Annotated in this window: 110 protein-coding genes, 1 tRNA gene, 1 pseudogene and 1 riboswitch; of the genes and pseudogenes, 52 read left to right on the top strand and 60 right to left on the bottom strand. The window is 71.3% G+C overall.

Translation table 11 applies throughout. The annotated features are described in order from the left end of the window. Positions 1-167 precede the first annotated feature (167 nt). From ASG40_RS00550 to ASG40_RS00540, 3 genes are all read left to right on the top strand, one after another. A complete protein-coding gene (locus ASG40_RS00550; RefSeq protein WP_055878855.1) occupies positions 168-419 on the top strand; it encodes a hypothetical protein in 252 nt (83 codons plus the stop codon). 81 nt (positions 420-500) lie between these two features. Continuing rightward, on the top strand, positions 501-968 hold the full coding sequence (locus ASG40_RS00545; protein ID WP_055878852.1) for a hypothetical protein: 468 nt from the start codon (positions 501-503) through the stop codon (positions 966-968). Positions 969-1,036: 68 nt separating this feature from the next. Then, a complete protein-coding gene (locus ASG40_RS00540; protein ID WP_055878847.1) occupies positions 1,037-1,261 on the top strand; it encodes a hypothetical protein in 225 nt (74 codons plus the stop codon). Between the two features lie 46 nt (positions 1,262-1,307). On the opposite strand, the gene ASG40_RS00535 is transcribed toward ASG40_RS00540, so the two are convergent. The 7 genes from ASG40_RS00535 to ASG40_RS00510 form a co-directional block, all read right to left on the bottom strand. Beyond that, positions 1,308-1,493 (bottom strand): hypothetical protein, encoded by a 186-nt coding sequence (locus ASG40_RS00535; protein WP_055878843.1) that lies wholly within the window; start codon positions 1,491-1,493, stop codon positions 1,308-1,310. Positions 1,494-1,508: 15 nt separating this feature from the next. Then, entirely contained in the window at positions 1,509-1,688 is a 180-nt protein-coding gene (locus tag ASG40_RS00530; protein WP_244480492.1) for a ribosome modulation factor, read from the bottom strand. Beyond that, entirely contained in the window at positions 1,688-1,861 is a 174-nt protein-coding gene (locus tag ASG40_RS21565) for a hypothetical protein (RefSeq protein WP_200944172.1), read from the bottom strand. The genes ASG40_RS00530 and ASG40_RS21565 overlap by 1 nt, the downstream gene beginning before the upstream one ends. Before the next feature lie 74 nt (positions 1,862-1,935). Then, positions 1,936-2,256 (bottom strand): hypothetical protein, encoded by a 321-nt coding sequence (locus ASG40_RS21560; protein WP_200944170.1) that lies wholly within the window; start codon positions 2,254-2,256, stop codon positions 1,936-1,938. A 163-nt stretch (positions 2,257-2,419) separates the two neighbouring features. After that, positions 2,420-3,058: a TadE/TadG family type IV pilus assembly protein gene (locus tag ASG40_RS00520; protein WP_162240564.1), complete on the bottom strand. Its 639-nt coding sequence runs from the start codon at positions 3,056-3,058 to the stop codon at positions 2,420-2,422. Then, complete coding sequence (locus ASG40_RS00515; protein ID WP_056409960.1) at positions 3,055-3,684, bottom strand: TadE/TadG family type IV pilus assembly protein; 630 nt, start codon at positions 3,682-3,684, stop codon at positions 3,055-3,057. The genes ASG40_RS00520 and ASG40_RS00515 overlap by 4 nt, the downstream gene beginning before the upstream one ends. Positions 3,685-4,046: 362 nt before the next feature. After that, a complete protein-coding gene (locus ASG40_RS00510; RefSeq protein ID WP_055878830.1) occupies positions 4,047-5,318 on the bottom strand; it encodes a TadE/TadG family type IV pilus assembly protein in 1,272 nt (423 codons plus the stop codon). Positions 5,319-5,571: 253 nt separating this feature from the next. Between ASG40_RS00510 and ASG40_RS00505 the strand changes: the two genes are divergently transcribed. The 6 genes from ASG40_RS00505 to ASG40_RS00480 all read left to right on the top strand — a co-directional run bounded on the left by ASG40_RS00505 (position 5,572) and on the right by ASG40_RS00480 (position 12,001). Beyond that, positions 5,572-7,665 carry an ATP-binding protein gene (locus ASG40_RS00505; RefSeq protein ID WP_055881003.1) on the top strand — a complete coding sequence of 698 codons (2,094 nt, stop codon included), beginning with the start codon at positions 5,572-5,574 and terminating at the stop codon, positions 7,663-7,665. Between the two features lie 89 nt (positions 7,666-7,754). Beyond that, complete coding sequence (locus ASG40_RS00500; protein ID WP_055878825.1) at positions 7,755-8,369, top strand: anthranilate synthase component II; 615 nt, start codon at positions 7,755-7,757, stop codon at positions 8,367-8,369. Positions 8,370-8,420: 51 nt separating this feature from the next. Then, complete coding sequence (gene trpD / locus ASG40_RS00495; RefSeq protein WP_055878822.1) at positions 8,421-9,434, top strand: anthranilate phosphoribosyltransferase; 1,014 nt, start codon at positions 8,421-8,423, stop codon at positions 9,432-9,434. A 10-nt stretch (positions 9,435-9,444) separates the two neighbouring features. Then, positions 9,445-10,275 carry an indole-3-glycerol phosphate synthase TrpC gene (gene trpC, locus ASG40_RS00490; protein ID WP_055878819.1) on the top strand — a complete coding sequence of 277 codons (831 nt, stop codon included), beginning with the start codon at positions 9,445-9,447 and terminating at the stop codon, positions 10,273-10,275. A gap of 2 nt (positions 10,276-10,277) precedes the next feature. Beyond that, positions 10,278-10,775: a cyclic pyranopterin monophosphate synthase MoaC gene (gene moaC, locus ASG40_RS00485; protein WP_055878816.1), complete on the top strand. Its 498-nt coding sequence runs from the start codon at positions 10,278-10,280 to the stop codon at positions 10,773-10,775. Then, positions 10,772-12,001 (top strand): molybdopterin molybdotransferase MoeA, encoded by a 1,230-nt coding sequence (locus ASG40_RS00480; RefSeq protein ID WP_055878812.1) that lies wholly within the window; start codon positions 10,772-10,774, stop codon positions 11,999-12,001. The genes moaC and ASG40_RS00480 overlap by 4 nt, the downstream gene beginning before the upstream one ends. A gap of 36 nt (positions 12,002-12,037) precedes the next feature. Here ASG40_RS00480 and ASG40_RS00475 read toward each other — a convergent pair whose 3' ends face one another. The 6 genes from ASG40_RS00475 to ASG40_RS00450 all read right to left on the bottom strand — a co-directional run bounded on the left by ASG40_RS00475 (position 12,038) and on the right by ASG40_RS00450 (position 16,414). Continuing rightward, entirely contained in the window at positions 12,038-13,027 is a 990-nt protein-coding gene (locus ASG40_RS00475; RefSeq protein ID WP_055878808.1) for a MaoC family dehydratase, read from the bottom strand. A 142-nt stretch (positions 13,028-13,169) separates the two neighbouring features. After that, positions 13,170-14,267 (bottom strand): redox-regulated ATPase YchF, encoded by a 1,098-nt coding sequence (gene ychF, locus ASG40_RS00470; protein WP_055878804.1) that lies wholly within the window; start codon positions 14,265-14,267, stop codon positions 13,170-13,172. Positions 14,268-14,275: 8 nt separating this feature from the next. Continuing rightward, entirely contained in the window at positions 14,276-14,722 is a 447-nt protein-coding gene (locus ASG40_RS00465) for a PIN domain-containing protein (RefSeq protein ID WP_055878799.1), read from the bottom strand. Continuing rightward, entirely contained in the window at positions 14,715-14,948 is a 234-nt protein-coding gene (locus ASG40_RS00460; protein WP_055878796.1) for a hypothetical protein, read from the bottom strand. Before ASG40_RS00460 ends, ASG40_RS00465 begins: the two co-directional genes overlap by 8 nt. A gap of 45 nt (positions 14,949-14,993) precedes the next feature. After that, positions 14,994-15,602, bottom strand: coding sequence for an aminoacyl-tRNA hydrolase (gene pth / locus ASG40_RS00455; protein WP_055878793.1), 609 nt, complete (start codon positions 15,600-15,602; stop codon positions 14,994-14,996). A gap of 116 nt (positions 15,603-15,718) precedes the next feature. Continuing rightward, positions 15,719-16,414 carry a 50S ribosomal protein L25/general stress protein Ctc gene (locus tag ASG40_RS00450; RefSeq protein ID WP_055878790.1) on the bottom strand — a complete coding sequence of 232 codons (696 nt, stop codon included), beginning with the start codon at positions 16,412-16,414 and terminating at the stop codon, positions 15,719-15,721. 383 nt (positions 16,415-16,797) lie between these two features. On the opposite strand from ASG40_RS00450, the gene ASG40_RS00445 reads away from it, so the two are divergent. Next, a complete protein-coding gene (locus ASG40_RS00445) occupies positions 16,798-17,322 on the top strand; it encodes a retropepsin-like aspartic protease family protein (RefSeq protein WP_055878788.1) in 525 nt (174 codons plus the stop codon). A 3-nt stretch (positions 17,323-17,325) separates the two neighbouring features. Here the strand turns inward: ASG40_RS00445 and mtnA are convergent, their stop codons facing one another. Continuing rightward, positions 17,326-18,423: an S-methyl-5-thioribose-1-phosphate isomerase gene (gene mtnA, locus ASG40_RS00440; protein WP_055878785.1), complete on the bottom strand. Its 1,098-nt coding sequence runs from the start codon at positions 18,421-18,423 to the stop codon at positions 17,326-17,328. Positions 18,424-18,567: 144 nt separating this feature from the next. Here mtnA and ASG40_RS00435 point away from each other — a divergent pair, with 144 nt between their 5' ends. After that, positions 18,568-18,882 carry a DUF2853 family protein gene (locus ASG40_RS00435; protein WP_055878782.1) on the top strand — a complete coding sequence of 105 codons (315 nt, stop codon included), beginning with the start codon at positions 18,568-18,570 and terminating at the stop codon, positions 18,880-18,882. Positions 18,883-18,911: 29 nt separating this feature from the next. Here ASG40_RS00435 and ASG40_RS00430 read toward each other — a convergent pair whose 3' ends face one another. The 5 genes from ASG40_RS00430 to ASG40_RS00410 all read right to left on the bottom strand — a co-directional run bounded on the left by ASG40_RS00430 (position 18,912) and on the right by ASG40_RS00410 (position 23,450). Continuing rightward, a complete protein-coding gene (locus ASG40_RS00430) occupies positions 18,912-19,106 on the bottom strand; it encodes a type II toxin-antitoxin system HicA family toxin (RefSeq protein WP_055878780.1) in 195 nt (64 codons plus the stop codon). A 77-nt stretch (positions 19,107-19,183) separates the two neighbouring features. Beyond that, the gene (locus ASG40_RS00425) at positions 19,184-19,438 is read right to left on the bottom strand and encodes a DUF1902 domain-containing protein (RefSeq protein WP_244472217.1); all 255 of its coding nucleotides are present in this window, start codon (positions 19,436-19,438) and stop codon (positions 19,184-19,186) included. A 32-nt stretch (positions 19,439-19,470) separates the two neighbouring features. Then, positions 19,471-21,063, bottom strand: a complete 1,593-nt coding sequence (serA, locus tag ASG40_RS00420; protein WP_055878777.1) for a phosphoglycerate dehydrogenase — start codon at positions 21,061-21,063, stop codon at positions 19,471-19,473. A gap of 321 nt (positions 21,064-21,384) precedes the next feature. Then, entirely contained in the window at positions 21,385-22,890 is a 1,506-nt protein-coding gene (locus ASG40_RS00415) for an exopolysaccharide biosynthesis polyprenyl glycosylphosphotransferase (protein WP_055878775.1), read from the bottom strand. Positions 22,891-23,114: 224 nt separating this feature from the next. Then, positions 23,115-23,450 (bottom strand): antibiotic biosynthesis monooxygenase family protein, encoded by a 336-nt coding sequence (locus ASG40_RS00410; RefSeq protein WP_055878772.1) that lies wholly within the window; start codon positions 23,448-23,450, stop codon positions 23,115-23,117. Positions 23,451-23,943: 493 nt separating this feature from the next. Between ASG40_RS00410 and ASG40_RS00405 the strand changes: the two genes are divergently transcribed. Beyond that, the gene (locus tag ASG40_RS00405; RefSeq protein WP_055878769.1) at positions 23,944-24,402 is read left to right on the top strand and encodes a helix-turn-helix domain-containing protein; all 459 of its coding nucleotides are present in this window, start codon (positions 23,944-23,946) and stop codon (positions 24,400-24,402) included. A gap of 131 nt (positions 24,403-24,533) precedes the next feature. Here ASG40_RS00405 and ASG40_RS00400 read toward each other — a convergent pair whose 3' ends face one another. From ASG40_RS00400 to ASG40_RS00385, 4 genes are read right to left on the bottom strand one after another with little or no spacing between them, the layout of a single operon-like run. Then, positions 24,534-25,844: a cobyrinate a,c-diamide synthase gene (locus ASG40_RS00400; protein ID WP_055878766.1), complete on the bottom strand. Its 1,311-nt coding sequence runs from the start codon at positions 25,842-25,844 to the stop codon at positions 24,534-24,536. Continuing rightward, positions 25,841-26,623 (bottom strand): precorrin-4 C(11)-methyltransferase, encoded by a 783-nt coding sequence (gene cobM, locus ASG40_RS00395; protein ID WP_055878763.1) that lies wholly within the window; start codon positions 26,621-26,623, stop codon positions 25,841-25,843. The genes ASG40_RS00400 and cobM overlap by 4 nt, the downstream gene beginning before the upstream one ends. Beyond that, positions 26,620-27,027: a cobalamin biosynthesis protein gene (locus ASG40_RS00390; protein ID WP_443136570.1), complete on the bottom strand. Its 408-nt coding sequence runs from the start codon at positions 27,025-27,027 to the stop codon at positions 26,620-26,622. Before ASG40_RS00390 ends, cobM begins: the two co-directional genes overlap by 4 nt. Continuing rightward, complete coding sequence (locus ASG40_RS00385; RefSeq protein ID WP_055878757.1) at positions 27,024-28,253, bottom strand: bifunctional cobalt-precorrin-7 (C(5))-methyltransferase/cobalt-precorrin-6B (C(15))-methyltransferase; 1,230 nt, start codon at positions 28,251-28,253, stop codon at positions 27,024-27,026. The genes ASG40_RS00390 and ASG40_RS00385 overlap by 4 nt, the downstream gene beginning before the upstream one ends. A 14-nt stretch (positions 28,254-28,267) precedes the next feature. Between ASG40_RS00385 and ASG40_RS00380 the strand changes: the two genes are divergently transcribed. Then, a complete protein-coding gene (locus tag ASG40_RS00380; RefSeq protein ID WP_055878755.1) occupies positions 28,268-29,008 on the top strand; it encodes a cobalt-precorrin-6A reductase in 741 nt (246 codons plus the stop codon). A gap of 182 nt (positions 29,009-29,190) precedes the next feature. On the opposite strand, the gene cobJ is transcribed toward ASG40_RS00380, so the two are convergent. The 10 genes from cobJ to ASG40_RS00330 all read right to left on the bottom strand — a co-directional run bounded on the left by cobJ (position 29,191) and on the right by ASG40_RS00330 (position 39,027). Next, positions 29,191-29,949 carry a precorrin-3B C(17)-methyltransferase gene (gene cobJ / locus ASG40_RS00375; RefSeq protein WP_055878752.1) on the bottom strand — a complete coding sequence of 253 codons (759 nt, stop codon included), beginning with the start codon at positions 29,947-29,949 and terminating at the stop codon, positions 29,191-29,193. Continuing rightward, on the bottom strand, positions 29,946-30,734 hold the full coding sequence (locus tag ASG40_RS00370) for a precorrin-2 C(20)-methyltransferase (RefSeq protein WP_055878749.1): 789 nt from the start codon (positions 30,732-30,734) through the stop codon (positions 29,946-29,948). The genes cobJ and ASG40_RS00370 overlap by 4 nt, the downstream gene beginning before the upstream one ends. After that, entirely contained in the window at positions 30,734-31,378 is a 645-nt protein-coding gene (locus tag ASG40_RS00365) for a precorrin-8X methylmutase (protein WP_055878748.1), read from the bottom strand. Before ASG40_RS00365 ends, ASG40_RS00370 begins: the two co-directional genes overlap by 1 nt. Then, positions 31,375-32,658 (bottom strand): hypothetical protein, encoded by a 1,284-nt coding sequence (locus ASG40_RS00360; protein WP_055878745.1) that lies wholly within the window; start codon positions 32,656-32,658, stop codon positions 31,375-31,377. The genes ASG40_RS00365 and ASG40_RS00360 overlap by 4 nt, the downstream gene beginning before the upstream one ends. Further along, positions 32,655-36,059 carry a cobaltochelatase subunit CobN gene (gene cobN / locus ASG40_RS00355; RefSeq protein ID WP_055880997.1) on the bottom strand — a complete coding sequence of 1,135 codons (3,405 nt, stop codon included), beginning with the start codon at positions 36,057-36,059 and terminating at the stop codon, positions 32,655-32,657. The genes ASG40_RS00360 and cobN overlap by 4 nt, the downstream gene beginning before the upstream one ends. After that, the gene (locus tag ASG40_RS00350; RefSeq protein WP_156387487.1) at positions 36,050-36,493 is read right to left on the bottom strand and encodes a hypothetical protein; all 444 of its coding nucleotides are present in this window, start codon (positions 36,491-36,493) and stop codon (positions 36,050-36,052) included. The genes cobN and ASG40_RS00350 overlap by 10 nt, the downstream gene beginning before the upstream one ends. Before the next feature lie 173 nt (positions 36,494-36,666). Beyond that, positions 36,667-37,701, bottom strand: a complete 1,035-nt coding sequence (cobW, locus tag ASG40_RS00345; protein ID WP_055878739.1) for a cobalamin biosynthesis protein CobW — start codon at positions 37,699-37,701, stop codon at positions 36,667-36,669. Further along, positions 37,698-38,087 carry a DUF1636 family protein gene (locus ASG40_RS00340; protein WP_055878736.1) on the bottom strand — a complete coding sequence of 130 codons (390 nt, stop codon included), beginning with the start codon at positions 38,085-38,087 and terminating at the stop codon, positions 37,698-37,700. Before ASG40_RS00340 ends, cobW begins: the two co-directional genes overlap by 4 nt. Next, positions 38,080-38,814: a CbtA family protein gene (locus ASG40_RS00335; protein ID WP_055878733.1), complete on the bottom strand. Its 735-nt coding sequence runs from the start codon at positions 38,812-38,814 to the stop codon at positions 38,080-38,082. The genes ASG40_RS00340 and ASG40_RS00335 overlap by 8 nt, the downstream gene beginning before the upstream one ends. A 36-nt stretch (positions 38,815-38,850) precedes the next feature. Further along, positions 38,851-39,027, bottom strand: a complete 177-nt coding sequence (locus ASG40_RS00330) for a CbtB domain-containing protein (RefSeq protein WP_055878730.1) — start codon at positions 39,025-39,027, stop codon at positions 38,851-38,853. 38 nt (positions 39,028-39,065) lie between these two features. Continuing rightward, a riboswitch (cobalamin riboswitch) is annotated at positions 39,066-39,261 on the bottom strand. A 107-nt stretch (positions 39,262-39,368) separates the two neighbouring features. On the opposite strand from ASG40_RS00330, the gene cobU reads away from it, so the two are divergent. The 5 genes from cobU to ASG40_RS00305 all read left to right on the top strand — a co-directional run bounded on the left by cobU (position 39,369) and on the right by ASG40_RS00305 (position 43,209). Next, positions 39,369-39,881: a bifunctional adenosylcobinamide kinase/adenosylcobinamide-phosphate guanylyltransferase gene (cobU, locus tag ASG40_RS00325; protein WP_055878727.1), complete on the top strand. Its 513-nt coding sequence runs from the start codon at positions 39,369-39,371 to the stop codon at positions 39,879-39,881. Next, positions 39,878-40,480: a cob(I)yrinic acid a,c-diamide adenosyltransferase gene (gene cobO / locus ASG40_RS00320; protein ID WP_055878723.1), complete on the top strand. Its 603-nt coding sequence runs from the start codon at positions 39,878-39,880 to the stop codon at positions 40,478-40,480. The genes cobU and cobO overlap by 4 nt, the downstream gene beginning before the upstream one ends. Then, positions 40,481-41,185 (top strand): hypothetical protein, encoded by a 705-nt coding sequence (locus tag ASG40_RS00315; RefSeq protein WP_082494264.1) that lies wholly within the window; start codon positions 40,481-40,483, stop codon positions 41,183-41,185. A gap of 91 nt (positions 41,186-41,276) precedes the next feature. Next, entirely contained in the window at positions 41,277-42,725 is a 1,449-nt protein-coding gene (locus ASG40_RS00310; protein WP_055878720.1) for a cobyric acid synthase, read from the top strand. Positions 42,726-42,738: 13 nt separating this feature from the next. After that, positions 42,739-43,209: a hypothetical protein gene (locus ASG40_RS00305; RefSeq protein WP_156387486.1), complete on the top strand. Its 471-nt coding sequence runs from the start codon at positions 42,739-42,741 to the stop codon at positions 43,207-43,209. A gap of 25 nt (positions 43,210-43,234) precedes the next feature. On the opposite strand, the gene cbiB is transcribed toward ASG40_RS00305, so the two are convergent. Beyond that, positions 43,235-44,227, bottom strand: coding sequence for an adenosylcobinamide-phosphate synthase CbiB (cbiB, locus tag ASG40_RS00300; protein WP_055878716.1), 993 nt, complete (start codon positions 44,225-44,227; stop codon positions 43,235-43,237). Between the two features lie 21 nt (positions 44,228-44,248). Here cbiB and cobD point away from each other — a divergent pair, with 21 nt between their 5' ends. After that, positions 44,249-45,238 (top strand): threonine-phosphate decarboxylase CobD, encoded by a 990-nt coding sequence (gene cobD / locus ASG40_RS00295; RefSeq protein ID WP_055878712.1) that lies wholly within the window; start codon positions 44,249-44,251, stop codon positions 45,236-45,238. Positions 45,239-45,244: 6 nt separating this feature from the next. On the opposite strand, the gene ASG40_RS00290 is transcribed toward cobD, so the two are convergent. Beyond that, a complete protein-coding gene (locus ASG40_RS00290) occupies positions 45,245-46,468 on the bottom strand; it encodes an MFS transporter (RefSeq protein ID WP_082494263.1) in 1,224 nt (407 codons plus the stop codon). A 349-nt stretch (positions 46,469-46,817) separates the two neighbouring features. Here ASG40_RS00290 and ASG40_RS00285 point away from each other — a divergent pair, with 349 nt between their 5' ends. The 10 genes from ASG40_RS00285 (at position 46,818) to ASG40_RS00240 (ending at position 56,036) form a co-directional block, all read left to right on the top strand. Beyond that, positions 46,818-47,021: a hypothetical protein gene (locus ASG40_RS00285; protein WP_055880989.1), complete on the top strand. Its 204-nt coding sequence runs from the start codon at positions 46,818-46,820 to the stop codon at positions 47,019-47,021. A 136-nt stretch (positions 47,022-47,157) separates the two neighbouring features. Continuing rightward, positions 47,158-48,564 (top strand): malonyl-CoA decarboxylase, encoded by a 1,407-nt coding sequence (locus tag ASG40_RS00280; RefSeq protein ID WP_055878709.1) that lies wholly within the window; start codon positions 47,158-47,160, stop codon positions 48,562-48,564. A 48-nt stretch (positions 48,565-48,612) separates the two neighbouring features. Beyond that, positions 48,613-50,133: a malonate--CoA ligase gene (locus tag ASG40_RS00275; RefSeq protein ID WP_055878704.1), complete on the top strand. Its 1,521-nt coding sequence runs from the start codon at positions 48,613-48,615 to the stop codon at positions 50,131-50,133. Positions 50,134-50,302: 169 nt separating this feature from the next. Further along, positions 50,303-51,394 (top strand): YihY/virulence factor BrkB family protein, encoded by a 1,092-nt coding sequence (locus ASG40_RS00270; protein WP_082523825.1) that lies wholly within the window; start codon positions 50,303-50,305, stop codon positions 51,392-51,394. 76 nt (positions 51,395-51,470) lie between these two features. Beyond that, positions 51,471-51,896: a peptide-methionine (R)-S-oxide reductase MsrB gene (gene msrB, locus ASG40_RS00265; RefSeq protein WP_055878695.1), complete on the top strand. Its 426-nt coding sequence runs from the start codon at positions 51,471-51,473 to the stop codon at positions 51,894-51,896. A 289-nt stretch (positions 51,897-52,185) separates the two neighbouring features. Next, positions 52,186-53,061, top strand: coding sequence for a hypothetical protein (locus ASG40_RS00260; protein ID WP_055878691.1), 876 nt, complete (start codon positions 52,186-52,188; stop codon positions 53,059-53,061). A gap of 254 nt (positions 53,062-53,315) precedes the next feature. Then, complete coding sequence (locus ASG40_RS00255; protein WP_055878688.1) at positions 53,316-54,713, top strand: dicarboxylate/amino acid:cation symporter; 1,398 nt, start codon at positions 53,316-53,318, stop codon at positions 54,711-54,713. Between the two features lie 71 nt (positions 54,714-54,784). Continuing rightward, positions 54,785-55,114, top strand: coding sequence for a hypothetical protein (locus tag ASG40_RS00250; RefSeq protein WP_055878683.1), 330 nt, complete (start codon positions 54,785-54,787; stop codon positions 55,112-55,114). A 53-nt stretch (positions 55,115-55,167) separates the two neighbouring features. Then, complete coding sequence (locus tag ASG40_RS00245) at positions 55,168-55,467, top strand: hypothetical protein (RefSeq protein ID WP_055878680.1); 300 nt, start codon at positions 55,168-55,170, stop codon at positions 55,465-55,467. A 158-nt stretch (positions 55,468-55,625) separates the two neighbouring features. Further along, positions 55,626-56,036, top strand: a complete 411-nt coding sequence (locus ASG40_RS00240; protein WP_055878676.1) for a DUF1236 domain-containing protein — start codon at positions 55,626-55,628, stop codon at positions 56,034-56,036. 156 nt (positions 56,037-56,192) lie between these two features. On the opposite strand, the gene ASG40_RS00235 is transcribed toward ASG40_RS00240, so the two are convergent. Both ASG40_RS00235 and ASG40_RS00230 read right to left on the bottom strand, forming a co-directional pair. Continuing rightward, positions 56,193-56,468 (bottom strand): hypothetical protein, encoded by a 276-nt coding sequence (locus ASG40_RS00235; protein WP_055878673.1) that lies wholly within the window; start codon positions 56,466-56,468, stop codon positions 56,193-56,195. Between the two features lie 94 nt (positions 56,469-56,562). Then, positions 56,563-57,213: an SOS response-associated peptidase gene (locus tag ASG40_RS00230; RefSeq protein ID WP_055878669.1), complete on the bottom strand. Its 651-nt coding sequence runs from the start codon at positions 57,211-57,213 to the stop codon at positions 56,563-56,565. A 110-nt stretch (positions 57,214-57,323) separates the two neighbouring features. Between ASG40_RS00230 and ASG40_RS00225 the strand changes: the two genes are divergently transcribed. Further along, a complete protein-coding gene (locus ASG40_RS00225) occupies positions 57,324-58,202 on the top strand; it encodes an SDR family oxidoreductase (RefSeq protein ID WP_055878664.1) in 879 nt (292 codons plus the stop codon). A gap of 13 nt (positions 58,203-58,215) precedes the next feature. Here the strand turns inward: ASG40_RS00225 and ASG40_RS00220 are convergent. Together ASG40_RS00220 and ASG40_RS00215 are read right to left on the bottom strand one after the other, a co-directional pair. Further along, positions 58,216-58,292, bottom strand: a tRNA-Arg gene (locus ASG40_RS00220). A 97-nt stretch (positions 58,293-58,389) separates the two neighbouring features. Continuing rightward, positions 58,390-59,118, bottom strand: a complete 729-nt coding sequence (locus ASG40_RS00215) for a LuxR C-terminal-related transcriptional regulator (protein WP_055878661.1) — start codon at positions 59,116-59,118, stop codon at positions 58,390-58,392. A gap of 615 nt (positions 59,119-59,733) precedes the next feature. Between ASG40_RS00215 and ASG40_RS00210 the strand changes: the two genes are divergently transcribed. After that, a complete protein-coding gene (locus ASG40_RS00210) occupies positions 59,734-60,408 on the top strand; it encodes a response regulator transcription factor (RefSeq protein ID WP_055878656.1) in 675 nt (224 codons plus the stop codon). A 13-nt stretch (positions 60,409-60,421) separates the two neighbouring features. Here the strand turns inward: ASG40_RS00210 and ASG40_RS00205 are convergent, their stop codons facing one another. Beyond that, positions 60,422-61,576 (bottom strand): DNA topoisomerase IB, encoded by a 1,155-nt coding sequence (locus ASG40_RS00205; RefSeq protein ID WP_055878651.1) that lies wholly within the window; start codon positions 61,574-61,576, stop codon positions 60,422-60,424. An 84-nt stretch (positions 61,577-61,660) separates the two neighbouring features. On the opposite strand from ASG40_RS00205, the gene ASG40_RS00200 reads away from it, so the two are divergent. The 4 genes from ASG40_RS00200 (at position 61,661) to pbpC (ending at position 71,068) form a co-directional block, all read left to right on the top strand. Next, positions 61,661-62,806, top strand: coding sequence for a glycosyltransferase family 4 protein (locus ASG40_RS00200; protein WP_055878649.1), 1,146 nt, complete (start codon positions 61,661-61,663; stop codon positions 62,804-62,806). Further along, positions 62,776-63,462 carry a class I SAM-dependent methyltransferase gene (locus tag ASG40_RS00195; RefSeq protein WP_443136580.1) on the top strand — a complete coding sequence of 229 codons (687 nt, stop codon included), beginning with the start codon at positions 62,776-62,778 and terminating at the stop codon, positions 63,460-63,462. The genes ASG40_RS00200 and ASG40_RS00195 overlap by 31 nt, the downstream gene beginning before the upstream one ends. A gap of 121 nt (positions 63,463-63,583) precedes the next feature. Further along, positions 63,584-68,896, top strand: coding sequence for an alpha-2-macroglobulin family protein (locus ASG40_RS00190; protein WP_055878645.1), 5,313 nt, complete (start codon positions 63,584-63,586; stop codon positions 68,894-68,896). 105 nt (positions 68,897-69,001) lie between these two features. Beyond that, positions 69,002-71,068 carry a penicillin-binding protein 1C gene (pbpC, locus tag ASG40_RS00185; RefSeq protein WP_244480491.1) on the top strand — a complete coding sequence of 689 codons (2,067 nt, stop codon included), beginning with the start codon at positions 69,002-69,004 and terminating at the stop codon, positions 71,066-71,068. A 31-nt stretch (positions 71,069-71,099) separates the two neighbouring features. On the opposite strand, the gene recF is transcribed toward pbpC, so the two are convergent. Both recF and dnaN read right to left on the bottom strand, forming a co-directional pair. Then, the gene (gene recF / locus ASG40_RS00180; RefSeq protein WP_443136569.1) at positions 71,100-72,296 is read right to left on the bottom strand and encodes a DNA replication/repair protein RecF; all 1,197 of its coding nucleotides are present in this window, start codon (positions 72,294-72,296) and stop codon (positions 71,100-71,102) included. Next, entirely contained in the window at positions 72,293-73,414 is a 1,122-nt protein-coding gene (gene dnaN, locus ASG40_RS00175) for a DNA polymerase III subunit beta (RefSeq protein WP_055878633.1), read from the bottom strand. Before dnaN ends, recF begins: the two co-directional genes overlap by 4 nt. A 267-nt stretch (positions 73,415-73,681) precedes the next feature. Here dnaN and ASG40_RS00170 point away from each other — a divergent pair, with 267 nt between their 5' ends. Next, complete coding sequence (locus ASG40_RS00170; protein ID WP_055878631.1) at positions 73,682-74,080, top strand: phage holin family protein; 399 nt, start codon at positions 73,682-73,684, stop codon at positions 74,078-74,080. A gap of 6 nt (positions 74,081-74,086) precedes the next feature. Here ASG40_RS00170 and rsmD read toward each other — a convergent pair whose 3' ends face one another. From rsmD to ASG40_RS00155, 4 genes are all read right to left on the bottom strand, one after another. Continuing rightward, on the bottom strand, positions 74,087-74,647 hold the full coding sequence (gene rsmD, locus ASG40_RS00165) for a 16S rRNA (guanine(966)-N(2))-methyltransferase RsmD (RefSeq protein ID WP_055878628.1): 561 nt from the start codon (positions 74,645-74,647) through the stop codon (positions 74,087-74,089). Beyond that, entirely contained in the window at positions 74,644-76,818 is a 2,175-nt protein-coding gene (locus ASG40_RS00160) for a pseudouridine synthase (RefSeq protein WP_082523824.1), read from the bottom strand. Before ASG40_RS00160 ends, rsmD begins: the two co-directional genes overlap by 4 nt. A gap of 124 nt (positions 76,819-76,942) precedes the next feature. Then, positions 76,943-77,119, bottom strand: a complete 177-nt coding sequence (locus ASG40_RS20100; RefSeq protein ID WP_082494260.1) for a DUF1328 domain-containing protein — start codon at positions 77,117-77,119, stop codon at positions 76,943-76,945. Between the two features lie 114 nt (positions 77,120-77,233). After that, the gene (locus ASG40_RS00155) at positions 77,234-77,437 is read right to left on the bottom strand and encodes a CsbD family protein (RefSeq protein WP_055878625.1); all 204 of its coding nucleotides are present in this window, start codon (positions 77,435-77,437) and stop codon (positions 77,234-77,236) included. Positions 77,438-77,628: 191 nt separating this feature from the next. Here ASG40_RS00155 and ASG40_RS00150 point away from each other — a divergent pair, with 191 nt between their 5' ends. Then, the gene (locus ASG40_RS00150) at positions 77,629-78,102 is read left to right on the top strand and encodes a nucleoside deaminase (protein ID WP_055878621.1); all 474 of its coding nucleotides are present in this window, start codon (positions 77,629-77,631) and stop codon (positions 78,100-78,102) included. A 37-nt stretch (positions 78,103-78,139) separates the two neighbouring features. Here ASG40_RS00150 and ASG40_RS00145 read toward each other — a convergent pair whose 3' ends face one another. Further along, positions 78,140-79,609: an MFS transporter gene (locus ASG40_RS00145; protein ID WP_055878618.1), complete on the bottom strand. Its 1,470-nt coding sequence runs from the start codon at positions 79,607-79,609 to the stop codon at positions 78,140-78,142. 119 nt (positions 79,610-79,728) lie between these two features. On the opposite strand from ASG40_RS00145, the gene ASG40_RS00140 reads away from it, so the two are divergent. Further along, a complete protein-coding gene (locus ASG40_RS00140; protein ID WP_055878615.1) occupies positions 79,729-79,920 on the top strand; it encodes a hypothetical protein in 192 nt (63 codons plus the stop codon). On the opposite strand, the gene ASG40_RS00135 is transcribed toward ASG40_RS00140, so the two are convergent. Together ASG40_RS00135 and ASG40_RS00130 are read right to left on the bottom strand one after the other, a co-directional pair. Beyond that, positions 79,907-81,016, bottom strand: a complete 1,110-nt coding sequence (locus ASG40_RS00135) for an ABC transporter permease (protein ID WP_055878613.1) — start codon at positions 81,014-81,016, stop codon at positions 79,907-79,909. The two genes, ASG40_RS00140 and ASG40_RS00135, sit on opposite strands and share 14 nt — an antisense overlap. Further along, complete coding sequence (locus ASG40_RS00130) at positions 81,013-81,936, bottom strand: ABC transporter permease (RefSeq protein ID WP_055878610.1); 924 nt, start codon at positions 81,934-81,936, stop codon at positions 81,013-81,015. The genes ASG40_RS00135 and ASG40_RS00130 overlap by 4 nt, the downstream gene beginning before the upstream one ends. A 471-nt stretch (positions 81,937-82,407) precedes the next feature. Here ASG40_RS00130 and rpsF point away from each other — a divergent pair, with 471 nt between their 5' ends. The 5 genes from rpsF to ASG40_RS00105 all read left to right on the top strand — a co-directional run bounded on the left by rpsF (position 82,408) and on the right by ASG40_RS00105 (position 86,835). Then, positions 82,408-82,890: a 30S ribosomal protein S6 gene (gene rpsF / locus ASG40_RS00125; protein WP_055878607.1), complete on the top strand. Its 483-nt coding sequence runs from the start codon at positions 82,408-82,410 to the stop codon at positions 82,888-82,890. Positions 82,891-82,893: 3 nt separating this feature from the next. Continuing rightward, positions 82,894-83,187 carry a 30S ribosomal protein S18 gene (gene rpsR / locus ASG40_RS00120; protein WP_055878603.1) on the top strand — a complete coding sequence of 98 codons (294 nt, stop codon included), beginning with the start codon at positions 82,894-82,896 and terminating at the stop codon, positions 83,185-83,187. A gap of 195 nt (positions 83,188-83,382) precedes the next feature. Further along, on the top strand, positions 83,383-84,420 hold the full coding sequence (locus tag ASG40_RS00115; RefSeq protein WP_055878598.1) for a DUF2232 domain-containing protein: 1,038 nt from the start codon (positions 83,383-83,385) through the stop codon (positions 84,418-84,420). A gap of 77 nt (positions 84,421-84,497) precedes the next feature. Next, positions 84,498-85,061 carry a 50S ribosomal protein L9 gene (gene rplI / locus ASG40_RS00110; protein WP_055878596.1) on the top strand — a complete coding sequence of 188 codons (564 nt, stop codon included), beginning with the start codon at positions 84,498-84,500 and terminating at the stop codon, positions 85,059-85,061. Positions 85,062-85,347: 286 nt separating this feature from the next. After that, positions 85,348-86,835, top strand: coding sequence for a replicative DNA helicase (locus ASG40_RS00105; RefSeq protein ID WP_055878593.1), 1,488 nt, complete (start codon positions 85,348-85,350; stop codon positions 86,833-86,835). A 24-nt stretch (positions 86,836-86,859) separates the two neighbouring features. Here the strand turns inward: ASG40_RS00105 and ASG40_RS00100 are convergent, their stop codons facing one another. Further along, positions 86,860-88,002 carry a hypothetical protein gene (locus tag ASG40_RS00100; protein WP_055878590.1) on the bottom strand — a complete coding sequence of 381 codons (1,143 nt, stop codon included), beginning with the start codon at positions 88,000-88,002 and terminating at the stop codon, positions 86,860-86,862. Between the two features lie 201 nt (positions 88,003-88,203). On the opposite strand from ASG40_RS00100, the gene alr reads away from it, so the two are divergent. From alr to ASG40_RS00065, 7 genes are all read left to right on the top strand, one after another. Continuing rightward, complete coding sequence (gene alr / locus ASG40_RS00095; RefSeq protein ID WP_082523822.1) at positions 88,204-89,295, top strand: alanine racemase; 1,092 nt, start codon at positions 88,204-88,206, stop codon at positions 89,293-89,295. A 34-nt stretch (positions 89,296-89,329) separates the two neighbouring features. Continuing rightward, entirely contained in the window at positions 89,330-90,757 is a 1,428-nt protein-coding gene (radA, locus tag ASG40_RS00090) for a DNA repair protein RadA (protein WP_055878586.1), read from the top strand. Positions 90,758-90,910: 153 nt separating this feature from the next. Beyond that, entirely contained in the window at positions 90,911-91,531 is a 621-nt protein-coding gene (locus ASG40_RS00085; protein ID WP_055878583.1) for a CvpA family protein, read from the top strand. A 130-nt stretch (positions 91,532-91,661) separates the two neighbouring features. After that, a complete protein-coding gene (gene purF, locus ASG40_RS00080; protein ID WP_055878580.1) occupies positions 91,662-93,152 on the top strand; it encodes an amidophosphoribosyltransferase in 1,491 nt (496 codons plus the stop codon). Positions 93,153-93,159: 7 nt separating this feature from the next. Beyond that, positions 93,160-93,912, top strand: coding sequence for an SDR family NAD(P)-dependent oxidoreductase (locus tag ASG40_RS00075; RefSeq protein ID WP_055878577.1), 753 nt, complete (start codon positions 93,160-93,162; stop codon positions 93,910-93,912). Between the two features lie 41 nt (positions 93,913-93,953). Continuing rightward, positions 93,954-94,364, top strand: coding sequence for a dihydrofolate reductase (locus tag ASG40_RS00070; protein WP_055878573.1), 411 nt, complete (start codon positions 93,954-93,956; stop codon positions 94,362-94,364). A gap of 194 nt (positions 94,365-94,558) precedes the next feature. Continuing rightward, positions 94,559-95,692, top strand: coding sequence for a carboxylate-amine ligase (locus tag ASG40_RS00065; RefSeq protein ID WP_055878571.1), 1,134 nt, complete (start codon positions 94,559-94,561; stop codon positions 95,690-95,692). Between the two features lie 9 nt (positions 95,693-95,701). On the opposite strand, the gene der is transcribed toward ASG40_RS00065, so the two are convergent. The 3 genes from der to ASG40_RS00050 all read right to left on the bottom strand — a co-directional run bounded on the left by der (position 95,702) and on the right by ASG40_RS00050 (position 98,625). Further along, positions 95,702-97,051 carry a ribosome biogenesis GTPase Der gene (gene der / locus ASG40_RS00060; RefSeq protein WP_055878568.1) on the bottom strand — a complete coding sequence of 450 codons (1,350 nt, stop codon included), beginning with the start codon at positions 97,049-97,051 and terminating at the stop codon, positions 95,702-95,704. A 135-nt stretch (positions 97,052-97,186) separates the two neighbouring features. Continuing rightward, on the bottom strand, positions 97,187-97,897 hold the full coding sequence (locus ASG40_RS00055; protein WP_055878565.1) for a tetratricopeptide repeat protein: 711 nt from the start codon (positions 97,895-97,897) through the stop codon (positions 97,187-97,189). Between the two features lie 119 nt (positions 97,898-98,016). Continuing rightward, on the bottom strand, positions 98,017-98,625 hold the full coding sequence (locus ASG40_RS00050) for an NnrU family protein (RefSeq protein ID WP_055880973.1): 609 nt from the start codon (positions 98,623-98,625) through the stop codon (positions 98,017-98,019). Between the two features lie 95 nt (positions 98,626-98,720). Between ASG40_RS00050 and ASG40_RS00045 the strand changes: the two genes are divergently transcribed. Both ASG40_RS00045 and ASG40_RS00040 read left to right on the top strand, forming a co-directional pair. After that, complete coding sequence (locus ASG40_RS00045; protein ID WP_055878561.1) at positions 98,721-99,944, top strand: hypothetical protein; 1,224 nt, start codon at positions 98,721-98,723, stop codon at positions 99,942-99,944. A gap of 203 nt (positions 99,945-100,147) precedes the next feature. After that, on the top strand, positions 100,148-100,879 hold the full coding sequence (locus tag ASG40_RS00040; RefSeq protein WP_055878558.1) for a superoxide dismutase: 732 nt from the start codon (positions 100,148-100,150) through the stop codon (positions 100,877-100,879). Between the two features lie 57 nt (positions 100,880-100,936). Here the strand turns inward: ASG40_RS00040 and ASG40_RS00035 are convergent, their stop codons facing one another. The 7 genes and pseudogenes from ASG40_RS00035 to dxs all read right to left on the bottom strand — a co-directional run. Continuing rightward, on the bottom strand, positions 100,937-101,647 hold the full coding sequence (locus ASG40_RS00035) for a phosphorylase (protein ID WP_055878555.1): 711 nt from the start codon (positions 101,645-101,647) through the stop codon (positions 100,937-100,939). A 24-nt stretch (positions 101,648-101,671) separates the two neighbouring features. After that, positions 101,672-103,669 (bottom strand): squalene--hopene cyclase, encoded by a 1,998-nt coding sequence (gene shc / locus ASG40_RS00030; RefSeq protein ID WP_055878552.1) that lies wholly within the window; start codon positions 103,667-103,669, stop codon positions 101,672-101,674. 230 nt (positions 103,670-103,899) lie between these two features. Next, positions 103,900-105,174: a hydroxysqualene dehydroxylase HpnE gene (gene hpnE / locus ASG40_RS00025; RefSeq protein ID WP_055878547.1), complete on the bottom strand. Its 1,275-nt coding sequence runs from the start codon at positions 105,172-105,174 to the stop codon at positions 103,900-103,902. Beyond that, positions 105,175-106,026 (bottom strand): presqualene diphosphate synthase HpnD, encoded by an 852-nt coding sequence (gene hpnD, locus ASG40_RS00020; RefSeq protein WP_055878543.1) that lies wholly within the window; start codon positions 106,024-106,026, stop codon positions 105,175-105,177. Then, positions 106,023-106,937 (bottom strand): squalene synthase HpnC, encoded by a 915-nt coding sequence (hpnC, locus tag ASG40_RS00015; protein ID WP_055878540.1) that lies wholly within the window; start codon positions 106,935-106,937, stop codon positions 106,023-106,025. The genes hpnD and hpnC overlap by 4 nt, the downstream gene beginning before the upstream one ends. Continuing rightward, on the bottom strand, positions 106,934-107,959 hold the full coding sequence (gene hpnA / locus ASG40_RS00010) for a hopanoid-associated sugar epimerase (protein WP_055878532.1): 1,026 nt from the start codon (positions 107,957-107,959) through the stop codon (positions 106,934-106,936). Before hpnA ends, hpnC begins: the two co-directional genes overlap by 4 nt. Before the next feature lie 278 nt (positions 107,960-108,237). Beyond that, a pseudogene (dxs, locus tag ASG40_RS00005) lies at positions 108,238-109,771 on the bottom strand (1-deoxy-D-xylulose-5-phosphate synthase); the annotation flags it as partial.

Below are 109,771 nucleotides of genomic sequence, written 5' to 3'. Positions count from 1 at the left end.
GCGAAGCCCTCTTTGCCCCATCGCCGCCGTCGACGTGCCCGGCTGAGCGGCCCCGGCCGCATGTGACCTCCCGACCTCGCCCACCATTTGCAACCCCCGAGCGCGAACCATTTCGACGCATGCGCGTTTGTCATGCCGTTCGAACATCCGGACGCGTGGAGGTTTCAATGCGCAAGATACTCGTGGTGACGGCTGCCCTGGGGGCCCTGATGCTGCAGGACGCGCCGAGCTTCGCGCAGGGGTTCCGGATCGGTCCCGGCGGCGTCGAGGTCGACGACGGGCGCGGCTACCGCGACGAACGGGACGATCGCCGCTTCCGCCGCATGTGCCGCGAGCTTCGCGACCGCTGCGAGAACAAGGATCTTTATGCCGAAGAGGGTCAGGGTAATTGCCGGCGCTACCGCCGGACCTGTGGCTGAGGCCGTCCGAGCGGATCACCGCCGGAGGTCGAACGATCGGCCTCCGCAAACGTTTGACGTCGCCGACACGAGGATGCCGGCATGAAGACGTTTTGGGTTTCGGCACTCGTCGGCGTGAGCTTCGCCGGGCTGAGCCTCGTCGCTGCGATCGATCAGGCCGTGGCGCAGCGCGGCGGCCCCGACTACGGCTACGGCACCGACGAGGGCGATGACCGCAACCGTAGCGATCGCCGCCGCGGCGACGACGATGACGACCGGCGCCGATACCGCGATCGCACCGACGAGATCGACCGCAACGCCGAGCGCGATCGCGAGACCGACGAGGATCGCGATGCGCGGCGCCCGCGACGCTACGACAACGACGATCGCATGCGCGATCGCGGGGACCAGCGGGCGCCGCGGGCGCGATTCGACGAAGACGAGTATCTGCGCTGCCATCCGGACGTCCGCCGCGCCGTCGAGCGTGGGGATCTCGAGTCCGGCGCCCTGCACTACCGCACCTTCGGACGTCGCGAAGGGCGCAAGCTCACCTGTCCCCTGAAGGTCTAGGACGGGGTCGCCGTCCGATCGGCTGATCCGGTCTTGGTGAGGTCCGGTGCGTATGGCATGGTCGGTCCATGCCATACGCGGTCGAGATCACCCTGGCCGAACCACCGTCCGCGGACGGTGACGACGCCTTGCCGATGTACCTGCTGCCAGACACCTTCGATACGGTCGGCGATGCCAAGGCCGCGGCCGAGGCGCATATCGCCGGCTTGCCGCGCGATCCGGCGACGGTCTTCTTCGCCATCACCGACCAGAACGGCCTGACCGTCACGACGAGCGCGGAGCAGGCGGGTTAGGGCGCCCCGCGTTTTCGGCGAGGTGTCGCCGCTGACGGCGCCGCGCCTATCCGCTCACGAGGTGGACGAGATAAGCCCCCAGGAGGGCGACCGGCACGCTGACGACCATCGTGTCGGCATAACGGGCGAGCCCGGCGTACACGCCGCTCTGGAAGGCCTCACGAATTCCGAGCGACCACAGGGCGAGGGGGGCCAGCGCCCCCACGAGCAATCCGCCGACGTACCAGGGCATTCGCGTGTCGCTCCTTCAAGACCGCCCGGTGCCGGCCGGCGCAGGATCGCCCCTGATAGCCGCGTCGTAACCCGCCAGCCAATCGGCATGCGCCTGCGTGCCTTCGGCGTAGGGCACCGATTCCCGGGCCAGGCCCTTTCCCGGCGCATAATACCCGAGCGCGAAATGGTCGAGGTTGTCGTCCGGCGACTCCATCAGGCATCGTCCCTGTCGATGTCGACGTTCATCTCGGCCTCGTCGAAGGTGTAGCCCTCGAGCCAGTCGGCGCTTTCCTGCGATCCGGCGGGATAGGGGTTCGCGTCCGCGGGCTTGCCGGCGCGCTTCGCGACCTTGCCCTCGTTCATCACGGTGGTCGACACGAAGTTCATGCTAGCACTCCTCTTCGGCACGCCTCGCACGCGCCGACCGAGTATGTAGGGCCGGGCGATCGGAAAAGCCCGGCCTATCGGTCCGTCGGATCCGCGCGCAGGTCCGTCACCGTCCCGATGGTCAGCTCGTCGACCCGCAGGCGGCGGATGTGCGCCTCGCGGATCGAGACCCGCCGGACGGACAGGCGGCCGATGGAGAAGGCGCCGACGGCGACCGCCCCCAGGGCCAGGGCACCGATCGCGATCGCGCCCAAGGCCAGGGCGCCGGTCGCCTCGGCACCGGTCGCGGCTGCCCCGGTCGCCGCCGCGCCGGTCACGCGGGTGGTGCGAACGGACGGGCGGGCTCCGCCCACGCCGACCGGTGCCTGCCGATCATCGAGAGTACGCTCCGGCATCGCGACGATCCTCCAGGAGACCCGATCGCACGGCGGCGACCCGTCCCGTTCGGCGACTTGCGCCGCCAGCTTGCACCGGTTTCTCCCGCGCTCATAACGGTTAGGTCGTCCTGCCGCGACCCGATCGGGGCGATCCCGCAACTGGCGCCGGTCATCCGGGCGATCAGGCCGTGCAGGCGCCGCCGATGGGCAGCACGACTTCCGGGTAGCGGCTGTTCTTGCGGACGCCCTTGCGGACCGGCCACTTCAGGGTCTTGCGGATCGTGAGGCTGTCGCTGCCGTGGTCCGGGCTCAGGATCCCGCTGGCGAAGAGGATGCGATAGGGCATCTCGACTTCGACGTAGAGGAAGCGGGTGCCGGCCTCCTCGTTCGAGAAGAGGTGGGTCACGTCCTCGCCGACGGCGCGCGGGGCGGCATTGGCGGTGGCGGCCGTCGAGCAGACCTTGGCGGTGACGGCGCCGTCCTTGGCGGCGGCCCCGATCGTGCTCAGCCTGACCTTGGCGGTCGTCCCGTCGAACGGCGGCAGGATGAGGCCGGCCGCACCGAACAGCTTGGCGGCGGCCGCCGCGTCGAGGGTCTCGCCGTGGCTTGCGATCTCGCCGATTGCGCGGGCCAGGAAACCGACCTTGCGGGCATTGTTGGCGAAATGCGAGAGCTCGGCGCATCCGACGATCATCAGAATGAGGATCGGCGCGAACATCGCGAATTCGACCGCCGCGATCCCGTCCTCGGCCGCGCGGAACCGACCCGCGAGGGAGCGTGCGCCCGGCCGATCCCCGGCACGCGGCCCCCGGACCGTCATGGCGCGGGCGTCGTTCCCGGGGCCGCGCATTGGGCGGGAAGGCCGAGGCCGTCCTGGATGCGGAAGGTGTAGGCCGCCTGGAGGACGCGGTTGCCGTTGGCGAGTTCCTCGTGGCCCAGGCTCAACCCTGACAGTCCGACGAACTCCGCGGCGACCTGAAGCACGGCGATGGCGCCGTCGCGCGGACAGTCGGAGGTGGTCCCGAAGCCCTCGCTCCAGGCGCGGGTCGCCGGGTCGATCGGCAGGGCGACGGAGGCGGTGGAGAGCGTGTCGAACGTCCGCAGGTGGATCCGGATCGAATCGCAGTTGAACAGGGCGCCGATCTGCCCGCAGATCTCGGTGCGCAGGGCGGACGTCGACGGCGTCTGGCCGCTGGGGGCGGCCACGAGCGTGTCGCTGGAGATCTTGCGGGCGGCGATCTCGGTGGCGTTGTCCATGGCGTGCCCCATCCAGTACATCAGGGCCACTTCCAGGATCACGAGGAAGGTCATCAGCATCGGCAGCGCGATCATCGCGAATTCGACCGCCGCCGCTCCTGTGCGGTCCGAGCCGATCGAGCGTCCTCGCGTCGCGCATCGCCTCAGGGCGGCGCCCGTCCTCGCGACCGCGGAACCGGCGGTCGTCATCGGCCGGGAATCCGCCGAGGGGGGCTGATGGTCAGGCCGGATGCCGGAGCCGTCTCCGTGTCGTCCAGCGGAGCATGCCGCGCATCCACGAGAAACCGTCCCTGTCCCGTCCGGACCATCGTGCGCGATGCTGTGCGATCGTCGGGACGTCTTGTCGCCGTCTCGAGCGATAGCACGCGGTCCTTGTTCAAACCTTTCGTCGACCTCGCATGGTCGCGGCCCGTGATTCGGTTTCCGCTTAAATCAAGCGGAAACCGAATCACCGAGCCCGCGCGGCGCCTGAGCGAAGCCCATGTCCGCATCACGAAGTGATCGCCCGGAAATGGTATGACCGGTCTTCGCACGGCGGATCGCGATTGGGCTTAACGGATCAGGTGCACGTCCCCGTCGGTCTGTCCGAGACCCTTGGGCACCGGCACCGTGGTGGCGCCGTAATTGGTGTTGATCGTCAGCTTCGGGTTGGCGGTCAGCAGCATCTGCCGCGTGACGATGACCGTGAAGGCGGATTGCTGGGCGACGTCGTTGGTGGCGTCCACCACGAACCGCCCGCGCGACAGGTAGACCGTCCCGGTCATGTTCGAGGCATAGTTGGTCTTGATCTCGTGGTTGCGCAGCAGCGGAGCGGCGCGGTCCTCGAAGAACAGCAGCCCGGCCATGGCCCCGGAGCGCGGCGCGTTGAAGTCGACGCGGGCGTTGCTGAGGAACTGGAAGGTGCTGCCCGTCCCCGTGAGGTAGAACCCGACCCCGTCGCCGCGCACGTCGGCGTTCGAATCGACCACGAAGGGGCCGTCCTTGATCACGTACTCCCCCGGCGCGAGGCTCACGTAGGAGTTGCCGCCGATGAAGAGCCCTCCGCAATAGGTGCCGGGCTGGAGCAGGTGGCGCCCCCCGGCGGTGCCCTTGTCGACGACCGACGCCTTGGTCGCGGTGCATCCGGCGGAAGGGGAGGGCGCCAGCCGGTCGGCGAGGGGGTCGTCGATGCCGCGGCAATCGCCGATGCGCGACCCGTAGAACGTCCCCTGGCCCGAGAAGCCGCCGCCGGAGCATACCCGCGCCGCCGTCACCTGGATGCCGCTGTCCGAGGCGATGCCGCTGCTGCTGACGGCGTTCGAGTGGACGTCGCAACCCTTGGCCGTGAGCCAGGCGTTCGACTTGAGGTGGATGGTGGCGCTGCTGGCCGGGTCGAGGGCGATCACGCACACCTTGCGCTGGCCGCGCAGGGTCGCCACCGAGGAGGCCTCGATCGTGCCCGGAACGATCGCCAGCATGCCCGACAGGGTCTGCTGGCGCTCCGATGTCAGCCGGACCTGGACGCTGCGCCCGTCGTCCAGCGACGAGACGGTGGTGGCAAGGCCGATCTCGGCGCCGTCGGCCGGAAACGCCTTCTTCGCCCAGCTCTCCGCCACGGCCTGCATCCGCAGCGGCTCGAAGGCGTTCACCGCGAGCTCGCGGGCGGCCGCCATCGCCGCCGCATCGGCGGCGGCCTGCAGCTGCGAGCGCTGCTTGACCCACGTGCCGTAGTCCACGGCGACCCCTCCGATCCCCATCAGCACCGGCAGGGCGAGGGCGAACAGGACGAGCGTGCCCCCCGACGTCGACGCCCGAAACGCGAGGCGGAGGGACTTCGGCGTCATCACCGCACGTCTTTCTGGTCAGGGCGGTCGCTGCCGAGGGCGCGACGGGTCTGCCGATCGATGGACCGCGAATGCTTGAGATTCGGTTGTGACCCACCCGAAGAGCGTCCCGCCCCGGCGGTCGGCCCGCGACCGCAGGACCAATGCCGTCGCATGTGGCGCGTGTCTCCTGTAGATCGTATCCGATGGAGCACCGCGAACCGCACCGGCCGTCCGATCGCCCGCGGTTCCGCTCGTGCCGCGCGGTGGCCGCATGACCGACGAGCCGGGGTTCCTGGCGGGCGGCGGCAGGGCCGCGCAGATGATCCGCGCCCGCGACTGGTCGGGCCATCCCCTCGGTGCCCCGCACGCGTGGCCCGAAGCCCTGCAGGTGGCGCTGTCGCTGGTCCTGAACTCGCCGGAATCAATGATCCTGTGCTGGGGCGAGGACCTGCACTTCTTCTTCAACGAGACCTACTTCCCGCTGCTCGGGCCGCGGCTGTCCTGGGCGATGGGATCGACCTTCGCCGAGGTCTGGGCCGACGGCTGGGGGCAGGCCAAGCCGATCATCGCCGAGGCGATGGCGGGCCGCAGCCGCCGCTTCGTCGACCTGCCCTGGACCCTCGACACCGACCGCGGCGCCAAGGAGACGTGGTGGACGTTCTCCTACTCGCGGGTGCTCGATGCCGACGGCGCCGTGGCGGGCCTGTTCATCTTCACCAACGAGACCACGGGCCGCGTCCTGGCCGATGCCGCCCTGGCCGAGAGCCAGAGGCGGCTCGAGACCGCTCTGGCCGAAGTCCGCAGCCTCAACGAGAGCCTGGAGCGGCGGGTGGAGGAGCGCACCGCCGAGCGCGACCACCTGTGGGAGAGCAGCGAGGACCTCCTCGCCTATGCCGACTTCGAGGGGCGCATCCTCAGGGTGAGCCCGTCCTGGGTGCGGACCTTCGGCCACGACGCCGAAATCCTCGTCACGACCCCCTACATGCAGCTCGTCCATCCCGACGACGTCGCTGCCGTCGCCGGCTGCCTGGCGCACCTGGAAAAGGACCGGCAGCCGGTCCGCTACGTCAACCGCCTGCGCCACGCCGACGGCTCCTGGCGCAGCATCGCCTGGTCGCTGGTCCCCGAGCCGGGCCGCGATCGCTTCAACGCGGTCGGCCGCGACGTCACCGCCGAGCTGGAGGCCGAGGCGAGCCGCCAGCGCCTCGAAGACCAGCTCCGTCAGTCGCAGAAGCTGGAGGCGGTCGGCCAGCTCACCGGCGGCGTCGCGCACGACTTCAACAACCTCCTGACGATCATCCGGTCCTCGGTGGACCTGCTGCGGCGTCCGTCCCTGCCGGAGGACCGCAGGGCGCGCTACCTCGACGCCGTCTCCGACACGGTGGACAGGGCCGCCAAGCTCACCGGCCAGCTCCTGGCCTTCGCGCGACGCCAGACCCTCAAGCCGCAGGTGTTCGAGGTCGGAGAGCGCCTGCGCAGCGTCGCCGAGATGCTCGATACCCTCATCGGCGCCCGCATCCGCCTGACGATCGAGACGCCGGAACGGCCCTGCTTCGTCGAGGCCGACCTCAACCAGTTCGAGACCGCCCTCGTCAACATGACGGTGAATGCCCGCGATGCCATGGACGGCATCGGTACCCTCGTCATCCGCCTGTCCAGCCAGGGGGACATCCCCTCGGTGCGCAGCCCGGCCGCGGGGAAGGGCCCGTTCGCGGCGGTGTCGCTGACCGACACCGGCAGCGGCATCCCGGAGGACCGGATCTGCCGGATCTTCGAGCCGTTCTTCACGACGAAGGAGGTCGGGAAGGGCACCGGCCTCGGCCTGTCGCAGGTGTTCGGCTTCACCCGGCAATCGGGCGGCGACATCGCGGTGGAGAGCGTGCCGGGGGCGGGGACGACCTTCACGCTCTACCTGCCCGAAGTCGCCTCCGCTTCGCCGGCCGCGCTCGCCGCCCCGATCGAGGAGGCGTCCCCGATGGGGGGTGCCGGTCGGCGCATCCTGGTGGTCGAGGACAACGTCGAGGTCGGCCGGTTCGCGACGCAGGTGCTCGAAGACCTCGGCTACCGGACGATCCTGGCCGCCCATGCCGAGGCCGCCCTCGACATCCTCGGCACCGACGGGGCCGGCTTCGACGCCGTGTTCTCGGACGTGGTGATGCCGGGCATGGGCGGCATCGCCCTGGCCCGGCTCCTGGCCGAGCGCCTGCCCGGCCTGCCGGTGGTGCTGGCCTCTGGCTACAGCCACGTGCTGGCCCAGGAGGGCGCGCAGGACGTCGTGCTGCTGCACAAGCCCTATTCCGCCGACCAGCTCGGACGGATCCTGCGCTCGGTCGCCGTCAGGGCGCCCGGGGAAACGGGCGGCTGACGGCGTCGCGCCCCCCGGCGGTCGCCATAGGGTTGACCCATCGGGTGGCTGTCGTCACATCGAGGCGACACTCTCGACCGCGTGAGCCGATGTCCGACGTCCTCGTCATCGACAACTACGATTCCTTCACCTGGAATCTCGTCCATCTCATCGGCCCCCTGTGCCGATCGATCGACGTGGTGCGCAACGACGGCATCACCATCGACGGCATCCGCGCGCGCGCGCCCGACGCCGTGGTGCTCTCGCCCGGGCCCTGCTCGCCCAACGAGGCCGGCATCTGCCTCGACGTCATCCGCGAACTCTCCGGCGAGATCCCGATCTTCGGGGTCTGCCTCGGGCTACAGGCCATCGGCCAGGCGTTCGGCGGGGCGGTGGTGCGCGCACCCGTCCCGAAGCACGGCAAGGTCTCGGTGATCACGCATGGGGCCACGGGCCTGTTCCGCGGGCTCAACGGCCCGTTCGAGGCGACGCGCTACCATTCCCTCGTGGTCGAGCGTGCCACCTGCCCCGGCACGCTCGCCGTCACCGCTGAGGCGGACGGTCTGATCATGGCGCTCGCGCATACGCGGCTGCCGGTCCACGGCGTGCAGTTCCATCCCGAGAGCATCCTCTCGCACCACGGCGCCCATCTCGTGCGCAACTTCCTCGACATCGCCGCCGCCTGGAACGCAGGGCGTGACAAGGCGCGCACCGGCGTGCATTGACGGCGGCGATCGCCGGACCGGCGGAACCGGAGCGGACACCGCGCCACGACGATGGATTCGTTCAAAGCCCTCCTCGCGACGGTCGCGGCCGGCCGGGCGCTCTCGCGCGGCGAGGCCCGCGCCGCCTTCGACCACCTGCTGTCGGGGGAGGTGACGCCCGTGCAGGCGAGCGCCTTCCTCATCGCCCTCAAGGTGCGCGGCGAGGCCGATGACGAGATCGTCGGCGCCGTCGAGGCGATGCGGGCCCGCATGGTCCGGGTCGCGCCGGTGGCCGGCGCCATCGACGTGGTCGGCACCGGCGGCGACCATTCGGGCAGCTACAACGTCTCGACGCTCGCCGCGATCGTCACCGCCGCCTGCGGCGTGCCCGTGGCCAAGCACGGCAATCGCGCCGCCACCTCCCGCTCGGGCGCGGCCGACGTGCTCGCTTCCCTCGGGGTGAAGCTCGGGCTCGATCCGGACGGCCTCTCGCGCTGCCTGGCGCAGGCCGGCCTGTGCTTCATGTTCGCGCAGACCCACCACGGTGCCATGCGCCACGTCGCCCCGATCCGGGCCGAGCTGCCGACCCGGACGATCTTCAACCTGCTCGGCCCCCTCTCGAACCCGGCCGGCGTCGAGCGCCAGCTCTTCGGCGTCTCCAGCCCGGCCTGGGCCGAGCCGCTGACCCGGGTGCTGGCCGAACTCGGCAGCCGCCGCGTCTGGACCGTCCACGGCAGCGACGGGCTCGACGAGATCACCGTGACCGGTCCCACCGCCGTGGTCGCCCTCGACGAGGGCCGGATCGACCGCTTCACCATCGACCCGCGCGAGGTCGGGCTGCCGCTGTGGACCCTCGACGACCTGCGCGGCGGCGACCCCGACCACAACGCGCTCGCCCTGCGGGGCGTCCTCGACGGCCGGGCAGGCGCCTACCGCGACATCGCCGTGCTCAATGCCGGGGCCGCCCTGGTGGTGGCGCAGGCCGCCGGCACCCTCGCCGAGGGCGTCGCCAGGGCGGCGGCCGCCATCGACTCCGGTGCCGCGCGAACGACCCTCGACCGCCTCGTCCAGATCTCGAACGCCTGAGAGGCGCCCCATGTCCGAGACCGACGCCCCGCCCGTTCTGCGTTCCGACGTGCTCGCCCGGATCGAGGCCTACAAGCGCCGCGAGATCTCCGAGGCCAAGCTGCGCCTGCCGCTGGCCACCCTCGAGAAGCGCGCCGCCAAGGCCGGTCCGGTCCGGGGCTTCGCCGAGGCCATCGCGGCCCATGTCGCGCAGGGGCGCCCCGCCCTCATCGCCGAGGTCAAGAAGGCCTCGCCCTCGAAGGGCCTGATCCGGGCCGACTTCGACCCGGCCGCCATCGCCGAGGCCTACGAGCGGGGCGGCGCCAGCTGCCTGTCGGTGCTCACCGACACGCCCTCGTTCCAGGGCAGGCCCGAATATCTCACCGCGGCGCGGGCGGCCTGCGCCCTGCCGGTGCTGCGCAAGGACTTCCTGTTCGAGCCCTACCAGGTCTACGAGGCCCGCGCCTGGGGCGCCGATTGCGTCCTCGTCATCATGGCCTGCCTCGACGACGACGAGGCGCAGGCCCTGGTGGAGACCGCGGGCGATCTCGGCATGGACGTGCTGGTGGAGGTCCACGACGCGGCCGAACTCGCCCGCGCCCTGCCGCTGGGCACCCGGCTCGTGGGCGTCAACAACCGCAACCTCAAGACCTTCGAAGTCGCCTTCGAGACCGCCATCGATCTCGCCAGGGGCATCCCGGCCGATCGCATCGCGGTGGCCGAGAGCGGCATCTCCGATCACGCCGACGTCGTGCGCCTATCCGAACACGGCCTGCACACCGTGCTGGTGGGCGAGAGCCTGATGCGCCAGGCCGACGTGGCGGCGGCCACCCGCAGCCTCCTGTTCGGCGCGAAGGCCTGACCATGACCGGCCTTACCCATCTCGACGCGGCCGGCGCCGCCAACATGGTCGACGTCTCCGACAAGGCCGCCACCGCCCGCACCGCCGTCGCCGCCGGCCACGTGGTGATGCGGCCCGAGACCCTGGCGCTGATCCGCGAGGGCGACGCCAAGAAGGGCGACGTCATCGGCACGGCGCGTCTGGCCGGGATCATGGCCTCGAAGCGCACGCACGAGCTGATCCCGCTCTGCCACCCGCTGCTGCTCTCCAAGGTCCGCGTCGACTGCGAGATCGACGAGGCGCTGCCCGGCGTGCGGGTGACGGCCGAGGTGAAGGTGCAGGGCCCCACCGGCGTCGAGATGGAGGCGCTCACCGCCGTCTCGGTCGCCTGCCTCACGGTCTACGACATGGTGAAGGCGGTGGACCGCGGCATGCGCATCGAGGGCATCCGCCTCCTCGCCAAGGACGGCGGGCGCTCCGGTGCCTTCCGGGCCGAGGACGATGCGGGCATGGGGCCGTGAGCGGCCTGATCCCGGTCGCCGAGGCGCTGGCCCGCATCCTGGGAAACGTGCGCGGCCCGGTGGAGGCCGAAACGCTGCCCATCGCCGCGTGCGCGGGCCGGACCCTGGCGCAGGCGGTGACGGCGACGCGCACGCAACCGCCGTTCCCGGCCTCGGCCATGGACGGCTATGCGGTGCGCAGCGCCGATGTCGCCGCCGTTCCGGCGAGCCTGTGCCGGGTCGGCGTCAGTACGGCCGGGCACGGCTACACCGGCGCCATCGCGGCGGGCGAGACCGTGCGGATCTTCACCGGGGCGCCGGTGCCGGAGGGGGCCGACGCCATCCTCATCCAGGAGAACGCCGACGCGGCGGAGGATCGGATCACCGCGCGGGAGACCGTAGCGGCGGGCCGCTTCATCCGCCCGAGCGGTCTCGACTTCAAGGACGGCGACCGCCTGCTGCACGCCGGGGAGACCCTGAACCCACGCCGCCTCGCGCTGGCGGCCGCGGCCGGGTGCCCGACCCTCGCCGTGCGTCGCCGGCCGCGGGTGGCGATCCTCGCCACCGGTGACGAACTGGTCGCTCCGGGGGCGCCAGCCGCCTGGGACCAGATCGTCGCCTCCAACGGCCTCGCGCTGGCGGCCCTGGTACGGGAGGCGGGCGGCGAGCCGGTCGACCTCGGCATCGCCGGCGACACCCTGGAGGCCCTCGAGGGCGCGATCGATCGGGCACGGGCGGCGCGCGCCGACCTCTTCGTGACGCTGGGCGGGGCATCCGTGGGCGACCACGACCTCGTCCAGTCGGCCCTGCACCGCCAGGGGCTCGAACTCGGGTTCTGGCGGGTGGCGCTGCGGCCGGGCAAGCCGCTGATGCACGGGCGCCTCGGCGACATGATGGTGATCGGCCTGCCGGGCAACCCGGTCTCGGCCATCGTCTGCGGCCTGCTCTTCGTGGTGCCGGCGGTCCGCGCCATGCTGGGCGACCCCACCGCCGGCGCCGACCGGAGCGAGCCGGGCACCCTGGCCACCGACCTGCCCGCCAACGACGGCCGCGCCGACTACATGCGGGCCCGCATCGAGACCGCGTCCGACCGCCTCCCCCTGGTCTTTCCGGAGAACCGCCAGGATTCCTCGATGCTGTCGGTGCTGGGCCAGGCGGAAGCGCTGTTGATCCGCCCCCCCCATGCGCCTGCCGCCGTCAGCGGGGAGCCCTGCCGCATCCTGCGCCTGGACCGGGCGCTCGTCTGACCGCACTCCGGGACGGTCGGCCGAGGTTGGTGTCCCTCACGCCGACCACTGCCAGAAGACCGACCCCGTGAATTCGAACACCTTGTCGCCGCGCTGGTTGTGGCCGGTGTTGTGGTGGGTGGCGAGACCCCAGCCGGGGCGCGAGGCGGTGGCGCGGGCCTCGGCCAGGGTGCAGGTGTATCGGATGGTGTCGCCGGCATAGACCGGCTGCAGCCAGCGCAGGTCGCGAAACCCCGGCGAGGGTCCGAGTTGCGGCACCGGACCACGGGCCTGCGTGAACGCCGCGTCGCGCGCCCGGGTGATGTGGAGGCGCTTCATCCAGGCGGCGGTGGTGTGCCAACCCGAGGCGCACAGGGCGCCGAAATGGGTGTGCCGCGCCGCCTCGGGGTCGATGTGGAAGGCCTGCGGATCGTAGGCGCGGGCGAAGGCGATGATGTCGGCCTGCGTGAAGACATGGCGCCCGAGATCGCGGGCGTGGCCGACGACGGCATCTTTCAGGAAGTGCAGGATCTCGGCGTCATCCCCTTCGACCACCGGGACGGGCTCGTCGAGGACGACCCTGCGCGGCGGCAGCGGCTCGCGGCCCCGGCGGGGGAAGATCACCGTGAAGGCCTGGCTCATCACGGTCTCGTCGCGGCCGTTGATGACGGTGAGGCCGAAACGCACGAAGCCGCGGTCCGGCTTCGAGCCGGAGGTCCGGCAATCCTCGACCTTGATGACGGCGCGCAGGCTGTCGCCGGGCATGACCGGCCGCAGCCAGCGCAGCTGCGCCACCCCCGGCGAACCCATCGAGGTTCCGCCGCGGAAGGCGTGGCGCTGCAGGAGCAGCATGCCGAACCCGGTCGTCTGCCAGCCGGACCCGATCAGGGTGCCGACGAAGGTCGCCTTGGCCGCCTCCTCGTCGAGGTGGAACGGCTGCGGGTCGAACTCCGCCGCGAAGGCGACGAGGTCGTCGCGGGTCACGGTGATCGGGCCACCCTCGATCACCTCGCCGGGGGAGAAATCCTCGAAGGCGATCTCTGTCATGCGGGTCCCTCTTGCCGGCCGCGGCGCCCGGCGCGGCTCATACCATGTCCGGTTGATCACTTCGTGATGCGGACATGGGCTTCGCTCAGGCGCCGCGCGGGCTCGGTGATACGGTTCCCGCTTGATCCAAGCGGAAACCGTATCAGTTGGCGAACCGGAAATGCAGCACGTCGCCGTCCTGGACCACGTACTCCTTGCCCTCGAGCCGGAACTTGCCGGCCTCCTTGGCGCCGCTCTCGCCCTTGAGGGTGGTGTAGTCGGTGAAGGCGATGGTCTCGGCGCGGATGAAGCCCTTCTCGAAGTCCGTATGGATGACGCCGGCCGCGGCGGGGGCGCGGGTGCCCTTCTCGATGGTCCAGGCGCGGGCCTCCTTGGGGCCGACGGTGAAGTAGGTGATGAGGCCCAGAAGCTCGTAGCCGGCGCGGATGACGCGGTTGAGGCCGGGTTCGGTGAGGCCGACCGCCTCGAGGAAGTCGCCCTGGTCGGCCACCGGCATCACCGCGATCTCGCTCTCGATCTTGGCCGAGACCACCACGGCGCGCGCGCCCTCGGCCTTGGCCTGCGCCATCACGGCCTCGGAATAGGCGTTGCCCTTGTCGGCATCGGCCTCGTCGACGTTGCAGACGTAGAGGACGGGCTTGGCGGTCATCAGGCCAAGCGTCTGGAACAGGGCCTCCTCCTCGGGCTTGCGGGGCACGAGGCGGGCCGGCTTGCCCTCGCGCAGGAGCGGCAGGGCGCGGTTGACGAGGTCGAGGGCCTCCTTGGCCTCCTTGTCGGCGCCCTTGGCCTTCTTCTCCAGAGCGAACAGGCGCTTTTCCAGGCTGTCGAGGTCGGCCAGCATCAGCTCGGTCTCGATGGTCTCGATGTCGGCCTTGGGGTCGACCTTGCCCTCGACATGGGTGACGTCCCCGTCCGTGAAGCAGCGCACCACGTGGGCGATGGCATCGACCTCGCGGATGTTGGCGAGGAACTGGTTGCCGAGCCCCTCGCCCTTGGAGGCGCCGCGCACCAGGCCGGCGATGTCGACGAAGGTGAGCCGGGTCGGGATGATCTCCTTGGAGGAGGCGATCCGGGCGAGGTCGTCGAGGCGCGGGTCGGGCACGCCGACCTCGCCGACGTTGGGCTCGATGGTGCAGAACGGATAGTTCGCCGCCTGCGCGGCGGCCGTCTGCGTCAGCGCGTTGAAGAGGGTCGACTTGCCGACGTTCGGCAGGCCGACGATGCCGCATTTGAAGCCCATGATGTTTCCTAATGTTCGATCGTCAGCATGTCGGGCGCGACCTGGAAAGGGCTCAGGATCGTCGTTCCACGAACCTCGCGCCCGTGTTCGTAATCTTCCGAGAGGAGATAGCGGCACCCGGCGCGAATCGCTGCAGCCAGGACCACGCAATCCCACCATTGAAACCCTGTTTCCTCCCGGATCGACCAAGCGCCCGAGAGCAATTCGAGGTCGGTCGTTCCGCGCGACCATCTTTCCAAAAGGCGCGTCGCGTCGCGGATGTCAGCGAGTCCGCCCGGCACCTTGCCACGCAGGACGACGCTGTGGATTTCGCCCAGGATCTGAGGGCTGATCACCAATACGTCGCGATTCGTCAGGACTGAAAGCCAGTGTCGCGCTCGTGCCTGCTTTTCCGGAAAACGGTCGTCCCGCGCATAAAGAAAGACGTTCGTGTCGACGAACACGCGCTCAGTCATCGTCGTACATGTGATCGCGCGTGGGCGCTCGCCCATTATCGTCGAGAACGTGCCAGGACGGTCCCGATAGAAACTGATCGAGAGCCTCCCGCTGGGTCAACGGCCTGCCGACGCGGTCTTCGACGGCCTCGGCCACGAAACGGGACAGGCTTTTTCCGTCGCGTGCCGCAGCGACACGGGCTCGCTGCAAGAGGGCCTCGCTCATCGTCACGGTCACGTTCTTCATCACGATTCTCCGACGCCCTGCATATCGTGTCCTCGTGTTTTCGTGTCAATCGCGGGCATTGACCTGCTTGACGTCGTCCCAGCCGCGCCCGGACATGGCGAGGTGGACCTTGTTCTGGAAGGCGGCGTCGTCGCCGGACGCGAGCAGCGCGGCGTGGTCGGCGATGGCGCGGCAGAGGTCGTCGACCCAGGCCGCCTCGCCCTTTCCGAAGTCGTTGAGGACGTAGGCGTGGACCAACGCCTTGTCGCCGGGGTGGCCGATGCCGAGGCGCACCCGGCGGTAATCGTTGCCGCAGAGCGCGGTGATCGAGCGCAGGCCGTTGTGGCCGGCGTTGCCGCCACCGAGCTTGAGCCTGAGCTTGGCGGGGGCGAGGTCGAGTTCGTCGTGCAGGACGATGACGTCGGACAGGGCGATCTTGTGAAACCGTTGCGCCTCGGCGACCGCGCGGCCCGAGTCGTTCATGAAGGTCTGGGGCTTGAGCAGGATCGCGCGCGTGGTGCCGAGGGTCGCCTCGGCGATCTCGCCCTGGAACTTGCGCCGCCACGGGCCGGCACGGTGGACCCGTGCGATCTCGTCGAGGGCGAGGAAACCGATGTTGTGGCGGTTCTTGGCGTAGCGCGGACCGGGGTTGCCGAGGCCGACGATGAGATGCATGGCCGAACGCTCCACGGGCCGGCGGTCAGGCGGCCATCAACGCAAAGATGCCCCGGCCTCGCGGCCGGAGCATCTGTCGAAACGGAACGAGGGCGGGCCGCGATAGACCCGTCGCCTCAATCCTCCTTCTTGGCCTCGTCGGCGGCCTCTTCGGCCTCGGCCTCTTCCTCGGCCTTCTCCTCGGCGGCTTCGGCCGACTGGGCCTCGGCGATCGCAGCCTCCTCGGCCTCGACCTCGGCACCCAGGACCGTCGGCGGCACCACGTTGGCGACCGGCGCCTCGGGCTCGCCGTTGTAGGTGGCGTTGGCGGGCAGCTTCACCGACTCGATGTGGATCGTGTCGCCGATCTGAAGACCGGTGAGGTCGATCTCGATGGCGTCGGGGATGCCGTCGGCCGGGACTTCGAGCGGGATCGTGTGCATCACGATGTTGAGGGTGCCGCCGTTCTGCTTGATGCCGGGGGCCGCGTCCTCGTTGACGAAGTGCACGGGCACCTCGACCTCGAGGGTCTGGCCGGCGACGACGCGCAGGAAGTCGACGTGCAGCGGCACGCCGCTCACCGGGTCGAGCTGGAAGTCGCGCGGGATCGCACGGGTCTTCTTGCCGCCGGCATCGATCTCGAACAGCGTGGTCTTGAAGCCGCCGGCGTAGATCAGGGTGCGAGCCCGGACGAGGTCGATGGCGATGGCCTGGGGAGGCTTGCCGCCACCATAGATGACGGCGGGAACTTGACCCTGGCGACGAACGGCCCGGGCGGCCCCCTTGCCGACCCGGTCGCGTGCCACGGCCTCAAGCGGCTTGACGGCGCTCATGACGTGATCCTCATAAAAATGCGATTGCTAGGGACGGAACGACGAAAGCCGCCCGAAACGGACGGCCCAGCACCGATCCTGATGGATGCGCCCGTGCCTCCAGGGGTGTCTGGCGAGCGCAAGGCGCTGTGTAATCGCTGAGGCCGCCCCATGCAACGGCAAGGTGCCGGCCGAGATGGCGCCAATGCCGGCGGTTCCGGCGACCGTCGAGAAACCATCCGCCGCGATTTTCAGGCCCTGGCCGCATCCGGTCGGCCGACATGCGGCAGTTCCTCAACCACGCCGGTCTACGACCGACCCACCTTCATCGAGCCGGACGGCGGGACCGCCGGATCGGCAGCACCCTGCGGCGTCCAGACCGCGCCCACCGGGAAGTCCACCTCATGACGCGACCGATCCTGTGGGCGCTCGGTATCTCCGCGGCCGCCACCCTGTGGGGCGTCGGCCTCGCCGACCGCCTGGACCAACGGGCGCCGCCGCCGGCTCCGGACGGCGGGCAGGTCATGATGCACACCCCCGCACCGGTGGCCCTGGCGCCGACCACGCTCGTGCTGGAGGCCAATGCGCAGGGGCACTTCTTCACGCAGGTGCAGATCGACGGAAACCGCCTCTCGATGATGGTCGATACCGGGGCGACCCTGTGCGCCTTCTCGCAGGAGGACGCCGAGCGGGTCGGCATCCGTGTCTACGAACGCGACTTCACCGCCAGGACCCAGACCGCCAACGGCACCGTCGCGGTGGCACCCGTGCGCATCCCGGCCATCCGCATCGGCGCGATCACGGTGCGCGACGTGGAGGCCGTCATCGTGCCGCGGGGCAAGCTCTCCACGAGCCTGCTCGGCATGTCGTTCCTGCGGCGCCTGTCCGACGTCGGCATGGCGCGCGGGCGCCTGACCCTGCGCGGGTGAGGCTCAGGCCGCGCTGCGCCGCTCAGGGTAGAGCGACAGGAGGCCGGCCTCGTCCGCCTGCGCGATGCCGCGCTCGGTGATGATCCCCGTGACGAGGCGCGCCGGCGTCACGTCGAAGGCGGGGTTGGCGACGGGGCTGCCGGGCGACACCACCTCGATGGTGGCGAACCCGCCCTCGGCCAGGCGCCCGGTGAGGTGGGAGACCTCGCGGCCGTCGCGCTCCTCGATGGGGATCTCGCGAACCCCGTCCCGCAGCGTCCAGTCGATGGTCGAGAAGGGCAGGGCGGCGTAGAACGGCACGCGGTTGTCGTGGGCGGCGAGCGCCTTCAGATAGGTCCCGATCTTGTTGCAGACGTCGCCGGTGGCGGTGGTCCGGTCCGAGCCGACGATGCAGATGTCGATCCGCCCGTGCTGCATCAGGTGGCCGCCGGCGTTGTCGGCGATGACGGTGTGGGGCACGCCGTGGCCGTTGAGCTCGAACGCGGTGAGCGCGGCACCCTGGTTGCGCGGCCTCGTCTCGTCCACGAAGACATGGACCGGCACGCCGGCCTCGTGGGCCGCGTAGATCGGCGCGAGTGCCGTGCCCCAGTCGACGGTGGCGAGCCAGCCGGCGTTGCAATGGGTCAGCACGTCGACCGGCCGGCCGGTCTTCCGGTGGATGTCGGCCAGGAGCCGCGCGCCGTGCTCGCCGATGGCCCGGCAGCTCTCGACGTCCTCCTCGGCGATGCGGCCGGCCTCGGCGAAGGCCAGGGCGGCACGCTCCGGTTCGGGCGCAGCGCGCAGGAGGGCGGCGACGCGCGCCAGCGCCCAGCGCAGGTTGATCGCGGTGGGGCGGGTCGCCGCGAGGGTGGCCACGGCCCGGTCGATGCCGGCTGCGGTGGCGTCGGCGCGCATCGCCAGCGCCATCCCGTAGGCGGCGGTGACGCCGATGAGGGGAGCGCCGCGCACCACCATGGTGCGGATGGCCACCGCCGCATCGTCCAGGGTCGCCAAGCGCTTCAGTTCGAAGGCGAACGGAAGCCGGGTCTGGTCGATGACCTGGACCGACAGGCCGTCGGCCTCGGGGAGGATGGTGCGGTAGGGGCGACCGTCGATGTTCATGCGCGGGCCTCTCGCACAATCCGCAGCGGACGGCCAGCGGCGATCCCGCCACCCCCGACCCATGGCGGTTTGCAAGGATGCGATTCTCGGCCAAGCTACCCCGGTCGCAGCCGCCCGAATCGGTGGCATCGGGAGCGTCAGATCATGAGCGATCATCTCGCCGACGTGAAGAAATACGCCAAAGGCCCCGTCGACGAGGCGGTGGTGGAGGCGATGGCCAAGACCTACCGGCTGGTCCTATCCAAGCCCGACACGAAGTTCGTCGCCTGTTCGGACCAGGCCGAACTCGACACGGTGCGTGAGAACTTCCTCAAGAAGAAGCTCGGCCTGTCCGGCGACGACCTCGACGCCGCCATCAAGGACGTCTGCGAGACGATGAAGGCCTCGCGCTCGAAGTCGCGGCTGACGTTCTATTATCTGCTGGCCGAGCGTTACGGGAAGCTCGCTACCTTCGCGTGAGGGGATTGGGGACGCATTCGGTCGTTCGGTCAGAACGCCTTTGGAAGCTTCGCTTGTTTGAGGACGCCGTTGGCGGTGTGACGCGATTTGATTGCGTTATCGACGACGACTTTCAGGCCGGTCTCGTCCTGCCGCCAGATCTCATGGTCGCCGCGACCGCTACGCCAGAACGCGAAGCCATTCAGACGCAGCAGCTTTTTCAATGCCGGGGTAAAGTCCGTCACGTAGCGCAGGCCTCATAAAGCACTCTGCCTGCGAGGATAGAGCACAATCCTTCTGTGCTGGGCGGGCGCAAACAAGATCACGCCGCCTCGAAGCGAATCCGTTCATGCGCATGGGCGATCAGATCGAGCTCGACCTCGGTCCCGGACGCGAACGCGTCGAGGTCTCGGATCATGATCGGCAATTTGCGACGCAGCGCATCCAACGTCGGAGCTTCCGTCATCAGACCGGGGATATCGGTCTCCTGGACGAACCATACCCCTGCGTCGTTGTCCCAGGCGCAACGGATAACGGCGTGACGGATCATCGACATGGTCTCCGGACTGATCTGCACGTTCGCCCGGTGGGCTCCTCGAGACAAGGTACTTAAAAGCTCACCGCCCGCACCCGCTTCACCTGCGGGATCGCCGCGATCTCGGCCATCACGGACTCCGAGATCGGCGCGTCGATGGCGCAGAAGCAGATGGCGTTGCCGCCCTCCTCCTCGCGGCCGAGGCTGAAGGTGGCGACGTTGACGTTCGCTTCACCGAGCACGCTACCCAGCCGGCCGATGAAGCCCGGCTTGTCGTGGTTGCGCACGTAGAGCATGTGCGGCGCGAAGGCGGCGTCGATGGGGATCGAGCGGATCTCGATGATCCGCGGCTTGCCGTCGTGGAAGACGGTGCCGGCGGCGTCGCGCGGCATGTCCTCTGCGTCCACCGTGATGCGCACGACCGATTCGTAGTCGCTGACCGCACCCTCGCGCTTGACCTCCTCCACCACGATGCCGCGCTCGCGGGCCACGATGGGGGCCGAGACCATGTTGATGTCGGCCAGGAACGGCCGCAGCACGCCGGTCACCGCCGCCGAGGTCAGGGCCCGGGTGTTCATGGAGGCCACCGCCCCCTCGTAGGTGATGCGGATGCCCTTGATCGGCGCCTCGGTGAGCTGGCCGAGGAACGAACCGAGCCTGTCGGCCAGCGCCACGAACGGCTTGAGGCGGGGCGCCTCGTCGGCGGTGATCGAGGGGAAGTTGATGGCGTTGGTGATGGCGCCCTGGAGCAGGTAGTCGGCCATCTGCTCGGCCACCTGAAGCGCCACGTTCTCCTGCGCCTCGCTGGTGGCCGCACCGAGATGCGGCGTGCAGATCATATTCGGGTGCCCGAACAGCGGGTTTTCCGTTGCCGGCTCCTCCACGAAGACGTCGAAGGCCGCCCCCGCCACGTGGCCGGAGTCGAGGGCGGCCCGCAGGGCGACCTCGTCCACGAGCCCGCCGCGGGCACAATTGACGATCCGCACGCCGGGCTTGGTCCTGGCCAGGCTCTCGGAGGAGAGGATGTTGCGGGTCTTCTCGGTCATCGGCACGTGCAGGGTGATGACGTCGGCCCGCGCCAGGAGCACGTCGAGGTCGACCTTCTCGACGCCGATCTCGATCGCCCGCTCGGGCGACAGGTAGGGATCGTAGGCGACGACCTTGAGCTTGAGGCCGATGGCCCGGTCGGCGACGATGGCGCCGATGTTGCCGCAGCCGATGATGCCGAGGGTCTTGCCCGTCAGCTCGACGCCCATGAACCGGTTCTTCTCCCACCTGCCGGCCTGGGTCGAGAGGTCGGCCTGCGGGATCTGGCGGGCGAGTGCGAACATCATCGCGATGGCGTGTTCGGCGGTGGTGATCGAATTGCCGAAGGGCGTGTTCATCACGATGACGCCCCGGGCCGTGGCGGCCGGCACGTCGACGTTGTCGACGCCGATCCCGGCCCGGCCGATCACCCGGAGGCGGCCGGCCCGGTCCAGCACCTTCTGCGTCACCTTGGTCGCGGACCGGATCGCCAGCCCGTCATAATTGCCGATGATGGCCGCGAAGGCGTCCTTGTCCTTGCCGAGCTCGGGGCGGAAATCGACGTCGATGCCCCGGTCGCGAAAGATCTGCACGGCGGCATCGGACAGGGCGTCGGAGATCAGGACCTTGGGAGCGGGCATCGGTGTCTCCGGCTCGGGTGGATAGGCGCGGGGCCTGTCGCTCCGCCGAGGGGGGACGGCGCGCTCCCTCTCGTGGCGCCGTCCTCGGCGAGGGGACGCGCGCTTTCATAGCCACAGAGCCACCTTGCGCAAACCCGCCACCACCGGACAATTCCGCCGGTCTGACAGGAAACCTCGGCGGGGAGGCGACCGCCGCGATCCCGCGCAGGCATCCGGTCTCATACCATTTCGATTGATCACTTCGTGATGCGGAAATGGCTTCGCTCAGGCGCCGCGCGGGCTCGGTGATACGGTTCCCGCTCGATTCAAGCGGAACCCGTATCAATAGGCGTTGCGATACGCCCGCGGCGACACCACCGTGCGCACCATGATCTGGATGTCGAGCCAGACCGACCAGTTGTCGATGTAATGCAGGTCGTGGGCGACCCGCCGCTCCATGTCGAGGTCGGTCAGCGTCTCGCCGCGCAGGCCGTGGACCTGCGCCCAGCCGGTGATGCCGGGCTTCACGTTGTGGCGGCGGGCGTAGAGGGCGATCCGGCGCTCGAAGCTGCGGTCGTGGGCCAGGGCGTGCGGGCGGGGGCCGACCAGGGACATCTCGCCCAGCACTACGTTGAAGAGCTGGGGCAGCTCGTCGATGTTGGAGCGCCGCAACACGGCGCCGACCCGGGTGATCCGGCTGTCGTTGCGCGAGGCCTGCCGGAACACCGCGCTGCGCTCGGTCTTCATGCTGCGGAACTTGTAGACCCCGAAGGCCTGCTGGTTGAACCCGTAGCGGCGCTGGCGGAAGAACACCGGCCCCGGGCTGTCGAGCTTGATCAGGATCGCCACCGCCACGAACAGCGGCGCCAGCATCACCAGGGCGAGGAGCGACAGGCCGATGTCCATCGCCCGCTTGACGAAGATCTCTCCGGCCTGGAGCGGTTTGCGTCCGACCCGGATGCCGGAGAGCTGGCCGATCCGCCCGACCTGGAGATCGGGAAAGCGGTCCATGATCGAGCCGGGGCGCAGGTGCAGGGTGGCCGGCACGCGCAGGAAGGCGTCGACGCAGCGTTCCACGTCCGCCGTGTCGGTCCACGGCACCAGGATGAACACGTCGTCGGGCTGGAGGAAGCGGATCACCGAGACGGCGAGGTCGAGATCCTCCGCGACCTGCGTCCGACGCGCGGCCTCGTCGGCCTCGGGCGCCACCCGGCGCAGATAGCTCGTCCCGATGATCCGTAGGCCGAGGGCATCGGCGTCCTTGCCGTCGTAGAACCGCGCGATGTCCTCCTCGTAGCCGACGAGGTGGACCCGGCTGATCGAGGCCGATGCGGAGGTGATGCCGTGGCGCAGCAGCCGGACCATCCCGAACCGGACGACGAGCATCGCCGGCAGGCCGGCCACGAAGATGCCCGCGGTCACCGCCCGCGAGAGATCGTTCGAGGTCTTGGTGGCGAAGCCGACGACGAGGGTCAGCGCCCAGGCCGCCAGCCACAGGGTAGCCGTGCGGCGCAGGTGGGGACGCTGCGCGATCTGCGCCTCAATGCCGTAGTCCTCGCGCACGATGTTGGTGGTGAGGATGATCAGGGCCAGCAGGCCGGAGATGTGCAGCCAGGTGCCGGTGCCCGCCGGCATGAAGATCCGGGCGGTGGCGAAGCAATACGCGATATCGACGGCATAGGCCGTGCCGACGATGACCAGGAGATCGGTCATCGCCACGGCCCCGGAGATCCCGACGCGGAAGGCGGCACGGTTGCGACGCGGCAGAAGCGAGGCCCACACGTCGCGGCGGCGCGCGCCGAGGGAGGGCAGCCGGTGATAGACCTTCGGGGGCGGTTCCTGGAGCATGGTGGTGCTGTGTACCGTCTTGGGCCGGGAATTGTTTCAAAATGACCGATCGATCCACACGATCGTCACCTGCCATCTGTCCTGCGCAATTCCCGCACCCCCGAAAACGAGACGGCGCCCGCTCTCCGGGAGCGGACGCCGTAGCAGACGGGTCGCGACCCGGCCCATGAAGGGGGTCGGGATGTCCCGGTTCGATCGGCCGCCCGTGGCCGGCCCGTCCTCGTTCAGGCGGCCGCGTCGGACGCCGATTGGCCGAGCGTCTGGACCGCCTCGAAACCCTCGAACTGCGGGTGCCCGACGTAGAGCGGCTTGGTGGTGGGGACCCGGCTGTGGGCCTTGCGGAACTGCTCGGAGCGGGTCCAGGCCTCGAAGTCGGACTTCGAGCGCCAGATCGTATGGGAGGCGTAGAGGATGTGGTCCTCGTGCTCGGGCCCCTTGAGCAACTGAAACTCGACGAACCCCGCCATCTCCCCGAGGTGACTGTCGCGGCCGAGCCAGACCTGCTCGAAGTCTGCGGCCGATTCCTTGACGACCTTGAAGCGATTCATGGCGATGAACATCGGAATTTCTCTCCTGGGTTGGGTCTGCGGCCACGGTAGGGCGAAGCGACGCGGACCGAAACACGACGCGTCGCCGCTGGTGGATGTGGCATGATGTCGACCCAGAGATACCGGAGAGCTTATAAGGATGACTACGGCGACGACTGTCGATGATTGTTGAAGGTCTTCATTTACCAGGCAGAGCATTGCCGTCCCTGCGCCCGTCTTTCGAGGATTCCCCGGTGGGGCGCACTTGCCATAGGTTGGTCGTTCGTGGTCAAGCTCGGGTGCGTGATACTTGCGGATGGCGAGGCAATGCGCCCTAGGCGATTGCTATCGCGCTCCAATACGTTATCCAAAGCCGGTGTGGTGTCGAGAATCCTGCGCCCGAGCCGTCCCGGTGGATCATGACCGGCGGACGGCTCCAGGATCGGCAGCGCGATCAAGGATGGACGCCCGCTCAACGAGGTCCGGGGCGGCGTACAGCGTAACAGTCGGACTGAGCCGAGTGACGATGCCTAAACAGACCACGGACGTCGACCGACTGGTTGGATTGCGGATCACCGCGCTGCGTAAGGCGCGCGGTTTGAGCCAGACGGCCCTGGGCACGGCCGTCGGCGTGACGTTCCAGCAGGTCCAGAAGTACGAGAAGGGCCAGAACCGCGTCGGAGCCGGTCGCCTACGCGAGATCGCCCGCCTGCTGGAGGTTCCGGTCACGGCCTTCTTCGAGGACGAGGAGGGCGGCAGCCAGAACGACGCCTTCGGTTTCCTCGGGACCCAGGGCGCGATCGAGCTGCTTCGGGCCTATGCCCTGATCGAGGACGACCAGCTGCGCCGCGACGTGCTCGCCTTGGTGCGGACCGCGTCGAAGATGGGCAAGCAGCCCGCCGCGGCCGCGGTGCCCGTGGCCGTCCCCGCCGTCGTGGCCGCCGCGTCGCAGGCACCCGCTCCGGAACCCGACGCCGTCGCCTGAGCCGCCCGGCCTTTGCCGACGTGTGCTGACTTCAGCCATTCCTGGGATCGAGGCCCGCCTCGGTGCCGCTGCCGCGACGACGCGGCCCAGAGAATGCGACGGCTTGCGCCCTCGTCCGGTCCGGCGGGGTCCTACCCCGAGATCAGGTGGAAGAAGCTGCCGGTGACATGGCCGTCGCGGTGGCCCGCCAGTCCGCGGGGAACGCCCTCCGCATCGGTGGCCTCGGCGAGGGCGATTTCGCGCGCGGGAGCGTCGGTCAGCTCGCTCGCATAGTGGAACTCGTGCCCCACGAGCCGGGCCCCGGCCTCCCCGAGAACGCAACCGGCCACCAGCGTCGCGACACGGTAGCCGAGGTGCAGCCGCCTCGCGCGGTAGGAGGTCTCCACCGGCAGGAGCCCGGCCATGGGGTGGGTGACACCCTCGGCATCCTCCAGGCTGCGGCCGAGCACCATGTAGCCGCCGCACTCGCCGTGAACCGGCTTGTCCTTCGCGAACGCACGCAGCCCGTCGAGGAAGCCCTGCGCCGTGGCCAGGGTGCAGGCGTGGAGTTCGGGATAGCCCCCCGGCAGCCAGCAGGCGTCGCAATCCGAACCGGGCGCCTCGTCGGCCAGCGGCGAGAACGCCACGAGTTCGGCCCCGGCGCGGCGCCATCCGATCTCCAGGTGCGGATACAGGAACGAGAACGCCGCGTCCGATGCCACCGCGATGCGCTGGCCCGGTGGACGGGGCAGGGCGGTCGGTCCGCCCGGCAGTCCGGTGGAGGCCGCCGCCGCCAGGACGGCGTCGAGGTCGATGCCGGCCTCCGCCAGATCCGCGAGGCGGTCGAGGCGGGCGTCGAGGTCGCCGGTCTCGCGGGCCTGGACGAGGCCGAGGTGGCGCTCGGGCAGGCTGAGGCCGGCATCGCGCATCAGGGCCCCCAGCACAGGCATCCCGATCCGGCTCAGGCCGGCTTCCACCAGGCGGCGGTGCCGGGCGCTGGCGACCTTGTTGAGGATGACGCCGGCGATGCGGATGCGCGGGTCGTAGGCGGCGCAGCCGAGCGCCACCGCGGCGGCCGATTGCGCCGAACCCGAGACGTCGAGCACCAGGATCACCGGCCAGCCGTAGCGGGCGGCGATGTCGGCGTTGGCGCCGGTGACGCCCTCCTGCGCCACGATCCCGTCGAACAGGCCCATGGAGCCTTCCGCGACCACGAGGTCGGCGTCGGTCATGGCGAGATCCGCGACGCCGTCGAGGAGCGCGTCCGGCATCGCGAAGCTGTCGAGGTTGACGCTGGGCGCCCCCGTCGCGGCCTGGTGGAAGGCAGGATCGATGTAGTCCGGCCCGCATTTGGCGCCCTGGACCCGCAGGCCGCGCCGTCGCAACGCGCGCATCAACGCGAGGGTGACGGTGGTCTTGCCCGAACTCGAACGGGGGGCGGCGACGAGGAGGCCGGGGGTCATATCGCCAAGCCTTCCGGGTTGGTGGCGGTGGGCCGGAACCGCCGGTCGTAATCGGCTGCGTAGAGCGCGCTCTCGCGAAACCCGTCGGCGGCGAGCGCCGGCCCCACCAGGATCAGCGCCGTGCGCTCGAGACCGGCCGCCGCGACCTGCGCGGCGATGGTGGCGAGCGTGCCCGTCAGGACGCGCTCGTCCGGCCAGGTCGCCCGGAACACCACCGCGACCGGGCCGTCGGCGCCGTAGAAGGGCGTCAACTCGGCGACGACCCTGTCGACGACGTGGATCGAGAGATGCAGCGCCAGGGTGGCGCCGGTGGCGGCGTAGGCGGCGAGTTGTTCGCGCTCGGGCATGGCGCTCGCCCGCCCGGAGGTGCGCGTCAGCACCACGGTCTGGGCCACCCCCGGCACGGTCAGTTCGCGCCGCAGGATCGCTGCGGCGGCGGCGAATGAGGGCACCCCCGGCGTCACCGTATAGGGGATACCGAGGCGGTCGAGGCGCCGGGTCTGTTCGGCGAGCGCGCTCCAGATCGAGAGGTCGCCCGAATGCAGCCGCGCCACGTCCTGCCCGGCCGCGTGGGCGGCGGTGCATTCGGCCATGATCGCGTCGAGGTCGAGGGGCGCGGTGTCGACGATGCGCGCCCCCGGCGGGCACCAGCCGAGGATCTCGGGCGCCACCAGGGAGCCGGCGTGGAGGCAGACGGGGCAGCGGGCGATGAGGTCGCGCCCGCGCACGGTCACGAGGTCGGCCGCACCCGGCCCGGCGCCGATGAAATGGATGGTCATGGCGACGGGCTTTGCCCCGAAACCGGCACCGACGCCAGGGCGCACGTCGCCCCGGCGCCGACCATGCGCGCCACCACGAGCCGCCCGCCCGCGCCGGCGGCCGCCAGGGCGGCGGCTTCCGCCACCGACCCGACCCCACGGCTCGCCGCGATCCTGGCGGAGCGGGTCGGCACCCGGTCGTCGACCGCGATGAGGTCGGCCGGCGCGATGGCGACGAGGGCGACGCCGAGCAGGCGGGCGGCCCGCACGACGGCGGGTTCGCCGGCCCGGTCGCTCGCGGTGGCCAAAGCACGAAGATCGCCGGGATCGGCGCCGGCCGCCTCCAGGGCGGCGCGGACCAGCGCCGCGATCTCATCGGGTTGCGTCGCGTGGCGGAAGCCGACGCCTGCGACGAGGTGTGTCACCGCTTGGTCCAGGCCCATTGCGTCACCGGCATCGCGCTGCGCCAGCCGTGCATGCCGCCGACCGGATCGGCCCGGGCCACCGACAGCCGGCGCAGGCTTCCGCCCTCCTGCGCGAAGGCTGCGAGCAGGGCGGCTTCTCCCTCCAGGGTGACGGCGTTGGCCACCAGCCGCCCGCCGGGACGCAGGGCCTTCAGGCACGCCGCCAGGATCGCCGGATCGGAGACGCCGCCGCCGATGAAGATCGCGTCCGGCTCGGGCAGACCCGCCAGCGCGGCCGGGGCGCTGCCCGCGACGATGGCGATGTCGGGCACACCGAGGCGGTCGGCATTGCGCCGGATGCGCGCGGCCCGCTCCGCCCTGGCCTCGACGGCGAAGGCGTGGTTGGCGGGATGGCGCAGGCACCATTCGATGGCGACCGAGCCCGCCCCGGCGCCGACGTCCCACAACACCTGTCCGGCGGCCGGCCGCAGGGCCGAGAGCGTCACCGCCCGGATCTCGGACTTGGTGAGCTGCCCGTCGTTCTCGAACCAGGCGTCGTCGAGGCCGGGGCTCAAGGTGACCACCTGCGCCCGCGCGGACCCCACGACCGCGATGGCGACGGTGTTGAGCGGATCGATGTCGGCAATCGCGAAGCGGGCGGCGGGCGCGGTGCGGATCCGCTCGCGCGGGCCGCCCATCGCTTCGAGCACGGTGATGGGGGAATCGCCGAATCCGCGTTCGGCGAGGAGCGCGGCGACGCTGGCCGCCGTGGTCCCGTCCCAGGCCAGCACGAGCAGTCGGGCGCCCGGCTGCAGGGCGGGCACGATCCGCGGCAGCGACCGGCCGTGCAGGGTGAGGCAGGTGCACTCCGCCAGCGGCCAGCCGAGGCGGGCGCAGGCGAGGCTGAAGGCGGAGGGCTGGGGGTAGGCGGCGATCTCGGACGGAGCGACCAGCCGCGCGATCTCGGCGCCGATGCCGTAGTGGAACGGATCGCCGGTGGCGAGCAGGCAGGTCGGCCGGCCGCGCCGCGCCAGAATCTCGGGGTAGGCGTCGGTGATCGGCCGTGGCCACGGCCGTCCCTCGCCCGCCAGCGGCACGGCGAGATCGAGGTGGCGCGTCCCGCCGTAGACGACCTCGGCCCGATCGAGGGCGGCGCGGGCGGCGGGGTGGAGGCCGGCGCGGCCGTCCTCGCCGATCCCGACGATGGCGAGCCAGGGGCCGACGCTCGACAGCGGTTCATGGGTCATGGAACAAGGCCCGCATGCGTATCCTCATCCTCGGCGGCACCGGCGAGGCGAGCGCCCTGGTGGCCGGGCTCGCGGGCACCGTGCACGCCGTCACCCTGTCCCTGGCCGGCCGCACGGCGGCGCCCAGGGTCGAGCCCGTGCGCACCCGCGTCGGCGGGTTCGGCGGCGCCGAGGGCCTGGCGGCCTGGCTGCGGGCGGAGGCCACCGATCTCCTGGTCGACGCGACCCATCCCTTCGCCGCCCGCATCGGCGTGAACGCGGCCGTGGCCGCCCAGAGCGTGGGCATCAAGATCCTGGCCGTCCGGCGGCCGCCCTGGACGCGACGGCCCGGCGACCTCTGGACCGAGGTGGCGAGCGTGGCCGATTGCGTCGCGGCCCTGGGGCCGGTGCCGCGCCGGGTGTTCGTCACCGTCGGCCGCCTCGAACTGCCGGTCTTCGCCGCCGCCCCCCAGCACGACTACGTGGTGCGCACCATCGAGCCGGTGGGCGACGCCCTGCCGGTGCCGCGCCTCACCACCATCGCCGCCCGCGGCCCGTTCGCACAGGCCGACGAGGCGCGGTTCATGCGCGAGGCGGCCATCGAGGTGCTGGTGACCAAGAACTCCGGCGGCGAGGCCACCTACGGCAAGGTCGCCGCGGCGCGGGCGCTGACTGTTCCGGTGGTGATCGTCCGCCAGCCCGAGAAGCCGGAGGTGGCGCGGGTTGCGGATGCGGCGCAGGCTCTGGCGTGGATCGAAGCTTTTTCGACGCGATGAACGCGCCGCATCGCGCGTGCGAAACCCATCCCCCCCTGCGGGGGAGGGTGCCTTGCGGATGCGCTGCGGGAGGGGGGCAAGCGACCTCCCCGAACGAACCTGAGCCTTCCTCTCCCGACCCTCGCTGACGGGAGGGCCACCTTCCCCCGCAGGGAGGGGAGGGTTCCGAGCGTGCATGGCTCTCACGCCGGCACGCTGCGCGGGGTGTAGACGAACGGTCGCTCGCCGTCGCCGCGCGGGATCAGCCGGGTCGCGGATGCGCCGATGATGACCAGCGTCGCCATGTCGGCCGACGCCTCGCGGGCCTCGGCCAGGGTCAGCACCCGGATCGCCTCGTCGGGGCGCGACACGGCGCGGGCGAGCATCACCGGGGTGCCGGGCGCCCGGATCTCGGCGGCGAGCCCCAGGGCGGCACCGAGCTGCCAGGGTCGCGCCGAGGAGATCGGGTTGTAGAGGGCGACGACGAAATCGGCCCGCAGCACCGCCTCCAGCCGGGCGGTGATGACCGGCCAGGGTTTCAGGTTGTCCGACAGCGACAGCGCGCAGAAATCCCCGCCCAGCGGCGCCCCGAGGCTGGCGGCGGCCGCGAGCATGGCGGTGATGCCGGGCTCCACCCGGATGTCGAGGCGGCGCCAGGCCGGATCGCCCGCCTCTACCGCCTCGAACACGGCCGCGGCCATGGCGAATACGCCGGGATCGCCCCCTGAGACCACCGCGACGCGGCGGCCGGAAGCGGCGAGTTCCAGGGCCTGGCGCGCCCGGTCGACCTCGACGCGGTTGTCGGAGGCATGGCGCACGAGGTCCGGCCGCTCGGGCACGCGGGCGACGTAGGGGATGTAGCCGATCAGGTCCTGTGCCTGCGCCAGCGCGTCCTGCGCCGCTGGCGTCAGTAGGCGGGGGTCGCCGGGGCCGAGGCCGATCACCGTGACCGAGCCGGTCACGGCCGGCGGCCCTCGCCCGGCACCAGCACCATCGAGAAATAGGGGGCGACGTCGTCGGGCTTCTCGGCCAGGGCCACGACCTTCTCGCCGGCCATCGTCCCGCGTTCCACGTAGACCGCACGCTCGAGGAGACCCGTCTCGGCGAGCGCGCGCCGCACCTTCGGCAAATGGCGGCCGAGCTTCATGATGACGGCGGCATCGGTGATGCCGAGCCGTTGCACCAGGGCGTCGTGGGGGAGGGTGGCGGGCAGGATGGTGAGGACGTCGTCGCCCCAGGTGATGGGGGTGCCCGCCCGGGTCCAGCAGCCCGACATGCCGGTGACGCCGGGCACCACCTCCACCGGGAAGCGGTCCTTCAGCCGGCGCCAGAGGTGCATGAAGGAGCCGTAGAAGAACGGATCGCCCTCCGACAGGATCGCCACGTCGCGGCCCAGGCTGAGATGGTCGGCGAGGCGCCCGGCCGCATCGTCGTAGAAGTCGGCGAGCGCGGAGACGTATTCGGCGTGATCGGGCGGCAGTTCGGTGGTGTAGGGGTAGACCAGCGGGAACTCGCGGGCGGGGTCGCGCATCACCGCATCGGCGATGGTGCGGGCGTTGCCGCGCTTTCCCTTCTTGCAAAAATGCACGAGCACCGGCGCCTGCGACAGCACATTCATGGCGCGCACGGTGAGGTAGTCCGGGTCGCCCGGACCCATGCCGACGCCGAACAGAGTGCCGGTGGTGACGCTGCGCGGGGCCGCCCGCGACTCGTCGGGCAGGACCGAAGGCCGCTCGGTCGCGTCCATCACTCGACCTCGCAGGCCAGCGCGTTGATCGCGGCCGCCGTCATGGCGCTGCCGCCGCGCCGGCCGTGGACGACGACGAAGGGCACACGGCCGTCGCGCGCCAGGGCGTCCTTGGATTCCGCGGCGCCGACGAAGCCGACGGGGATGCCGATGACGGCGGCCGGCGGTGCGATGCCTTCGTCGAGGAGTTCGAGCAGCCGGAACAGGGCGGTGGGGGCGTTGCCGACGGCCACGATGCTGCCGGGCAGGTGCTCGCGCCACAGCTCCATGGCGGCGGCGGTGCGGGTGGTGGCCATCTCGGCGGCCAAGCCCGCCACGCGCGGATCGCTCAAGGTGCAGATCACCTTGTTGTCGGCGGGCAGGCGCGACCGGGTGACGCCGTCGGCGACCATGCGCACGTCGCACAGGATCGGGGCGCCCCGCTTTAGGGCATCGGCACCGGAGTCGGCGAAATCCTCCGAGATCGCCACGTCGGCGGGCAGGTCCGTCATGCCGCAGGCATGGATCATCCGCACCACCACCCGCTCGGCGATGCCGTGGAAGCGGGCGAGATCGGCCTCGGCGCGGATCATCGCGAAGGAGCGGGCATAGATCGCCTGCCCGTCGCGCAGGTAATCGACGCGCGAATGGGTCGGCGCGGTCATGGCTGAATCCTGAAAGCCCGTTCGAGGGGAAGGGCCGGGTCGGCCCTCCTTAGACGCTCCAGCGCCGCCTCGAAAGTCAGTTGCATCGCCGGCAGGTCGGAGGGCGCGCCGCCGATCACGATGCCGTAGAGGCCGCCGTTCCCCACCAGGGTCAGGTCGGCCGCCTGGGGATGGGCGCAGCCCTTGGCGCAGCCCGAGACATGCCCCCGCAACCCGCGTGCCGCGAAGGGGCCGAACGCCTGCGCCAGCCGCGCCGCGTGGTCGAGGGTGGGGGTGGAGCCCGAGGCGCAGGCCGGCGCGCCGGGGCAGGCGGCGACGTCCCCGCGCGGATCGTCGGGCTCGGTGACGAAGCCGGTCAGGACATCGCGGGCCCGGCGCAGGGCGCCGGCATCCGTGCCGGCGAGGGCGAAGCCCCGGGTGGGCGAGAGATGGATGTCGCTGGCCAGGGCCTCGGCCGCGTCGGCGAGTCGATGCAGAGCGCCGGAATCGCAGCGGCCGAAGGGCGCGTCGAGGAGGAGGGCGGTGCGTCCGTCGCCGAGGTCGCCGATCCCGCAGCGGAGCCTCGGTGCGGCGGCTGCGGGCGTCGCCACGGCCGTCGGGCGGAGGTCGGCGATCAGCCGATTCTTCGCATCCCCCGGCAGGTCCCGCATCCGGCGCGCGCCACTGGCGGCCAGGGTCCGCAGCGCAAGGTCCGCCGCTTCCAGCGGCTCGGCCGCCGTGAACCATTCGGGGCCGTCAGGGCCGGCCAATGCCATCGCGATCCGGAGGGCTCGCCTCTCCGCGACGGGTGCAGTGGCGTCGTTGAGAACGCAGAGGCGGATGTCGGCCTCACCGTCTCCGAAGCCCACGAATGCCACGTCCTCCACGCTCACCAGCGCCTTCGCCGGCAATCCCGGGATGGCGAGCCCGATCGCCTCGATCGCCCGCGCGAGGTCCCTCACCGCCTGCCCCGCCAGGGGTGCCGTCAACGTCAGCCGCTGCGGACCGCCGTCGCTGCGCATGTCGCCGAGGCCGGCGTCGTCGAGGAAGGCGGCCAGCGGTGCCCGCGTGTCCTCGGTGACGCCGCGGATCTGCAGGTTGGCGCGGGCGGTGACGTCGACATGGCCGTTGCCGAACCGGCGTGCGCCCTCCGCCACCGCCCGCGCCTGCGCCGGCGTCAGGATCCCGAGGGGCGGGTGGACGCGGGCCAGGAGTCCGTCGCCGGTGGGCATCGGCCGGGACAGGCTCGGGCACCAGCCGCGCCGGCTCGGTGCCTGCGGCAGCGCGCGGCGGGCGGTCATTCGGCCGCCTCGGGCAGGATCGCGGCTGTGGCCGGCATCAGTTCGTCGGCGGCCATCGCATTGCGGCGGGAGAGCCAGAGGCCGCGGTTGCGGGCCTCGTCGAAGCGTTCGAGGATCGCGCGGGTGGCGGCCGGGTTGGCGGCGCGCAACTGCGTGAAGGTCTCGTCGTCGGCGATGAGGGCGCCGTAGAGCCGGTCGAGGTCGGCGTGCGCGACCGCGTCGGTGGTGGCGGCCAGGACGAACACCGCGTCGACCCCCTGCGCCAGCTCCTGGGCGCCGCGGTACCCGTGACGCAACTGCGCCGCGATCCAGGCCGGATGCGCGAGCTTGCCCCGGATCAGCCGCGCCGCATCCTCGCGGGCGGTGCGGGCGCGCGGCGCCTCGGGTTTCGAGACGTCGAGGCTGTAGAGGGCGGGCTGCGCACCTTTGAGGGCGGCGGCGGCGGCGAACCCGCCCATCGCCTCCACCGCGGCGTCCCCATCGAGCAGGTCGCGCTCGGCGACGTCGAAGGCGTGGACATAGGCGTCGGCCTTGGCGACCCGGTCGAAAAAGCCGTCGTCCGGGGCGTCTTCGGCACCGCCATAGGCATGGGTGGTGGCGTCGAGATAGGCGCGGCCGAGGTCGTCGCGGTGGTCCCAGGCGCCGTCGAGGGCGCGCTCGCCGGCCCCGGCCCCGTAGCGGCCGGGCGCGCCGCCGAAGATGCGCGCGGGTGCCTCGCCGCGGCGCCGGGCGGCGGCGAGCGGGTTCTCGTCGTCCTCTTCCTCCCGGTCCGCCACCGCGCGGGCGGCCCGGTCGAGGAGCGCCAGCGTCTCGGGAAAGGTGTCGCGAAACGCGCCCGAGACCCGCACCGTCACGTCGATGCGCGGCCGGTCGAGCATGGCGAGCGGCAACACCTCGAAGCCGGTGACGCGGGTCGAGGCATGGTCCCAGGTCGGGCGCACCCCCATCAGGGCGAGCGCGTGGGCGATGTCCTCGCCGCCGGTGCGCAGGGTGGGCGAGGCCCACAGGTCCATCACGATGCGGGCGGGGTATTCGCCCTCGTCCTGGAGGTAGCGCAGCACCACCGCCGCGGCGGCCCTGGTGCCGAGCAGCGTCGCCGACCGGGTCGGGAGCGCGCGCGGATCGAGGGTGGTGAGGTTGCGTCCCGTCGGCATCACGTCGCTGCGCCCGCGCGAAGGCGAGCCCGCCGGTCCCGGCGGAACGAAGCGGCCGTCCAGCGCGGCGAGCAGCCCCGCCCGCTCGGCGGTGGCGCAGGCCGCCACGGCCTCGCTCGCCTCGGGCGCCGCCTGCCCGAAGACGTGGAGCCCGTCGCGGGTGGTGACTTCGGACAGGTCGCACAGATGCGCGTCCAGCGCGGCCAGCGCGTCGGCCATCGGCGTGTCGGCGTCGATGCCGGCCCCCGCCAGCAGCCCGGCGCTCTCGGCCTCCTCGAGGATCGTCGCGCTGAGGATGGCGGCCCGGCGCGGATCGAGGACGCTGGCGCCGGCGTATTCCTCCACCAATTCTCGCAAGCTGGCGGCCTCCGGCGTCAGGCCCGCCTCCACCGTCTGCGGCGTGAGATGGCCGAGCGCGATGCCGCCGAGCCGGCGCTTGAGCGGAGCGGCCTCGCCGGGATCGTCGACGATGAAGGGATAGACCACCGGCAGCGCGCCCACCGCCAGGGCCGGCCAGCATGCGGGCGAGAGCGCCACGGCCTTGCCCGGTAGCCATTCAGTGGTGCCGTGGGTGCCCAGATGGATCAGCGCGTCGAAGCGGGTGCGCAGGCCGAGGTGGAACGCGAGGTAGGCATGGGTCGGCGGCTCGTCGGGGTCGTGGTAGCCGGCCTTGCGATCCGCCGACCGGCCGCGGTCGGGCTGGAGGAAGACGGTCAGGCCGCCGCGGGGCGTCGCCGTCCCGAGGGTCGGCCCCGGCCGGGCGCCGGCGTCGACCGAGCGGAACCGGAACGCACCGTGCGAGCACGACGGGTCGTCGGCCGGCCTGCCCCAACGGGCGTCCAGGGTCGCGCGCAGGGTATCCGGCAGACCGGCGAGCCAGGCCTCATAGGCGGCCAGCGGGACGGCGATGTCGGGCGGGCCTTCGGTGAGGCCGTGCATCAGGGCCTCGGCGTCGGGCAGGTCGCCGACCGAATAGCCCTCCAGCCGCAGGGTCGCGGCGATGGCCCGCGCGCTCGCCGGGGTGTCGAGCCCCACCGCGAAGCCCGCCCGGCCGCCGCGGGCGGGATAGTCCGACAGGACGAGGGCGAGGCGCCGGTCGGGTCGCGGCCTGCGGGCGAGGCCGATCCAGGCCGCCGCCCGGTCGGCCAGCGCCGCGATGCCGGTCGCATCCGGCCGGGCCCGGCGCTCGCCGAACCCCTCGACCTCCGGCGCCTCTTCCTTGAACGAGATCGGGAAGCCGGACAGGCGCCCGTCGAACTCCGGCAGCGCCACCTGCATCGCGAGGTCCGAGGCGCTCAGGCCCCGGGCGGAGGCCGCCCAAGCGTCCCGCGGGGCACCGATGGTGAAGGCCTGGATCACCGGGCAATCGGCCGCGTCGAGGACGAAGTTCCGGTCCTCGCGGGCCGAGAACGCGGTGGCCGCCACGATCACGTCGGGCTTGTGCCGGGCGATGGCCTCGCGCAGCGGCGCCAGTGCGTCGGGGTCCTTGAGGCTCGACACCGCCACCGCGAGGGATGCGATGCCGCGCGCGCCCAGTTCCGAGGCCAGCACGGCGGCCGGCCCGCCGTCGCCGCCGAGGATCGCGGAGCGGTAGACCAGCAGCAGCGCCAGGGGCGGCGCGCCCTGGGAAAGCTCGGCCAAGGGGCTGCGGCCGACGTCGCGGGCATGCTCGAAGGACACGGGGCCGCAGCCGGGGCAGCACAGGAAGCCGCGGGGCAGCGGCTCCGGCGGCTGCGCGGTGATCGACCAGCCGATCTCTGCCGCGACCCGGCGCAGCATCCGGCGCTGGTTGGCACCGCCGCCCGCCCGGAAATAGGCGTCGAGGGTTCCGGCCACCTCGGGCGCGACCGTGGAGAAGGCGTCGAGCCGGGAATCCGGCCTGTCGTCGCCCGGCAGCACCGCCAGGGCGACGCCGTTGGCACGGGCGGCGGCCGCCGCCCGCTCGACGCCGTAGCGCCAGTAGTCGAGGCCGCCGAGGCAGCGGATCACCACCATCCGCGCCTTGGCGATCACCGCATCGACGTAGAGGTCCACCGACATCGGGTGGCGCAGCCGCGCGAGCTTGGCGAGGCGCAGGGTAGGGAAGCCCCCTCGCGACTCAGAAGCTTCTGCCGCATGCGCGGCCGCCACGCCGACGAGGTCGGAATCGGTGAACGACAGGAAGACGATGTCCCCGGGCGCCTGCCCGAGGTCGATCGCCGCCTCGCCCTCGTCGAGGGAGACCGTGTCGATGCGGATCAGATGCATGGCCGGCTCGAGCGGACGGGCCGGGCGTGGCACCCGGCTCCTCGTCCTGCATGCGGCGCGGCCGGGCGGGAGAGGTGGCGCCGTCGTAGAGGTCGGCGACCGCCCAGCCGATGCCGAGCCCGTCGAGCGAGATCGAGCCCGGCACCACGCGCCTCGACCCAGGTGCCGGCACCGTCGCGCGACCACGGCGTGACCTCGGCGGCGTTCGTGGCGTCGGGGCCGCGCGCGCCGCAATCGACGCCGGCATCCGGGCGCCGGATCCGTCCGGCCAGCGTCTCCACGCTGCCGTCGCCGGTGAAGGGATGCCAACCGCTGCCGCGCCGGACGTCGCGCAGCACGGCGACGATGTCGGCGTGGACGTCGCGGGCGCCGGCCACGAGCCCGCAGCGGTCCGCCTGGCGTTCCTGCCAGGCGAAGAACGCTTCGATGCTCATCGGCTGCGTGCTGCGATCCAACATCCCGACAACGTGTCCATCACGGCCATGACCCTCAGCGGGCTTCGCGAAAGCGGTCACCGGTCTTGCGCCAAAAACCTGCGACGGACCACGAACCTGAGCAGGGTGAGGCGTCGGCCTGCCGACGCGAACCCGCTTGGACGAGGCCGACCCTATCCCGCCAGCGCGGCGGTGACCGCGTCCCGGTCGAATCCCTTGAGGCCGATCACCACCAGGCGCCCGTCGCGGGGCTCGCTGCCGCGCCAGGGCCGATCGTAGTGGTGACTGACGCGGGTGCCGACGCCCTGGACCACGAGGCGCATCGGCTTGCCGGCGATCTCGGCGAATCCCTTGATGCGCAGGACGCCGGCGGTCTCGGTGGCGCGGCCGACGCGCAGGGCGAGGTCGTCGGCGCTGGCGCTGGCCCGCACCGGGATCGCTACCGTGTCGAAGTCGTCGTGGTCGTGGTCTTCGCTGTCGCCGTGGTGCGAGGGGCGGGAGGCGAGGTCGTCCTCGGCCGCGGCACCGAGCCCGAGCAGAACGGCCGGGTCGATGCGGCCGTGCTCGGTCTCGACCATCTTCACGGCACGGGGCAGGTGGCGCTCGATCTCGGCGCGCACCGAGGCCCGGCCGGCTTCGTCGAGGAGGTCGGCCTTGTTCACGATCACGAGGTCGGCGCAGAGGAGCTGGTCCTCGAACACCTCTTCGAGCGGATTGTCGTGGTCGACGCTGGCGTCGTCCGCCCGCTGCGCCGCCGATGCGGCCGGATCGTCGGCGAAGAACCCGGCGGCGACGGCAGGCCCGTCCACCACGGCGACGACGCCGTCGACGGTCACCCGCGAGCGGATCGCCGGCCACTGGAATGCCTGGACCAGGGGTTTGGGCAGCGCCAGACCGGATGTCTCGATCAGGATGTGCTCGGGCGGATCGGCCCGGTCGAGGAGCTTGTTGAGGGCGGGCACGAAGTCGTCGGCCACCGTGCAGCAGATGCAGCCGTTGGCGAGTTCAACGATGTCCTCGTCGCCGCAGCCTTCGATGCCGCAGGCCGCCAGGAACGACCCGTCGAAGCCGATGTCGCCGAACTCGTTGACGACGATGGCGAGGCGCCGGCCGCCGGCGTTCTCGAGGATGTGGCGCACCAGCGTCGTCTTGCCGGCCCCGAGGAAGCCGGTGACGATGGTGCAGGGAATTTTTGGCACGATGCTCATTCGGCGGCGTCCGAGAGGGGGTGGCCGCCGGGTGGCGGGAACGGCGGGATGCGGGCGACGACGCCCTTGCGAAAAACCTCCGGCCGCGCCTTCCACGGCACGATCCCGTCCGGCGTTTCGGCATAGAGCCCGAGGCCGTCGAGGATCGTCCGCGCGGACGACACCGGGTCGAGGTCGCCGTAGACGTAGGTCCAGCGGCCTTGCGAGGCCACCGCGACGGTACACGGCCGCTTGCAGACCGAGAGGCATTCGACGCCCTCGACGCGGACGATATCGGTCGCGGCGGCCTCCCGCAGGGCCGTCAGCAGCCGGGCGCCGGCGCGCGGCTCGGTGGCATCACCCGCCGTGCGGCAGGTGGTGCAGACGTAGAGGACGACCTCAGCCACGGGCGACTTCCGGTCGGCCGCGGCCGAAGGTCGACCAGGCGTAGGCGAAGGCGAGCCCGATCACCGCCCAGAACACGAAGGCGATCCCCAGCGAGCGGGCGGCGAACTGCGCCGCGTATCCCGCCGGCAGGGCGGAGGCCGTGTGGTCGGTGTCGGGCGCGCCGGCCAGGTGCGGCGCGACGATCAGCACCAGCCCGCCCAGGATGGTGATCGGCACCCTCCGGATCGCGATGAGGTAGAGCCCGACCGCCGTGGCGAGCGCCGTCATCACCCACCACATCTGGCGCGTCTCCAGGGGAGCGGCCGGCATGCCCGGAAGCTCCGGCGGCAGCCCGAGGGCGGGCGCGAGGGACACCGCCAGGAAGCCCGCGACGGCGAACCCGAGGCTCGTCTCCACCGTCGGCTCGCGGCCGCAGGCGAGCAGGACCGCACCGAGCAGCAGGGCGTAGCCGACGCCGCCCACCAATGTGGCCAGCCCGGTGAAGGCCATGCGCTGGAAGCCGGGCGCCGGCTCCCAGGCGGTGTCCGCCTGCCCCGTCGCCGAATGGCCGTCGCCATGGGCGTGGACGCGCACGACGAGGGAGGTCGGAGCCTCGTGGGAGGCCTGCGTCTCGTAGCGCTCGGCGGCGAGGATCAGCGGCGAGGTCAACGTGAGCTGAAGCCCCGTGGCCACGACGGCCGCGAGGAAGCCGGCGACCAGGGCCGCCGACAGGAGTCGGATGATCATGGGAATGCTGCCTTCAACGGTCCCTGAGGGGACGGCCTAGTGGCAGGGAAAGTTCTGCGCGTGCCGGAAATCGTGGGCCGCGTTGTGCAGCGTCATCGAGGGGGCGAAGCCCGCCATGAAGACGAGGCCGAGGCCGAGGAAGGCGGCCACCAGGACGGCGCCGAGGCGCTCGGTGGTGCGGGTGCCGGCAAGGGTCAGCGTGCTGGTCGACATCGTGTCACGGTCTCCGGCCGCCCCGCCGGCGGCGTTCGAGGAAATGCGGGTGGACGGCAGGTCTCCTGGCTCGCGGGTCTCGCATGCCCACCGCCTTCCCGGATCGCTCCAGTGGCCGATGGCAGGCACGTCGCCGCTTACAGTTGCGGGGGCAGCCGCGGCATCGAGGGTGTCCCCTCTCACCGCATTCCCTTTTCACCCCGTCGCCGGGGCACCGTCCATCTCGCCTTCTACGCTTCCGCGCCGCCGCTTACAACGCGCCCCCGGCCGTATTCGCGCTTCTTTGACCGGCGCGGCCGGTTTCGGGTTAAGGAACGCCGATGCGGCAGGCTCTTTCACGAATGACGTTGGTGCTGGGCGGTGCCCGGTCGGGCAAGAGCGCCCATGCGGAGGGCCTGATCGAGGCCTGTCCGGCGCCGTGGCTCTATCTCGCCACCGCCCAGGCCTTCGACGACGAGATGCGCGAGCGGATCGCCCTGCATCGGGAGCGGCGCTCGTCGGAGTGGACGACGCGCGAGGCGCCCATCGATCTCCCGGAGGCGGTGGCGGCGGCCGCCGGCCCGGTCCTGGTCGATTGCCTGACGTTATGGATGACCAACCTGATCCTGTCGGAGGCCGATATCCCGAGGGCCGTTTCGGCCCTGGTCGAGGCCTGCACGGCGGCGCCCGGCCCGGTCGTCCTCGTCGGCAACGAGGTCGGCCTCGGGATCGTGCCGGACAACGCCCTGGCCCGCCGCTTCCGCGACGAGGCCGGGCGCCTCCACCAGCGTCTAGCGGCGCGCGCCGACCGTGTGGTCTTCATGGTGGCGGGCGTGCCGATGATCGTGAAACCGCAAGCCGGAGCCGAGGCATGACCGACGACGAGACCCGCCATCGCGAGAAGATGGAGAAGCGCAAGGCCGTCCAGGACGCGGAGGTGGCCGAAAAGACGATCGAGAAGGGGCTCCTCATCGTCAACACCGGCCCCGGCAAGGGCAAGACCACGGCGGCCCTCGGGCTGATGCTGCGGGCGCTCGGCCATGGCTGGCGGGTCGGCGTCGTCCAGTTCATCAAGGGCGCCTGGGACACCGGCGAGAAGCACGCGCTCGGGCCCTTCGGCGACCGCATCGCCTGGCATACGCTGGGCGAGGGCTTCACCTGGGAGACGCAGGACAAGGCCCGCGACATCGCCGCCGCCGAGCACGCCTGGGCCAAGGCGCTCGACCTGATGGCCGATCCGACCATCCGCCTCGTGGTCCTCGACGAACTCAACATCGCCCTGCGCTACGACTACCTGCCGCTGGCCGAGGTGATCGCGGCCTTCCAGGCCCGCCGGCCCGACCTCCACGTGATCGTGACCGGCCGCAACGCCAAGCCGGCGCTGATCGAGGCCGCCGACCTCGTCACCGAGATGACGGTGGTGAAGCACCACTTCTCGGCCGGCGTGAAGGCACAGGCGGGAATCGAATTCTAGATGCGGCGGATCGTTGCCGGGGCGTTCGCCCTCCTCGTCGTGGTGGACACGCCCGGCGTCCGTTCGGAGCCGGGCGGGCCCTGGCCCGACAGCTACCTCGGCCGGGTCGAGGCGACGGCGGTGGTCCAGACCCTGAACGCCCGCCTGCTCGCGGCCCGGAGCGCCACCACGACCCTCGAAAGCTGGTGCGCCGAGCACGGCATGGCATCGCGCCCGGTCCTGGCGGCGCGCCTGGAGCGCGGCGTCGACGTGCCTGCGACGCCCGAGACCCGCCAGCGCCTCGCCATTGCCCCCGACACGCCCTTGCGCCACCGGCGCGTCCGCCTCGCCTGCGGCGACCACCTCCTCTCCGAGGCGGACAATTGGTACGTGCCCGAGCGGCTGACGCCGGAGATGAACCGCCTCCTCGACACCACCGACACGCCGTTCGGCCGTGTCGTCCAGGCGCTCGGCACCACGCGCCAGACCGTGGCGGCCGACATCCTGTGGCGGCCGCTGCCGGAGGGCTGGGACCAGGCGCCCGTGCCGCCCACGACCTGCGCGATGCTGCCGATCCCCGAGCGCCTGTTCAGCCACCGTGCGGTGCTGTTCACCGCCGAACGGGTGCCCTTCTCCGAGGTGGTCGAGACCTACGGTGCGGCGATCCTCGCCTTCCGCCGGGCCGAGCGTCCGACCGATCCCGCCTGTGCCGGGACGCCCCGATGAGACGCTCGCACAGGCTTTTACGCCAGCCCGCTCCACGCCACGTCCAGGCATCCCCGGCTCCGACCCGATGAGAACCCCGACCCCCGCCATCATGATCCAGGGCACCGGCTCGGACGTCGGCAAGTCGCTGATCGTCGCCGGCCTGTGCCGTGCGTTCGCCAACCGTGGGCTGAGGGTGCGCCCGTTCAAGCCGCAGAACATGTCGAACAACGCCGCCGTCACCGACGACGGCGGCGAGATCGGGCGGGCGCAGGCATTGCAGGCCCGTGCCGCGCGGGTGGCGCCCTCCGTCCACATGAACCCGGTCCTCCTCAAGCCCCAGAGCGAGACCGGATCACAGATCGTCGTGCAGGGCCGCATGGTCGGGCAGGCGGCGGCGCGGGACTACCAGGCCTGGAAGCCGCGCCTTCTCGCGTCCGTGCTGGAGAGTTTCGCGCGCCTGGGAGCCGAGGCCGACCTCGTCGTCGTCGAGGGCGCCGGATCGGCCTCGGAGGTCAACCTGCGCGCCGGCGACATCGCCAACATGGGCTTTGCCCGCGCCACCGGCGTGCCGGTGATCCTGCTAGGGGACATCGACCGCGGCGGCGTCATCGCCAGCCTCGTCGGCACCCAGGCGGTGATCGCGCCCGAGGACGCCGCGATGATCCGCGGCTTCATCGTCAATCGGTTTCGCGGCGACCCGAGCCTGTTCGCCGACGGCATGGCCATCGTCGCGCGGCGCACCGGCTGGCCGTCCTTCGGCCTCGTGCCGCATTTTCCCGCCGCCGCCCGGCTCCCGGCCGAGGACATCCTCGGTCTGGCCGGTTCGGCGCCGGGCGCGGGCAAGCGCGTGGTCGCGGTGCCGGTGCTGCCGCGGCTCGCCAATTTCGACGACCTCGACCCCCTGCGCGCCGAGCCCAGCCTCGCCGTGGTGCTGGTGCGGCCCGGCGAGGCCATTCCGGGAGATGCCGATCTCGTCCTGCTTCCGGGGTCGAAGACCACCATCGCCGACCTCGACGTCCTGCGCGAGCAGGGCTGGGACATCGATATCCGGGCCCATGTCCGGCGCGGCGGCCGGGTGCTCGGCCTGTGCGGTGGCTATCAGATGCTCGGGCGTACCATCGCCGACCCGCACGGGATCGAGGGGACGCCGCGGTCGGTGCCCGGCCTCGGCCTCCTCGACGTCGAGACGGTGATGACACCGCTCAAGCGTCTCGAGCGGGTGACGGGCGTCACCCTGCCCGATGGCGTTCCGTTCTGCGGCTACGAGATGCATGTGGGTGAGACCGCCGGCCCCGACACCATCCGGCCGTTGATCCGCTTCGCGGACGGGCGCCAGGACGGCGCGGTCTCGGGTGACGGACGCGTCTGCGGAACCTACGTCCACGGCCTGTTTTCGGACGACCGCCAGCGCGCGGCCTGGCTCGCGCGCCTGGGCACCGTCTCGAGCGGAGAGGGCTACGAGGCCGGAATCGAGGCGGTGCTCGACCGGCTCGCCGCGCATATCGAGGCTCATGTCGATTGCGACGCCGTGCTCGCCGTCGCGAACGCCCGACCCTGAAGGGATGACCCGCATGCCTCGCTCCGTCCTGACGGGTGTCGTCGCGATCCTGATCGCGACCCCGGCGCTTTCCGTCGACGATCGCTGGACCGCCGGGTTCGGTCAGGGCACCGCGGAGGCCAGCATCCGCAGCCGGACCGGCAGCATCTTTCGGGTCTTCTGCGGCGGCGGGACCGGCGGGCGGCGGATGGGGATCGTCCTCGAAGGCCTGGCGCAGACGGCGCCGAAGGGACGGCCCCTGGACGTCCGGGTCGTCGTCGACGGCCGGACCTTTCCCTTCGCCGTGACGGACGGCTACGGCGCCGTCGACGCGCGGGGTGGGCGCTTCGCCCTCGAGGCGATGGCCAAGGCGATGCTGGCGAGCAAGGCCGCGCGCTTCACCATCGCCTATCCGACCCTCGACAAGGCCGAAGATTATTCGTTGAGCAACGTGGGCGACGCGCTGGGCGAGGGCCGGAACACCATCGTGACGCCCTGCCTGTAGGGGCTGCCGGTCGGGCCTGCCGGGATCAGGCGAGAGCCACGATGGCGGCGAGCACGGCGAAGCCGAACAGGATGAGGCAGGCGCTGCGGTAGAGGGCGAGGGCCCGCTCCACGTCGGCCGGCCCCGCCTCGGCCCGGCCGTCGCCCATCCAGGCGTCCTCGACCCTCACGGCGCCGTAGACCCGCGGTCCGGCCAGGCGCAGGCCGAGCGCGCCGGCCATGGCGGCCTCGGGCCAGCCGGCGTTGGGCGAGCGGTGGCGGCGGGCATCGCGGTGCAGGGCACGCCAGGCTCCGGTCGCCGAGGCGTCGCGGTGGCAGGCCGCCGCGGCGACGATCAGGCCGGCGGAGAGGCGCGAGGCCGGCAGGTTGACGAGGTCGTCGAGGCGGGCCGAAGCCCAGCCGAAGGCCTCGTGGCGCTCGGTGCGGTGGCCGATCATGCTGTCGGCGGTGTTGATCGCCTTGTAGAGGGCGCCGCCGGGCAGGCCGCCGACCCCGATCCAGACCGCCGGCGCCACGATCCCGTCGGAAAAGTTCTCGGCGAGGCTCTCGATGGCCGCGCGGCAGACCCCGGCTTCGTCGAGGCTCTCGGGATCGCGACCGACGATCATCGCCACCGCTGCGCGCCCGCCGGGAAGCCCCTCCCGCCGGATTCCCTGCGCCACCCGTGCGACGTGCTCGTGGAGGCTTCGCTGCGCCGGCAGGGCGGCGCAGGCGATTCCCGCGAGGACGATCCCGGAGACCGGACCGGCGAGACCGAGGAGCGCGCCGACCGCCAGCGCGATGCCGCCGACCACGGCGATCAGCACGAGGAGGCCGAGCACGCCGGCCAGGCGCCGCCGGCGGGCGCTTCCCCGGTTCAGGCCGACGTCGAGGGCGCCGATCAGCCGGCCGATCCAGGTGACAGGATGGCCGAGCGCCCTGTAGAGCCCGTCCGGATAGCCGGCGGCCGCCTCGACGGCGAGGGCGACGACCAGGATCGGAAGCGTGTCGGGCGGATGGGCGAGGACGGTCCAGGGCATTCTGCGGCGGAACACTCTCTGATGGGGGAAGGCACGCGAATCGCCCACGGCGGCGATCTCGACGCGGCCCGGCGCCTGTTTCCCGCAGGCCCCGAGCCGTGGGTCGATCTGTCCACCGGCATCAACCCGGTGCCCTATCCGTGTCCACCGCTGGAGGCCAGCGCCTTCACGCGGCTGCCGTCCCCGGCCGACCTGACCGCCTTGCGGACCGCGGCGGCCGACGCCTACGGCGCCGATCCGGCGACGGTGGCGGCGGCGCCGGGCACGCAGATCCTGATCGAGACCTTGCCGCGGCTGCGCCCTCGATCGCGGGTCGCGGTGCTGTCGCCGACCTATGCCGAGCATGCGGCGGCCTGGACCCGCGGTGGTCATCACGTCGTCGCGGTCGCCGACCTGTCCGGTGCGGAGGGCTGCGATGTCGTCGTCGTCGTCAATCCCAACAACCCCGACGGACGCATCGTGCCCGCCGGCGATCTTGTGGCCACGGCCCATGCCCTGGGGCGCCGTGGCGGTCTCCTCGTGGTGGACGAGGCCTTCGCCGACTTCGAGCCCGCGGGCTCGTTGTGCGCAGAGGTCGGCCCCGGGCTCGTGGTCCTGCGCTCCTTCGGCAAGACCTATGGGCTCGCCGGCCTGCGCCTCGGTTTCGCCCTCGCCGAGCCGGCGCTGGCCCTTCGGATCGCCGAGGCCCTCGGACCCTGGGCGGTGGCCGGCCCGGCGCTCGCCATCGGCCGCGCCGCGCTCCGCGACAGGTCCTGGCGCGAGGCGGCCCGAGCGGCGCGCGCGGCCGATGCCGCCCGCCTCGACCGCATGATCGGCCGGGCCGGGGGGGGGGTGGTCGGCGGGACCAGCCTGTTCCGCACGGCGGATTTCGAGGACGGCCCCGGCGTGTTCCGGCGCCTCGGGGAGGCGGGCATCTACGTGCGCCGGTTCGAGGCGATGCCCCATCGTCTGCGCTTCGGCCTGCCGGCCGACCGGGGCGAATGGTGCCGGCTCTCGCGCATCCTGCGGTGAGGACCGCTACGCCTCGACCGGACGCCGCGGTTCGACGATCGCCACCAGCAGTCCGGCCCCGGCCAGGGCGATCCCGACGGCGCAGACGCCGGACCAGCCGTAGCTGAGGAAGGCCTGCGAGCCGGCCAAGGCGCCGATCGCCCCGAACAGGAAGATGCCCGTGAACAGCACCGTGTTGATGCGTCCGCGCGCGCCCGGCACCAGGGCATAGGCCCGGGTCTGGTTGGCGATGAGGGCGGCGTTGATGCCGATGTCGATGAGCAGCACGCCCACCGCCACCGCGACGAGCGACCCGGTGCCGGCCAGCCACAGCACCGCGAAGGCGGCCATGACGCAGACGCCGCCGGCGAGCACCACCGGGCGCGCCCCGCGCCGGTCGGTGAAGCGGCCCGACAACGGCGCCACCACGGCCCCGCACACGCCGATCACGCCGAACAGGCCCGCCCCGGCGGCGGTGAGGTCGAAGGGCGGCGCCTCCACCAGGAGGGCCAGGGTCGCCCAGAAGGCGTTGAAGCTGGCGAACAGGAACGCCTGGCACAGGGTCGCGCTGCGCAGCACCGGTTGGGTGCGCAGGAGGTCGAGGATCGACAGCATCAGGGCGCGGTAGCGCAGCGGGGCGGTCTGGGGTGTCCTCGGCAGGGTCGCCGCCGCCACCGCCGCGATGGCGAGCGCGACCCCGCAGGCGGCGAAGAACACGATGCGCCAGCCGAACTGCGCCCCCACGAACCCGCTGATGGTCCGGGCGAGCAGGATGCCGCTGAGGAGCCCGGTCATGACCTGGCCGACGATGCGGCCGCGGCTGGCATCGGGGGCGAGTTCCGCCGCGAAGGGCACCGCCTGCTGCGCCGCGGAAGAGAGGAAGCCGATGACGAGGCAGGCGCCCACCAGCATCGCCAGGGAGGTGCTCAGGGCCGCGGCCAGCAGGGCGACGCTCAGGCCGAGCAACTGCCAGATGATCAGGCTGCGCCGTGGCAGGCTGTCGCCCAACGGCACCAGCCCGACGATGCCGAGGCCATAGCCGATCAGGGAGGCGGCGGGCACAAGGAGTGCCGCCCGTTCGCCGAACTCGGCCACGAGGAGGGCCAGCAACGGCTGATTGTAGTAGATGTTGGCGACGGCGCCGCCCGCGATCAGCGTCAGGCCGAATCGCGTCCTGGCGGTGAAACCGTGCCGGACCGGGGCGGCGCTCGGCGCCCGCCCGGGGTCGTCCTTGGGCGATGGGGTGTCCATGGGATGTCGGTGCCCGCCTTGGTTCGGTCGCGGCGGGGTACGCGTCCTGGCCGGCACGAACAACCCGCGCGCGCGGAGGGCCGAGGCTGCGGACCGCTCATGGAGCCGGACTCGCCATGGAGCCGGACCCGCCATGAACTAAGCCTCGCCATGGAGCCGGACTTGTCGATCGATTTGACACAACCCATATAGGTTGTGTTGTCGATCACTGATCGAACGGCCCGGCCCCCGCCATCCAGTGCTTGGCAGGTGGCCGGTCATCGCGTTTCATGGACGGGATACGTCGTGTCGCGCTGATGTGTGGTTTGCGTCACCGCGTGTCCCGTTCGTCCGAACCATGGAGTTTGCCATGCCGAGCTACCGTGTCGCTTTCGCCAGGGAGATCATGGGCGTTCCGTTCACGATCGGATCCGTGGAGATCGCCCGGGCGCGGGATGCGGGCCGTGCGTTGCGCGCGGCCGAAATCCGGTTCGCCCGCCAGCACGGCATCGATGATTGGCGCCTGCGGGCCGATTGCGCCCGCATCGAAGGCCTCGCGGGCGGGCACCGCTGACGCCGCCGGCCACGGTCGCCGCCGCGGCTTGAGACTGGCCCTCGCACGCGAGGCATCCTAGAGTGCGATGCCGGTCGGACACCCTCTTCCGTCGTGGTCGGCATCGCTCCAGGGGTGAAGGCTCAGGCGACTCGGCATGGCGGCGATCTCCTTCTTCGGCGACCTCATTCAAACGATCAGCGATCGCGGGCGCGACCTGATCGGCTTCGGGCGGGGCGACCTTGCCGCCCGGGCCAACGCCATCGAACTCGTCGGCTTGTGCGAGGATCTGATCTCGCGGCGCGGCGAGGCATCCGGGGTCGCGCTCGCGCGCCTGATCCTCGAACGCTACACCTCCCTGTCTCGCGAGGAGCGCGGGACGTTCCTGCGCCTCGTGGCCATGGAGTTCGGCGCCGATCACACCGGGATTGAGGACGCGATCACGACGTACCGCGCCAATCCGACGCGGGCGGCCCTCGGCGTCCTCCACAAGTCCGCCGAGCCGCGCAGCCAGGAACTGATCCGGCGCCTCAACCTCGCCCGCGACGGCACGCTCGCCCTGGTGCGGATGCGCGAGGACCTGATGACCCTACGCCGCGACCTGCGCGCGGCCGGTGACGACCACGCCCTGATCGAGGCGGCCGACAGTCTCGACAACGATTTCGAGCACCTGTTCGCGTCCTGGTTCAACCGCGGCTTCCTCGTCCTGCGGCACATCGACTGGACGACGCCGGCGCACATCCTCGAGAAGATCATCCGCTACGAGGCGGTGCACGAGATCGCCGGCTGGGACGACCTGCGCCGCCGGATCGAGCCGCAGGACCGGCGCTGCTTCGCCTTCTTCCATCCGGCCCTGGTCGACGAGCCCCTGATCTTCGTGGAGGTGGCGCTGACCGCCGGCATCGCCCCGGCGATCGCGCCGATCCTGGCGCACGACCGCCAGGCATTGCCGCTGCGGGCGGCCAACACCGCCATCTTCTACTCGATCTCGAACTGCCAGAAGGGCCTGGCCGGCGTCACCTTCGGCAACTTCCTGATCAAGCAGGTGGTGGAGGACCTGGCCCGCGACATCCCGAGCCTCAAGACCTTCGTCACCCTGTCGCCGGTGCCGGGTTTCGCCAAATGGCTCGACCGCGAGCGCCGGGCGGAGGCGCCGCTCAGCCTCACCCGCGAGGACGTCGAGGCCCTGCGCCTGCTCGACGCCCCGGATTGGGCCACCGACAAGACCAAGTCCGAGGCGGTGCGCAAGGCGCTGCTGCCGGCAGCCGCCGCCTACTTCCTGCGGGCCAAGACCGATCGCGCCCGCCCCGTCGATCCGGTCGCCCGGTTCCACCTCGGCAACGGCGCCCGGCTCGAACGCATGAACTTCCTCGGCGACGTCTCGGGCAAGGGGCTGGCGCAATCCTACGGCCTGATGGTCAACTACCTCTACGACCTTGCCGCCATCGAGAAGAACCACGAAACCTACGCCAACCTCGGCACCGTCTCGGCGTCCAGCGCCGTCACCCGGGAGTTGCGCGCCAACCTGCCGCCGCCGCGCGCCGTCGCCCTCGCGGAGGCCTGAGTGCCCCGCGTCGGGACCGCCGGTCTTAACGAGTCAGCATCGCCGCCCATGAGCCAGACCCTGTTCGACCTCGTCCGCGCGAACCTGCCGGCCGATCCCGCCGCCAAGACGGTGATCGAGACCGGCGAGGGCACGCGCTACAGCTATGCCGATCTCGTCGCGCGGTCCGGCGCCTATGCCGCCGCCCTGGTCGGTCTCGGCGTGGGGCCCGGCGACCGCGTGGCGGTGCAGGTCGAGAAGAGCGCCGAGGTCGTGTTCCTCTATCTCGGCGCCGTGCGGGCCGGCGCGGTCTTCCTGCCCTTGAACACAGCCTACACCGCCGCCGAGGTGGCGTATTTCCTCGCGGACGCCGAACCCGCCCTGTTCGTCTGCGATCCGGCCCGGCGCGAGAGCCTGGAGCCGGTGGCCACCGCCGCCGGCGTCGGCCGCGTGACGACCCTCGACGCCTCCGGACGCGGGGCCATCGCCGAGGCGGCGGACGCGGCCGATCCCGACTTCGCCGACGTCGCCCGCGACCCCGACGATCTGGCCGCCATCCTCTACACATCCGGCACCACCGGGCGCTCCAAGGGCGCGATGCTGACCCATGCCAACCTCGCCTCGAACGCGGTGACCCTGGCGCAGACCTGGCGTTTCGACGCCGACGACGTGCTGATTCACGCCCTGCCGGTGTTCCACACCCACGGCTTGTTCGTGGCGACCAACGTCGTGCTCGCCAGCGGCGCCGGGATGATCTTCCTGTCGAAGTTCGACGCCAAGCAGATCCTCGCCCTGATGCCGCGCGCCACCACGATGATGGGCGTGCCGACCTTCTACACCCGCCTCCTCAAGGAGCCGGGCCTGACGCCCGAGGCGACCGCCGCGATCCGCCTGTTCGTGTCGGGCTCGGCGCCGCTCCTCGCCGAGACGCACCGCGACTGGCAGGCGCGCACCGGCCACGCCATCCTCGAACGCTACGGCATGACCGAGACCAACATGAACACCTCCAACCCCTACGAGGGCGACCGCATCGCCGGCACCGTGGGCTTGCCCCTGGACGGGGTCGCCGTGCGGGTGGTGGACCCCGAGACCGGGGCGCACCTGCCGGCCGACGCCGTCGGCATGATCGAGGTCAAGGGCGCCAACGTATTCAAGGGCTACTGGCGCATGCCCGAGAAGACGGCGACCGAGTTCAAGACCGACGGGTTCTTCATCACCGGCGATCTCGGCAAGATCGACGCCCGCGGCTACGTCCACATCGTCGGGCGCGGCAAGGACCTCATCATCACCGGCGGCTACAACGTCTACCCGAAGGAGGTCGAGAACGAGATCGACGCCCTGCCCGGCGTCGTCGAATCGGCCGTGATCGGCCTGCCCCACGCCGATTTCGGCGAGGGCGTCACCGCCGTCGTCGTGGCCCGGCCGGATGCACCCGGCGAGGCGGAGATCCTGCGCACGCTGGAGGGGCGGCTCGCCCGCTTCAAATGCCCCAAGCGCATCCTGTTCGCCGACGAACTGCCGCGCAACGCCATGGGCAAGGTCCAGAAGAACCTCCTGCGCGACACCCACGCGGGGCTCTACCGGGGCTGACCGAAAACCGGTATCTGCCTCGAGCGCGGATGCGGGCCTGCCCACCGCACCGTTCTGCCCCGAGGCAGGGCGGGCGCATGCCCCCGTCGATCCCGGTTGCCCCATGTCATCGCCCCCTCGACCCGAAACCCGCCCCGAGACAGCCGCGGCGTGGCTCTGGACGGGCGTGATGGGCGTCGCCCTCATCGGCCTGGCTGCGGCCTCCCTCCGCGCCAGGGGCGGCGCCGATCCGGCGCGTGCGAGGCCCGGGCCGCCGCAGCCCGAGGGGGAGGGCGCCCTGTCCCTGAGCGGCAGCGAGGCGCGCAGCGTGGCCGCCGCCGAGGTCCATCGAGGACGGGCGGCCAGGACCCCCGCCGAGATCCCGGCCTCGGGCTGGAAGGACATCGGCTACCGGGTCTTCGTCGAGTTCAACAAGGACCGTGTGCTGTCGGTGGCCGGCGGCGTGACCTTCTACACCCTGCTGTCGCTGGTGCCGGCCATCGCGGCGCTGGTGAGCTGCTACGGCCTGTTCGCCGACGCCAACGTGATCAACGAACACGTCTCGGCGATGCAGGGCGTGTTGCCGTCGGGGGCGGTGGAGATCGTCGGCGAGCAGATCAAGCGCATCGCCAGCAAGAGCAACGAATCCCTCGGGCTGACCTTCTTCACCTCGCTCGTTCTGTCGGTGTGGAGCGCCAACGCGGCGGTGAAGGCGATCTTCGACGCCCTCAACATCGTCTACGAGGAAGAGGAGAAGCGCTCCTTCGTGATGCTGAACCTGCGCTCGCTGACCTTCACGGTGGGCGCCCTCGTCTTCGTCATTTTGGCGCTCACCGGGGTGGTGGTGCTGCCCGTCGTCCTCACCTTCGTCGGCTTCGGCGAGAACGCCTGGCTTCTCGCCCAGCTGCGCTGGCCGGCGATGCTGGTGGTGCTGCTGGGCGGCCTCTCCCTCCTCTACCGCTACGGCCCGAGCCGCGAGCGGGCACGCTGGCGCTGGGTCGGCACCGGCAGCGTGGTGGCCGGCGTCCTCTGGCTCGTCGCCTCGATTCTGTTCTCCTGGTACGTGGCGGGCTTCGGCAACTACAACGAGACCTACGGCTCGCTGGGAGCGGTGATCGGCTTCATGACCTGGATCTGGATTTCGGTGACGATCGTCCTGCTCGGGGCCGAGATCAACGCCGAGATGGAACACCAGACCGCGCGCGACACCACCACCGGCCCGGAACTGCCCATGGGGCTGCGCCAGGCTCGCATGGCCGATACCTTGGGCGCCGCTACCTGACGGTTTTGGCCGCACCATCTCGAAGACGACGGCCCTGCGCCCCATCTCATGGGCCAGACAACGAGGGGAGGGCACCATGAGCGATACCGCCGAGGGGACCGGAATCGATGCGACGGTCATCGAACGGACGGACGCCGAATGGCGTCGCATCCTGACGCCGGAGCAGTACCGCGTCCTGCGCGAGCACGGCACCGAGCGCGCCGGGACGAGCTGCCTCAACGCGGAGAAGCGCCCCGGCACCTTCCACTGCGCCGGCTGCGACCTGCCCCTGTTCCAGACCGGCACCAAGTTCGAGTCCGGCAGCGGCTGGCCGAGTTTCTTCGACCCGATCGAGGATGCCGTCGAGACGCAGGTCGACCGCAGCAACTGGATGACGCGGACCGAAGTCCATTGTGCCCGCTGCAAGGGCCACCTCGGCCACGTGTTCGACGACGGCCCGGCCCCGACGGGCCTGCGCTATTGCATGAACGGACTCTCGCTGCGCTTCGAACCCAACGCCTGACGCAGGGGATCGGAGACCGCCAAGGCCCTCGGTGGCGGAGCGAATGCGGCATCATCCCGCTCCCCCGAGGAGCCGCGTCTTGATTTCGACGCCTTTTCCCTTAGGCCATGATGACGGTCGGCGGGACCGCCCGCGGGCGATTCCGAGGCTATGCATCGGACGACGGTCGTCGTCCCGGATGTCGACGGCGGCCCCGCGAGGGCCGCGGATCGATGGAGGGACGGGAAAGGGCGCGACGTCCGGCGCCACCATCGCCCGAGGCCGGCCGATAGTGCCGTGAGGAGTGAGTATGAGCGTCGTCCGCCGGTTCCTCGTCGCCTCGTCCCTGGTCCGCCTGATCCGCAAGGAGCGGGGCGGGTCTCGCATCTCGGAGGGCTATTTCCCTCCCCAGGGCGGACGGACCTCCTACGTTCGCGTCGACGGTCAGAACTGCCACCTCGTCCTCGTGACCGCGGCGCCCGACGGCGGGACCAGCGAGGAACGCACGGAGGTGCCCCGCGCCCACGGCGAGGCGCTGCTCGACGTCTGCTCGGGCAAGGCCGCCTACGACCGCACGGTGATCGCGCTTCCGGCGGGGCGGGAGATCCTGCTCGACCGCTACGTCGCCCCCGCGACCCTCGACATGGTCAGCGTCGCCTTCGACGGGGCCGAGGAGGCCGCGTCCTTCGCGGTTCCGTCCTGGTTCGGCCCGGAGGTGACGGCCGACCCGGCCTTCGACCGGCACGCGGTCGGCATCAACGGCGCGCCCCAGCCCGGCGAGATCGCCCTGAGCAACGCGGCCCTGGATGCCGTGCTCGACCTCGTCGAGCCGCGCTTCGGCTTCGGTCGCTACAACACGGCGCCCAAGGCCTCCGAAGACGGCAGCGTCGCCAACACCCTGCGCCGCATCGTCGGGAGCGTTCCTCCGGCCGCAGCGGCCGCGCCGGTCGCCGCGGCGGCGGCTGCGCCGATGCCGCCCGCGCATATTCCCTTCACGGACCCCGCCCCGGCCGAGGATCACGAGTCCGACCAGCCACAGCCGCCACCGGACACGCGGATGGAAGACGTGTTCGAGAGCCTGTCGCAGGCGCTCGGCGCCGCCGTGCATCCGCCCCAGGAGCCGCCCCGCGACGAGGACGGCTCCTTCGAGCGCTGGACCGTCCGGCCGCGCCGCACGCAGCAGTAGGGTCGAGCGTGGGCTGTCCGGCTCGCGGTCTCGCGAGCCGGGAACGGCCCGTGCGGGTAGCGGTGCCGTCGTTCTCTTGGGGACATGCGATCCGCGTGCCGCCGCCGGCGTCGGTCCTCCTGAAGGGCCGGGATTAAAATCGCCACCGCCGTCTTCGGCGATTGAGCGGGCGCACCAGAATCGCTAGCGTTGCAACCAACGCGACCGATGAACGGGATGCGACACGCGGATCAAGCGTGCGCAGGCGAGGAAACATGGCCCAGACGATCACCTCCCCCGCCGCGCCAGCGGTGGCCACGCCGACGGCGAAGGAGCCCTGGTACAGGGTCCTCTACATCCAAGTCCTGATCGCGATCGCCCTCGGTATCCTGGTCGGCTGGCTGTACCCGGAGTGGGGCAAGTCTTTCAAATGGATGGGCGACGGCTTCATCGCGCTGATCAAGATGATGATCGCGCCGATCATTTTCTGCACCATCGTCCATGGCATCGCCTCGATCGGCGACCTCAAGAAGGTCGGCCGCGTCGGGCTGAAGGCGCTGATCTATTTCGAGGTGGTGTCCTCCGTGGCCCTGCTCGTCGGCATCCTGGTGGGCGAGATCGTCCAGCCCGGCGCCGGTTTCGGAGCGGACGTGAGCAAGCTCGACGCCAAGGCGGTGGAGGGCTACGCCAGCAAGGCGGCCTCCGATTCCACGGTCGCCCATCTGCTCGGCATCATTCCCAAGAGCTTCTTCGACGCCTTCGCCACCGGAGACCTGCTGCAGGTGCTCCTGATCTCGATCCTGACCGGCGTCGTGCTCACCGGCATGGGCGAGCGGGGCGCCGGCATCACGCGCGGCATCGACGCGGTCGGCCAGATGTTCTTCCGCATCATCGGCCTCATCGTGAAGCTCGCCCCGATCGGCGCCTTCGGCGCCATGGCCTTCACGGTGGGCCAGTACGGCATCGGCAAGGTCATCGACCTCGCGTGGCTGGTGGGCACCTTCTACGCCACCTCGCTCCTGTTCATCTTCGTCGTGCTCGGCGGCATCGCGGCCTTCGCCGGCTTCTCGATCATCAAGTTTCTGGCCTACATCAAGGACGAGTTGCTGATCGTGCTCGGCACCTCGTCGTCCGAGACCGTGCTGCCGCACATGATGACGAAGATGAAGCGCCTCGGCGCCTCGGACTCGGTGGTGGGCCTCGTGATCCCGACCGGCTACTCGTTCAACCTCGACGGCACCAACATCTACATGACGCTCACCACGCTGTTCCTGGCCCAGGCGGTGGGCGCCGACCTCACGGTCGGGCAGTACGCGACGATCTTCCTCGTCGCGATGCTGACGTCGAAGGGCGCCTCCGGCGTGACGGGTGCGGGCTTCATCACCCTGGCCGCGACGCTCGCCGCCATCCCCGGCAATCCCGTTCCGGTCGCGGCGATGACCCTGGTGCTCGGCGTCGACAAGTTCATGTCGGAGTGCCGCGCCCTCACCAACCTCATCGGCAACGGCGTCGCCACCATCGTCGTGTCCCGCTGGGAGGGCGAGCTCGACAAGGAGAAACTCGCCCAGGTCATGGCGCACCCGGTCTCGATCGGCACCGATATCTCGGACCATGCGCCGAACATGGACGACGCGGTCGCTCCGTCGCCGACGGCGGCGGCAGGCCCGCGCTGACCGGGCCGCAAGCGCGGTCGGGCCCGACCGCCGACCGGGCCGGTGTCCAGGGCGAGGATCCAGCCAAGCGGGTGCTCGAAACGCCGGACGGCCGCTACATCGTCGTGCGCGGCCGGCTCTGGCGCCGCCAGCGGCCGGACCTCGCAGGCCCGGTCCGCGACCGCCTGGTGCACGACCTCATGGATGCGCGCCGCGCCGTGAAGGCGGGTAGGCGCGCCGGCGACGAGGCCGCCATCGCGCGGGCCCGGGCCGCCGTCGACGCCGCAAAGCACGGCCTCGGCGAACGCGGCCCGGTGTGGTGGACGGACGGCGCGCCGGACCTCAACCGCAGACTGGTCGGGAACACCGGCTACGCCGCCTGGTACGAAAACGAGGCCGATCACCGCTCCGGTGACGGTTGAACCTTTCGGGCACGCGGCCGGTTTGACGCTCACACCCGCAGGCCGGAGCGATCATGTCGAAGACGATTTCAGCGCAGTTCAAGTCGCGCCGCGACGCGGAGATGGCCGTGGAGCACATCGTGCAGGAGCACGGCGTCGACCGGACCGCCGTCGAGGTCGGCGCTGCGTCCGGCGAGAACACCGCCGGGACCGAAGCGGCCAGGGCCGACATCGAGGACCGGCACCCCAAGACCGGCACCGACGGCGAGCCGGCCCTGGCCGGGAAGGTCGAGGTCTCGGTCCGGGTCGACGATGCGAGCGTCGAGGCGGTGGTGTCGTCGCTGAAGACCTATCACGGCGAGATCGCGTCCTGAGCCCCCTGCCGGCGGCGGGCCGGCCGAGCCGCATCCGGATCGAAGATGCTGCCGCCGGGCACGGATGGGTCTAGGAGACCCGTGGGCCTCCTCGGCGGTTCGGCCAATCCGGCCGCCGGATGGGGGCGCCGGTTTCGGTCCAGCTTTCGGGAATCCCCATGCGAACGACGTTCTCTCTCGCCCTCACCCTGGCCGTAGGCCTCGCCACGACCGCCCAGGGGCAGGGGCTCGCGCGCGGTTCGCAAGACGGCGCGGAGCGTGGCGGCAATATCGCCGGCCCCCTCGGTGCGGCGGTCGGGAGCGCGATCGGCGGGGCCGTCGGGACCGCGAACGAGATTTTGGGCATCGACCGGCGCGAGCGCTTCCGGATCTATACCCTCGCCGAGCCGCGCCCGTCGTTCGCGCTGAAGGGCACCGTCCGCGTCGGGACAGTCCTGCCCAGAGACGGCGTGGTCTATTACGACGTCCCGCCCGAGTTCGCCCTGCAGGGCCTCAACTACACCATCGTCAATGGGCGGCCGGTCCTGGTCGAGCCCGGCACGCGTCGCATCGTCGAGATCATCGAGTGAACGATGTTCGGCCGTGACGCCCGGCGGCTTTTGTGAGTGATGCGGTTTCCGCTTGGATCAAGCCGGAACCGTTTCACCGAGCCCGCGCGGCGCCTGAGCGAAGCCCATGTCCGCATCACGAAGTGATCACCCGGCAATGGTATGAGGCCCCCGCGCTCAGGCGGGGGCGATCTCGAACGCCATCCCCCGTCCCGGTCCCTGGTCGGAGTAGTCGACGAGGGCGTACCCACGTTCGGCCAGGGCCGCGTCGAGGGTGCCGCGGTGTTTGCGGAACATCTGGCCGATCGCCAGGGGCGTCAGCCGCGGATTGCCCTGTCGCAACTGGTCCACGCCGATGGTGAGGGGTGCACCGTCGCGATCCGCGATCCGAACGATGGCGGAGGCCAGGTCCGCGGCCTTCGTCTCGGATGCGGACTTCGGTTTGAACGCCATCGTATCTCCTCGACCGGATCTCTGTTGACCGCCACGACGTCCGCGCAAGGCATCGACCGCGGCCGTCCCGGGAGACGCCATCGGCCCGCGATCGTCACGCCGGGTCCTGCCTCGCACCTGCGGCTACGATCGTCATCGCGGTATCGGGCAACGGCCGCCGAAGTTCCAGCGCGACCTCGGTCGTGGCCTCCAGCCAGGTGCGCCACTCCTCGGGCGTCGTCAGCAGCACCGGCATGGCCTTGGGATGGACGGGGCCGACGATCCCGCTCGCCTCGCAGGTGAGGAATGAGAACAGCCGGTGTTCGGCCTCCTCGCGGTCGGGTTTCTCCGCCCTGGTGCCGCGAACGCCCGTCCAGGGCCGCCAGATGCCGGCGAAGGCGAACGGCGGCCAGTTTTCGTCGAGGGCGAACCACGTCGGCGTCTTCCCGGGCTTGGTATCGGCGTATTCCGAGAACGAGGAGACCGGCACGAGGCAGCGATACTCCGGCTCGAGCCAGGGACGCCAATGCGGGCTCTTCACGTTGCGCACGTTGGTGACCGGGTGTTCGCCGAACTGCTTGGGGCCCGGAATGCCCCACCGGACCATCTCAAGTACCCGCTCGTCACCCTCGAGCCGAACGATCGGCGCGCACTGGTCCGGGAAGATGCCCGGCTGCGCCGGCGGGTTGCCGGCCCGGTCGAGCGCGACGCCGAAGACTGCGCGGATCTCAGCCTGCGGCGTGACGAGGCCGAAGAGGTTGCACATGCCGGCCCCATTCTGTCGCAGCCACGAACCCGGCCCTGCCCACGTTGGCCCAAGGTTGCGGGACAAGCCCGAGCCCTGGGAAAAAACCCGCTTCGGTAAAGGGACCAACGATGACATCGGATCCACGCGACGCCGGCCCGCGCCCGCCGTTTCCCGGAGACCAGCAGCAGGAGCGGCCGGGCCTGACCTCCCGCATGACGCCCGCGCCGGACCATGGCGAGGACAGCTACGTCGGCAAGGGCCTGCTACAGGGCAAGGTCGCCCTCATCACCGGCGGCGACAGCGGCATCGGTCGTGCGGTGGCCATCGCCTATGCCCGCGAGGGGGCGGACGTGGCGATCTCCTATCTCGCGGTCGAGCAATCCGACGCCGAGGACACCGCCCGGTGGATCGAGAAGGCGGGACGCCGCGCCCTGTTGCTGCCGGGCGACATCCGCGACGAGGTCCATTGTCGGGATCTCGTCGCGCGGACCGTGACGGGGCTCGGCGGCATCGACATCCTCGTGAACAACGCCGCCGCGCAGACCGTCAACGACGGCCTCGACGACGTGACGGCCGAGGACCTGGAAGGCTCGTTCCGCGCCAACGTCTTCGCGATGTACTACCTCGCCCGGGCGGCCGTGCCGCACATGAAGCCGGGGTCGGCGATCGTCAATTCCACGAGTCAGCAGGCCAAGATCGCCGACCGGACCATGCTCATCTATGCCGCCACGAAGGGCGCCATCGCGAGCCTCACCATCGGGCTGTCCAACCTCCTCGCTCCGAAGGGCATCCGCGTGAACTGCGTGGCGCCCGGCCCGATCTGGACGCCGATCCAGCCCATCGTGAAGAGCCCCGACGAAATCGCTCAGCTTGGCGCCGACACGCCTCTCGGACGGGCCGGACAGCCGGCGGAACTCGCCCCCGCCTACGTGCTGCTGGCCTCCCGCGAGGGCAGCTACATGTCCGGAGCGCTCGTCCCGGTCACGGGCGGGACGCCAATGTATTGAGGCTGACTTTGAATGGCGCGCCCGAAGAGATTCGAACTCCTGACCCCCAGATTCGTAGTCTGGTGCTCTATCCAGCTGAGCTACGGGCGCGCGGTGCGACGGGCGGGCTGTTGGATGCCGTGCCGGTCGGAGGCGGTGTCTAAGGCCTCCGTTTCGGCTTGGCAACCCCTATCGGAATGCGTTCGCCTCATCCGTCCGAGAAAGCGCCGGAGTGCACCCGGCGCGCCTCCAGCAGGCGGGCGCCCTGGACCGCCGCCGCGGCCCGGTTGTTCACGTGGAGGGCGCGCAGGAGTGCGGCCACGTGGACCTTCACGGTGCCCTCGCTGAGCGACAGGGCGCGGGCGATCTCCTTGTTGGCCTTGCCGCCGACGATGAGGGCGAGCACGTCACGCTGGCGGCGGGTGAGGTTGGCGAGCACCGTGGCCGGTCCGCCGTCCTCGCCGGGGCGGCGGAACGCCGGCGGTGGTCGGTCAAAGGACGGGCGGGACGGCGGCGCCTGCGCGAGGCTCGGCGGCACGTAGAGGACGCCCGACAGGATCATCTCGATCACCCGCGTCATCTCGGCGGCGCCGAGCCCCTTGGGCACGTAGCCGTGCGCACCGGCTTCGAGGGCGAGGAGGATGTCGTGCCGCCGCGCCGATGCCGAGACGATGGCCGCCACGACGTCCGGGAAGCACTCGCGTACCGCGCCGAGCGATCTCGCGCCGGCCATTCCCGGCATGTCGAGGTCGAACAAGGCCAGATCGACCCCGCCGTCGCGCTCGCCCAGCCGCGCCAGGGCTTCGTCGAGGGAGCCCGTCTCGATCACCTCGGCAAAGCCCAGGCGTCGCGACAGGATGGCGCTCATGGCGAGCCGGAAGAACTCGTCGTCGTCGGCCACGACCGCGCATCGACGCTGCAAAGAAGGTGAGGTCATCGTCGGTTTCGTATTGGAAGGCGCGGCGGAGCGCCATCGCGGCGGGCGGCCCGAATGTCTAGCCTCGATCCGCTGGCTGCGTGCCGGAACGCCGGTGACGTTCGAGCGGATGCCAGAGCCCGTTCATCCCCGCTGTGCGGGAGGTCGACGCTCTCCGTGTCAGGGGGCAGGCCCCGAACCTGCGACCCGGCCGATCGGGACGACGCCCGTCCCCGACCGGCACGCCGTCCAGGGGCGCCTGCCACCCGCACGCCTGCCGACCGCATCGTTTTGGGATCGGCCCCGTCCCGGGTTCGGGGACGGGACGGACCGTATGACGACCGGTCGCGAGCCTGCGACGGGCCTCGTGCCTCCACCGCCCGACTGGCGCTCGCCGTCCCCGGGCGAAAAACAGGAGCCTCGATCAAGGGCTTGGCGACGAACTCGAGGGAAAGGGACGTTTTCGATGATCTCGCCGAACCCGGTGAAATGGCTGCGAGTGTTGTCGAGTTCACCATATTCGAGATCGCAAGTGCAGCCAAGTCCTCGTTAAGGAAAGCCTGGAACGGGTCTTGATCACTGTCCCCCTATCCCAGTCGCGACGTCTCGCGACGGGACACGATCAAGGGGAGCGGCATGACCGCAGCGGTTGGGGTGGTGATCATCGACGAATCAGAGGCGCTGGACCCGTCCCTGCGGGCGGCCCTGGAGCATGAACCGGCGCTCTATACGGTCGGGGAAACCGGCAGCGTGCCCGCCGTCGCCCTGGTCGTCCTGCCCGACAGCGGCTTCACCCCGACCCTGGAGCGCCTCGCCACGCTCAAGCGCGCCCGGGCCGACGTGAAGGTGCTGCTGGCCTTCCAGTCCCTCGACAGTGCCACCCTGAGCTCGCTCCTGGCCGCCGGGGCCGATGCGGTGGTGGCGCGCCACTCGACGCCCCGCGAGGTCTGCGCCGCCCTGCTCGGGCTGATGCAGCCGGCGCAGCGGCCCGTCGCCGACGATCGCGACGGCGCCGAAAGCCTCGACGGCGCCGAGGGGCTGACGCCGCGCGAAGCCGAGATCCTGCGGTTCCTCAGCGCCGGCTTCAGCAACAAGGAAGTCGCCCGCCGCCTCAGCCTGAGCGTGCGCACCGTCGAGACCCACCGCCTCAACCTGCGCCGCAAGACCCAGACCGGCCGGCTGAAGGACCTCGTCGCCCTGGCACGTAAGCTCGGCCTCAAGCCGGTGGTGGACGCCGACACGCGCCGCAGTGGCACCGATGGGGCCGTCTCCGTGTCCCGGCCCACTATGAACGCCGCCGCCCCTTGGTGAGCGCTCACGTGGGTCAGCCTGCGGTGGTCCGTCCGGCCGTCGTGCGGGCGCGCGCCGGTCGGCGCCGCCCCGGACCGTCGTCTGCGTTCGCGGAGAGTTGCGATTGCAGCAGCCCGAGCACGGCCGCCTCCTCTGGCCTCAGGCGGGCGAGATCGTCGCGCAGTTCGTCCTCCACCGCGTCCTTGATCTGGAGCAGGAGAGCACCCTCCACGTAGCAGTCGAGGATGCGAGGGTGGATGTAGCAGGACCGGCAGACCGTCGGGGTGTTGCCGAGCCGCGCGGCCACCCGTTCGATCGCCGCGCGTAGGTTGGCCTTCGCCTTGGCCTGGCTGTCGAAGGCCTCGAACTCGCGCAATGCCAGGGCCGCCAGCACCGTGCCCGCCCAGGTGCGGAAATCCTTGGCGGTGACGTCGTCCCCCGTGATGTCGCGCAGATAGGCGTTGACGTCGGACGACGTGACGTCCCGGCGCGCGCCGTCGTCGTCGAGGTACTGAAACAGCTCTTGGCCGGGCAGGTCCTGGCAGGCCTTCACGATCCTGGCGACACGCTTATCCTTAAGCGAGAGGTTCCACTCCTTGCCGCTCTTGCCGGTGAACCGGAACGTCAGCTCGGAGCCGTCCACCCGCACGTGCGGGTCCTTGAGCGTCGTCAGGCCGTAGCTGCCGTTGGTGCGGGCGTAGTCGTCGTTGCCGACCCGGATCAGCGTGGTCTCGAGGAGATGGACCACGGTGGCGAGCACCTTTTCGCGGGGCAGGCCGCGCCGGGACATGTCACGGTCGACCCGGGTGCGGATGCCCGGCAGCGCGTCGGCGAAGGCCATGATGCGGGAGAACTTGGTCGCGTCGCGGGCCTGCCGGAAATCGGGATGGTAGCGGTACTGCTTGCGTCCCTTGGCGTCGCGCCCCGTGGCCTGGATGTGGCCGTTGGCGCGCGGGCAGATCCAGACGTCGGTATAGGCCGGCGGGATCGCGAGGGAGCGGATGCGGGCCAGGGTCTTGGCATCGCGTAGCGTGGCGCCCTTCGTGTCGCGGTAATTGAACCCCTTGCCGCTCTTGCGCCGCGTGAAGCCGGGGCGCGCATCGTCCACGTAGACGAGGCCGGCCTCCTCGGCGGCCTCGCGGGGATCGGCGATGCCGGAGGGCGCGTCTGACTCCTGCGGCGTGGCCATCCTCGGGCTCCCCTCGTTCGTTGCGAGCTTCAACCGAGGTGTCCGGCGGGCTGTTCCTGCGGCGTCCGTGCTACACGCCGTCCCATGGACCAGCCCGCTCCTCCCAAACCGACCTGCCTCGTCTACGTCGTCACCGAGGATTGGTTCTTCGCCTCGCACTTCCTGCCGATGGCCCGTGCGGCGGTCGCCATGGGCATGGCGGTGTCGGTGGTCACGCGGGTGCGCGACCACCGGGCGGTCATCGAGGCCACCGGTGCCCGCGTGGTGGCGCTCGAGGCCGAGCGGTCGAGCCTGAACCCGATGGCGGCGGGCTATGCCGCGGGCCAGCTCGCGGCCATCCTCAAGGCCTTGAGGGCCGACATCGTCCATTGCATCGCCCTGCGCGGCATCCTTGTGGGCGGCACCGCCGCGGCGATGGCCGGCATCCCGGCGCGGGTCTACGCGCTCACGGGGCTCGGCCTCATCGGCGCTCGGGAGGACCGGGTCGGACGCATGGCGCGGCTCGGCCTGCGCCACCTCATCCGGGGGCCGCTGGCGTCGAAGAAGACGCGGTTCCTGTTCGAGAATGCGCACGACGCCCATGCCCTCGGCCTCGATCCGTCGGAGACGCGGGTGACCATCGTCGGCGGGGCCGGCATCGATCCTGCGGCCTATCCGGTCGCGCCCCTCGTCGCGATCCCGCCGCTGCGGGTGGCACTCGTGGCGCGGATGCTGTGGTCGAAGGGCGTCGACACCGCCGTCGAGGCCGTGCTCCGCGCCCGCGCAGAAGGCGCCGCCGTCGCGCTGTCCCTCTACGGGGAACCCGACCCCTCGAACCGCCGAGCCATTCCCGAGGCGACCCTGCGCGGGTGGACCGGCGACGGGATCGCCTGGCACGGCGCGACCGACGATGTCCGTGGCGTCTGGGCGGGCCACCACGTCGGCTGCCTGCCCTCGCGCGGCGGCGAGGGCCTGCCGCGCACGCTGCTGGAGGCCGCCGCCTGCGGCCGGGCGCTGGTGACCACCGACGTGCCGGGCTGCCGCGACCTCGTGCGCGACGGGACCGAGGGCCTGCTCGTCCCCCCCGGCGATCCGGCGGCGCTGGCCGAAGCCCTGGCGCGGCTCGCGGGCGACCCTGCCCTCGTCGCCCGGATGGGGGCGGCGGCCCGGTCCCGCATCGAGACCGGCGGCTACACCGAGGCCGCCGTGACCGACGCGGTCTGCGCGCTCTATGCGGAGCTGGGGTCGTGATCGCGCCCGAGGAGACCCTGGCCTTCATCCGCGCCAACACCCGGCTGCTGCCGGTGCCCTACACGCCCGAGATCGTCCTGCATGTGGCCGACGAGGCCACGGTGCTCTGGCAGAAGACCGAGGACGAACTCGCCGAGATCGGCCTGCCGCCGCCGTTCTGGGCCTTCGCCTGGGCCGGCGGCCAGGCGCTCGCCCGCTACGTCCTCGACAACCCCGAGGTGGCGGCCGGGCGGCGGGTGCTGGATTTCGCCTCAGGCTCGGGCCTCGTCGCCATCGCCGCGGCCATGGCGGGGGCCCGAGGCGTGACGGCCAGCGACCTCGATCCCTTCGCGATCCCCGCCATCGGCCTCAACGCCGCCGCCAACGGCGTCGCCGAGCGGATCACGGCGGTGCGCGCCGACCTCGTCGGCACCGATCCGGGCGATGCGGTGGTGCTGGCCGCCGACATCTTCTACGAGCGCGACATCGCCGCCCGCGTCACGGAGTGGCTCGGCGGCCTCCATGCCAGGGGGGCGGTGGTGCTCATCGGCGACCCCGCCCGCACCTACCTGCCGCGCGAGCGCCTGACCAACCTGGCGACCTACGAGGTTCCGGTGAGCCGCGCTCTCGAGGATGCCGAGATCAAGCGCGGCGGCGTCTGGCGCTTCGTGGCGTGAGGCGAGGGCCCGCGCCGGTGCCGGACGACCCTGCGAGATCCGTTGCGGCCACCCGGTGACCTGCTAGGGTCCGTGTCGGCGCCGGCGGCGGATCGGTCGGCGTCGACGGCGGGGGTGGGTGATGTCGGGATCGACGCGGCTCGGGCGGCAGGCCACCTTTCTCGCCGTGATGCTGACGGCGTTCTGTGCGCCGGCATCGGCCCAGGCGCCCGCCACTAAGCCCGCGCCGAAAGCGGCGACGGCCAAGCCGGCGGCGGCCCAGAAGACCTTCGTCCGCGAGACCGTGGCGAGCGACGCCGTGCGCCTCGAAGCGGCCCTCCGGGCCGAGGCCAAGCCGGCGGGCGTGGCCAGGACCCCCGCGCAGTGGCTCGCCGAGGGCGAGGCGCTGATCGAGGCGGAGAAACCCGCGGACGCCCTGAAGCCCCTCACGGCAGCGGTGGCCGGGGACTCCGGCAACCCCGCCGCCTGGATCGCCTATTCACAGGCCGCCGCCGCCGTCGGCCAGGACGAGAACAACCGCGACTACACCCTGCGCAGTCGCCTGCGCGCCAATGCCAGGGCCGCCGCCTACCAGGCCTATCTTCGTGCCCGCACCCCGGCGGTGGAGGCGCAGGCGCTGGCCCAGCTCGGCGCGGTCCATGCCGGCTCCTCGGACTGGCGCTCCTCCCTCGAAGCCTATCGCGCCAGCCTGGCACTCGCCGACGACGAGGCTGTGCGCGAGACCTACGAGGCCCTGCGCGCCGAGCACGGTTTCCGCATCCTCGACTACAAGGTCGATTCGGACGCCGCCGCCCCGCGGGTGTGCTTCCAGTTCTCGGAAGGGCTGGCGGCCAAGACCGATTTCACGCCCTTCGTGGCAGTCTCCGGCAGCGCCACCGCCGCCGTCACCGCCACCGGCCAGCAGCTCTGCGTCGACGGCCTGCGCCACGGCGAACGCTACGCCTTCGTCCTGCGCCAGGGCCTGCCCTCGGCGGTGGGCGAGGTCCTGCTGAAGGCCGCCGACTACGAGGTCTACGTCCGCGACCGCTCGCCCCAGGTCCGCTTCACCGGTCGCAACTACGTCCTGCCGCGTACCGGCCAGGCGGGGGTGCCCCTGGTCTCGGTGAACGCGGCCAAGCTCGACGTGGAGGTGCTGCGCATCGGCGACCGCAGCCTGCTGCCGTCGCTGCGCTCCGAGGAATTTCTGGGACAGCTCAACGGGGCCTCGGCCAGGACCATCGCCGACCAGAAGGGCCGCAGCGTCTGGAAGGGCAGCCTCGAGACCGCCAAGGCCGAACTGAACCAGGAGGCGATCACCGCCTTCCCGGTCATGCAGGCGGTCGGCAAGCTCGAGCCCGGCCTCTACGTCATGACCGCCCAGGCGACCGGCACCGCGCCGGCCGCCGACGAGGAGGGCGGCTACGAGGCCATGGCCACGCAATGGTTCGTGGTCTCGGATCTCGGGCTCACCGTGTTCAAGGGCCGCGACGGCGTCCATGTCTTCGCCCGCTCGCTCGCCAGCGCGGCGGCGGTGGCGAACGCCGAGATCCGCCTGGTGGCGCGCAACAACGAGGTGCTGGCCACTGCCCGCACCGACGCGATGGGCCACGTCGCCTTCGATCCGGGCCTGGCGCGGGGGGAGGGCGGCATCGCGCCCGGCCTCGTGGTGGCCGAGGCGGGGGGCGACTACGGCTTCCTCGATCTCGCCCAATCGGCCTTCGACCTCACCGACCGCGGCGTGAAGGGGCGCCCGGCGCCCGGCGCGGTGGAGGCCTACGTCTTCCCCGAGCGCGGGGTCTACCGCTCCGGCGAGACCGTGAACCTCACCGCCATCCTGCGCGACGCGCAGGGCGTGGCCCTCTCGGGCCTGCCGCTGACCCTGGTGGTCAAGCGCCCGGACGGCGTCGAGTACCGCCGCGTCCAGGTGGCGGACGCCGGCTTGGGCGGGCGCGCCCTGCCGGTGGCGCTGCTGCCGGGCGCCGCCCACGGCACCTGGCGCGTTGCCGCCTACACCGACCCCAAGGCCCCGGCGGTGGGCGAGGCGAGCTTCCTCGTCGAGGACTACGTGCCCGAGCGCCTGGAGGTGAGCCTGTCGAGCACCACGCCCGCGCTCACCAGGGGCGAGCCGGCCCGGGTCGCGGTGGCGGCGCGCTACCTCTACGGCGCGCCGGGCGCCGGGCTCGACGTCTCGGGCACCATCCTGGTCCAGGCGGCCGCGGACAGCGGCATCAAGGGGTTGGAGGGCTATACGATCGGCCTCGACGACGAGCGGGTCGAGGCCTCCTCCACCGAGATCGAGGCGCGGACCACCACCGACGCCAAGGGCGCCGCCGTCCTCGACGTGCCGGTCCCGGTCGTGGCGGCGCCCAGGCCCCTCGAAGCCAAGATCACCCTGCAGGTCGGCGAGCCCGGCGGGCGGGCGCTCAGCCGCAGCCTCACCCTGCCGATCCTGCCCGAGGGGCCGGTGGTGGCGATCCGCAAGACCTTCTCGGGGGACCTCCCCGAGGGCGGCACGGCCGGCTTCGACGTGGTGATGGCAGCCCCGGACGGGACGCGGCTGTCGCAGGGCGGTGCGACCTGGACCCTCTCGAAGGTCGAGAAGAGCTACCAATGGTACCGCGAGGGCGGGCGCTGGGCGTTCGAGCCGGTGACCGCGACCCGCCGCATCGCCGACGGGCGGATCGACCTCGGCACGGACGCGCCCGCGCGGATCGCGCAGGCGGTGAGCTACGGCACTTATCGCCTGGAGGTGCAGGCGCCCGGCAGGCCCGCCGCAACGGCGAGCGTGAGCTTCACCGTCGGCTGGGGCGGGGGCGAGACCGCGGACGTGCCAGACCTCCTCGACCTGCGCCTCGACAAGGCGGCCTATGCCGCCGGGGAGACCCTGCGCGTGCGCCTGCAGCCGAAGTTCAGGGGCATGGCGACGCTGGCGGTGGTGAGCGACAAGGTCCACGCCATCCTCGACATCCCGGTCTCGGCCGGGGGCACCGACGCGACGATCCCGGTCAAGGCCGAATGGGGCTCGGGCGCCTACCTCGTCGCCACCGCCTACCGGCCCCTCGACCAGGCGGCCAAGCGCCTGCCCGGCCGGGCACTCGGCCTCGCCTGGTTCTCGGTGGACCGCGACCGGCGCCAGATCGACGTGACCGTGGAGGCGCCCGCCAAGGCCAAGCCTCGCGAGAACCTGACCCTCCCGATCCGCCTCGCCGGCCTCGGTGCGGGCGAGGAGGCCCGGGTGACGGTGGCGCTCGTGGACGTCGGCATCCTCAACCTGACCCGCTACGAATCGCCCAACCCGGTCGGCTACTTCTTCGGCCAGAAGGCGCTCGGGCCCGAGATCCGCGACCTCTACGGATACCTCATCGACGGCATGCAGGGGACGGTGGGCGCGATCCGCTCAGGCGGCGACGGCGCCGGCACCGAACTCTCCGACGCCCCCCCGACCCAGGCCCCGCTGGCGCTCTATTCGGGGCCGGTCACGGTCGGCCCGGACGGGCGCGCCAGCGTCACCTTCCCGCTGCCGGCCTTCAACGGCACCGGCCGGGTGATGGTCACCGCCTGGAGCAAGGCCAGGGTCGGCGCCGCCCAGGCCGACGTGATCATCCGCGATCCGGTGGTGCTCACCGGCACCCTGCCGCGCTTCCTCAATGTCGGCGACCGCTCGCGCTTCTTCGTGGCGGTCGACAACGTCGAGGGACAGGCCGGCGAGTACACCATCGACCTCGACCTCTCGGGGCCGGCCCTGGTCTCGGCCGAGGCCGCGCACGGCACCATGCGGCTGGAGGCCGGGGCCAAGGGATCCTTCGTGATCCCGATCACCGCCGCCGGCCCGGGGCTCACCCGCCTCGACGTGAACCTCAGCGGGCCCGGCCTCGCCTCGCCCGTCGGCCAGAGCTTCGCGCTGGCCATCGGTCCCGGCACCGGCCCGCTGGTGCGGCGCACGGTCCGCTCCCTCGAGCCCGGCGCCAGCCTCCAGGTGACGAACGCGCTCCTGGCCGACATCCTGCCGGGCACCGGCTCGGTCTCGGTCACCGCCTCGTCGCTGGCGGCCCTCGACGTGCCGGCGCTGCTGCAGGCCCTCGACCGCTATCCCTACGGTTGCTCCGAGCAAACCGTGAGCCGGGCGATGCCGCTCCTCTACGTCAATAAGCTGGCGGCCCTCGACCGCCTCGGTCTCGACGACAAGGCCGACGAGCGGGTGCGCGAGGCCATCGACCGGGTACTGGCGCGCCAGAACGCCTCCGGCGACTTCGGCCTGTGGACCTCGGACTGGTCGAGCGACACTTGGCTCAACGCCTATGTCACCGACTTCCTCACCCGGGCCCGCGAGCGCGGCTTCGCGGTGCCGCAGACGGCTTTCTCCAATGCCCTCGACCGCCTGCGCAACACGGTGGCCAACACCACGGAAGTCAAGGACGGCGGCATGGACATCGCCTATGCCGCCTACGTGCTCGCCCGCAACGGCCGGCCGGTGATGGGCGACCTGCGCTACCTCGCCGACACCAAGCTCGACGCCTTCGCCACACCGCTGGGGCGCGGCCAGATCGCGGCGGCGCTGGCGTTGCTCGGCGACCGCGGCCGCGCGGCCAGGGCCTTCGACTCGGCGGTGACCGCCCTCAAGGGCGCGGCCGACGACGGCACCTACCGGTCCGATTACGGCTCGCGCCTGCGCGACGGCGCCGGCCTGCTCACGCTCGCGGCCGAAACCGGGCTGACCGCCCAGGCCTTGGCGCCGCTCGGCGCCGTGATCACACAGGAGCGCGCCACCGGCCGCACCACCAGCACCCAGGAGAACGCCTGGATGGTGCTGGCCGCGCAAGGCCTCGCCAAGGACGCCGAGGCCCTGAACTTCCGCGTCGACGACGTGCCCCAGACCGGCGCGCTGACACGACTCTATCGCGGCCCCGCCCTCGATGCCAAACCCGTCACCATCACCAACGACGGGCGCAGCGCGGTGCAGGCGTCGGTGAGCGTCTCGGGCCATCCGATCAGCCCGGAGCCGGCGGAATCGCGCGGCTACGCCATCGCCCGGACCTACCACCGCCTCGACGGCAGTGCCGTCGATCTCGCCCAGGGACTGCGCCAGAACGACCGCCTCGTGGTGGTGCTGAAGGTGACGGAGGCCAAGGCCTCGGCCGGGCGCCTCCTGCTGGTGGACCGCCTGCCGGCGGGGCTCGAGATCGACAACCCGAAGCTCCTCGACGCCGACACCCTCACCGGCCTCGGCTTCGCGAAGAGCGAGGTGGCGCCGGCCCACACCGAGTTCCGCGACGACCGCTTCGTGGCCGCCTTCGACCGGACCCCGGAGCAATCGGCCTTCTTCGGCGCGGCCTACACGGTGCGGGTGGTCTCGCCGGGCACCTACGTGCACCCGGCCGCCACCATCGAGGACATGTACCGCCCCGACCGCTTCGGCCGCACCGGCTTCGGCACGGTCGAGGTGACGGCGAAGTAGGGTGGGCGCTTGGCACCGCAACCTTCCCCCGCCCCAGTCGGGCTTGCCCGACTCGGGCGATGGCGCGCGGATTTCGAGTCTGACTGAGATCTGATGCGGGGAGGGATGCGCCGCCTCCTCCACAGTCTGGCGCTGCTGGTCGTGGTCGCCACCATGGCGGCGGGTCTCGTCCTCTGGCGCTTCGTCGTCACCCTCCCGCCCCTCGACCTCACGCAAGCCGCGCAGCGCTCCACCGTCGTCCTCGACCGCGACGGGCGGTTGCTGCGCCCCTATGCCACCGCCGACGGACGCTGGCGGCTGCCGCTGACCGCCGCCGAGGTCGATCCGCGCATGCTCGCCATGCTGGTGGCCTACGAGGACAAGCGTTTTGCCGACCACCCCGGCCTCGACCCGGCGGCGACCCTGCGCGCGGCCTGGCAATGGCTCGTCGTCGGCCGCATCGTATCGGGGGGATCGACCCTGTCGATGCAGGTCGCCCGCCTCGTCGAGCCGCGACCCGAGCGGTCGCTGTCGGCCAAGCTCCGGCAGATGGTCCGCGCGGTGCAACTGGAGCGCCGACTCGGCAAGGCCGGCGTCCTCGACCTTTACCTCACGCTCGCCCCCTACGGCGGCCCGGTGGAGGGCCTGCGGGCGGCGAGCCTGGCCTATTTCGGCCGCGAGCCGGCGCGCCTGTCCTTCGCGGAGGCCGCCCTCCTGGTCGGCCTGCCGCAATCCCCCGAGACCCGCCGGCCCGACCGGTTCCCCGAACGCGCCGGCCGCGCCCGCGACCGCGTCCTCGACCGGGTCGCGGCCCAAGGGATCATCACGCCGGCCGAAGCACGGGCGGCCAAGGCCGAGCCGGTGCCCGCCGGCCGACGGCTGTTCCCGATGCTCGCGGCCCATGCCGCCGACGCGGCGCTCGCGGCCGAACCCGCCGCACCGGTGGTGCGCCTGACCCTCGACGGGCGCCTGCAGGCCAGCCTCGAAGCCCTGGCGACCGAGCGTGCCGCCGCGGTCGGACCGGGGATCTCGGCGGCGATTCTGGCCATCGACAACGCCACCGGCGCGGTGATCGCCCAGGTCGGCAGCCCCGGCTACACCGATGCCTCGCGCATGGGCGCCATCGACATGACGGGTGCCATCCGCTCGCCGGGGTCCGCCCTCAAGCCCTTCATCTACGCGCTCGCCTTCGAGGGGGGGATCGCCCATCCCGAGACGCTGCTCGAAGACCGGCCGGTGCGCTTTGCCGGTTCCTATGCCCCCGAGAACTTCGACCTCGGCTACCAGGGCGTGGTCACGGCCCGGCGCGCGCTGCAACTCTCCCTCAACGTGCCGGCGGTGGACCTGCTGGAGGCGGTGGGGGCGGCGCGCTTCGTCGCCCGCCTGCGCGCGGCGGGCGCGCGGATCGACCTGCCGCGCGACACCGCGCCCGGCCTGCCGGTGGCGCTCGGCGGTCTCGGCATCACGCTCGCCGATACCGCCCGGCTGTTCTCCGGGCTCGCCCGCGGCGGCGGCGTGCCGGCTCTCCTGCGCCGCCTCGGCGAGGTGCCGGGCCCCGAGACGCGGATCGCCGAGCCGGTGGCGGCTTCCTATGTCGCCGACATCCTGCGCGGGGCGCCGCCGCCGGAGAACGCCCTGCCCAACCGCATCGCCTACAAGACCGGCACCTCCTACGGTTATCGCGATGCCGTGGCGGTGGGGTTCGACCGGCGCGTGACGATCGCCGTCTGGGTCGGGCGGCCGGACGGCAACGCCGTGCCCGGCCTCGTCGGGCGCCTCGTGGCGGCACCGGTCCTGTTCGACGCCTTCTCCCGCTACGGCGGTGAGCCCGAGCCGGTGCCGCTCGCCCGCGAGGCGCTGGTGGCCAACACGCTGTCGCTGCCCCCGCCCCTGCGCCACATCCGCAGGGACGTGCCCAAGACCCTGGCGGCGAGCCAGGGCGCCGCCCTGCGCATCGCCTACCCGCCCGACGGGGCGCGGATCGACCTCGGCCTGGCGGAGGCCGCTGCCGCGCCGCTGGCCCTCAAGGCGCTGGGCGGGGTGCCGCCGCTGACCTGGATGGCCAACGGCCTGCCGGTGGCCGACAGCGCCCGGCGCCAATCCGCCTGGGTGCCCGACGGTACCGGCTTCGCCCGGATCTCGGTGATGGATGCCGCGGGCGCCAGCGACAGCGTCGTGGTGCGGTTGGAGTGACCCGGAGGAGCCCACACCCCGAACGGCCGCGTCAGGCTCCGCCCTGCACCACGCGCCCGTCCACCACCCGGATCACGTCCGCCCTGCCGTCGAGATCCGCGAACAGGGCGGGGTCCGCCCCCGTCATCCAGACCTGGCCCGGCAGGGCGTCGAGGGCGTCGAACAGGCCGGCGCGGCGGCGCGGGTCGAGGTGGGCGGCGACCTCGTCGAGGAGGACGACCGGCGCCAGGCCGCACATCGCCTGCACCAGCCGGGCATGGGCGAGTACGAGGCCGATCAGCAGGGCCTTCTGCTCGCCGGTGGAGGCGGTGGCGGCCGGCACGTCCTTGGGGCCGTGGCGGACGACGAGGTCGGTGGTCTGGGGGCCGTTGAGGGTGCGGCCGGCGGCCCTGTCACGCTGGCGACCCTGCCGGAGCGTCTGCCGGTAGCGATCCTCCGCCTCGATGGCCGGCCAGACGGCGACGAGGTCGTCCATGTCGCCCTCCAACCGCACGCCCGCCCAGGGGAAGGGCTGGCCGTCGTCGCGGCCCTCCGCGATCAGGCGGTCGAGGCGCTCGGCGGTCTCGCGGCGGGCCAGTGCCACGGCAACGGCGAGTTCGGCTACCTCCCGCTCGATCGCGTCGAGCCAGCGCCCGTCGTCCGGGCGCTCGTCGAGCAGGCGGTTGCGCGAGCGCAGGGCCCGTTCCAGGGCACCGACGCGGGCGCCGTGACTGGCATCGACCGCGAGCACCAGCCGGTCCAGGAAGCGGCGGCGGTCGCCGGCCGGCCCGCGGAACAGCCCGTCGAGGTCGGGGGTCAGCCAGACCACGCGCAGGAACTCGCTGAAGGCGATGGGGGATGGTACGCTTCCCCCGTCGACCCGGCACAGCCGGGTGGCGCGGGTGTCGAGCCCGGCGGGCTCGTAGCCGGTACCGACCCGGTGCTCGTCCTCGCCGCTCGTGAGACCCATTGAAACGGCGAAGCCGCCGGTACCGCCGGTGCGGGCCATGCCGGCGAACTCGGCCCGGCGCAGGCCGCGGCCGGGCGAGAACAGCGAGATCGCCTCCAAGAGGTTGGTCTTGCCCGCACCGTTCTCACCGACCAGCGCCACGAAGCGGCGGTTCAGCCCAAGTTCGAGGTCGGCGTGGTTGCGAAAGTCCCGGCAGGTCAGCCGGGTGAGCCGAAGCTGCCCGCCCTGGTCTGTCGGTCGATCCTGGTCCGGCGCGATGGGCGGCTGGCTCCCCCTCACACCCGCATCGGCATCAGAACGTAGAGGGCGGCCGCGCCCTCGCGGTCCTGGATCAGGGTCGGCGAGCCGGGATCGGCGAGCTTGAACAGGGCGGTGTCGCCTTCGAGCTGGCCCGTGATGTCGAGGAGGTAGCGGGCGTTGAAGCCGATATCGAGGGCCCCGGCCTCGTAGTCCACGTCGAGCTCCTCCGTGGCGCTGCCCGAGTCCGGGTTGTTGACGGACAGCGCCAGGCGCCCCTCCTGCACGCTGAGCTTCACCGCCCGCCCGCGCTCGGAGGAGATCGTCGAGACGCGGTCGACCGCGCGGGCGAAGGGCTCGCGCTCCACGGTGAGGAACTTGTCGTTCCCGGCCGGGATCACTCGCTGGTAGTCGGGGAAGGTGCCGTCGATGAGCTTGGAGATCAGCACCACGCCGCTGGCGAAGCGGAAGCGGATCTTGGCCGGCGACAGGTCGATCTCGACGCCCTCGCCGCCGTCCTCCACGAGCTTGATGATCTCGGCCACGGCCTTTCGCGGCACGATGATGCCGGGCATGCCGCGGCTGCCCTCCGGCGCATCGATCTCGACCCGCGCCAGGCGGTGGCCGTCGGTGGCCACGGCGCGCATCTTGAGCGCACCGTCGACGTCGAGGGTGTGGAGGTAGATGCCGTTCAGGTAGTAGCGCGTCTCCTCCGTCGAGATCGCGAACTGCGTCTTCTCGATCAGGCGCTTGAGGTCGGAGGCCGCCAGGGCGAAGCCGTGCGGGAGCTCGCCCGCCGCGAGGTCGGGGAAGTCGCCCTCGGGCAGGGCGCCGAGCGAGAAGCGCGAACGGCCCGAGCGGATGGTCATCTGCCCGGTCTCGCCGCTCGTCTCCAGGGAGACCTGAGCGCCGTCGGGCAGCTTGCGGACGATGTCGTAGATGACGTGGGCGGGAACCGTGGTGGCGCCGGGATCGGCGACGTCCGCGGCGATCGTTTCCGTGACCTCGATGTCGAGGTCGGTCGCCTTGAGTTGCAGGCCCTCGGGGCCGCTGCGCAGGAGCACGTTCGAGAGGATCGGAATCGTGTTGCGGCGTTCCACCACCCGGTGGACGTGGCCGAGCGACCGAAGCAGGGCCGCACGCTCGACTGTGACTCTCATCTCGAAAACTCGTGGTCTTTGAAAAAAAGCTCGCCGCAGCCGCGAGGGCCCGAGGACGGGGCCTCAACTTGGCGAAGCGACCCCCGGAAGGCAAGGGCGGGACAGGCCCCGGTCTTCGCCGCCCGCGCCCACGGCGCGCGTCCTTGCACAGGCTTGTGGCAGACGGGTCCGGGATGGCGACGGCCCGGGAACGGCGGCGCCCGGGTTTCGTTGAGCGAGCGTGGCCGCAATTCGGGCGGTGGGTGACGGGCGAGGGTGGGACGGATCATGGCGGAGCGGCCCTCGGAGTCCCTTCCTGCCCTCCTCGGGCAGGCGCTGCGCCTGGGCGCCGAGCATCTGCGTCAGACCCTGGCCTTGGCGCAGATCGAGACCACGGGGAACATCCGCGCCATCCTCGGACTCGTCACCCTCCTGGGCACGGCCGTCCTCCTGGTGATCGTCAGCTTCTTCCTGGTCCTCGCCGCCGTGGTGAAGGGGCTCGCCGTCCTCGTCGGGTCGGAGCCGCTGGCGGCGGTCATCGTCGCCGGTCCCTTCCTGCTGGCCTCGCTCGTCCTGCTGTGGCTCGGCCTGCGCCGCATGGCGCTCGACAACCTGGAACCGCGACGGACCGAACGGCAACTGGCCGCCGACGCCCGCGTGGTGCTGGGCACCGACGCGCCCCGTTAAGGCCCGTCAGCCTGTCGCGAACCGGACGATTGCGATCGCCGTCTCGCCATAGAGGCGCCGTTCGAGTTCCGTGAAGCCGGCCGGCAGTCCGACCAAGGCGCTGGCGGCCTCCTCCACCACCACGAGGGCGCCCGGCGCCAGCCAGCCGCCCTCGGCCGCCGACGCCAGGGCCGCAGGGGCGAGGTCGCGGCCGTAGGGCGGATCGCAAAAGGCGAGCGAGAACGTGCCGCTGGTGCCCACCGGTCCGAGCTTGGTCGCGTCGCGCCGGAACAAGCGTGTCACGCCTTCAGCCCCGAACGCCTCGATGTTGTCGCGGATCAGGCCGCGCGCCTCGGCGCCGTCGTCGACCAGCAGGGCGTAGGCGGCTCCGCGTGACAGAGCCTCGAAGCTGAGTGCCCCGGTGCCGGCGAACAGGTCGAGCACCCGCGCGCCTGTGACGGGGTCGTCGTAGGCATGCATCAGGACGTTGAAGACGGCTTCGCGCAGGCGATCCGACGTGGGACGGATCGCATCGGTCTTCGGGGTCGCGAGCCGGCGCCCGCGATGGGCGCCGCCGACGATCCTCACCGCGAACCACCGCGCGGCGGACGACCCGCCCCGCCGCCGGGACGGCCACCCGGCTTGGCGCCTCCGGGCTTGGCCCCGAAGCCTCCGGGCTTGGCCCCGAAACCTCCGGGCTTGGCTCCCCCGGGCCTGGCGCCGAAGCCGCCCGGCTTGGCCCCGCCGGCCTTGAAGCCCCCCGGCTTGCCGCCGGCCTTGAAGCCGCCGCGGTCCCCGCCCGGTCGCTCGCCGCCCGCCTTGAATCCACCGGTCTTGAAACCACCGGGCTTGGCGCCGGCACCCTTGTAGCCGCCGCGATCGCCGCCACCGGGACGGTCGCCATGGTCCCTGGCGCCGTCGCGGTCACCCGAGGGTGCGAAGCTGCGGGGACGCTCGCCGGCCGGCGGGCCGCGGCGTTCGCCACGCTCCCCGCCGCGATCCTGGCGGGGGGCGCCCGGCGCACCGTCGCGGCCGAACGGCCGTGGTCCGGCATCGCGGCGGGGCGGACGTGCGTCGCCCTCCGGTCGGCCGGCGCTTCGGGGCTGGTCGTCCCGCCGCGGTGGGCGGGCGTCGCCCTCGAAGCGGCGGGCGGGACGGTCGTCGCGGTCGTCCCGCCGGAACGCCGGCTTGGGCGTGAACGCCCGCGGCGCGCGGGCCGGCTCGTGACCGTCGGTTCGCGCGCGCTGCGGGCGGGCATCGCCCTCCGGCGCATCCCGGCGCGCACCACGGTCGCGGCGATGCGGCTCGGGCGCGGCTTCCTGGGGCGTCGCCTTCAGGCGCTCCACCAGCACCCGGCGCTCGCCGGTCTGGATGGCGCCGACGCGCTCGCGACCGCGGGCGGCCGCCGTCTCGCGCTCGACCTTCGGGTCCGCGCCACGGCGGGGAACCTTGACGCGGCGGGGGGCGTCCTGCGCCGATGCCTCCTCCTCGGAGCGCCAGACCGAGCGGCGCGGCCCGGCACCGGAGCCTCCGGTGGGAACCCTGGCGGGAGCGGTGGGGCCGCGGACCGGGCGGTCGCCGCCACGGGAGGGCGCGCGCTCGCCGTAGGATCGCGCCGGGCGCGGTGCCTCGTCGTCGGACTGGCGCCGTTCGGCGCCCCGGGCGGCCGAGGCCGAACGGGCGGGCTGCTTGGCCTGCGGCTTGGGCGATCCGAACGGAGCGATCGGCTCGCGCACCGGGCTCGCGAAATCGACGCCGGCCTGTTCGGACAGCGCCGGGCCGAGCTGCTCCTTGAGGACCTTGGTCTTGATCTCCTCGACGAGGCCAACTTCGAGGTCGCCGAGTTGGAACGGCCCGAACGACAGCCGGATCAGCCGGTTCACGGCCAGCCCGAGGTGTTCGAGGATGCGCTTGACCTCTCGGTTCTTGCCCTCGCGCAGGCCCAGCGTGATCCAGAGGTTGTCGCCCGACGAGCGGTCGAGCACGGCATCGACCGGGCCGTAGTCCATGCCGTCGATGGTGACGCCCTTGCGCAGCTTGTCGAGTTCGGCCTGGCTGGTGTCGCCATGGGCCCGCACCCGGTAGCGCCGCAGCCAGCCGGTGTCGGGATGCGCGATCACCTTGGCGAGGCCGCCGTCGTTGGTGAGCAGCAGCAGCCCTTCGGTGTTGATGTCGAGCCGGCCGATCGCCACCACCCGCGGCAGGTCCTCGGGCAGCGATTCGAACACGGTCTGGCGACCTTCCGGGTCGCGGGCCGTGGTGACGAGGCCGCGCGGCTTGTGGAAGATCCAGAGCCGGGTGCGCTCGCGGATCGGCAGCGGCTCGCCGTCGACGGTGATGACGTCCGCATCGGTGACGTTGATCGCCGGCGAGTCGAGCACCCGGCCGTTCAGGCTGACGCGGCCTTGCTCGATCATGGCCTCGACGTCGCGGCGGGAGGCGATGCCGGCCCGTGCGACCACCTTGGCGATGCGGTCACCCTCCGGCGTCGGCTCGTCGGAGGCGGCCGGCTTGGGCTTGGGCGCCGGCTCGGTCCGGCGCCGCAGGGGCGCGTCGCCGCCGCGGGCGGGGGCTGCGGCCTTGCGGGGCTTGGGCTTCTCCTCGGCCGAATCGCCGGGCACGCCGGCATCGGTGGTCGGGGCCCAAGGCGCCGTCGCGGCTTCGCGGCCAGCGTCTTCGCGCTCGACCGCCGGAGGCGTCGTGGTGGGATCGCGCGTGTCGTCGGACCCGCCCGTCGTATCGTCTGTGTCGTCGCTCATCCCCGCCCCATAACAGAGAGGGTTCACGGTTGCGAGATGGCCACGACGCGACGAACGGCCGAGCCGGACGAGAAAAAGGCGGCCGAAGCCGCCTCTGTCCCACTCCGTCGGCCGAAGACCGACACTAGATCCTGGGCGAGCGCCCGCGGATGACGCCGAACACCGCCGAGATCAGGAACAGCGCGATCGCCACGAAGAAGACGATCTTGGCGGCCTCCATCGCAGTGCCGGCGATACCACCGAAGCCGAGGAGTGCCGCGACGAGCGCGACGACGAGGAAGGTGACTGCCCAACCGATCATGGTGTTCTCCGTCCGGTTCGTGCCGTCGCTGACGAACGGCGCTGCGATGATCCGAGGATCAGGATGCCCGGCTCAGGGCATGGGGCCGTCCGAGCCGGGCTGTTCGAGGTACGATCAGATCTTGTTCTTGACCGCGTCGGCTGCGTTCTTGACGCCGTCCTTGGCGTCGCCGACCGTCTTCTGGGTCTCGCCCTTGATTTCCTGGGCCTTGCCCTCGGCCTTCAGCTTGTCGTTATCGGTGACGTCGCCGATGCCCTGCTTGACGTTGCCGACGGCTTCGTTGGCGAGACCTTTGATCTTGTCGGTGGTGCTGCTCATGATGCGCTCCTCAACTGTCGTTGGCGGGCCCTCGTCCTAGTCGACGTCTGTCGTCGAAGACTTGGCCGCGTCGTCGGGTCAACCCAGTCGGGCCGGCAATGTTCCGACCATTAACATTGCCTGTCGCAGATCGATGGCCGGTTCGGCCGGCGGGTTTGCCCGGAAACCGACCGGGGCTTAGGAACGTGCCCGTGAGCGATCCGATCCCTTTTTCCTCCGGCAACGATCCGTTCGACCTGGCCTTCGCGGCCGCCCGCGCGGCCGCCGATGCCGGCGAGGTGCCGGTGGGTGCCGTCGTGCTGCGCGGCGGCACGGTGCTGGCCGTGGCGGGCAACCGGCCCCGCGCCCTGGCCGATCCCACCGCCCATGCCGAGATCCTGGCGATCCGCGCGGCCTGCGCCGCCGTCGGCGACGAGCGGCTGGTGGGTTGCGACCTCTACGTGACCCTGGAGCCGTGCCCGATGTGCGCGGGCGCGATCTCGCTGGCGCGCATCCGCCGGCTCTACTTCTCGGCGTCCGACCCCAAGGGCGGCGGCGTCGAGCACGGGCCGCGGGTGTTCAACCAGCCGACCTGCCACCACGCGCCGGAGGTCTACGGCGGTTTTCGCGAGGCCGAGGGCGCGGCGTTGCTGCGAACCTTCTTCGCGCACAGGCGCGACCGCTGAGGCGGGACGGCGGGCCGCCCGGCCCCGGCGGCGCGGATCAGGCCGCCGCCAGCGGCTTGGAGACCTCCTCCAGGGACTTGCCCTCGGCGGCCGTGCCCCAGATGCCCCCGACGATGGCCGCGAACAGCATCAGCGCCGCGCCGATGCCGTAGCCGATTAGCACGTTGTCGCGCGAACCGGTCTCCACCAGGGCGCCGAACAGCAGCGGGCCCGAGACGCCGCCGATGCCGGTGCCCAGCGCATAGAACACCGCGATGGCCAGGGCCCGGATTTCCAGCGGGAAGGTCTCGGCCACGGTGAGATAGGCCGCGCTGGCGGCGGCCGAGGCGAAGAAGAACACCACCATCCAGGCCGCGGTCTGGCCGACCGGCCCGAACACCTCGATCTTGAAGAGGTAGCCGGTGACGGCGAGCAACACCGCCGAGATGCCGTAGGTGAAGGCGATCATCTGCCGCCGCCCGATCGTGTCGAACAGGCGCCCCAGCAGCACCGGCCCGAGGAAGGAGCCGAGGGCGAAGGGCAGCAGGTACCAGCCGACGTGCTCGCCGGGCACGCCGTAGAACCGCTGCAGCACCAGCGCGTAGGTGAAGAACAGGGCGTTGTAGAAGAACGCCTGCGCGATCATCAGGGCGAGGCCGACCAGGGTCTGCTTGCGGTGGCCCACCAGCATGGTGCCGAACACCTCCGACAGGGGCGTGTGGCTGCGGGTCTTGATCTTGTAGCGCTTGGCCTCGTCGATCGGGGGCAGGGTGTGGCCCTCGTCGGTGAAGCGCTTCTCGATGCCCGACACCACCCGGTCGGCCTCGGCGATGTAGCCGTGGGTGGCGAGCCAGCGCGGGCTCTCGGGAATCCACGACCGCAGGAGAAGGATGGCGAGTCCGACGCCGCCGCCGATGAAGAAGGCGACGCGCCAGCCCCAGTTCGGGTCGATCACGTCGGCGCGCAGCAGCACGATCGACAGGACGGAGCCGCCCGCCGCACCGATCCAGAACGAGCCGTTGATGACGAGGTCGGTCCAGCCGCGCACGCGGGCCGGCACCAGCTCCTGGATGGTGGAATTGATGGCGGTGTACTCGCCGCCGATGCCGGCGCCGGTGAGGAAGCGGAAGATGCAGAAGCTGTAGATGTCCCACGACAGGCCAGTGGCGGCGGTGGCCACGAGGTAGAGGGCGAGGGTGATGAAGAACAGCTTCTTGCGCCCGATCCGGTCGGTGAGCCAGCCGAAGCCGAGCGCCCCGGTGACGGCGCCGATGAGGTAGGAGCTGGCCGCGAGCCCGACGTCGAACTCGGTGAAGCTCATCGGCTCCTTGCGTAGCGCGCCCACCAGCGAACCGGCCAGCGTCACCTCGAGGCCGTCGAGCACCCAGGTGATCCCGAGCGCCACGATGACGAGGACGTGGAACCTGCCCCAGGGCAGCCGGTCGAGACGGGCCGAGACGTCGGTGTCGATCACCGTCCCCATCGGGACGCGCTCCGGGCTCGCCGCCGTTTCAACCCTGGTCGCCATCGACACCTCGTTAACGCTGCTGTGAGAGACGGGTGGAGAAGTCGAGGCGAATCGCTTTCGTTCCGCTTTTGCCTTTACCGGTCCGGCTCATGCTGGCGGCGTCCCCACGGGTCCGCCCCATGCCGCGTCCACGCTCCTCCGAAATCCTGTTCGTCGTCGTCCTGGCCGCTCTCTTCACCGCCGCGTTCAGGGGCGGCGAGGCGAAGCCGCCGCCCGACGATCCCGCCGCGACGGGCGCCACCGCCGTGTCGGGAAACACCGACGGCCGCGTCGTGCGGATCGTCTACCAGCCCCTGGTCACACCGCGCTGAGGTCGCGCAGGCGCGGATCGAGGGCGTCGGACAGGGCGTCGCCGATCAGGTTGAGCGAGACCAGCGTCGCGACCAGGAAGGCGGCCGGACCGGCCAGCATCCAGGGCGCCGTCTCGAGGGAGCGGGCACCGTCGGCGACGAGGGCTCCCCAACTCGTCTCGGGCTCCTGGACCCCGAGCCCGAGGAACGAGAGGAAGCTCTCCAGCAGGATCACCCGCGGCACCAGCGAGGTCGCGGCCACTACCACGACCCCCAGGGTGTTGGGGACGACGTGGCGGGCGAGGATCGCGGCGCGCGACCGCCCGAGCGCCTCGGCGGCGCGCACGAAGTCGCGGTGGCGCAGGGCTCGGGTCTGGGCGCGCACCAGCCGGGCCATGTCGAGCCATTCCACCGCCGCGATCGCCGCCAGGATGAGCACGAGGTTCGCCCGGAAGAACACCAGCAGGACGATCACGAAGAACACGAACGGCAGCGCGTAGAGGATGTCGACGATCCGCATCATCACCGCATCGAGCGTGCCGCCGGAAAACCCCGCCACGGCGCCGTAGGCGACGCCCACGAGGAGCGCGACGGCGGTGGCGACGAGGCCGATCAGTAGCGAGACCCGGCCGGCGACCAGGCTGCGGGTGAGGATGTCGCGCCCGAGCGCATCGGTGCCCAGGAGGAAGTGGAGCCGGCGCACGGGGACCGAGACGACGAGGCCGCGCCCGTCCTCCGCGCGCGACAGGACGACGGGCGTACCGAACAGGTCCGAGCGCGGCAGCGCGGTCAGCACGCGCGGGTCGATCGGCCGGTCGGCGGCGAGCGTCAGGCGCACCGTGCCCGGTTCCCGCACCACGGCCTCGAGGCGCACGCGCATGCGGAAGGCGAGGCGTGCGAGGATGTCCGGAAGGTCGTCGCCGCGCGGGTGTGCCGCCGGCCCGGGCGCCACCCGCACGAGGTCGGGGTAGATCCGCCCCGGCGCGTGGCCGGTGAGGAGCGGGCCGACGAGGCAGGCCAGGGCCACGGCGGTCAGCACCGCCAGCGCCGCGACGGCGACGGGCCGGCGCAGGAGGCGCCCGGCCGCCAGCCGCCCAAGGGACCCGCCCGCCGTCATCGCATCGACCGCGTGCGCGGGTCGAGCATGGCCGCGGCGATGTCGCCGACGAGGTTGAGGACCATCACGAAGACCGCCACCAGCACCACCGTGCCCATCACCAGCGTGTAGTCGCGGTTGAGCGCGCCGTCGACGAAGTAGCGGCCGATGCCGGGCAGGCCGAAGATCGTCTCGACCACCACCGACCCCGTCAGCAGCGCCGCCGCGGTGGGGCCGAGGGTGGCCACCACCGGGATCAGGGCGGCGCGCAGCGCGTGGCGGGCGATGCGCGCCGGCGACAGGCCCATGGCGCGCTGGGTGCGCACGTGCGGCGCGTTGAGGGTCTCGACCAGGGCGGAGCGGACGATGCGGGCGATCGCCCCGGCCTGGGGCAGCGCCAGGGTGATCGCCGGCAGGACGAGATGGCTCGGTGCGCCACCCTCCCAGCCGCCCACCGGCAGCCAGGCCAGCCCGAGCCCGAACACGATCTGCAGGAGCGGCGCCACCACGAACCCGGGAACCGACAGGCCGGTGCCGGCCATGAGACCCACGGCCCGGTCCCAACCGCTGCCGCGCCGCAAGGCGGCCAGCGACCCGAGGCCGAGGCCGGCGCAGACCGCGAGCGCCAGCGCCAGCGCGCCCAGGGTCATCGACACCGGCAGGCCGCGGGCGAACAGTTCCGCCACGGTGAGGTCGCGGAACGAGAACGAGGGCCCGAGGTCGCCCCGCAGCAGCGCCGCGCAATAGCGCAGGAACTGGACCGCCAGCGGCTGGTCGAGCCCGTAGGTGCGCGACAGGTTCTCCATCGCCGCGCGGGGGAGGGGGCGTTCGAGGTCGAACGGACCGCCGGGCGCCAGGCGCATCAGGAAGAAGCTGCCCGCCACCACGAGGAACAGGGTCGGGACCGCCTGGACGAGCCGGTGCAGGACGAGGCCGATCACCGGGCCCGTCGCCCCAAATGGATCGCGCCGGCCCGTCGCCGCCCCGTTGGCTCGCGCCGGACCCTCACGTCATCGCTCTCCGTCGCCGCCGCCCGCGATGATGACGCCACGGCCGGACCCGCGCAAACACCATCCGTGCGCAAACACCATCCGCGCACAAGCACCCTTCGAACGCGTCCCGCCGCGCGTCTGCCCTGCCAGAACTTGCCTTTCCGTTCGAACCCGTCTATCCGCCCGTCTCGCGTTCGCTCCGGCTGGGGGCTGAACGGACGGTGTCGGCTTGCCGGCAGCAGGGGGTGGTTCCGAACCGGAGTCGTTCCCGTCGTCCCGTGTCTCCGCCTTCGATCAACCGCTCGGGCCTCCATTACGGCTCGAAGGGCTTGGCGCCGGGTGAACGTGTGAGCCGGCCCGACGCGTCTTCCAGCACTTCTGGTGCCGTCGGGTCCCTATGGACATGAAGGGCCCGTTACAATGCCTCTTTACGAACACGTCTTCCTGGCGCGCCAGGACGTGACATCCCAGCAGGTCGAGACCATGATCGAGACCTACAAGGGCGTCATCGAAGCCAATGGCGGTACGGTCGAGAAGATCGAGATGTGGGGCGTCAAGTCCCTCGCCTACCGCATCAAGAAGAACCGCAAGGCGCATTTCACCCTCCTGAACATCGACGCCCCCCCGGCGGCGCTGACGGAGATGGAGCGCCAGATGCAGATCTCCGAAGACGTGCTGCGGTTCATGACCGTGCGCGTCGAGGCCCTCGAGGCCGAGCCTTCTGCGATGATGCAGAAGCGCGATCGCGACGATCGCAAGGACCGCGAGCGCGGCCGTCGTCGTGACGACGAGGGCTTCGGTGGCGGTGGTGGTGGATTCGGTGGCGACCGCGATCGGGGTGATCGCGGCGACCGTGGCGATCGTGGCGACCGGCCCGAGCGCAGCTTCGGCGGGGAGGCTTAAGTCATGGCATTCGGTGCTGGACCTGGTGCGGCCCCTGCGGCCGGTGGTGCTGCTGCTGGCGGAGCCGGCGGCGGACGTCGTCCGTTCTTCCGTCGTCGCAAGACTTGCCCTTTCTCGGGCGTGAACGCGCCCAAGATCGACTACAAGGACGTCAAGCTGCTCTCCCGCTACGTTTCGGAGCGCGGCAAGATCGTGCCGTCGCGCATCACCGCGGTGTCGGCCAAGAAGCAGCGCGAGCTCGCCCAGGCGATCAAGCGCGCCCGCTTCCTCGGCTTCCTCCCCTACGTGATCAAATAGTTGGCTGCCCTGGCCCGGCTTCGCCGAGCCAGGGCGTCCGCCGCACGCGCGGCGGTGCTTAGTCACGCTTGCGCCGCATAGGGGCGGCGAGGGGTTTTTCGTACCGGCGTTCATGGTGGAACGCCGGGAGTCGTTGGGGCGACGCGGTTCGCCTCTAACCCTGCCCCATCCGGGACAGCGGGACAGCGGGATTCAATGAAACAGTCACTCGGTATCGGCATCGGCGCGGGCCTCGTCTCGGCACTCCTGTTCGGCGTGCTCCTGAAGGCGACGGCCCTCTCCATCCTGCTCTATCTGCTGGCCCCGCTGCCGATCCTCATCGTCGGGCTCGGCTGGAGCCACAAGGCCGCCCTGGCCGCCGCCGTCTCGGGCAGCCTGGCGCTCGCCCTCGTGATCGCGCCGTTCCTCGGCCTCGGGTTCCTGGCCTATCTCGCCCTGCCGGCTTGGTGGCTCGCCTATCTGACGCTGCTCGGCCGTCCCGGCGCCGACGGCACCATGGAATGGTATCCCACCGGGCGCCTTTTGGCCTGGACGGCGAGCACGGCGGCCCTGGCTTTCGTCGCCATCGCGGTGATCGCGTCGCCGAACTACGAGACCTTCCAGAACCAGCTGCGCGGGATGACCCGCACCCTCGTGAAGACGCGCGGCGACGCGCGCATCACGCCGGCCCCGGCCCCGGCCGCACCCGGTTCGTCCGAGACCCAGGATCGCTCCGCTCCGGCGCAGGATGCTCCCGCCACCCCGGCCACGGACGGGACGACGCCGATCACCGTCTCGGCCGACGAGGTCGCCGATGCGCTGGCGGCGATCGCGCCGGGGCTGGCCGCGCAGGGACTGGCGCTGCTGCTGACTTTCTACCTCTGGGCCGCGGCCCGGATCGTCCAGATCTCGGGGCGCCTGCCGCGGCCGTGGCCCGACCTACCCGCCACGGCGATGCCGCGCCGTGTCCTGATCCTCCTCGGGGCGGGGGCCGTCCTGGCGCTGATGCCGGGCTACTTCGGTGTCCTCGGGATCGCGCTGGCGGGGGCCCTGAGTGCCGCCTTCGCCCTGCAGGGGCTCGCCGCCTTCCACGACCGCAGCCGCGGCCGCAAGGGCCGGGGGGCGCTCCTGATCGGCCTCTACATGATCCTGTTCGTGACCCAGGGCGTCGCCTTCGTGGCGCTGACCCTGTTCGGCGTCGCCGATTCCGCGCTCAACCTCCGCCGTCCCAAGGAAGGCGCGGGCCCGACCTGAGACACCCCGCTCAAACCCCGCCGCTCCGGCACCGGACGGCGGCCCATCTCCCACCCACCAGACAAGGACAAAAGACCATGGAAGTGATCCTCCTCGAGCGCGTGGCCAAGCTCGGCCAGATGGGCGAGACCGTCAACGTCAAGCCCGGCTACGCCCGCAACTTCCTCCTGGCCCGCGGCAAGGCCCTGCGCGCCACCTCCAACAACAAGAAGCACTTCGAGACCCAGCGCGCTCAGCTCGAGGCCCGCAACCTCGAGCGCAAGTCCGAGGCCCAGGGCGTCGCCGAGACCCTCGAGGGCAAGAGCTTCGTGCTGATCCGCCAGTCCGGCGAGACCGGCGTGCTCTACGGCTCGGTCTCCACCCGCGATCTCGCCGAAGTCGTCACCGCCGAGGGCTTCACCGTCGGGCGCGACCAGTTCGCCCTGAATGCGCCGATCAAGACGCTGGGCCTCCATGTCGTCCCGGTGGTGCTGCACCCCGAGGTCGAAGTGACGGTGACCGTCAACGTCGCCCGTTCGCCGGAAGAGGCCGAGCGTCAGGCGCGTGGCGAATCGACCACCGAGCGAGAGGCCTTCAACCTCGACGACCTCGGCCTCGAGGTCGGCGCGGCGCTCGCCGAGGCCGGCGACGACCGCGAGTAGGTCCCCCTCGCCCCGGTGGACAACGGGGACGGTCGGCCTTCGGGCTTGACACGTTCCGCATTTGTTCCAGCATGGACGCCCGCCGGTTCGAAGGAGCCGGCGGGCGTTCCTGCGTTCGATCCTATCCCGATCCCTCATCCTGAGGTGACCGGGCCGGAGACGCGAGGCGCGTGTCGCGCCCATCGGCTAAGGATCGGCTAACCATGCCGGGGCCATGGTCTTCGGGTAGCGACGATGCGCGGCGGCGACCGCGCGGTTTTGACGAGTTGGAGCGTCGAGTCAGCCCATGGCCCTGCCCAATGCCCTGACGGCCAACCTCCAGGCGGTCACCCAGGAATTCCGCGTCGCGCCCCACAACATCGATGCGGAGCAGGCGCTGCTCGGCGCCATCCTCGTCAACAACGACGCCTACTACCGGATCTCGGACTTCCTCCTGCCCGAGCACTTCATGGAGGACGTGCACCGCAAGATCTTCGAGGTGGCGACTTCCCTGATCAAGGCGGGCAAGCTCGCGACCCCGATCACGCTCAAGACCTATCTCGGCGATGCGGATCTCGGCGGCCAGACGGTGATGCAGTACCTCGCCCGCCTCGCGGCCGAGGCGACGACGGTCATCAACGCCGGCGACTACGGCCGCACCATCTACGATCTCGCCATCCGCCGCCGGCTCATCACCATCGGCGAGGATCTCGTCAACGGGGCCTACGAGGCGCCGGTGGAATCCTCGCCCCGCGACCAGATCGAGGGCACCGAGCGCCGGCTCTACGAACTCGCCGAATCGGGCAAGTACGACGGCGGCTTCCAGAAGTTCTCCGACGCGCTCACCACCGCCGTCGACATGGCGGCCAAGGCCTACCAGCGCGAAGGCAAGCTCTCCGGCATCGCCACCGGCCTCACCGACCTCGACGCCAAGATGGGCGGCCTGCAATCGTCGGATCTCATCATCCTCGCCGGACGCCCGGCGATGGGCAAGACCTCGCTCGTCACCAACATCGCCTTCAACATCGCCAAGGCCTACCAGGGCGAGAAGCAGCCCGACGGCCGCATCGAGACCAAGAACGGCGGCATCGTCGGGTTCTTCTCGCTGGAAATGTCGGCCGAGCAGCTCGCCACCCGCATCATCGCCGAGCAGTCGGGCGTGCCTTCCTACAAGATCCGCCGCGGCGACATCCGCCCGGAGGACTTCTACAAGATCACCGACGCCGCCCGGGACATGCAGTCGATCCCGTTCTACATCGACCAGACCGGCGGCATCTCGATCGCCCAGCTCGCCGCCCGCGCGCGCCGCCTCAAGCGCCAGAAGGGCCTCGACGTGCTCATCGTCGACTACCTGCAACTGCTTTCGGGCTCGGGCAAGCGCAGCGACAACCGCGTGCAGGAGATGACCGAGATCACCACCGGCATGAAGGCGCTCGCCAAGGAGCTCTCGGTGCCGATCATCGCCCTGTCGCAGCTTTCGCGCCAGGTGGAGAACCGCGACGACAAGCGCCCGCAGCTCTCGGACCTGCGCGAATCCGGCTCCATCGAGCAGGACGCCGACGTGGTGATGTTCGTGTTCCGCGAGGAATATTACGTCAACAACAAGAAGCCTCGCGAGGGCACCGAGGAGTTCTTCGCCTGGGAGGCGGAGATGAACCGCGTCCACGGCAAGGCCGAGGTGATCCTGGGCAAGCAGCGCCACGGCCCCACCGGCACGGTGGAACTGCAGTTCGACGCCAACATCACCCGGTTCTCGAACCTGGCGGCCGAGGACCGGACGCCGGCGCGGATGTAGGACGCCGCCGCGCCCGGCCTGCCCTCAGCGGCCGAGCAATCGTTTGAGGAACGAGCCCTCGACCGGAACCGTCGGCGTCCCGGCCGGGGCGGGGATCGGGCCTCGGCGAAGCTCCCATCCCCAGGACCAGACATGCTGGCCAGGCTCGCCGACGATGCCGAGGCCCGCGCACGGGCGCTCTCCGTCCACGGGCGCGACACGGCCGGCGGCCCAGACCCGCTGCCAGCAGTCCCGCAGGCCGAGGTCCGCATCGCACCAGCCCAGGCGCTCGGTTCCCATCACGGCGAGGATGCGTGCGGCCGAAAAGTCCGCCGGGATCCAGACCCAGGCGGAGAAGACGTAGACCGTGCGGGGATCGAAGGCGCGGATGTCGAGGAGCGTCGTGTAGGAGTTCAACACCTCACCGGGCAGTCCGGTGTCGTGGCGCCGGGCCGGGCGGGCCAGCCTCGTCGGGCGGGCGAGGGGCCCTGCGGGCGCGGGACGCAAGCCATGGTGAGCCGCATAGGCGGCGTCGCAGAGCCCGATCCACGATTCGAGGTCGGTCTCGTAGTTGCGCTCCGGTTGCGAGATCCGTCTGACCGTGCCCTCCAGCAGCCGCCCCGAGGTACGGCGGAGGCCCGGCTCGCCCTCGGTGACGCGCAGCACCGTCGAGGGTCCGTGCCGCCAGATCGCTTGCGCCAGGGCCATGAAGGCGGCATCGTCCTCGCCCTGCTGCGGCTTGCGGACGAGGATCTTCTCGCCGGTTGCGAGGTCGCTCAGGAGCGCCCGCTTGAGGTGGGCCACCTTGCCGTACTGCCGCTCGAGGAAGGCGCTCCTGTCGACCGCGTCGGCATGCGTCTGGGTGTTGTACCAGAAATTGTAGCATCCGCTCCTGCAGTAATAGGTTCCGCTCTCGGTCTCTTCGAGGCTCAGGTCGCCCGGCGCGCCATACTTGTCCAGGTTGTCGGCGATCGCGTGCGTGAGCGGTTCCACATCCGCATAGGCGAACCGGAACAGCCCGGAGGGCTCGGCACCGCAATAGCGCTGCACGAACCCGAACTCGCAGTTTCCGCCGAGGCTGCGGAAGGCCGCGATCCGGTCGGAGACGCCGAGACCGCCCAGAACCCCGGTGGTCGGCCCCTGGCGCGAGGGACGCAGTCGACGCTTGCCGCCGAGCTTCACGATCATGGTCTCTCCTCGCCCGCCCCGTTTCGGACCGCTCGGGGGCGGGATAGACCACCCGGGCCATGCCGGTCACCCGGCCGCATGCCGGCGGTTTTCGCGAGCGGTGTGGCCGCATCGGGCCGCGATCGTGCATAGGTAGGGCGAGGACGCGGGCCGGTTCCCGGCCTCGCCCGCGCCGGCAACCGCCGGTGGCTGTGTCGTTGGATGGAGGATGTCATCGGATCGGTTGATGCGGCCTCGATCGGCCATGGTGCCCGCCTCACGATCGACCTTTCCGCCATCGTCGAGAACTGGCGCCGGCTCGGTGCGCAAGCGCCCCACATCCCCTGCGCCGCTGTGGTGAAGGCCGACGCCTACGGCTGCGGCCTCGCCGCCGTCGCCCCGGCCCTGTGGCGGGCCGGTTGCCGCACTTTCTTCGTGGCGCACCTGAGCGAGGGCATCGCGGCCCGCGCGCTCCTGCCGGAGGCGGCCATCTACATCCTCAACGGGCTCCTGCCCGGAACCGGCGAGGCCCTGATCGCCAACGCCCTGCGGCCGGTGCTCGGATCGCGGGAGGAACTCGCCGAATGGGCCGGTCGCGGGCCGGCGGCGCTGCATGTGGACACCGGCATGAGCCGGCTCGGCCTGTCGGTGCCCGAGGCCCTGGCGCTCGCGGGCGATTCCCTCGTGACGGGGGCGGGACTCGACCTCCTGATGAGCCACCTCGTCAGCGCCGAATCGCCCGGCGAGACGGTCAACGCCCGCCAGGTCGCGGATTTCATGCGGGTGCGGGCGGCCTATCCGTGGCTCCCGGCCTCGCTCGCCAATTCCTCCGGCTGCTTTCTCGGGGACGGCGTTCCCAACGATCTCCTGCGGCCGGGCTACGCCCTGTTCGGCGGCAACCCCATGCCGGGATCGCCAAGCCCCATGCGCCCCGTGGTGCGCCTGGAGGCGGCCATCGCCCAGGTCCGCACCGTCGAGGCGGGGGAGAGTGCGGGCTACAACGCCCGCTGGACCGCGCCGTCCCGGCGCCGGCTCGCCACCCTCTCGATCGGCTATGCCGACGGCTATCCCCGCGCGGCGAGCGGGCGCGGCCATGCCCTCGTGGGCGGTGTCGCCTGTCCCATCGCCGGGCTGATCTCGATGGACCTCATCATCCTCGACGTCACCGATGCGCCGGCCGCCCGCCGCGGCGAGCCGGCGGTGCTGATCGGCGACGGCCTCGACGTCGATACCGTCGGGCAGGCGGCGGGCACCATCGGCTACGAAATCCTGACGGGCCTGGGTTCACGCTATGTTCGCCATTATGTAGAATAACGGGGCGGAGCGCCGCGCCCGACCCGGAAGCAGAATGGCCAAGATCCACCAGACCTTCGTCTGCCAGTCCTGCGGGGCGGTCTACAACCGCTGGCGCGGGCGCTGCGAGGCCTGCAACGGCTGGAACTGCATCGCCGAGGAGACGGGGGCGAGCGGCCCGCAGGCCGGCCCGGTGGCGACGCGTCCGGGCCGGGCACGCGGCCGGGTGTTTCCCCTCGAAGGGCTGACCGGCGAGGCCAAGCAGGCGCCGCGCATCCCCTCCGGCATCGCCGAGCTCGACCGGGTCACCGGAGGCGGCTTCGTGCGCGGCTCGGTGATCCTGCTCGGCGGCGATCCCGGCATCGGCAAGTCGACGCTCCTGATGCAGGCCACCGCCGCCATGGCCGGCACCGGCGAACGCGTCGTCTACATCTCCGGCGAGGAGGCGGTGGCGCAGGTGCGCCTGCGGGCGGAGCGCCTGGGCCTCGCCGGCCGGCCGGTGGAGCTGGCCGCCGAGACCAACGTCGAGGACATCGTCGAGACGCTGTCGCAGGGGCGCCCGCCGGCGCTCGCCATCATCGATTCGATCCAGACCATGTGGACCGAGACGGTGGAATCGGCGCCCGGCACGGTCACGCAGGTGCGCGGCTCGGCCCAGAGCCTGATCCGCTTCGCCAAGACCACGGGCACGGCGGTGATCCTGGTGGGCCACGTCACCAAGGACGGCCAGATCGCCGGCCCGCGCGTGGTCGAGCACATGGTCGATTGCGTCGCCTCCTTCGAGGGCGACCAGGGCCATCATTTCCGCATCCTGCGCGCCGTGAAGAATCGCTTCGGCCCCACCGACGAGATCGGGGTGTTCGAGATGACCGACATGGGGCTGGCCGAGGTGCCCAACCCCTCCGCCCTGTTCCTGGCCGGGCGCGACCATGCCGCGCCGGGCACGGCGGTCTTCGCCGGAATGGAGGGGACGCGGCCGCTGCTCGTGGAGATCCAGGCGCTCGTCGCCCCGTCCTCCCTCGGCACGCCGCGCCGCGCCGTGGTGGGGTGGGACCCCAACCGCCTGTCGATGGTGCTGGCGGTGCTCGAGGCCCATGGCGGCATCCGGCTCGGCACCCACGACGTCTACCTCAACGTCGCCGGCGGCCTGCGCATCACCGAGCCGGCGGCCGACCTCGCGGTCGCCGCGGCACTGGTCTCGTCGCTGTCGGGCGCGGCGCTGCCGCCGGAGACCGTCTATTTCGGCGAGATCGGATTGTCCGGGGCGATCCGCCCCGTGGCGCAGGCGCCGGCCCGGATCAAGGAGGCGGTGAAGCTCGGGTTCGCCAAGGCCGTGACACCGCAGAACCGGGGGGAGGGCGGCGACGGCGCCCTCCAGACCGAGGCCCTGCGCCACATCGCCGACCTCGTCGCCGGCATCGCCAGCGGCGCGCCCCGGCGCGGCAAGGGCGGGCGTGGGCGGGATGACTACGACGACGACTGACCCTCAGCGATCGCTCGACCACGACCCTCCCGCGCGCGTTTCGCGGCGGAGGGTGACGGGCCTGATCCGGCACGGTATACGGTCATCGCGGCACGGGGCAGCCGCAACGCCATCGATCGTCGCCGCTCTGCCCCCTTGTGACCAGCGTCGTCGATGCCGTTTTCCATTCTGGACCTCGCCGTTCTGGGGATCGTCGCGATCTCCGCCCTTCTCGCGGCCGTGCGAGGGGCCACCCGTGAGGTCCTGGCGATCATCGCCTGGGTCGCCGCGGCGGCCGTGGCCTGGAAGTTCTACCCCCTCGTCCTGCCGATGGTCGGCCAGCACGTCACCAACGCCACGGTGGCGCTCGTCGCCTCCATCGCCGCGATCTTCCTCGGCACCCTGATCGTCGTCTCGATCATCACCGTGAAGATCTCGGACATGATCCTCGATTCGCGGATCGGCGCGGTGGACCGCTCGCTGGGCCTGATCTTCGGCGCCGGTCGCGGCTTCCTGATCTGCGTGATCGGCTGGGTGTTCCTGGCTTGGCTGGTGCAGGGCAAGATGCCGGACTGGGCCGCCACCGCCAAGAGCCGCCCCCTCCTCGAGAGGTCCGGCGATGCCCTGGTGGCGCAGCTGCCGGAGAACCCGGAGGGGATCCTCAAGCAGTTCAAGAAGCCCAAGGCCGACGGGGCGGCCGAGCCGACCGATTCGCCGGCGGAGGGCGAGGCGCCGGTCCAACGGCGCACCGATGCCGAGAAGCCGGGCCAAGCCGCGCCCGCGGCGCGACGCTGACCTGCAAGAATCCGGGCTTGGTTGCGCCGCACCGATCGACGACATAACGGTTTCGTGACGCAAGGTCTTGAGGCTGCGCCCGGCCGCCTTTCCCGGTGACCCGCGCGGCCGACGGGGAAACGGCAACAGCATGTCCGATCGATCAGCCACTTCCCGTTCCTCCCACCGGACGGTGGACGGGATGGACCGCGACGGCGACACGCTGCGCGAGGAATGCGGCGTCTTCGGCATCTTCGGGCACCCGGACGCCTCGGCCATCGTGGCGCTGGGGCTGCATGCCCTGCAGCACCGCGGCCAGGAGGCGGCGGGCATCGTCTCCTTCGACGGGGCGGTCTTCCATTCCGAGCGTCGCCCCGGCCTCGTCGGCGACTCGTTCTCCGACCGCTCGACCATCGAGCACCTGGAGGGCTCGGCCGCCATCGGCCACGTCCGCTATTCGACGACGGGGGGCACGATCCTCAGAAACGTGCAGCCGCTCTTCGCCGAACTCGCCAGCGGCGGCCTGGCGGTGGCGCACAACGGCAATCTCACCAACGCCCTCACCATCCGCCGCGACCTGGTCCGCGAGGGCGCCATCACCCAGTCGACCTCCGACACCGAGGTGATCCTGCATCTGGCCGCGCGCTCGCGCGCCCCGCGCATCGTCGAGCGCTTCACCGAGGCGCTGCGTCGGATCGAAGGCGCCTATGCCATCGTGGCGCTGACCAACAAGAAGCTCATCGGCGCCCGCGACCCCCTCGGCATCCGTCCGCTGGTGCTCGGCGAACTCGACGGCCGCTATATCCTCGCCTCCGAGACCTGCGCGCTGGACATCATCGGCGCCAAGTTCATCCGCGACATCGAGAACGGCGAGATCGTGGTGATCTCCGAAGAGGGGATCGAGTCGATCCGGTTCGCGCCGCCCCAGCCGATGCGCCCGTGCATCTTCGAGTACATCTATTTCGCGCGGCCCGATTCCGTGGTGAACGGCAAGAGCGTCTACGCGGTGCGCAAGAACATCGGCGTCGAACTCGCCCGCGAGTCGCCGGCGGACGCCGACATCGTCATCCCGGTGCCGGATTCCGGCGTGCCGGCGGCGCTGGGCTTCGCGCAGGAGACCGGCCTGCCCTACGAGATGGGCATCATCCGCAATCACTACGTCGGACGGACCTTCATCCAGCCGACCCAGTCGGTGCGAGAGCTCGGCGTGCGCATGAAGCACTCGGCCAACCGGGCCGCCGTCGAGGGCAAGAGCATCGTGCTCGTCGACGACAGCCTCGTGCGCGGGACCACCTCGGTGAAGATCGTGCGCATGATGCGCGAGGCCGGCGCCCGCGAGGTGCATTTCCGCATCGCCTCGCCGCCGATCACCTACCCCGACTTCTACGGCATCGACACGCCCGAGCGCGAGAAGCTGCTCGCCGCGACCCACGACCTCGAGGGCATGCGCCGCTACATCGGTGCCGATTCGCTGGCCTTCCTGTCCATCGCCGGACTCTACCGGGCGATGGGGGAGGAGGCGCGCGACCCCGCCTGTCCGCAGTACACCGACCATTGCTTCACCGGCGACTATCCCACCGCCCTGACCGATCTGGCGGTGGCCGGGCCGCGGCGCCTGGCCATGCTCGCCGAAGCCGATTGAGATCCCCATGACCGCGTCCTCCGACAAGCCGCTCTCCGGCCGCGTCGCCGTCGTCACCGGTGCCTCCCGCGGCATCGGCCGTGCGGCGGCCCTGGCCCTGGCGCAGGCCGGCGCGCATGTCGTCGCCGTGGCGCGTACGCAGGGCGGCCTCGAGGAGCTCGACGACGCCGTGACGGCGGCGGGATCGAGCGCCACCCTGGTGCCGCTCGACCTCACCGATTACGACGGCATCGACCGTCTGGGCGCGGCGATCTACGAGCGCTGGAAGCGCCTCGACATCCTGGTCGGCAACGCCGGCATCCTCGGCAACCTGACGCCGCTGGGCCATGTGACGCCCAAGGCCTGGGACCAGGTGATGGCCATCAACGTGACGGCCAACTGGCGCCTGCTCCGCTCGCTCGATCCCCTGTTGCGGGCCTCCGATGCCGGGCGGGCGGTGTTCGTCACCTCCGGCGCGGCCCACAAGTGCCGCGCCTATTGGGGGGCTTATGCCGTGTCGAAGGCCGCCCTCGACGCCCTGGTGCGGACCTACGCCGCCGAGACCGAGACGACGCCGGTGCGGGCCATGCTCCTCAATCCCGGCCCCCTGCGCACGGCCATGCGCAAGGCCGCGATGCCGGGCGAGGATGCCGCCACCCTCAAGACGCCCGACGACCTCGCCCCGGCCTTCGTGCGGCTGGCGCGGCCCGATTGGTCGGACTCCGGCAAGATCTACGACTTTCCCACCGACCGTGTCGTGGCGTTCCAGCCGCCGGCCTGACCGGTGGTGTTCCACGACGACAGGCTAGCCAGGTCCCCACGATGATCGACGTCCGCTGCATCTGTGCCATCGGGTTGCGGGGCCAGCTCGGCCTGAACGGGCAGTTGCCCTGGGAGGGCAACACCGACCCGCTGTTCGTCGAGGACGTGACGCGGTTCTTCGCCCTCACCATGGGCCATGTGCTGATCGCCGGCCCCAAGACCATCGCGTCGGTGCCGGCCTTCGCCTTTCAGGATCGCACCATCGACGTGATCCGCAGCCACGAAGACCCCGAGGCGGTGCTGGCCCGCTATCCCGGCCGGCGCATCTTCGTGGGCGGCGGCATCGCGGTCTGGAACGTCTACGCGCGCTACATCCAGCACTGGGACGTCACGCGCCTGCCGTACGACGGCGAGGCCGACCGCTGGTTCGACCCGGCCTGGCTGGTGGGCGGGGCGTTGCGGGAGGGCTGATGCGGTCTGCCGCTTGATGAAAGCGGTGACCGTATCGGCAATCCCATGCGGCGCCTGAGCGAAGCCGAAATCCGCATTGCGAAGCAATCGAACGGATTTTGCATGAGCCAGTCCGACTGAATTGGGTTTCGCTGCCGCGCGGCACGATGGCCATCGTCCCGAGTTGACGCGCAGGCCATACGCGAAGGTTCACCATGACAGCACACAGCTATCGCTTTGGCATCGAGGAGGAATATTTCCTGGCCGATGCCGAGACCCGCGGCACCCCGCGCCGGTCGGTGACGGCCTTCCATGAGGAGGCCGGCGACAGGCTGCCCGAGATCGGGCAGGAGCTGCTGCAGAGCCAGATCGAGGTCTGCACGCCGCCGTCCACGGATTTCGGAGAGGCACGCGAGATCCTGGCCGGCCAGCGCTCCGCACTCGCCGCCCTCGCTGGCAGGCACGACCTTCTGGTCTTTGCCGCCGGCACGCACCCGGTCGCCGAATGGGCGCGGCAGGTGCCCACGAAGGGCGACCGCTACCGCGGCATCTTGCGCGATGTCGGGCTCGCCGGGCGGCGCAGCCTGATCTGCGGCATGCATGTCCATGTCGAGGTGCCCGACCCGAAGGCGCGCATCGACCTCATGAACCGGCTGCTGCCGTTCCAGCCCCTGTTGCTGGCGCTGTCGGCCTCCTCGCCGTTCTGGCAAGGGGCCCCGACGGGGCTGACCGCCTATCGCCTGAGCGCCTTCGGCGAGTTGCCCCGCACCGGGCTGCCGCCGCTGATCGGGTCCCCGCAGGATTACGAACGCTATCTGCGCATCATGACCGCGGCCGGGTCGATCGCGGACGCAAGCTTCCTGTGGTGGTCCCTGCGCCCCTCGATCAAGTTCCCGACCCTGGAACTGCGCATCGCCGATTCCTGCACGCGGCTGGAGGACGCGCTGGCCATCGCCGCCCTGTTCCGTTGCCTCGTGCGCCTCGTAATCCGCCGGCCCGACCTCAACGACTCCCTCGACGGGGTCTCGCGGGCGCTGGCGGAGGAGAACCTGTGGCGGGCCCAGCGCAGCGGCACCGACGCCGAACTGATCGACGAGGCGAGCGAGGACGCCCTACCCTTCGCCGAGGCCCTGGACCGCGTCCTCGCCCTCGTCGATGCGGACGCCGACGCCTTGGGCTGCGGCCCGGAGATCGAAAGGACCCGCGCCATCCAGACCGAGGGCACCAGCGCCGAGAACCAGATCGGCGTGTTCGAGGCGGCCCGAAAGGGCGGCCGCAGCGACCGGCAGGCCCTCGACGCCGTGGTGGACTGGCTGGCGAAGACGACGGCCGGTGCGACCGCCGCCTGAGCCGCCCATCTAGCCCTTGTTCTCCTTGTCGAACGGGTTCTTCGACGTCCGTAGCGACAGGCGGATCGGGGTGCCGGGCAGGTCGAACGCCTCGCGCAGGTTGTTGACGAGGTAGCGGGTGTAGGATTTCGGCAGGCCGTCGAGCTGGTTGCCGAACAGGGCGAAATGCGGCGGGCGCGCCTTCACCTGGGTGGCGTAACGGATCTTGATGCGCCGGCTCGCCACGGCCGGGGGCGGGTTGCGCTGGGTCGCCTCGTTGAGCCAGTCGTTGATCCGCGAGGTCGAGATGCGCCGGCTCCACACATCGGCGGCGTCCACCACCGCCTGCATCAGCTTGTCGATGCCCTGGCCGGCGAGGCCCGACAGCGGGATGACGGAGACGCCGCGCACCTGCGGCAGCAGCCGGGTGCAATCCTCGCGCAGGGTCTTCAGCAGGCCGTTCTGGTCGGCGACCAGATCCCACTTGTTGAGGCCGATGACGAGGGAGCGGCCCTCGCTCTCGACGAGGTCGACGATGGTGAGGTCCTGCTTCTCGAACGGGATGGTGGCGTCCAGGAGCACCACCACCACCTCGGCGAACCGCACCGCACGCAGGCCGTCGGAGACCGCGAGCTTCTCGAGCTTGTCGTCGATGCGGGCGCGCCGGCGCATCCCGGCGGTGTCGTGGAGCTTGATCCGGCGGCCGCGCCAGTCCCAGTCCAGCGAGATCGAATCGCGGGTGATGCCGGCCTCGGGCCCCACCAGAAGCCGGTCCTCGCCGAGCATGGTGTTGATGAGGGTCGACTTGCCGGCGTTGGGCCGGCCGACGATAGCGACCTTGAGCGACTTCTCCGATCCCTCCTCGTCATAGTCCTCGTCCTGTTCGGGGAGGGCGGCGATGAGGGCGTCGTGCAATTCGCCGATGCCTTCGCCGTGTTCGGCCGAGAACGGGATAGGGTCGCCGAGGCCCAGCGAGAACGCCTCGTAGGCGCCCCCGAGCCCGGCGCCGCCCTCCGCCTTGTTGGCGATGAGGATGACCGGGCAGCCGGCCCGTCGCACGAGTTCGGCGAAGGGCTGGTCGGCGGGCAGCACGCCCGCGCGGGAATCGATCACGAAGAGGACCACGTCCGCTTCCAGGATCGCCGCCTCGGTCTGGGCGCGCATGCGCCCGAGCAGCGTGCCCGCGTCCGCATCCTCGAGCCCGGCCGTGTCGATGACCCGGAACACGAGGCCGCCGAAGTTGACGTCGCCCTCGCGCCGATCGCGGGTGACGCCGGGGCGGTCGTCCACGAGGGCGAGCTTCTTGCCGACGAGTCGGTTGAACAGCGTCGACTTGCCGACGTTCGGCCGTCCGATGATCGCGACGGTCGGCATATCCATGGGGTGGGCCAGTTCAGGTTGGGGCGGTCGGTCGGGAAACGCGAAAACGGCCGGTGCGGGACCGACCGGTTCTCGACCGCCGACGGAGCAGGTAAACCGATTTTGCCAATCGGCTCAAGGGAAAGGCGGAGTGCCCTAGCGCGTCGCGGGGAGAGGGGCCGCCGGCGCCGGGACCGCCTCGGTCACCGTCACCGGACCGCCGGCCACCAGGGCGGAATAGACTTCGATGCGCTGGCGCAGGTTCTGCGGCGTCTGCGGATCGGCGCTGATCTGGTCGAACCAGCGGCCGGCCCCGTCGTAATCGCCGCGCTTGAGCGCGGACAGGCCCAGCATCTCGCGGGCGGTGTGCCGGAACGCGCCAGTGGGGGCGGCCAATCCCTGCAGGCTGGCGAGCGCCGGATCGGGGTTGGGCAGGTCGAGGCGGATCAGGGCCGCCCGCAGGCGTGCGAGGTCGCGCAGCCCGTTGCTCAGCTTGGCGTCGGCGCCCAGCGCCTCGTATTCGGCGGCACCCGCGGCCTGGTCGCGCTTGGCGGTCTCGGTGGCGGAGCGGAAGCGTGCGAGCAGGGCATAGCCGGCCGGCGCCTGGGATTCGATCGCGGCGAAGGCCTTGTCGGCCTCCTCGGCCTTGCCGTCGCGCACCAGCCGGTTGGCGGTCTCGAACGATTCCGATGCCGTCTCGGCCCGGCTGCGCTGCTCGGACTGCCAGTAGCGCCAGCCGCCGACGCCGGCCACCACCAGCACCGCCAGGGCGATGATCAGCGCACTGTAGCGGCGCCAGATCTCGGCGACCTGATCGCGGCGATAGTCCTCGTTGACCTCGCGGATGAACTCGTTGTTCTCAGCCATGTCGTCTCATAACAGGTCAGCTCCTGCCGCGGCATCCGCGGCGGGCGACCTCACGATGGTCGGGCCCTGCGCCTAGCACACCATGGGCGGCTTGGCGACAGACGCGACGCCGGCCGCGCTCAGGCCATCCCCGGCCAGGCCGCGACGCCGATGAGCAGCGGATGCAGGTACTTCGCGAAGACGAACCAGGTCACGAGGCCCACCGCCACGGCGATGGCATCGTTGCGCCAGCCGGCCGGTGCCGCCACCGCGCCGCCGTGCTGGGCCACCGCCTCGGCGGGGTTGCGGGCCCGGCGCTTGGCGCTGATGCGGGCGATCACCGCCCAGGCGAGGAAGGCCCCGAACAGGAGCATGCCGCCGAGGTCGCCGTTGGCGAGGAGATGGGCGGTCGCCCAGATCTTCACGGCCAGCAGCATCGGGTGCTTGGCCTTGGCGCGGATGTGGCCGGGCAGGTAGGCCGAAGCGAGGGCGATGAAGGCCAGGAGGTTGAGGACCAGCGCGAGGTGGCGGGTGAACACAGGCGGGTTCCAGACCTGGATCATGCCCTCCTGCCGGTACACGCCGAAACCGTAGCCGACGAGCACCAGGCCCAGCAGCGACAGCACCATGTACCCGAGCTTGTAGCGGGTCTCCCCGACCTCGCCGATGACCTTGGCGCGCTTGGAGCGCAGCATGGTGAAGGCGTGGGTGCCCAGGAACAGCACGAGGCCGAGGATCAGGAAGGTCATGGAGGTCTCGGGGCGGTGGTCGGCCAATCGGAAGGTTAAGGGTTCAGACCGCAAACTCGGGCGCAAGTCCAGGCTGGAACCGCTCCAGGTCAAGAATGACGCGCCCGCTTCCCCGATCGTCCGCGCGCGCTCGTCGTTCCCCGAGGATCGTCGCGGCCCTCGTCGTGGCCCTGGCAAACCTCGTCTGGCCCGATGCCGGATGGGCAAGGGGCGACCCGCCGCTGTCGGCCCTCACCCTGATCGGCGCACCCAAGCCCCTGTTCCGCGCGACGCGCGACGCCTGCGACGGGGTCGACGTGCCCGACGCCTCGGCCCGCGCCTTTCGCGATGCCGCCGGCACGGTCGTGCTATTCGGCATGCACTATCGCAACCGCGCCCTGCGCGGCCCCGACTTCGACCGGCTGAAACTCGATTGCGCCGTCGTCCTCGATTCGGCGGGTGACGCCGATCCGGCCCGCTACGACGACCGCTCCTGGGTCACCGCCACCTGGACCGAGGACGGAACGGCGGTGGCGGCGCTGCTCCACCACGAATATCAGGCGAACACCCACGCCGGGCGCTGCCGGCTGCCGGCCTATCTCGCGTGCTGGTACAACAGCATCGTGGCGGCCTCCTCCACGGACGGCGGTCGCACCATCCGGCGGGCCACGCCGCCGGTGGTGGTGGCCGCAGCGCCCTTCGCGCAGGAGGTCGACCAGGGCCGGCATCGCGGGTTCTTCAACCCTTCGAACATCGTCGCGGACGGGCGCTGGCGCTACGTCTTCGCCTCGACCACCGGCTGGTCTCAGCCCGGCCGGACGCAGGAGGCCGGCGTCTGCTTGTTCCGCAGCGACGACCCCTCCGATCCGGCCCGCTGGCGCGCCTGGACCGGAATCGGGTTCGAGGCCCGCTTCCCCGGCCCCTACGGCAAGGCCCGGCCGGGACCGGATACTTGCAAGCCGGTCGCACCCTTTCCGACCCCGGTCGGCGCGGTGGTGCGACACCGGGCGACGGGAGCCTGGATCGCCGTCTTCATGGCCAAGGCGAGTGCGGTCTTCCCGCGATCCGGCTTCTACTGGACGAGCTCGCGCGATCTCCTGGCCTGGGACCAGCCGCGGCTGCTGATGGCGGGTGCCACCCTCTACGACGATGCCTGCACCGCGTCGGGACGCCTCATCGCCTATCCCTCGCTCATCGACCCGGCCGCCGAGGGGCGCAACTTCGACGACGCCGGAGACGCCGCGCTCCTCACCTATGTGACTCTGAGGACCGAGGGCTGCACCGTCACCTCCGATCGCGATCTCCTCAGCCAGCGCCTGTCGATCAAGGTCTGGCCGTAGGGTCGCCGGCCGAATCGAGAGTGCTCGCGCGCCGCCAGCGGACGATCCGTCCCGACGGCCTTCGATGGGCCGAGCCCGTTCCGGCGAAGGTGACGCAGAGTCCAAGTCGGCTATGGTTGAAACCATCGCGCAAGCGCTAGCGTAGCCGTCGTGTCGATGACGGTGCTCGCACCCATCGCTCCGGACAACGGGAGAACGCCACCATGAACCTCAACCGCCGCACCACCCTGGCCGCCATCGGCGGAGGCCTCATCGCCCTTCGCGCGCAGGCGAGCGTCGCGCAAGGAGCGCCGGCCCCGGCTCCGTCGGGTCCCTTCACCCTCGTACCGCTGCCCTATCCGGCAGACCGCAACGCCCCGACCATCGACGCCGAGACGATGCAGCTGCATCACGGCAAGCATCACGCCGCATTCGTGACGAACCTGAACACGGCGCTGGCCGACAAGCCGGACCTCGCCAAGAAGCCGTTGCCGGAGATGCTCGCCAACCTGTCGTCGCTGCCCGAGGCGGTGCGCGGGACCATCCGCAACAGCGGCGGCGGACACGCCAACCACACGATGTTCTGGACGATCATGGGCGGCAAGGGTGGCGAACCCACCGGCGACCTCAAGGCGGCCATCGACAAGGATCTGGGTGGCTTTGCCAAGCTGCAGACCGATTTCAACACCGCCGGCACCAAGCTGTTCGGCTCCGGCTGGGTGTTCGTGGTGCTCGGCAAGGACGGCAAGCTCGCCCTCACCAGCCGCCCCAACCAGGATTCGCCGCTGATGGACGGCACCCCGGTGGTGTTCGGCAACGACGTCTGGGAGCACGCCTACTACCTGACCTACCGGAACCGCCGCGCCGACTACCTCAAGGCGTGGTGGAACGTGGTCGACTGGTCGAAGGTGAACGAACGCTACGCGGCCGCCAAGGCCGGCACGCTGGCGATCTGAGGCTCGGCGTTCGTCCCCTGGCCGGAGGCTCGTCTCCGGCCAGGGGCGCCCGAGCCGTCAGGCCCTCGGGCCGGCGGACGACGGCACGCCGAGGCCATCTCCCAGGCAGGCGCGTGCGCGGCGTAGACTCCGGAAGGCGGCGCCCGAGTCCCTGGCGAGCCTCATCAGGTCGCCGGGGCTCGCCCGGCGACGGACGAGGGCGCGTAGCACGGCGAGGATGTCGGGATCGCCGTTTGGCTTGAGGGCGCTCGCCACGAAGGCCGGCAGGGCCCGGTCGGCCGGGTCGCAGACCACGCGCAGCGCCGCGAAGGGCAGGCCGTGCGCCCGCGCGAAGCCGGCCGCCACATGCGATTCCATGTCGACCGCCGCCGCGCCGGTCCGGCCGCGCAACGCCGATTTATCTGCGACGGCGAGGACCGCGGCGTCGACCCCGGCGAGGTCGGCCGCGGTGATCCTCAGTCCGCTGCGCTCCAGACGGTCTCTCAGGCAAGCGACGATGCCGGGATCGGCGTCCCACCGTTCGCCGTCCGACCGGACGCCGGTCGCCACCACGACATCGCCGGGGAGGAGCGCCGGGTCGAGACCGCCGGCGATGCCGAAGCTGATCACGGCGCGGACGGCGCCGGGGGCCTGGTGAGCGAGTGCCGCGCGCAGGCGGTGCGGATCGCCGCCGGCACCCACCACGACGACCCCCGGACCGGCCGCGAGGCGCGCCTCCTTGGAGAGGCCGACCACGGCGAGGACGGACCGTTCGGTCCCTGCCGACATGGCGATGCGCTCCGCCGGACCGGCCTACATCCCGAAGGCCACCTGTCGGGTGTTGCTCTGCTTGAGGTTGCGGAACCGCGCCATCGCCCAGAGCGGGAAGAACTTCGGGTAGCCGTGGTAGCGCAGGTAGAACACCCGCGGGAACCCGGTGGCGGTGTAGCGCTCCTCGGCCCAGAAGCCGTCGGCCCCCTGCGTCCGGGTCAGGTAATTGATGCCGCGGGTCACCGCCGGGTCGTCGGCTTCGCCCACCGCCATCAGGGCGAGCAGCGCCCAGGCGGTCTGCGAGGCGGTGGAATAGCCGGGCTCGAACGCCGGATCGATCTTGTAGGACGAGGCGTCCTCGCCCCAGCCGCCGTCCGGGTTCTGGATGCGGATGAGCCAGGCCACGGCGCGGCGAATCTCCGGCGAGGCCGGATCGACGCCCGCCGCGTTGAGGGCGCACAGCACCGACCAGGTGCCGTAGATGAAGTTCATGCCCCAGCGGCCGTACCAGCTTCCGTCGTCCTCCTGGTCGGCCAGGAGGTAGGTGACGCCGCGGTCGAGCGCCTTGGAGCTGGAGCGCGTCTCGCCGAGCTGGGACAGCATCGAGACCACCCGCGCCGTGACGTCGGCGGTGGGCGGATCGAGGAGCGCGCCGTGGTCCGAGAACGGGATGTGGTTGAGGTAGTGGTGGTTGTTGTCGGCGTCGAAGGCCGCCCAGCCGCCGTCGCTCGACTGCAGGCCCTCGACCCATTCGCGGGCGCGGGCGATGGCGTTGGTGTAGTCGGGCATGTCGGCGACGAGGCCGTGCTGGCGCATCGCCCGGTCCATCGCCATCACCACCACGGCGGTGTCGTCGAGGTCGGGGAAGTGCGGGTTGGCGTATTGGAACGCCCAGCCGCCCGGCCGCACGTTCGGCCGGCCCGCCGCCCAGTCGCCCTTGATGTCGAGGACCTGCAGGGGCCGCAGCCAGTCGAGGCCGCGCCGGGCCTGATGCTCGGCCTGAGGGCCGCCGGCCTCGAGGAGCGCGTGGCTCGCCAGCGCCGTGTCCCACACCGGCGACAGGCAGGGCTGGACGTAGGCCTCGTAACCCTTGTCGACCACCAGCTTCTCGATCGCCTCGCAGGCGATGCGCATCTGCGGATGGTCGGCCGGGTAGCCCAGCACCTCGTACATCAGCACGGAGTTGACCATGGCCGGGTAGATCGCCCCGAGGCCGTCCTCGCCGTTGAGGCGCTCGCTCACCCAGGCCACCGCCTTGTCGATGGCGCGCTGGCGGCGCTTCTTGGGAAACCAGTTCTCCGTCAGCTGGAGGATCCGGTCGATGCCGCCGAAGATCGGCGTCCACGGCCAGGTCGCATGCGGGCTGCCGGGCCAGTTGCGCACGTGCTCGGGCGGCGTCACGAACAGCTCGGGGATGCCGATGCCGAGGGGGTTGCGGGCGCGGGGCTTCTTGGCCTGGAGGACGAACAGGGGCACCATCACGCAGCGCGCCCAGTACGACACCTTGTCGAGGTGGAACGGGAACCAGCGCGGCAGGTGCATCACCTCCACCGGCATCACCGGGATGGCACGCCAGGGCACCTCGCCATAGAGGGCGAGGAAGAAGCGGGTGAACACGTTGGAATTGGCCGCCCCGCCGCGCGAGAGGATGGCCTCGCGGGCCTTGCGCATGTGGGGCGCCTCGATCGAGTCGCCGATGAGCTTCAGGGCGAAATACGCCTTCACGCTGCAGCTGATGTCGAACGGCCCCTCATGGACCAGCGACCAGCCGCCGTGCTTGCCCTGCGTCCGGCGCAGGTAGTTGCCGATCTTCGGCCCGAGACCGTTGGGAATCGGCGTGGCGCGAAAGTTGTGGAACAGGATGTATTCGGATGGGATCGTGGCATCGGCTTCGAGCTCGAAGCACAGGTGCCCGTCGGCATGCGACAGGGCCGTCAATCCTTGCGTCGCCCGGACGATGCCGCGCTCCACGTCGGAGAGAGAGATTTCCTGTGTCTTGGGACGCTGCAGCGTCTCGACCTTCTTGAATGCCTCGCGCATCGATCTCCGCCTTGAACCATCCGCGACCACGGTGCGTCGGGACTAGGCCGTCCCGTCCGCCGCATCCGTGACCGATCACACGTCTCGGCTGCGCGGCGAGCGGCCCCGATGGGCCGACGCCGCGCAGGTTTCTGCGAGCGCATCGTCCTGGATCTGGCTCCAGGACGATGCGCCCATCTCTCGTCCTGGCATCGGACCCAAAGGCGGCAGCCGCCTTTCGGTCCGATGCCCTAGGCGCGCGCTCCGTCGAGGAGCGCGTGCGCAGCCGTGGTTCCAGAGCGGATCGCCCCCTCGATCGTCGATGGCAGGCCGGTGGCAGTCCAATCGCCCGCCAGGACGAGGTTCTTGTGGTCGGTCACGGCGCTTGCGCGCCGCGCGGCCTCGGCCGGCGTCGCTGCGAAGGTCGCCCGCTTCTCCTTGACGATCTGCCAGCTTGGCCTTTCGGGCGCAAGTCCCGTCAAAGTCGAGAGCTCCGCCCAGATCCGGGCACTCAAGTCTTCCCGTGGTGTATCGAGCAGCCGATCGGCACCGCTGATGGTCACCGATAGACGATCCGGATACGCGAACAGCCACTCCGTCAGTCCGTTCACCACACCCAGAAGAAGAGGCGATCCCGGTGGAGGAACGATCGCGAAATGGGCGTTCACGATGGATCGGTAGGCCTGCGGGCTCGCGACGCCGGGCAGGACGTCGGCGGCCACCCAGGGTGGCAGGGCCAGAACCACGGCATCGTCCGGCCCGAGGGCGAGGGGGCCGTCGCCGAAGTCGAGGCTGTCGATCCGCCCGGCACCGAAACCGAGGCCGCGCAGGCGGCGCCCGAACCGGATCTCGCCCCCCCGTGCGGTGAGATGGGCCACGGCCGGGTCGACGAAGGCGTAGGAGAGGCCGGCCACCGCCACCAGTGGCCGGCAGGCCTCGCCACCCGCCCCCAGGGTCTCGAGCAGGATCTTGGCGGCCAGGCCGTTGTCGCTCTCGGCCGGCTCGGTGTTGAGCGCGGCCAGCAGCACCGGGTGCCACAGGCGCTCGTAGAGCGTGCCGGAGCAGGTCATGCTCTGCCCGATGGTGCCGCCGAGGCCCGGCCCCTTGCCGGCCGCCGCCCGGATGATGCCGAGGGGGGCGAGGTAGTCGATCGCCCGGGTACCCGGCACCCGCCGCGACGGGCTCATCACCCACCACGGCAACCGGCCGCGGTTCGGGCGCAGGCGCCAGCGCTCGCCCGTGGCGAGGTCGGCGAAGTCGAAGGCCGCCTCGGCCGGTCCTTGCAGGGCGTCGGCCGGGGCGCCGATGGTGCGCATGAAGCCGAGCGTCGAGGCGTTGCCCGACAGGAGGAGATGGTTGCCGTTGTCGAGGGTGAGCCCGAGGCTCGGGTCGTAGTACGAGCGGCAGCGTCCGCCCGCCTGCTTGGCGGCCTCGTGCAACACCACGCGGGCGCCGCGTTCCACCAGCGACACCGCCGCGGAGAGCCCGGCGAGGCCCGCTCCGACCACATGGACGGTTCCCGCCATTCAGACGATCCCGTGGCGCAGGGCGACGGACAGCAGGGCGAGCTTGCCGGGCTTGACGCGGGCGCGTGGGGGCGACCACCCCCGCTTCAGGAGCTCGTCGAGATAGAGCCGGTAGGCGGCCGCCATCAGCCGGGGGGCCTTGGTGGCCGCCCTCGGGCTTTTGGCGATGATCGCCCAGGTCTCGCGGTAATGCGCCTCGGCCTGGGCGGCCACCGCCGCGCAGACCTCGCCGATGCGCGGATGCGCCATCGCTGCCTGCGGCGTCGGCGTCGTCAGACCGATGGCGGCCAGCCGCTCGCGCGGCAGGTAGAGGCGGCCGCGTTCCGCGTCCTCGTCGATGTCGCGCAGGATGTTGGTGAGCTGCAGCGCCCGGCCCTCGTGATGGGCCAGCCGGATGCCGAGATCCTCGGGCAGGCCGAAGATACGCACCGAGAGGCGGCCGACGGCGCTGGCGACGCGGTCGCAATAGAGGTCGAGGGTGTCCTCGTCGGGGGCGACAATATCCTCGAAGGCATCCATCGCCATGCCGTCGATGACCGCCTGGAAATCCTCGCGGCGCAAGGCGTAGCGCGCGATCGGGACCACGAGGTCGCGCACCCGGGCCGCCGGGCGGCCGGCGTAGAGGTCGTCGATGTCGGCGCGCCAGCGGTCGAGTTCGGCCGCACGGACCTCGGCCGCCCCGCCGTCGTCGGCGACGTCGTCCACCGCCCGACAGAAGGCGTAGACCGCATACATCGCCTCGCGCCGATCCTTCGGCAGCAGCCGCATGGCGGTGTAGAACGAGGAGGATTTCGCGGGCAGGGCAGGGGCTTCGGCGGCGTCCGCCGGCAGCGGCGTGGCGGTGGCGCTCATCGGCGTCCCTCCTGGTTGGCGACGCGCAGCGCCTGCGCCCGAAGCACTCGGCCTCGCAACGGACGCCGCGCCAGGGTCGCAATGATGCCGCCGAGCGCGGTGAGGGCGAAGCCGGCCTTGCCGTGATGCACCGACTCGCTGAGCGGGTCGCGCTCCATCAGGCCGCGGCAGAGCACCACCGCCAGGCGATGGATCGCGGCGATCTCGAGGCTCAGGCGCAGGTCCGCGATGAGGTCGGGCAGTACCGCACCCTCGTCGAGGAGCCCCATGGTCCGTTCGGCCAGCTCCCGGATCACGGCGCGTAGGGCAGGGGATGCCCTGTCGGCGGCCAGGGCCTCGACGGTGACGCCGTGGCGAGCGAGCACGTCCCGGGGTAGGTAGACCCGGTCGTTGCGGCGATAGTCCTTCGCGCAATCCTGGAGGTGGTTGACGATCTGAAGGGCCGCGCAGATCGCATCGGACGGTCCCCAGACCACGGCCGGATCCTCGCCGTGGACGTCGAGGACGTAGCGCCCCACCGGCATCGCCGAGAGCCGGCAATAGGCGATGAGATCCTCCCAGTCGTCGTAGCGGGTCTTGCGGGCGTCGAGGCGGAAGGCGTCGAGGAGCTCGAGGGCATGGGTCGGGGGCAGGCCGCGCGTCGCGAGTTCGCGTTTCAGCGGCTCGGCCTCCGGGTCGGCCGGGCCCTCGCCGGTGAGAGCGTCGGCAAGCCGATCGAGCAGCACGATCTTGCGTTCGGGCGACAGCTCGGCATGGTCGGCGACGTCGTCGCCCGCCCGCACGAAATCGTAGAAGGCGAGGATCGCCCCGCGATTCCTGGGGTGGATCAGGTGCGAGGCGACGGGGAAGTTCTCGTCCTTGTGGCCCTTGCCGGAGCGGGCCTGCGTCGCGTTGTCCAGGGTCACGCTCATCGGATCAGCCCCGCCTGGCGGAACCACGCGATCGCGTCGGACAGGCCCTCTCGGTAGGGGCGGGCGGTGTAGCCGAGTTCGGCCCGCGCCTTGGCGTCGGTGAAGAACATGCGGTAGCGCGACATCCGGATGCCGTCGATCGTCGCGAAGGGGGCCTTGCCGGTCACCCGCGCGATCTGCTCGGAGAGATAAGCGATCGGATACACCACGGCGCGCGGCAGGTTGACGGTGGGGGGCTTGCGCCCGACCAGGCCAGCGATGTCGGCCAGCATCTGCGACAGCAACACGTTCTCGCCGCCCAGGATGTAGCGTTCCCCGGTGCGGCCCTTGCGCAGGGCGAGGAGATGCCCGGCGGCGACGTCGTCGACGTGGGCGAGGTTGAGGCCGGTGTCGACGAAGGCGGGCATCCGCCCCAGCGCCGCTTCCAGGATGATGCGGCCGGTGGGCGTCGGCTTGACGTCGCGCGGGCCGATCGGCGTCGAGGGGTTGACGATGACCACGGGCAGGCCGTTGCGGGCGGCCATCTCCTCGACGACGCGTTCGGCCACGACCTTGCTGCGCTTGTAGGCGCCGATGGCGGTGCCGGGGGTGAGCGGCCGGCTCTCGTCGGCGGGCGTCCCGTCGTCGTGCGGTTTGATGGTGGCGACGCTGGAGGTGTAGACGATCCGCTCGATCCCGGCGCGCAACGCCTCTTCCATCATGATGAGGGTGCCGTCGCGGTTGGTCCGGACGATCTCCTCCATGTCCGGTGCCCACAGCCGGTAGTCGGCCGCGGCGTGGACGAGGTAGCGCTGGCCCTGCAAGGCGGCGGCGACGGCGTCCCGGTCGCGCATGTCGCCTTCCACCACTTCGACGTCGGTCCAGACGAGGTTGGTGCGCGGGCTCGTCGAACGCACCATGATCCGTACGGGAAAGCCCGCCTTGCGGAACACGTCGACGAGGGCGGCCCCGAGGAAACCGCTGGCGCCGGTGATCAGGACCGGACCGACGCCCCAGGGGCCGGATGGATCAGCCTCAGCCATGTCTCTCTTAATCGTCAGGACGATCGGTGGCGGCCGGGGGACCGCAGGAAAAACGCCGGGGCGCGTCCGCCGCGGCCCGGCCTCATGTCATCGAAAACCGCCGCCGACAAGGATCGCACGGGCACACCCCGGCGCGATCTCGCGGCGCGGGTCAGGCGAGCCGGAGGCGGCCGGACTTCCGCTCGGGCAGGGCGCTGGTGACGGCCTTGACGATGCCGTCGGTGTCGAGGCCGGCCTGGGCGTACATGCGCTCGGGGGTGTCGTGGTCCTGGTAGACGTCGGGCAGGGTCAGGACGCTCGGGCAGGGCGCTGGTGACGGCCTTGACGATGCCGTCGGTGTCGAGGCCGGCCTGGGCGTACATGCGCTCGGGGGTGTCGTGGTCCTGGTAGACGTCGGGCAGGGTCAGGGTGCGCACCCGCACCCGGCCCTCGTCRAGGGCGCCCTTCTCGGCCAGGAGATGCAGCACCATCGCCCCGAAGCCGCCCACCGACCCCTCCTCCATCGTGATCAGGACCTCGTGGGTCGCGGCCAGGTCGAGGATCATCGCCTCGTCCAGCGGCTTGGCGAAGCGGGCGTCGGCCACGCTGACGCCGAYGCCGGCCGCCTCGAGCTGGTCGGCGGCCTTGAGCGCTTCCGCCAGGCGCGTGCCCAGCGACAGCAGCGCCACCCGCGCCCCCTCGGGCCGGCGCACGATCCGGCCCTTGCCGATGGGCAGCGCCTGTCCCCGCTCGGGCAGGTCGATGCCGACGCCCTCGCCGCGCGGATAGCGCAGCGCGATCGGSCCGGAATCGTGGGCATGGGCCGTCGCCACCATGTGGACGAGCTCGGCCTCGTCGGCCGCCGCCATCACCGTCATGTTCGGCAGGCAGCAYAGGTAGGCCAGRTCGAAGGCGCCCGCGTGGGTCGCCCCGTCGGCCCCCACCAGCCCGGCCCGGTCGAGGCAGAACCGCACGGGCAGGTTCTGCAGCGCCACGTCGTGGACGACCTGGTCGTAGGCCCGCTGCAGGAAGGTCGAGTAGATCGCCACGAACGGCTTGTAGCCCTCCGTCGCCAGGCCGCCGGCGAAGGTCACCGCGTGCTGCTCGGCGATGCCGACGTCGAAGGTCCGGTCGGGGTGGGCCTTGCCGAACAGGTCGATGCCGGTGCCGCCGGGCATGGCGGCGGTGATCGCCACCACCTTGGGGTCGGCGTCCGCCGCCTTGATCAGGCTCTCGCCGAACACCCGGGTGTAGGCCGGGGCGTTGGGCTTGGCCTTGGCCTGCACGCCGGAGATCACGTCGAACTTGACGACGCCGTGGTAGCGGTCGGCRCTGGCCTCGGCCGGGGCGTAGCCCTTGCCCTTCTGGGTGACGACGTGGAGCAGGATCGGGCCCTGCTCGGAGTCGCGCACGTTCTTGAGCACCGGCAGCAGGTGGTCGAGGTTGTGCCCGTCGACGGGGCCGACGTAGTGGAAGCCCATCTCCTCGAACATGGTGCCGCCGCCCACGATGAGGCCGCGGGCGAATTCCTCGGCCTGGGCCGCGCGCTGGTARATGCCCTTGGGCAGGAGCTTGCCGAGCTGCTTGGCGGTCTCGCGCAGGGAGCGGTAGGTGTCGCCCGAGGCGAGCCGCGCGAGATAGGCCGACATCGCGCCGACCGGGGGCGCGATCGACATGTCGTTGTCGTTGAGGATGACGATCAGGCGCGAGTGCAGCGCGCCGGCGTTGTTGAGGGCCTCGTAGGCCATGCCCGCCGACATCGAGCCGTCGCCGATCACCGCCACGCAGTTGCGTCGCGGGAGCCGGTCCGCGCTCGCGGGAGCCGGTCCGCGC

Origin of the sequence: Methylobacterium sp. Leaf399 (genome assembly GCF_001424525.1) — a bacterium.
GTDB lineage: Bacteria > Pseudomonadota > Alphaproteobacteria > Rhizobiales > Beijerinckiaceae > Methylobacterium.
Note: the sequence above shows the minus strand (reverse complement) of the source record. Positions and strands in the feature narration are given on the sequence as shown.

What these genes read in the sequence shown, in the direction of transcription:
- ASG40_RS00115 (WP_055878598.1), top strand. Translation starts at nt 83,383, where the DNA reads ATGAAACAGTCACTCGGTATCGGCATCGGCGCGGGCCTCGTCTCGGCA.
- ASG40_RS00405 (WP_055878769.1), top strand. Translation starts at nt 23,944, where the DNA reads ATGCCTAAACAGACCACGGACGTCGACCGACTGGTTGGATTGCGGATC.
- ASG40_RS00225 (WP_055878664.1), top strand. Translation starts at nt 57,324, where the DNA reads ATGACATCGGATCCACGCGACGCCGGCCCGCGCCCGCCGTTTCCCGGA.
- cobW (WP_055878739.1), bottom strand. Translation starts at nt 37,701, where the DNA reads ATGAGCATCGTGCCAAAAATTCCCTGCACCATCGTCACCGGCTTCCTC.
- ASG40_RS21565 (WP_200944172.1), bottom strand. Translation starts at nt 1,861, where the DNA reads ATGAACTTCGTGTCGACCACCGTGATGAACGAGGGCAAGGTCGCGAAG.
- ASG40_RS00465 (WP_055878799.1), bottom strand. Translation starts at nt 14,722, where the DNA reads ATGACTGAGCGCGTGTTCGTCGACACGAACGTCTTTCTTTATGCGCGG.
- ASG40_RS00515 (WP_056409960.1), bottom strand. Translation starts at nt 3,684, where the DNA reads ATGACGACCGCCGGTTCCGCGGTCGCGAGGACGGGCGCCGCCCTGAGG.
- ASG40_RS00385 (WP_055878757.1), bottom strand. Translation starts at nt 28,253, where the DNA reads ATGACCCATGAACCGCTGTCGAGCGTCGGCCCCTGGCTCGCCATCGTC.
- hpnD (WP_055878543.1), bottom strand. Translation starts at nt 106,026, where the DNA reads ATGAGCGCCACCGCCACGCCGCTGCCGGCGGACGCCGCCGAAGCCCCT.
- dnaN (WP_055878633.1), bottom strand. Translation starts at nt 73,414, where the DNA reads ATGAGAGTCACAGTCGAGCGTGCGGCCCTGCTTCGGTCGCTCGGCCAC.
- cobU (WP_055878727.1), top strand. Translation starts at nt 39,369, where the DNA reads ATGACGTTGGTGCTGGGCGGTGCCCGGTCGGGCAAGAGCGCCCATGCG.
- ASG40_RS00410 (WP_055878772.1), bottom strand. Translation starts at nt 23,450, where the DNA reads ATGTTCATCGCCATGAATCGCTTCAAGGTCGTCAAGGAATCGGCCGCA.
- ASG40_RS00415 (WP_055878775.1), bottom strand. Translation starts at nt 22,890, where the DNA reads ATGCTCCAGGAACCGCCCCCGAAGGTCTATCACCGGCTGCCCTCCCTC.
- serA (WP_055878777.1), bottom strand. Translation starts at nt 21,063, where the DNA reads ATGCCCGCTCCCAAGGTCCTGATCTCCGACGCCCTGTCCGATGCCGCC.
- ASG40_RS00105 (WP_055878593.1), top strand. Translation starts at nt 85,348, where the DNA reads ATGGCCCTGCCCAATGCCCTGACGGCCAACCTCCAGGCGGTCACCCAG.
- shc (WP_055878552.1), bottom strand. Translation starts at nt 103,669, where the DNA reads ATGCGCGAGGCATTCAAGAAGGTCGAGACGCTGCAGCGTCCCAAGACA.
- ychF (WP_055878804.1), bottom strand. Translation starts at nt 14,267, where the DNA reads ATGGGCTTCAAATGCGGCATCGTCGGCCTGCCGAACGTCGGCAAGTCG.
- ASG40_RS21560 (WP_200944170.1), bottom strand. Translation starts at nt 2,256, where the DNA reads ATGCCGGAGCGTACTCTCGATGATCGGCAGGCACCGGTCGGCGTGGGC.
- ASG40_RS00335 (WP_055878733.1), bottom strand. Translation starts at nt 38,814, where the DNA reads ATGATCATCCGACTCCTGTCGGCGGCCCTGGTCGCCGGCTTCCTCGCG.
- ASG40_RS00530 (WP_244480492.1), bottom strand. Translation starts at nt 1,688, where the DNA reads ATGGAGTCGCCGGACGACAACCTCGACCATTTCGCGCTCGGGTATTAT.
- ASG40_RS00550 (WP_055878855.1), top strand. Translation starts at nt 168, where the DNA reads ATGCGCAAGATACTCGTGGTGACGGCTGCCCTGGGGGCCCTGATGCTG.
- ASG40_RS00215 (WP_055878661.1), bottom strand. Translation starts at nt 59,118, where the DNA reads ATGACCTCACCTTCTTTGCAGCGTCGATGCGCGGTCGTGGCCGACGAC.
- ASG40_RS00255 (WP_055878688.1), top strand. Translation starts at nt 53,316, where the DNA reads ATGGCCCAGACGATCACCTCCCCCGCCGCGCCAGCGGTGGCCACGCCG.
- ASG40_RS00145 (WP_055878618.1), bottom strand. Translation starts at nt 79,609, where the DNA reads ATGGCGACCAGGGTTGAAACGGCGGCGAGCCCGGAGCGCGTCCCGATG.
- msrB (WP_055878695.1), top strand. Translation starts at nt 51,471, where the DNA reads ATGAGCGATACCGCCGAGGGGACCGGAATCGATGCGACGGTCATCGAA.
- ASG40_RS00475 (WP_055878808.1), bottom strand. Translation starts at nt 13,027, where the DNA reads ATGACAGAGATCGCCTTCGAGGATTTCTCCCCCGGCGAGGTGATCGAG.
- ASG40_RS00360 (WP_055878745.1), bottom strand. Translation starts at nt 32,658, where the DNA reads ATGACCGCCCGCCGCGCGCTGCCGCAGGCACCGAGCCGGCGCGGCTGG.
- ASG40_RS00045 (WP_055878561.1), top strand. Translation starts at nt 98,721, where the DNA reads ATGACGCGCCCGCTTCCCCGATCGTCCGCGCGCGCTCGTCGTTCCCCG.
- ASG40_RS00535 (WP_055878843.1), bottom strand. Translation starts at nt 1,493, where the DNA reads ATGCCCTGGTACGTCGGCGGATTGCTCGTGGGGGCGCTGGCCCCCCTC.
- ASG40_RS00210 (WP_055878656.1), top strand. Translation starts at nt 59,734, where the DNA reads ATGACCGCAGCGGTTGGGGTGGTGATCATCGACGAATCAGAGGCGCTG.
- ASG40_RS00085 (WP_055878583.1), top strand. Translation starts at nt 90,911, where the DNA reads ATGCCGTTTTCCATTCTGGACCTCGCCGTTCTGGGGATCGTCGCGATC.
- ASG40_RS00070 (WP_055878573.1), top strand. Translation starts at nt 93,954, where the DNA reads ATGATCGACGTCCGCTGCATCTGTGCCATCGGGTTGCGGGGCCAGCTC.
- ASG40_RS00310 (WP_055878720.1), top strand. Translation starts at nt 41,277, where the DNA reads ATGATCCAGGGCACCGGCTCGGACGTCGGCAAGTCGCTGATCGTCGCC.
- hpnA (WP_055878532.1), bottom strand. Translation starts at nt 107,959, where the DNA reads ATGGCTGAGGCTGATCCATCCGGCCCCTGGGGCGTCGGTCCGGTCCTG.
- ASG40_RS00275 (WP_055878704.1), top strand. Translation starts at nt 48,613, where the DNA reads ATGAGCCAGACCCTGTTCGACCTCGTCCGCGCGAACCTGCCGGCCGAT.
- alr (WP_082523822.1), top strand. Translation starts at nt 88,204, where the DNA reads ATGGAGGATGTCATCGGATCGGTTGATGCGGCCTCGATCGGCCATGGT.
- ASG40_RS00100 (WP_055878590.1), bottom strand. Translation starts at nt 88,002, where the DNA reads ATGATCGTGAAGCTCGGCGGCAAGCGTCGACTGCGTCCCTCGCGCCAG.
- mtnA (WP_055878785.1), bottom strand. Translation starts at nt 18,423, where the DNA reads ATGAACATCGACGGTCGCCCCTACCGCACCATCCTCCCCGAGGCCGAC.
- trpC (WP_055878819.1), top strand. Translation starts at nt 9,445, where the DNA reads ATGTCCGAGACCGACGCCCCGCCCGTTCTGCGTTCCGACGTGCTCGCC.
- ASG40_RS00245 (WP_055878680.1), top strand. Translation starts at nt 55,168, where the DNA reads ATGTCGAAGACGATTTCAGCGCAGTTCAAGTCGCGCCGCGACGCGGAG.
- ASG40_RS00075 (WP_055878577.1), top strand. Translation starts at nt 93,160, where the DNA reads ATGACCGCGTCCTCCGACAAGCCGCTCTCCGGCCGCGTCGCCGTCGTC.
- rplI (WP_055878596.1), top strand. Translation starts at nt 84,498, where the DNA reads ATGGAAGTGATCCTCCTCGAGCGCGTGGCCAAGCTCGGCCAGATGGGC.
- ASG40_RS00240 (WP_055878676.1), top strand. Translation starts at nt 55,626, where the DNA reads ATGCGAACGACGTTCTCTCTCGCCCTCACCCTGGCCGTAGGCCTCGCC.
- cobM (WP_055878763.1), bottom strand. Translation starts at nt 26,623, where the DNA reads ATGACCATCCATTTCATCGGCGCCGGGCCGGGTGCGGCCGACCTCGTG.
- ASG40_RS00040 (WP_055878558.1), top strand. Translation starts at nt 100,148, where the DNA reads ATGAACCTCAACCGCCGCACCACCCTGGCCGCCATCGGCGGAGGCCTC.
- ASG40_RS00450 (WP_055878790.1), bottom strand. Translation starts at nt 16,414, where the DNA reads ATGAGCGCCGTCAAGCCGCTTGAGGCCGTGGCACGCGACCGGGTCGGC.
- ASG40_RS00460 (WP_055878796.1), bottom strand. Translation starts at nt 14,948, where the DNA reads ATGAAGAACGTGACCGTGACGATGAGCGAGGCCCTCTTGCAGCGAGCC.
- ASG40_RS00135 (WP_055878613.1), bottom strand. Translation starts at nt 81,016, where the DNA reads ATGACGGCGGGCGGGTCCCTTGGGCGGCTGGCGGCCGGGCGCCTCCTG.
- ASG40_RS20100 (WP_082494260.1), bottom strand. Translation starts at nt 77,119, where the DNA reads ATGATCGGTTGGGCAGTCACCTTCCTCGTCGTCGCGCTCGTCGCGGCA.
- ASG40_RS00200 (WP_055878649.1), top strand. Translation starts at nt 61,661, where the DNA reads ATGGACCAGCCCGCTCCTCCCAAACCGACCTGCCTCGTCTACGTCGTC.
- ASG40_RS00380 (WP_055878755.1), top strand. Translation starts at nt 28,268, where the DNA reads ATGCGTATCCTCATCCTCGGCGGCACCGGCGAGGCGAGCGCCCTGGTG.
- ASG40_RS00230 (WP_055878669.1), bottom strand. Translation starts at nt 57,213, where the DNA reads ATGTGCAACCTCTTCGGCCTCGTCACGCCGCAGGCTGAGATCCGCGCA.
- ASG40_RS00235 (WP_055878673.1), bottom strand. Translation starts at nt 56,468, where the DNA reads ATGGCGTTCAAACCGAAGTCCGCATCCGAGACGAAGGCCGCGGACCTG.
- ASG40_RS00270 (WP_082523825.1), top strand. Translation starts at nt 50,303, where the DNA reads ATGGGCGTCGCCCTCATCGGCCTGGCTGCGGCCTCCCTCCGCGCCAGG.
- ASG40_RS00545 (WP_055878852.1), top strand. Translation starts at nt 501, where the DNA reads ATGAAGACGTTTTGGGTTTCGGCACTCGTCGGCGTGAGCTTCGCCGGG.
- purF (WP_055878580.1), top strand. Translation starts at nt 91,662, where the DNA reads ATGTCCGATCGATCAGCCACTTCCCGTTCCTCCCACCGGACGGTGGAC.
- ASG40_RS00290 (WP_082494263.1), bottom strand. Translation starts at nt 46,468, where the DNA reads ATGGACACCCCATCGCCCAAGGACGACCCCGGGCGGGCGCCGAGCGCC.
- cobN (WP_055880997.1), bottom strand. Translation starts at nt 36,059, where the DNA reads ATGCATCTGATCCGCATCGACACGGTCTCCCTCGACGAGGGCGAGGCG.
- ASG40_RS00260 (WP_055878691.1), top strand. Translation starts at nt 52,186, where the DNA reads ATGAGCGTCGTCCGCCGGTTCCTCGTCGCCTCGTCCCTGGTCCGCCTG.
- ASG40_RS00170 (WP_055878631.1), top strand. Translation starts at nt 73,682, where the DNA reads ATGGCGGAGCGGCCCTCGGAGTCCCTTCCTGCCCTCCTCGGGCAGGCG.
- pbpC (WP_244480491.1), top strand. Translation starts at nt 69,002, where the DNA reads ATGCGCCGCCTCCTCCACAGTCTGGCGCTGCTGGTCGTGGTCGCCACC.
- cobO (WP_055878723.1), top strand. Translation starts at nt 39,878, where the DNA reads ATGACCGACGACGAGACCCGCCATCGCGAGAAGATGGAGAAGCGCAAG.
- ASG40_RS00140 (WP_055878615.1), top strand. Translation starts at nt 79,729, where the DNA reads ATGCCGCGTCCACGCTCCTCCGAAATCCTGTTCGTCGTCGTCCTGGCC.
- cbiB (WP_055878716.1), bottom strand. Translation starts at nt 44,227, where the DNA reads ATGCCCTGGACCGTCCTCGCCCATCCGCCCGACACGCTTCCGATCCTG.
- ASG40_RS00315 (WP_082494264.1), top strand. Translation starts at nt 40,481, where the DNA reads ATGCGGCGGATCGTTGCCGGGGCGTTCGCCCTCCTCGTCGTGGTGGAC.
- ASG40_RS00520 (WP_162240564.1), bottom strand. Translation starts at nt 3,058, where the DNA reads ATGACGGTCCGGGGGCCGCGTGCCGGGGATCGGCCGGGCGCACGCTCC.
- ASG40_RS00055 (WP_055878565.1), bottom strand. Translation starts at nt 97,897, where the DNA reads ATGGCTGAGAACAACGAGTTCATCCGCGAGGTCAACGAGGACTATCGC.
- pth (WP_055878793.1), bottom strand. Translation starts at nt 15,602, where the DNA reads ATGCATCTCATCGTCGGCCTCGGCAACCCCGGTCCGCGCTACGCCAAG.
- cobD (WP_055878712.1), top strand. Translation starts at nt 44,249, where the DNA reads ATGGGGGAAGGCACGCGAATCGCCCACGGCGGCGATCTCGACGCGGCC.
- ASG40_RS00400 (WP_055878766.1), bottom strand. Translation starts at nt 25,844, where the DNA reads ATGACCCCCGGCCTCCTCGTCGCCGCCCCCCGTTCGAGTTCGGGCAAG.
- hpnC (WP_055878540.1), bottom strand. Translation starts at nt 106,937, where the DNA reads ATGAGCGTGACCCTGGACAACGCGACGCAGGCCCGCTCCGGCAAGGGC.
- ASG40_RS00370 (WP_055878749.1), bottom strand. Translation starts at nt 30,734, where the DNA reads ATGGACGCGACCGAGCGGCCTTCGGTCCTGCCCGACGAGTCGCGGGCG.
- der (WP_055878568.1), bottom strand. Translation starts at nt 97,051, where the DNA reads ATGGATATGCCGACCGTCGCGATCATCGGACGGCCGAACGTCGGCAAG.
- ASG40_RS00445 (WP_055878788.1), top strand. Translation starts at nt 16,798, where the DNA reads ATGACGCGACCGATCCTGTGGGCGCTCGGTATCTCCGCGGCCGCCACC.
- ASG40_RS00035 (WP_055878555.1), bottom strand. Translation starts at nt 101,647, where the DNA reads ATGTCGGCAGGGACCGAACGGTCCGTCCTCGCCGTGGTCGGCCTCTCC.
- trpD (WP_055878822.1), top strand. Translation starts at nt 8,421, where the DNA reads ATGGATTCGTTCAAAGCCCTCCTCGCGACGGTCGCGGCCGGCCGGGCG.
- ASG40_RS00365 (WP_055878748.1), bottom strand. Translation starts at nt 31,378, where the DNA reads ATGACCGCGCCGACCCATTCGCGCGTCGATTACCTGCGCGACGGGCAG.
- ASG40_RS00285 (WP_055880989.1), top strand. Translation starts at nt 46,818, where the DNA reads ATGCCGAGCTACCGTGTCGCTTTCGCCAGGGAGATCATGGGCGTTCCG.
- rpsF (WP_055878607.1), top strand. Translation starts at nt 82,408, where the DNA reads ATGCCTCTTTACGAACACGTCTTCCTGGCGCGCCAGGACGTGACATCC.
- ASG40_RS00190 (WP_055878645.1), top strand. Translation starts at nt 63,584, where the DNA reads ATGTCGGGATCGACGCGGCTCGGGCGGCAGGCCACCTTTCTCGCCGTG.
- ASG40_RS00280 (WP_055878709.1), top strand. Translation starts at nt 47,158, where the DNA reads ATGGCGGCGATCTCCTTCTTCGGCGACCTCATTCAAACGATCAGCGAT.
- ASG40_RS00160 (WP_082523824.1), bottom strand. Translation starts at nt 76,818, where the DNA reads ATGAGCGACGACACAGACGATACGACGGGCGGGTCCGACGACACGCGC.
- moaC (WP_055878816.1), top strand. Translation starts at nt 10,278, where the DNA reads ATGACCGGCCTTACCCATCTCGACGCGGCCGGCGCCGCCAACATGGTC.
- ASG40_RS00500 (WP_055878825.1), top strand. Translation starts at nt 7,755, where the DNA reads ATGTCCGACGTCCTCGTCATCGACAACTACGATTCCTTCACCTGGAAT.
- ASG40_RS00510 (WP_055878830.1), bottom strand. Translation starts at nt 5,318, where the DNA reads ATGACGCCGAAGTCCCTCCGCCTCGCGTTTCGGGCGTCGACGTCGGGG.
- hpnE (WP_055878547.1), bottom strand. Translation starts at nt 105,174, where the DNA reads ATGGCGGGAACCGTCCATGTGGTCGGAGCGGGCCTCGCCGGGCTCTCC.
- ASG40_RS00330 (WP_055878730.1), bottom strand. Translation starts at nt 39,027, where the DNA reads ATGTCGACCAGCACGCTGACCCTTGCCGGCACCCGCACCACCGAGCGC.
- ASG40_RS00155 (WP_055878625.1), bottom strand. Translation starts at nt 77,437, where the DNA reads ATGAGCAGCACCACCGACAAGATCAAAGGTCTCGCCAACGAAGCCGTC.
- radA (WP_055878586.1), top strand. Translation starts at nt 89,330, where the DNA reads ATGGCCAAGATCCACCAGACCTTCGTCTGCCAGTCCTGCGGGGCGGTC.
- ASG40_RS00065 (WP_055878571.1), top strand. Translation starts at nt 94,559, where the DNA reads ATGACAGCACACAGCTATCGCTTTGGCATCGAGGAGGAATATTTCCTG.
- ASG40_RS00435 (WP_055878782.1), top strand. Translation starts at nt 18,568, where the DNA reads ATGAGCGATCATCTCGCCGACGTGAAGAAATACGCCAAAGGCCCCGTC.
- ASG40_RS00505 (WP_055881003.1), top strand. Translation starts at nt 5,572, where the DNA reads ATGACCGACGAGCCGGGGTTCCTGGCGGGCGGCGGCAGGGCCGCGCAG.
- ASG40_RS00540 (WP_055878847.1), top strand. Translation starts at nt 1,037, where the DNA reads ATGCCATACGCGGTCGAGATCACCCTGGCCGAACCACCGTCCGCGGAC.
- rpsR (WP_055878603.1), top strand. Translation starts at nt 82,894, where the DNA reads ATGGCATTCGGTGCTGGACCTGGTGCGGCCCCTGCGGCCGGTGGTGCT.
- ASG40_RS00305 (WP_156387486.1), top strand. Translation starts at nt 42,739, where the DNA reads ATGCCTCGCTCCGTCCTGACGGGTGTCGTCGCGATCCTGATCGCGACC.
- ASG40_RS00205 (WP_055878651.1), bottom strand. Translation starts at nt 61,576, where the DNA reads ATGGCCACGCCGCAGGAGTCAGACGCGCCCTCCGGCATCGCCGATCCC.
- ASG40_RS00050 (WP_055880973.1), bottom strand. Translation starts at nt 98,625, where the DNA reads ATGACCTTCCTGATCCTCGGCCTCGTGCTGTTCCTGGGCACCCACGCC.
- ASG40_RS00350 (WP_156387487.1), bottom strand. Translation starts at nt 36,493, where the DNA reads ATGAGCATCGAAGCGTTCTTCGCCTGGCAGGAACGCCAGGCGGACCGC.